This is a genomic window from Reichenbachiella ulvae, from assembly GCF_025833875.1.
Taxonomy (GTDB): Bacteria; Bacteroidota; Bacteroidia; order Cytophagales; family Cyclobacteriaceae; genus Reichenbachiella; species Reichenbachiella ulvae.
The window spans coordinates 1,845,489-1,960,831 of the sequence record NZ_JAOYOD010000001.1 but is presented as its reverse complement, the minus strand read 5'-3'; the positions used below and the strand labels follow the sequence as shown (position 1 = coordinate 1,960,831).

75 protein-coding genes, 1 tRNA gene and 1 pseudogene (2 of these 77 cut by a window edge) are annotated in these 115,343 nt (G+C 41.7%); 44 read left to right on the top strand and 33 right to left on the bottom strand.

Annotated features, from left to right (window positions below; genetic code table 11):
• On the bottom strand, positions 1-141 hold the start of the coding sequence (locus N7U62_RS07855; RefSeq protein ID WP_264137380.1) for a hypothetical protein. Its footprint begins 573 nt before the window's first position; 141 of the gene's 714 nt are visible here — the first part of the coding sequence; it begins with the start codon at positions 139-141; its stop codon lies off the left edge, out of view.
• A gap of 99 nt (positions 142-240) precedes the next feature.
• Here N7U62_RS07855 and N7U62_RS07850 point away from each other — a divergent pair, with 99 nt between their 5' ends.
• The 7 genes from N7U62_RS07850 to N7U62_RS07820 all read left to right on the top strand — a co-directional run bounded on the left by N7U62_RS07850 (position 241) and on the right by N7U62_RS07820 (position 5,834).
• Positions 241-885 (top strand): NUDIX hydrolase, encoded by a 645-nt coding sequence (locus tag N7U62_RS07850; protein ID WP_264137379.1) that lies wholly within the window; start codon positions 241-243, stop codon positions 883-885.
• Positions 878-2,122 (top strand): DUF819 family protein, encoded by a 1,245-nt coding sequence (locus N7U62_RS07845; protein ID WP_264137378.1) that lies wholly within the window; start codon positions 878-880, stop codon positions 2,120-2,122. The genes N7U62_RS07850 and N7U62_RS07845 overlap by 8 nt, the downstream gene beginning before the upstream one ends.
• A 61-nt stretch (positions 2,123-2,183) precedes the next feature.
• Positions 2,184-2,972, top strand: a complete 789-nt coding sequence (locus N7U62_RS07840) for a c-type cytochrome (RefSeq protein ID WP_264137377.1) — start codon at positions 2,184-2,186, stop codon at positions 2,970-2,972.
• A gap of 7 nt (positions 2,973-2,979) precedes the next feature.
• Complete coding sequence (locus tag N7U62_RS07835) at positions 2,980-3,369, top strand: hypothetical protein (RefSeq protein ID WP_264137376.1); 390 nt, start codon at positions 2,980-2,982, stop codon at positions 3,367-3,369.
• A gap of 1 nt (position 3,370) precedes the next feature.
• A complete protein-coding gene (locus N7U62_RS07830) occupies positions 3,371-3,898 on the top strand; it encodes a YceI family protein (RefSeq protein WP_264137375.1) in 528 nt (175 codons plus the stop codon).
• Positions 3,885-4,766: a DUF5777 family beta-barrel protein gene (locus N7U62_RS07825; protein ID WP_264137374.1), complete on the top strand. Its 882-nt coding sequence runs from the start codon at positions 3,885-3,887 to the stop codon at positions 4,764-4,766. Before N7U62_RS07830 ends, N7U62_RS07825 begins: the two co-directional genes overlap by 14 nt.
• A gap of 48 nt (positions 4,767-4,814) precedes the next feature.
• On the top strand, positions 4,815-5,834 hold the full coding sequence (locus tag N7U62_RS07820; RefSeq protein ID WP_264137373.1) for an alcohol dehydrogenase catalytic domain-containing protein: 1,020 nt from the start codon (positions 4,815-4,817) through the stop codon (positions 5,832-5,834).
• Here the strand turns inward: N7U62_RS07820 and N7U62_RS07815 are convergent.
• Complete coding sequence (locus N7U62_RS07815) at positions 5,824-6,876, bottom strand: AMP-binding protein (RefSeq protein WP_264137372.1); 1,053 nt, start codon at positions 6,874-6,876, stop codon at positions 5,824-5,826. The two genes, N7U62_RS07820 and N7U62_RS07815, sit on opposite strands and share 11 nt — an antisense overlap.
• Before the next feature lie 142 nt (positions 6,877-7,018).
• Here N7U62_RS07815 and N7U62_RS07810 point away from each other — a divergent pair, with 142 nt between their 5' ends.
• The 4 genes from N7U62_RS07810 (at position 7,019) to N7U62_RS07795 (ending at position 11,527) form a co-directional block, all read left to right on the top strand.
• The gene (locus N7U62_RS07810) at positions 7,019-7,558 is read left to right on the top strand and encodes an RNA polymerase sigma-70 factor (protein ID WP_264137371.1); all 540 of its coding nucleotides are present in this window, start codon (positions 7,019-7,021) and stop codon (positions 7,556-7,558) included.
• On the top strand, positions 7,558-8,970 hold the full coding sequence (locus tag N7U62_RS07805; RefSeq protein WP_264137370.1) for a carboxypeptidase-like regulatory domain-containing protein: 1,413 nt from the start codon (positions 7,558-7,560) through the stop codon (positions 8,968-8,970). Before N7U62_RS07810 ends, N7U62_RS07805 begins: the two co-directional genes overlap by 1 nt.
• Positions 8,971-9,047: 77 nt before the next feature.
• Positions 9,048-10,025 (top strand): FecR family protein, encoded by a 978-nt coding sequence (locus N7U62_RS07800; protein ID WP_264137369.1) that lies wholly within the window; start codon positions 9,048-9,050, stop codon positions 10,023-10,025.
• Positions 10,026-10,069: 44 nt separating this feature from the next.
• Positions 10,070-11,527: a NupC/NupG family nucleoside CNT transporter gene (locus N7U62_RS07795; RefSeq protein ID WP_318840652.1), complete on the top strand. Its 1,458-nt coding sequence runs from the start codon at positions 10,070-10,072 to the stop codon at positions 11,525-11,527.
• A 36-nt stretch (positions 11,528-11,563) separates the two neighbouring features.
• Here the strand turns inward: N7U62_RS07795 and pckA are convergent, their stop codons facing one another.
• Positions 11,564-13,189: a phosphoenolpyruvate carboxykinase (ATP) gene (gene pckA / locus N7U62_RS07790; RefSeq protein ID WP_264137368.1), complete on the bottom strand. Its 1,626-nt coding sequence runs from the start codon at positions 13,187-13,189 to the stop codon at positions 11,564-11,566.
• Positions 13,190-13,660: 471 nt separating this feature from the next.
• Between pckA and N7U62_RS07785 the strand changes: the two genes are divergently transcribed.
• Genes N7U62_RS07785 through N7U62_RS07760 form a run of 6 tightly spaced genes read left to right on the top strand, consistent with a single transcriptional unit; the run spans position 13,661 to position 40,309 of the window.
• On the top strand, positions 13,661-16,879 hold the full coding sequence (locus N7U62_RS07785; RefSeq protein WP_264137367.1) for a HEAT repeat domain-containing protein: 3,219 nt from the start codon (positions 13,661-13,663) through the stop codon (positions 16,877-16,879).
• 26 nt (positions 16,880-16,905) lie between these two features.
• Complete coding sequence (locus tag N7U62_RS07780; RefSeq protein WP_264137366.1) at positions 16,906-18,405, top strand: hypothetical protein; 1,500 nt, start codon at positions 16,906-16,908, stop codon at positions 18,403-18,405.
• 1 nt (position 18,406) lies between these two features.
• Positions 18,407-21,580 (top strand): nSTAND1 domain-containing NTPase, encoded by a 3,174-nt coding sequence (locus N7U62_RS07775; protein ID WP_264137364.1) that lies wholly within the window; start codon positions 18,407-18,409, stop codon positions 21,578-21,580.
• Between the two features lie 19 nt (positions 21,581-21,599).
• A complete protein-coding gene (locus N7U62_RS07770) occupies positions 21,600-22,754 on the top strand; it encodes a porin family protein (protein WP_264137363.1) in 1,155 nt (384 codons plus the stop codon).
• Positions 22,747-24,093 (top strand): hypothetical protein, encoded by a 1,347-nt coding sequence (locus N7U62_RS07765; RefSeq protein WP_264137362.1) that lies wholly within the window; start codon positions 22,747-22,749, stop codon positions 24,091-24,093. The genes N7U62_RS07770 and N7U62_RS07765 overlap by 8 nt, the downstream gene beginning before the upstream one ends.
• Before the next feature lie 25 nt (positions 24,094-24,118).
• Positions 24,119-40,309, top strand: coding sequence for a T9SS type A sorting domain-containing protein (locus N7U62_RS07760; RefSeq protein ID WP_264137361.1), 16,191 nt, complete (start codon positions 24,119-24,121; stop codon positions 40,307-40,309).
• Between the two features lie 80 nt (positions 40,310-40,389).
• On the opposite strand, the gene N7U62_RS07755 is transcribed toward N7U62_RS07760, so the two are convergent.
• A complete protein-coding gene (locus N7U62_RS07755; RefSeq protein WP_264137359.1) occupies positions 40,390-41,091 on the bottom strand; it encodes a LytR/AlgR family response regulator transcription factor in 702 nt (233 codons plus the stop codon).
• 35 nt (positions 41,092-41,126) lie between these two features.
• Positions 41,127-41,714, bottom strand: coding sequence for a riboflavin synthase (locus N7U62_RS07750; RefSeq protein WP_264140421.1), 588 nt, complete (start codon positions 41,712-41,714; stop codon positions 41,127-41,129).
• Between the two features lie 98 nt (positions 41,715-41,812).
• Between N7U62_RS07750 and N7U62_RS07745 the strand changes: the two genes are divergently transcribed.
• The 9 genes from N7U62_RS07745 to N7U62_RS07705 all read left to right on the top strand — a co-directional run bounded on the left by N7U62_RS07745 (position 41,813) and on the right by N7U62_RS07705 (position 48,364).
• On the top strand, positions 41,813-42,475 hold the full coding sequence (locus N7U62_RS07745; RefSeq protein WP_264137358.1) for a protein-L-isoaspartate(D-aspartate) O-methyltransferase: 663 nt from the start codon (positions 41,813-41,815) through the stop codon (positions 42,473-42,475).
• A 4-nt stretch (positions 42,476-42,479) separates the two neighbouring features.
• A complete protein-coding gene (locus N7U62_RS07740; protein ID WP_264137357.1) occupies positions 42,480-43,001 on the top strand; it encodes an acyl-CoA thioesterase in 522 nt (173 codons plus the stop codon).
• Positions 42,994-43,512 (top strand): hypothetical protein, encoded by a 519-nt coding sequence (locus N7U62_RS07735; protein WP_264137356.1) that lies wholly within the window; start codon positions 42,994-42,996, stop codon positions 43,510-43,512. The genes N7U62_RS07740 and N7U62_RS07735 overlap by 8 nt, the downstream gene beginning before the upstream one ends.
• A gap of 303 nt (positions 43,513-43,815) precedes the next feature.
• Positions 43,816-44,745, top strand: coding sequence for a PLP-dependent cysteine synthase family protein (locus N7U62_RS07730; protein WP_264137354.1), 930 nt, complete (start codon positions 43,816-43,818; stop codon positions 44,743-44,745).
• Positions 44,745-45,170, top strand: coding sequence for a M67 family metallopeptidase (locus N7U62_RS07725; protein ID WP_264137353.1), 426 nt, complete (start codon positions 44,745-44,747; stop codon positions 45,168-45,170). Before N7U62_RS07730 ends, N7U62_RS07725 begins: the two co-directional genes overlap by 1 nt.
• A gap of 5 nt (positions 45,171-45,175) precedes the next feature.
• Positions 45,176-45,454 (top strand): MoaD/ThiS family protein, encoded by a 279-nt coding sequence (locus N7U62_RS07720; RefSeq protein WP_264137352.1) that lies wholly within the window; start codon positions 45,176-45,178, stop codon positions 45,452-45,454.
• 4 nt (positions 45,455-45,458) lie between these two features.
• Positions 45,459-46,589: a molybdopterin-synthase adenylyltransferase MoeB gene (moeB, locus tag N7U62_RS07715; RefSeq protein WP_264137351.1), complete on the top strand. Its 1,131-nt coding sequence runs from the start codon at positions 45,459-45,461 to the stop codon at positions 46,587-46,589.
• A gap of 180 nt (positions 46,590-46,769) precedes the next feature.
• Entirely contained in the window at positions 46,770-47,525 is a 756-nt protein-coding gene (locus N7U62_RS07710; protein WP_264137350.1) for a GIN domain-containing protein, read from the top strand.
• 227 nt (positions 47,526-47,752) lie between these two features.
• Positions 47,753-48,364, top strand: a complete 612-nt coding sequence (locus N7U62_RS07705) for a hypothetical protein (protein ID WP_264137349.1) — start codon at positions 47,753-47,755, stop codon at positions 48,362-48,364.
• Between the two features lie 60 nt (positions 48,365-48,424).
• Here N7U62_RS07705 and N7U62_RS07700 read toward each other — a convergent pair whose 3' ends face one another.
• The 7 genes from N7U62_RS07700 to N7U62_RS07670 form a co-directional block, all read right to left on the bottom strand.
• Positions 48,425-49,717 carry a hypothetical protein gene (locus N7U62_RS07700; RefSeq protein ID WP_264137347.1) on the bottom strand — a complete coding sequence of 431 codons (1,293 nt, stop codon included), beginning with the start codon at positions 49,715-49,717 and terminating at the stop codon, positions 48,425-48,427.
• Positions 49,718-49,739: 22 nt separating this feature from the next.
• Positions 49,740-50,273, bottom strand: coding sequence for a YceI family protein (locus N7U62_RS07695; protein WP_264137346.1), 534 nt, complete (start codon positions 50,271-50,273; stop codon positions 49,740-49,742).
• 119 nt (positions 50,274-50,392) lie between these two features.
• Positions 50,393-50,770, bottom strand: a complete 378-nt coding sequence (locus N7U62_RS07690; protein ID WP_264137345.1) for a hypothetical protein — start codon at positions 50,768-50,770, stop codon at positions 50,393-50,395.
• Between the two features lie 100 nt (positions 50,771-50,870).
• Positions 50,871-52,208, bottom strand: coding sequence for an MFS transporter (locus N7U62_RS07685; protein ID WP_264137344.1), 1,338 nt, complete (start codon positions 52,206-52,208; stop codon positions 50,871-50,873).
• A gap of 7 nt (positions 52,209-52,215) precedes the next feature.
• Complete coding sequence (locus N7U62_RS07680; protein WP_264137343.1) at positions 52,216-53,574, bottom strand: alpha-amylase family glycosyl hydrolase; 1,359 nt, start codon at positions 53,572-53,574, stop codon at positions 52,216-52,218.
• Positions 53,575-53,582: 8 nt separating this feature from the next.
• Positions 53,583-55,580, bottom strand: coding sequence for a glycoside hydrolase family 97 protein (locus N7U62_RS07675; RefSeq protein ID WP_264137342.1), 1,998 nt, complete (start codon positions 55,578-55,580; stop codon positions 53,583-53,585).
• 53 nt (positions 55,581-55,633) lie between these two features.
• Entirely contained in the window at positions 55,634-58,045 is a 2,412-nt protein-coding gene (locus tag N7U62_RS07670) for a glycoside hydrolase family 31 protein (RefSeq protein WP_264137340.1), read from the bottom strand.
• Positions 58,046-58,358: 313 nt separating this feature from the next.
• Between N7U62_RS07670 and N7U62_RS07665 the strand changes: the two genes are divergently transcribed.
• On the top strand, positions 58,359-59,483 hold the full coding sequence (locus N7U62_RS07665; RefSeq protein WP_264137339.1) for an SGNH/GDSL hydrolase family protein: 1,125 nt from the start codon (positions 58,359-58,361) through the stop codon (positions 59,481-59,483).
• Positions 59,484-59,489: 6 nt separating this feature from the next.
• On the opposite strand, the gene N7U62_RS07660 is transcribed toward N7U62_RS07665, so the two are convergent.
• The gene (locus N7U62_RS07660; protein ID WP_264140420.1) at positions 59,490-60,539 is read right to left on the bottom strand and encodes a LacI family DNA-binding transcriptional regulator; all 1,050 of its coding nucleotides are present in this window, start codon (positions 60,537-60,539) and stop codon (positions 59,490-59,492) included.
• Between the two features lie 496 nt (positions 60,540-61,035).
• Between N7U62_RS07660 and N7U62_RS07655 the strand changes: the two genes are divergently transcribed.
• The 7 genes from N7U62_RS07655 to N7U62_RS07625 all read left to right on the top strand — a co-directional run bounded on the left by N7U62_RS07655 (position 61,036) and on the right by N7U62_RS07625 (position 75,330).
• Positions 61,036-62,553 (top strand): SusF/SusE family carbohydrate-binding protein, encoded by a 1,518-nt coding sequence (locus tag N7U62_RS07655; protein ID WP_264137337.1) that lies wholly within the window; start codon positions 61,036-61,038, stop codon positions 62,551-62,553.
• Between the two features lie 72 nt (positions 62,554-62,625).
• A complete protein-coding gene (locus N7U62_RS07650; protein ID WP_264137336.1) occupies positions 62,626-65,391 on the top strand; it encodes an alpha-amylase family glycosyl hydrolase in 2,766 nt (921 codons plus the stop codon).
• 16 nt (positions 65,392-65,407) lie between these two features.
• Positions 65,408-68,452, top strand: a complete 3,045-nt coding sequence (locus N7U62_RS07645) for a SusC/RagA family TonB-linked outer membrane protein (protein ID WP_264137335.1) — start codon at positions 65,408-65,410, stop codon at positions 68,450-68,452.
• Between the two features lie 11 nt (positions 68,453-68,463).
• Positions 68,464-70,032, top strand: a complete 1,569-nt coding sequence (locus N7U62_RS07640) for a RagB/SusD family nutrient uptake outer membrane protein (RefSeq protein WP_264137334.1) — start codon at positions 68,464-68,466, stop codon at positions 70,030-70,032.
• Positions 70,033-70,138: 106 nt separating this feature from the next.
• Complete coding sequence (locus N7U62_RS07635; RefSeq protein WP_264137333.1) at positions 70,139-71,665, top strand: alpha-amylase family glycosyl hydrolase; 1,527 nt, start codon at positions 70,139-70,141, stop codon at positions 71,663-71,665.
• Between the two features lie 370 nt (positions 71,666-72,035).
• Positions 72,036-74,450, top strand: a complete 2,415-nt coding sequence (locus N7U62_RS07630) for a TonB-dependent receptor (protein WP_264137331.1) — start codon at positions 72,036-72,038, stop codon at positions 74,448-74,450.
• A 172-nt stretch (positions 74,451-74,622) separates the two neighbouring features.
• On the top strand, positions 74,623-75,330 hold the full coding sequence (locus tag N7U62_RS07625; RefSeq protein WP_264137330.1) for a hypothetical protein: 708 nt from the start codon (positions 74,623-74,625) through the stop codon (positions 75,328-75,330).
• A 193-nt stretch (positions 75,331-75,523) separates the two neighbouring features.
• On the opposite strand, the gene N7U62_RS07620 is transcribed toward N7U62_RS07625, so the two are convergent.
• The 3 genes from N7U62_RS07620 to N7U62_RS07610 all read right to left on the bottom strand — a co-directional run bounded on the left by N7U62_RS07620 (position 75,524) and on the right by N7U62_RS07610 (position 79,565).
• Entirely contained in the window at positions 75,524-76,213 is a 690-nt protein-coding gene (locus tag N7U62_RS07620; RefSeq protein ID WP_264137328.1) for an energy transducer TonB, read from the bottom strand.
• A gap of 761 nt (positions 76,214-76,974) precedes the next feature.
• Positions 76,975-79,068 (bottom strand): YHYH protein, encoded by a 2,094-nt coding sequence (locus tag N7U62_RS07615; RefSeq protein WP_264137327.1) that lies wholly within the window; start codon positions 79,066-79,068, stop codon positions 76,975-76,977.
• An 11-nt stretch (positions 79,069-79,079) separates the two neighbouring features.
• On the bottom strand, positions 79,080-79,565 hold the full coding sequence (locus N7U62_RS07610) for a DUF6702 family protein (RefSeq protein ID WP_264137325.1): 486 nt from the start codon (positions 79,563-79,565) through the stop codon (positions 79,080-79,082).
• A 172-nt stretch (positions 79,566-79,737) separates the two neighbouring features.
• On the opposite strand from N7U62_RS07610, the gene N7U62_RS07605 reads away from it, so the two are divergent.
• The 3 genes from N7U62_RS07605 to N7U62_RS07595 all read left to right on the top strand — a co-directional run bounded on the left by N7U62_RS07605 (position 79,738) and on the right by N7U62_RS07595 (position 83,062).
• Complete coding sequence (locus N7U62_RS07605; protein ID WP_264137324.1) at positions 79,738-80,949, top strand: oxygenase MpaB family protein; 1,212 nt, start codon at positions 79,738-79,740, stop codon at positions 80,947-80,949.
• Positions 80,950-80,951: 2 nt separating this feature from the next.
• On the top strand, positions 80,952-81,629 hold the full coding sequence (locus N7U62_RS07600) for a DUF6989 domain-containing protein (protein WP_264137323.1): 678 nt from the start codon (positions 80,952-80,954) through the stop codon (positions 81,627-81,629).
• Between the two features lie 98 nt (positions 81,630-81,727).
• On the top strand, positions 81,728-83,062 hold the full coding sequence (locus N7U62_RS07595; protein ID WP_264137322.1) for a sensor histidine kinase: 1,335 nt from the start codon (positions 81,728-81,730) through the stop codon (positions 83,060-83,062).
• On the opposite strand, the gene N7U62_RS07590 is transcribed toward N7U62_RS07595, so the two are convergent.
• The 5 genes from N7U62_RS07590 to N7U62_RS07570 form a co-directional block, all read right to left on the bottom strand.
• Positions 83,059-86,463, bottom strand: a complete 3,405-nt coding sequence (locus N7U62_RS07590) for a ligand-binding sensor domain-containing protein (RefSeq protein WP_264137321.1) — start codon at positions 86,461-86,463, stop codon at positions 83,059-83,061. The genes N7U62_RS07595 and N7U62_RS07590 overlap by 4 nt on opposite strands.
• 37 nt (positions 86,464-86,500) lie before the next feature.
• On the bottom strand, positions 86,501-87,649 hold the full coding sequence (locus tag N7U62_RS07585; protein ID WP_264137319.1) for a sensor histidine kinase: 1,149 nt from the start codon (positions 87,647-87,649) through the stop codon (positions 86,501-86,503).
• Positions 87,650-88,244: 595 nt separating this feature from the next.
• Positions 88,245-89,039 (bottom strand): redoxin domain-containing protein, encoded by a 795-nt coding sequence (locus tag N7U62_RS07580; RefSeq protein WP_264137318.1) that lies wholly within the window; start codon positions 89,037-89,039, stop codon positions 88,245-88,247.
• Positions 89,040-89,050: 11 nt separating this feature from the next.
• A complete protein-coding gene (locus N7U62_RS07575) occupies positions 89,051-90,562 on the bottom strand; it encodes a DUF6029 family protein (RefSeq protein ID WP_264137317.1) in 1,512 nt (503 codons plus the stop codon).
• Positions 90,555-91,061, bottom strand: a complete 507-nt coding sequence (locus N7U62_RS07570; protein WP_264137316.1) for a TlpA family protein disulfide reductase — start codon at positions 91,059-91,061, stop codon at positions 90,555-90,557. The genes N7U62_RS07575 and N7U62_RS07570 overlap by 8 nt, the downstream gene beginning before the upstream one ends.
• A 174-nt stretch (positions 91,062-91,235) precedes the next feature.
• Between N7U62_RS07570 and N7U62_RS07565 the strand changes: the two genes are divergently transcribed.
• A complete protein-coding gene (locus tag N7U62_RS07565) occupies positions 91,236-94,439 on the top strand; it encodes a two-component regulator propeller domain-containing protein (RefSeq protein ID WP_264137314.1) in 3,204 nt (1,067 codons plus the stop codon).
• Between the two features lie 284 nt (positions 94,440-94,723).
• Here N7U62_RS07565 and N7U62_RS07560 read toward each other — a convergent pair whose 3' ends face one another.
• The 8 genes from N7U62_RS07560 to nirB all read right to left on the bottom strand — a co-directional run bounded on the left by N7U62_RS07560 (position 94,724) and on the right by nirB (position 106,369).
• Entirely contained in the window at positions 94,724-95,365 is a 642-nt protein-coding gene (locus tag N7U62_RS07560; protein ID WP_264137313.1) for a 2OG-Fe(II) oxygenase, read from the bottom strand.
• A gap of 100 nt (positions 95,366-95,465) precedes the next feature.
• On the bottom strand, positions 95,466-95,897 hold the full coding sequence (locus N7U62_RS07555; RefSeq protein WP_264137312.1) for a BLUF domain-containing protein: 432 nt from the start codon (positions 95,895-95,897) through the stop codon (positions 95,466-95,468).
• Positions 95,898-95,971: 74 nt separating this feature from the next.
• Entirely contained in the window at positions 95,972-97,384 is a 1,413-nt protein-coding gene (locus N7U62_RS07550) for a rubredoxin (protein ID WP_264137311.1), read from the bottom strand.
• Between the two features lie 129 nt (positions 97,385-97,513).
• Positions 97,514-101,056 (bottom strand): nitrate reductase, encoded by a 3,543-nt coding sequence (locus N7U62_RS07545; protein ID WP_264137310.1) that lies wholly within the window; start codon positions 101,054-101,056, stop codon positions 97,514-97,516.
• 299 nt (positions 101,057-101,355) lie between these two features.
• Positions 101,356-102,030, bottom strand: coding sequence for a response regulator transcription factor (locus N7U62_RS07540; RefSeq protein ID WP_264137309.1), 675 nt, complete (start codon positions 102,028-102,030; stop codon positions 101,356-101,358).
• A gap of 7 nt (positions 102,031-102,037) precedes the next feature.
• On the bottom strand, positions 102,038-103,417 hold the full coding sequence (locus N7U62_RS07535; RefSeq protein WP_264137308.1) for a PAS domain-containing sensor histidine kinase: 1,380 nt from the start codon (positions 103,415-103,417) through the stop codon (positions 102,038-102,040).
• A 44-nt stretch (positions 103,418-103,461) separates the two neighbouring features.
• Positions 103,462-103,839: a nitrite reductase small subunit NirD gene (gene nirD, locus N7U62_RS07530; RefSeq protein ID WP_264137307.1), complete on the bottom strand. Its 378-nt coding sequence runs from the start codon at positions 103,837-103,839 to the stop codon at positions 103,462-103,464.
• Positions 103,840-103,876: 37 nt separating this feature from the next.
• Positions 103,877-106,369, bottom strand: coding sequence for a nitrite reductase large subunit NirB (nirB, locus tag N7U62_RS07525; RefSeq protein ID WP_264137306.1), 2,493 nt, complete (start codon positions 106,367-106,369; stop codon positions 103,877-103,879).
• A 164-nt stretch (positions 106,370-106,533) separates the two neighbouring features.
• Between nirB and N7U62_RS07520 the strand changes: the two genes are divergently transcribed.
• A complete protein-coding gene (locus tag N7U62_RS07520; protein WP_264137304.1) occupies positions 106,534-107,115 on the top strand; it encodes a DUF4202 domain-containing protein in 582 nt (193 codons plus the stop codon).
• 7 nt (positions 107,116-107,122) lie between these two features.
• Here N7U62_RS07520 and N7U62_RS07515 read toward each other — a convergent pair whose 3' ends face one another.
• Positions 107,123-107,554: a hypothetical protein gene (locus N7U62_RS07515; RefSeq protein WP_264137303.1), complete on the bottom strand. Its 432-nt coding sequence runs from the start codon at positions 107,552-107,554 to the stop codon at positions 107,123-107,125.
• A 309-nt stretch (positions 107,555-107,863) separates the two neighbouring features.
• Here N7U62_RS07515 and N7U62_RS07510 point away from each other — a divergent pair, with 309 nt between their 5' ends.
• From N7U62_RS07510 to bshB1, 4 genes are all read left to right on the top strand, one after another.
• The gene (locus N7U62_RS07510) at positions 107,864-108,727 is read left to right on the top strand and encodes a sigma-70 family RNA polymerase sigma factor (protein WP_264137301.1); all 864 of its coding nucleotides are present in this window, start codon (positions 107,864-107,866) and stop codon (positions 108,725-108,727) included.
• 186 nt (positions 108,728-108,913) lie between these two features.
• Positions 108,914-109,861 carry a thioredoxin-disulfide reductase gene (gene trxB / locus N7U62_RS07505; RefSeq protein ID WP_264137299.1) on the top strand — a complete coding sequence of 316 codons (948 nt, stop codon included), beginning with the start codon at positions 108,914-108,916 and terminating at the stop codon, positions 109,859-109,861.
• A gap of 21 nt (positions 109,862-109,882) precedes the next feature.
• The gene (locus tag N7U62_RS23115; RefSeq protein ID WP_318840651.1) at positions 109,883-110,911 is read left to right on the top strand and encodes a peptidoglycan DD-metalloendopeptidase family protein; all 1,029 of its coding nucleotides are present in this window, start codon (positions 109,883-109,885) and stop codon (positions 110,909-110,911) included.
• 18 nt (positions 110,912-110,929) lie between these two features.
• Entirely contained in the window at positions 110,930-111,646 is a 717-nt protein-coding gene (gene bshB1, locus N7U62_RS07490; protein WP_264137298.1) for a bacillithiol biosynthesis deacetylase BshB1, read from the top strand.
• 410 nt (positions 111,647-112,056) lie between these two features.
• On the opposite strand, the pseudogene N7U62_RS23110 reads toward bshB1, so the two are convergent.
• Together N7U62_RS23110 and N7U62_RS07480 are read right to left on the bottom strand one after the other, a co-directional pair.
• Positions 112,057-112,782: pseudogene (locus N7U62_RS23110) on the bottom strand (site-2 protease family protein); the annotation flags it as partial.
• A complete protein-coding gene (locus N7U62_RS07480) occupies positions 112,775-113,392 on the bottom strand; it encodes an HAD family hydrolase (RefSeq protein ID WP_264137296.1) in 618 nt (205 codons plus the stop codon). The pseudogene N7U62_RS23110 and the gene N7U62_RS07480, both read right to left, overlap by 8 nt.
• A gap of 180 nt (positions 113,393-113,572) precedes the next feature.
• On the opposite strand from N7U62_RS07480, the gene N7U62_RS07475 reads away from it, so the two are divergent.
• Positions 113,573-113,646, top strand: a tRNA-Ile gene (locus tag N7U62_RS07475).
• Between the two features lie 724 nt (positions 113,647-114,370).
• On the opposite strand, the gene N7U62_RS07470 is transcribed toward N7U62_RS07475, so the two are convergent.
• Positions 114,371-115,343: the 3' portion of a hypothetical protein gene (locus N7U62_RS07470; protein WP_264137295.1), read on the bottom strand. 134 nt of this gene lie beyond the right edge of the window; the window shows 973 of its 1,107 coding nt (coding positions 135-1,107); its start codon lies beyond the right edge, outside the window — the gene reads right to left on this strand; it ends in the stop codon at positions 114,371-114,373.

The window sequence follows — 115,343 nt, the reverse complement described above, 5'->3', positions numbered from 1 at the left end:
GATTAAGAAGGTGGAGATGAATAGCGCAGTGTTGCTTTTGTCCGCTTCTGCTCTTTTGAATCCGTAAAATAAAAAGCCAAATGTGGCGAGAGTTGTCAGTATAAAAACGACATAAACATAATAGGGAATCTCGTCTGTCATGTTTTTGGTGCTTGTCCGATCTAATTTACTAATTATCTTAATATGTTTGTTGAAGCCTGAGCGAAAAAGCATTTTGGATCCAGAAAATCTTGAAGCCCATTGATAGAGGAATTTGTAGGTCAGTTGAGAAAAGAGCTAGCAAGTGGTTTGCCCGGTTTGGAGGCGCAAATGCAGATGGCTCCTGCCAGACTTTCTGATATTAAAAGAGATTTTAAGCACAAAGAGCCTCCCAGAGAGAGTGCAGTGCTGATTCTATTTTATGAAGCTCAGGGTAAAATTCATTTCCCGCTAATGGTCAGGCCTATCTATCCAGGAGTACATAGTGGACAGATTTCATTCCCAGGAGGGAAGTTTGAGTTGACGGATTACAATCTGGAGGAGACAGCCCTGAGAGAAACTGAAGAGGAGATAGGAATACCTCGTGAACAGGTTAAGGTAGTAGGTCAGTTGAGTGCACATTATATCCCACCTAGCAATTTCAATATCGAACCCTATATTGGGTATTTGAAAGAAAAGCCTGTTTTTGTCAAAGATGAAAAGGAGGTAGATGAGGTGCTGGAAGTAAGGTTAGACGATCTACTGGATGAGAATCTGAGGAAAAGCAAATTGATACGGCCTTACCAGGGAGTAGAAATCAAAGCGCCTTATTTTGATATTCAGGACAAAGTAGTCTGGGGTGCGACCGCCATGATCCTAAGCGAACTAATAGAAGTAATTAAACAAACACCATATATCCATGAATGAACCTATGATCACCAACGATGCAGTAGTCTTTGGACTATTGATGATCCTGCTTGGGATTGTTTTCAAAACGAGCGCTTCAGCTCATCCTTTTTGGAAGAAGTTCTATACTTATGTGCCATCAGTACTCTTGTGCTATTTTTTGCCATCCATTTTCAATTCTTTAGGTGTGATTTCTGGAGAGGAATCCAAACTTTACTTTGTGGCTTCTAGATACATGCTGCCGGCCAGTTTGGTTCTGTTGACGATCAGTACAGATTTTAAAGAAATATACAAATTGGGCAAAAAGGCGGTCATCATGTTTTTGACCGGCACAGTGGGTATAGTGATAGGTGGCCCTATTTCGATTTTGTTTTTTGCCTGGGTGGCACCAGACATTGTAGGTGGGGATATTCATGATGTCTGGAGAGGTATGACAACCGTAGCTGGTAGCTGGATAGGAGGCAGTGCGAATCAGGCTGCCATGAAAGAAGTTTTTGAAGTCAATGATGAACTGTTTTCCAAAATGGTGACAGTGGATGTATTGGTAGCCAATGCATGGATGGCTGTGCTCCTGATCGGTGCAGGTAAGTCCAACCAAGTCGATAAAATCTTTGGAGCAGACTCTTCTGCCATTGAAAAAGTGAAGAAGAAAATTGAAGACTATCAGCTCAGTATTGCAAAAATCCCTTCAATGGCTGATTTGATGATGCTGTTGGCTGTTGGCTGTGGAGTGACGGCAACTGCTCATTTTGCATCAGACTTCATCGCTCCAGCTATTGAAGCAAATTATCCGGGATTGGCTCAGTATAGTCTGACTAGTGGGTTCTTTTGGTTGGTGGTGATCTCGACTACCATCGGATTGGGACTTTCTTTTACCAAACTGAGAGAGCTGGAAGGAGTCGGCGCTTCCAAAATTGGTAGTGTGTTTATGTACGTATTGATCGCTACTATCGGGATGAAAATGAACGTAGTAGCCATTGTAGAATCTCCTGGTTTATTTCTTGTAGGCATTGTTTGGATGCTGGTACATGTGGGTTTACTTCTTGGAGTAGCCAAGTTGATCAAGGCCCCATTCTTCTTTGTGGCTGTAGGCAGTCAAGCTAATGTAGGTGGGGCAGCTAGTGCTCCGATCGTGGCATCTGCCTTTCATCCTTCTCTTGCCCCAGTAGGAGTGTTGTTGGCTGTGTTGGGCTATGCATTGGGGACTTACGGGGCATATTTATGCGGAGTATTGATGCAGTTAGTATCTGGAGCCTAAGTTTGGCTAAAACCAAATGAACTTGTTTTGTCGTATTTATGTTTATACATTTATTATGAAGATGTTGAAATTAAAATTACTATTGTCCGCTTTTGCTTTTCTATTCCTTATCTCCTCGTGTGACGAAGGCTCAGATGAAATTGATTGTACACTATCCGATCTCAAAGCTTCTATCGTTTCACAGGGAATTGAAACTTGTGAAGAGGGGGCTACAGTTGAATTTGCTGCAGAAGGTGGAGTAGCGCCTTATGAATATAGTATTAGTGCAGTATCGTTCAAAACATCACCTATTTTTCAAAATTTGACTTCTGGTAATTATACCCTTACCGTTCGTGATGAAAATCAATGCATGATCACCATGCCTTTCAGTGTTGATTCTGATATACCTAATATCAATGTCACAGCCAATGTCACTCAGGACGCAGGTTGTGGAGGTGCAGCAGGTATGGTAGATGTAGCCAGTTCGGGAGGAACCGGAGAGTACGTTTATCAGATAGATGGAAATGATTTTGGTTCCGGGCCTACATTGAGTAATGTACCGAATGGTAATCACACTGTGACAGCCATTGATGAATTAGGCTGTAGTGGAGAGACTCAGATTTATGTTTCTTCAGGCATCAGTTATTCTGAATCTGTAGCCAGCATTATTGATACAAATTGCGCGACTACTGGTTGTCATGTAGCGGGCAATGGAATCCCTAGCTTAACCTCTTTCAGTAGCGTTCAGAGCAACGCAGATAAGATCAAGGAATTAACGCAAAATAAGTCCATGCCAAGAAATGGCAGTTTGACCGATGCTCAGATTGAGGCGATTGCTTGTTGGGTAGATGACGGAGCGTTGGATAATTAAAAATGATATGAAAAGACTATTGATAATAATCGGAATATGTGGTCTGCTGAGTTCCTGTGCCAATGACAGTGAAGAAGAGTTGGCAGAAATGCAACAAGCAGTGGATGAAGAGAATAATGGAGGAAACGGCAGTGATGGCGGAGGCCAAAACCCTACAACTGAAGTGAGTTTGTCAACTGATGTGGTTCCAATCCTAGATGGCAACTGCGCCGTATCAGGCTGTCATGTGACTGGGAGAACTTCGCCAGATTTGAGCGTCAAATCCAATATCATTTCTAATGCCTCAAGTATCAAATCTGAGGTGGTTAGTGGAAGAATGCCACGAGGTGGGTCGCTTTCAAATACAGAGATTGGTTTAATCTCTGACTGGGTAGATCAAGGAGCTAAAGACAATTGATATGATTCGGATATCTATATTTTCAATCTTGCTATTGGTTGGGCTCAGTGCTGAGGCCCAGAAGTATATTGCGGATTCTAGCTACGTTCGTTTTTATTCTAGCGCACCAGTGGAGGATATTGCCGCTGACAATGTGGAGGGGCAGTCTGCTATGAATTGGGAAACGGGAGAAATGGTTTTTGTCATGCCGATACGCGGCTTCCAGTTTGAAGAAGAATTGATGCAAGAGCATTTCAATGAAAACTACATGGAAACTGAAAAGTATCCTAAGGCGACTTTGACTGGTAAAATATTGAATTGGGACCAGAGCTATGGAGCGAAAAAGTTCAAGGGGGAGTTTTCCATTCATGGAGTCCAACAAAAGGTGGAAATAGATGGCACTTTGACCCAGTCTAAAAAAGGATTCAATCTGGACTCCAAATTTTTCATCACTCTTGAGGATTATAAAATCAAAATTCCATCCGCACTGTTTTACAATATTGCGGAAAAAGTGGAAGTAACCGTACATTTCGAATATGCAGCCAAATAGACTTGTTTACACTCTTATTTTCTTATTGTTTCTTTCCTTTTCAGTCTCCGCACAAGAAGATTTGCTGGCTGAGTTGGATACCGAAGAAAAAGCCTACCCAGTCACCAGTACATTTAAGGGAACTCGACTGATCAGCGGCCATACGGTGAAAATGCTTGATCAGGGCGTTTTGGACTTTGTGATCTCCCACCGATTTGGTCGGGTCAATGAGGGAGCAGAAGAGTTTTTTGGACTGGACAATGCTCAGATTCGTCTGGGGTTGGAGTACGGAATCACGGATTTTTTTACCATTGGTATTGGCCGTTCGTCCTTTCAGAAAGTACTGGATGGCTATGCAAAAGCCAGGATACTCGAGCAGAAGTCCAGCGGAATGCCAATTTCGCTAGTGGCTTTTGGAAGTATTGCTTCTAAAACAGGAGATGGCGCTTTCTATGATGTGACAGTCGACCATGAAACCAAACATCGTCTCTACTATACAGCTCAGTTACTGGCCGCACGAAAGTTCAGTAGTAAATTTTCTGCTCAATTGGCTCCAATCTGGGTGCATCGCAACTTGGTACAGTTTGCAGATGATCCCAATGATGTGTTTGCTCTGGGAGTAGGCGCCCGATACAAAGTGACCAATAGAATTGCCATCAATGCTGAGTGGTATCCCCAATTGGTCGATCGCGTAGATGGATATTATGATGCTTTGTCGGTGGGCGTGGATATCGAAACCGGCGGCCATGTCTTTCAGATTCACCTGACCAACTCTCGTAGTATGATCGAGGAGGGGTTCGTTTCCGAGACCACAGGTACCTGGTCCAAAGGAGATATTCACATTGGATTCAATATTTCCAGAGTTTTCGACTTGAGTCCTAAAAAGTAGAGGGATTTAGGCATCTTTGCCTCGAAATATTTTCAATCCCAAATACCCATGCAAAGACAAGCTTATCGAATGGAAAAGGCTGGATCCACAGCCAATCTCAAACTCGTAACAGAAGAAATCGCTGAACCAAAGTCCAATGAAGTACAGGTAGAGGTGAAGGCTGTAGGGTTGAACTTTGCAGATGTTTTTGCTATTCACGGTCTGTATAGTGCCACCCCTAAAGGCAGTTTTGTGCCAGGTTTGGAGTTTTGCGGAGTTGTGGATCAAGTAGGGGCTGAGATTGCCGATTTCAAAAAAGGAGATAAGGTAATGGGAGTGACACGCTTCGGAGGATATGCCTCTCGAATCAATATTGACGACAAGCATATCGTCGCACTTCCGGAGGATTGGACTTTTGAGGAAGGAGCCGCTTACATGGTACAGGGGTTGACTGCCTACTATGCTTTGGTTTATTTGGGCGGACTCAAAAAAGGGCAGAACGTTTTGATTCACAGTGGAGCCGGTGGTGTAGGTATTCTGGCCAACAGGATTGCCAAATGCTTTGATGCTTTCACGGTAGGAACGATCGGTAGTGATAAGAAAATGGAGGTGCTGGAGCGCGAAGGTTTCGATGGCAAAATAGTTCGATCCAAAACTTTTGCGGAGGATTTAGATAAGGTGTTAGGCGATAGGGATTTGAATCTCATAGTGGAGACGATTGGTGGCGAAATCCTAAAGGCCGGATATGAAAGAATGGCTCCTCAAGGTCGTATGGTGGTGGTAGGCTCTTCTCAATTTGCTTCGCCGGGTTCTAAGCCCAATTATTTGAAATTGTTTTGGAAGTTCCTCAAGCGTCCCAAGTTTGATCCTCAGGAAATGGTGCAGTCCAACAAATCTGTGATGGCTTTTAATTTGATCTGGCTCTACGAGAAAGTCGAAATCATGGAAGAACTGTTGTCCGAGATGTCAAAACTGGATCTTGGTAAGCCTTTCGTGGGTAGTACTTTCGCTTTTGATAAATTGCACGATGCGATCAAACTGTTTCAGAGTGGTAAATCAACTGGAAAGGTTGTCGTGACTATCGACTGAACAGCTCGAGTGTTTTCTTTCGATTGAGTTTTCCGCTTTCTGTTTTGATGAACTCCGCGACTTGGATTGCCTGTCTGGGTATATGGTGCTTCGAAAATTGGTTTTCAATCATGGATTGAATTTCCCTGAGTTTTTGTTCTGAAATCGATCCAGTATGAATCAGTGTGCATGACTGACCGAGTTGATCATCGGGCAAGCCAGTGATAAAATAGTCTTGATTGGTTAGCAGTGTAGCAATCGATTTTTCCAGCTGCTCGGGATGGATTTTGACCCCACCAGAGTTAATCACATGATCCGCTCTTCCCAGCCATTTGAATTCAGTCTCGGATTTCATCTCCACGACATCCGTTGTATAGAGCCATTGCTGCATGGTCACCTCGCCTTTTATCTTTAGACAATCATTATCATGTAGGCCTATTTCGATACCTGGGAGACATTGATAAGTTTCAGAAACTTGGCTGCCAGAAATTTTCATCAGTGCAATGTGACTAACTGTTTCGGTCATTCCATAGGTCAGGTAAATGTTGTTGGGTAGCTTGGCAAGCGCATTTTGGGCCTCCTGATTCAGCGGCGCTCCACCGATCAGTACATTGCGAATTTGGGCGAGTCGATCCAGTTGTTTGTTGTGGATCATCTCATAGATCTGGAAGGGGACGAAGGAGGCAAAGTCTACTGAGCCCTTGAGTTGATTGAGAGGGGTAGAGCTCGCAGGGATGATATGTAAATCCAGATCAAGAATCAAGGCCCTGGCTGCCATCATGATCGATGCGATATAGTTAGGGTTTAAGCACAATAATACCTGATCACCTTCTCTTAGGTCCAAGGCCTTTTGCGTTCCTTTTACACTCGCGGTGATTTGATCCCGATGGATTTCTATGGTTTTGGGATTGCCGGTAGATCCTGAGCTTTGAAAGCTAAATAGTTCCTGTCTTTCAGTCCAATTCTTGATGAAATTTGTAAGAAAGTCATAGTTGGGTGCAACTAGTAATAAGTTCGAAACATCATTGATACTATATGTTTGACCCTGAAAGAATACCTTCATCGATTGTTTGCAAATGCTGTTTTAAACCATTCAAATATTAGGATGGTAAAATTCTGCATATCTATGACAAGAATTTAACAAAAGCATGATTATTTTGTCCGGTCGATCATCCTTCCTTGAGGGTTGAAAGATTGAAACACCTATGACACAAACCCAAACCCATCTACTCGTAAAAAGACTCATTGAAAAGGATCAATCAGCTTTCGAGTTGGTTTTCAAGGAGTACTATTCGGTCCTATGTCAATATGCTGCAGGGTATCTCAATGATATGGAGGCTTCTCAAGGTATTGTACAAGAGGTCTTTGTGCGGTTTTGGGAAAAATGTGAGGATCTATCACCAGATTCGTCTATCAAGTCTTATTTGTATCGAGCGGTCCACAATGCATGTCTTAATCACTTGAAGCATTTGAAGGTACGAGACAATTATCGTCAATATGTAATTGATCGTATGGAGGAGGCTGAAGAGCCCATCGAGGAATCTGTGGAGAATATTGAAAATAGAATCCATGAAGCCATAGACAAACTCCCGCCACAATGCGCCAGGATATTTAGATTGAGTCGATTGGAAGGCTTGAAATACAGAGAGATAGCAGAGCATTTGGGGCTTTCGATCAAAACTGTAGAAGTGCAAATGGGGAAAGCGCTTAAATTGTTGCGAGAAGAGTTAAAAGAGTTTAGGTAATGGATAAAGGACTGATTCATTTCTGGTTTTTCGTCATTCAGTTGCTGTTGCTTTTTGTCTCTAGTACAGACCTATATGCTCAACGGAGGATTCTCAATAGAGAGATTAGTCTTCAGGTTCAGGAAGTGCCATTTGATAGCGTTTTGCAGTCTATTAGTTATCAATCCGATGTGTTGTTTTCTTATGATGCCTCTCTGATTCCATCCAACCAAAGGTTTACACTTCATTATCCCAAAGCGACAGTGGAGCAAGCCATTATCCAGTTATTGAAAGGGACAGGTATAGATTATCGTTTAGTGAAGGATCAGGTCGTATTCTTCAAGGTGGCAGAGGAGAGCGAAGAAAAGAAGGAATTTGAAAAGGTCAAGCTGATAGGTACAATTTTAGATACCAATGGTGAACCAGTAATAGGAGCCAATGTTTTTATCGCTAATACGGTCAAAGGAGGTGCGACAGATGCATTGGGCAATTTTGAAATTAAAAATCTGGAGGTAGGTGTATATGAGTTGGTTATTTCTCATCTTCAATATGTCAATGCTTATTATAAAATCACGATCGATGGAAAACGTGAATTTATTCATTTACCCATCCGTATGGAGCCTTCATTTACCGAATTGGGTGATGTTCAGGTACTTTCTGACAACAAACTTTATAGGCAAAACAAGAGGTATATAGACATGTTCACCTCCCGATTTTTGGGATCAAGTTCTAATTCAGATAAATGCAGCATATTGAACCCAGAAGTCCTGGATGTGACTTATGATCGAAGCGAAAATATGTTGAGTGCTACGGCGGTAGCTCCAATCGAAATAGTCAACGAGGCTTTGGGTTATAAAATTAATTTCGTTTTAGACTATATGGAGGATAATGGTAAAACGAATCATACGGTAGGTTTTGCCAATTTTGAAGAACTGGAGCCTGAAGATAAACGACAAAGAAAGAGGTGGAACAAAAATCGAAAGAGGAGTTATCAGGGCTCATTGATCCATTTTTTACAAGCCTTGTCAAAAGATCGGTTAAGAAGGGAAGGCTTCCACATTAGATATGTTAAGAATTTGCCGGATCGGGTTACTTCCGATTTATATGATGTATCCATGAGTGAATCATTGAGAAGAGATGACATCATGGTTGGTAATAAATTGAAGTGCGAGTATTATCTCGAGATAGTTTATACCCGTGAGAAAGAGGGGGCAGATTACCTGCTAATGAATCGCGACTCCAATGACAGAACAATACATAGCTCTGGGATGGTCAATCAAAATTTTGGTCAGATATCTTATATCAAACTGAACTTGCCTAGTGTAACTGTTAGTCCGAAGGGTTACTTTGTAGAACCCTTGGCCATAACGACTTATGGCTATTGGGCATGGGAACGAGTTTCAGAGTTTATGCCATTTGATTATGAACCATAGAGCAATTAATTTTATGAAAACCAATAAGGGGCTGACTGTTTGTAGTTGTTTTATAAGTGTAGAAAAATAAAGAAGGAATGGAAGAGGTATTGGCGAAGTATTTTTCGAATGAATTGACTCCCAAAGAACGGCAGGAAGTAGAGGAGTGGAGAAATGAGAGTGAAAGCAATGCAGAGGAGTTTTTAGCCTATTCGAAAATCTGGCATAGTGAGACAACGGTGGATACCGATGCAGCTCTTAGTTCTATTCTAGATGAAATAAACGGTTTGGAAACAATGGCAGAGGAAGTGCCAAATGTTAAAGAGCCAAAGGCAGGTCAGGTTTTTCTACATTTTTTCAAAATTGCTGCAGCAGTACTCATAGGAGTAGGAATTGGTTATTTTGCCCTGTCCCAGTTTGATTTGCTCCAGTCTCCACAACAGTATAGTTCTAATGCCGAATTGATGGAGGTTCAATTGGCTGATGGTACGATTGTTACTTTGTCTCGCCATTCAACTTTGAGTTTTCTAGAAACAGAAAATGAAAGATTAGTAGAGATGGATGGAAAGGCATTTTTTGATGTAAAAAGAGATGAAAGTAAACCTTTCATCATCAGGACAGCTTATAGCGAAGTGGAGGTGCTCGGAACTTCATTTTTGGTGGATGCGAGTGGTAGTGTCGAATCTTCTGTTGTGGTGGTTGAATCAGGTTTGGTAGCCGTGACTTCTAAAAGCGATAACACAGAGCAAGTTGAGTTAAAAGCTGGCGAAAGGGCATTTTTTGAAGAGTCGGGACACTTAGCTAAAACCACTAATACGAACATCAATTACCTCTCATGGAAGACGCATCTGATCAGTTTTCAATCTGAGCCGTTAGAAGAGGTGGTTCAATTATTAAATGAAAATTTTGGCGTAGAGATTCAGTTGTCAAATGATATGCTCAAAAACTGCGTTTTGACAGCAGATTTCAAAGATCAGGAGGTAAATGATATTTTGGAGATTATTTCTCTCACATTTTCCCTAGAATTAAAAAAGTTATCAGACAATCGTTTTGTACTGAGCGGGGAGGGCTGTTAATTTAAGTTTTGAAATAAACTTTAACAGCAGTTATTTACCCAATAATGTTCAAAAACCTTGCTCTCCTGGCAGTCCTGATACTTGCAGGTATTGGATCTCCACTTCTTGCTCAGAATTTTAGTTCCACCACCGACCTATTGGTTCATACCAGCCATTCCCTATCCGATGTTCATCAAAATTCAATTCTAGTCACAGAGTCTCAGGATGACAGCAATCCATTTGTGACAGTATTTAGAGGATTGTTAGGAATGGGGGCTTTGATCTTAATCGCCTGGTTGTTTAGCAGTAATCGAAAAGCCATCAATTGGAAAGTTGTCGGTATTGGCTTGGCGATTCAGGTTTTACTGGCCTTAGGCGTCTTGCACTTGTCATTTGTACGTGTGATTTTTGAAGTGGTAGGCAGGATGTTTACTCAGGTACTAGACTTTACCAAAATCGGAAGTGAGTTTCTCTTTGGAAAATTGATGGATATTGGTTCTACAGGTTATGTTTTTGCCCTTCAAATTCTACCCACTATTATTTTCTTCTCTGCGATTACCAGCGTGCTCTTTTATTTAGGTATTATTCAGAAAGTGGTTTATGCCTTGGCGTGGTTGCTCAGCAAAGCGCTGAAACTCAGCGGAGCAGAAAGTCTAAGTGTAGCAGGGAATATTTTTCTGGGTCAGACAGAAGCCCCGCTCTTGATCAAGGGCTATCTGGATAATATGAATCGATCGGAGATTCTGCTGGTAATGACTGGAGGCATGGCGACCGTAGCAGGTGGGGTGTTAGCTGCATACATCGGATTTTTGGGAGGTGATGATCCTGTCCAACGATTAGAGTTTGCCAAACATCTTTTGGCTGCATCCATCATGGCAGCCCCTGGAGCTGTGATCATTTCCAAGATCATTTTTCCTCAAACAGACAATATTGATTCTCAGGTTAAAATCAGTAATATGAACGTGGGGTCTAATTTCCTAGATGCCTTGTCTAATGGAACCACAGAAGGATTGAAGTTGGCGCTGAATGTAGGTGCGATGTTGTTGGTGTTTTTTGCTTTTCTTGCGATGATCAACTTTGTACTTTTCAAAGTAGGGGATTTTACAGACCTGAATCAAAGCATCGCCTCTTTTTCTAATGGGAACTATGATGCCTTGTCACTCGAGTTTATATTAGGCTATCTTTTTGCACCTTTGATGTGGTTGATAGGAGTGGCTACTGAAGATATCACTTTGGTAGGACGATTACTAGGAGAAAAGATCATCGCTAGCGAATTTGTTGGATATGAAAGTCTGGCAAACCTCAAGGGTGTTGGGGCCTTTGCACAGAAAAAATCCATCATCATGTCTACCTACATGCTTTGTGGTTTTGCCAATTTTGCTTCGATTGGAATTCAAATTGGAGGGATTGGAGGATTGGCGCCTGGTCAAAAAGTAGTACTTTCGGAATTAGGATTCAAAGCCCTGGTTGCTGGTACTTTGGCCTCACTGATGTCAGCCACGATCGTAGGGATGATCATGTAAAGAGAAAGGCGGTCCGAAGACCGCCTTCATTGATATTTATCTGTCCTTGTAATTCAAATTTGGGACTGGTTGACCTGACATGATCTCTTCGTTAGCAAACTCCTCAAACTTCTTGAAGTTTTCTCTGAATCGATTGGCCAGATCATTGGCCTTGGCATAGTAGCCATCATCATTTTTCCAGGTCTCACGAGGGCTCAATACGCTCGAAGGAACATCCGGACAAGTCATAGGTATCTGGACACCATAGATGGAGTGTGTTCTGTAGCCCACATTCTCCAATGTGCCATTGAGCGCTGCAGAGATCATGGCTCTTGTGTATTTCAGTTTGATTCTAGATCCTATACCGTAGGGTCCTCCGGTCCATCCCGTGTTAATCAACCAAACATTGACCTCATTTTCTTCCATCTTCTTGCCGAGCATTTCGGCGTATTGGGTTGGATGTAAGGGTAAAAAAGGTGCTCCAAAACACGCACTAAAGGCGGTTTGCGGTTCAGTAACTCCTGCTTCTGTTCCTGCTACCTTGGCAGTATATCCGGAAATAAAATGGTACATGGCCTGTCCCTTGCTCATTTTTGAAATAGGAGGGATCACACCAAAAGCATCACAAGTCAGAAAGAAAATATTGCGTGGTATCCCACCAATAGATGGGTTGGCAGCATTATTAATGTGATGAATCGGATAAGCGGTTCTTGTGTTTTCTGTAACACTTACATTTTCATAATCGACCTGTCTGGTGTTTTCAAAGTAGCGGGTGTTTTCTACGATAGCACCAAATTTTATAGCCCTGAAAATATCTGGCTCATTCTTTTCTGTCAAATCAATCACTTTGGCATAGCATCCGCCTTCAAAATTGAAAACATTGTTTTCCGTCCATCCGTGCTCGTCATCTCCTATTAAGTCTCTATTAGGGTCAGCAGACAAGGTGGTTTTTCCCGTACCAGATAGACCGAAAAAGATAGCCGTATCTTTCTTTTCAAGACCCATATTGGCAGAACAGTGCATGGAGAGCACCTTCTCCTTGACAGGAAGTAGATAGTTTAAGACGGAGAAGATCCCTTTTTTCATTTCTCCAGCATAGGCCGTGCCCCCAATCAATATCATCCTCTTTTTCATGTTGATGATGGCGAAATTGGCACTTCTGGTTCCATCTGTTTCTGGATCAGCCTCAAATTCAGGTACACAGATGATCGTGAAATTCGGTTTGAAATCCTTCAGCTTATAAGCCTCTGGCCTCAAGAACATGTTGAAGCAGAAAAGGTTGTGCCAGGCCTGGGTATTGATGACCCTAAGGTTTAATCTATAAGTCTTGTCAGCTCCTGCATAAGCATCTCTGGCATATATGGTTTTATCCTGCAGGAAATTGAGCATCTTTTTGTGAAGCTTATCAAAGTTCTCTTCCGAAAAAGGGATGTTGATGTCGTTCCACCAGATATTTTCACTCGTCTCTTCATCTTTTACAATGAATCGATCCTTTGGAGATCGGCCAGTGAATTTTCCGGTATCGCACATCAGTGCACCCGTGCTAGTTAAACTTCCCTCTTTGTTGATGATGGCTTTTTCGATGAGTTCAGCAGGCGATAGGTTCCAATGCACCTCCGCTGCTTTTAGGATTCCGGAATGGGCCAAGCCGTAGCTTTCCGGATGGATTCCAAATTGTAGCATTTAGTCTTAATTTTGGGTTTAATGTTAAGACAAAGGTAAAGGCTTTGGATGAATCTCTGATAGCCTATTTTTTACATTTTTTGAATCTTATAATAATGCAATATTGGTACTATACTAGGTATGATTTGTATCATTCTTAGATGTCTCGATAAATATGAAATGAAAGATTATTTCATGAAAGGTTCTGCAGCAGACCATTGCAAGTATCCTATTTTTTTTCTTTATGTTTGATAATTGGATAACTGGCTATTGGCTTGAATCCAAGTGTTCATCATTCCACCTGTGCGTTTTTCTGGATGATGTTTGAGGTTGAAGGGTGGTTATGAGTTCTTGGAAAAGTCTAATTTGTTTTTAGAAAAAGCTTGGTCTGTGTTCTAGATTTTATTTAGAAGAATATTTAAATTTTTATTCTAAACTGTGCTTCAATCATTCTTAGCCTTTCTTGGAGGTAAACCCGGAGAAGAAAAAACAATGCTTTTACTATTAGGTAAAGGCTTCTTTATGGGTGTCTTTTTGGCAACCTATCAGGTAGGGGCGGAGACCCTATTTATCGCGACTTTAGGAGAAGCTCATCTGGATGTAGCGTTTTTCGTAGCGGGTGCTTTGGGTATATTTACTACCGCTTTATACGTATATATTCAGAAGAGGGCCAATTTTTCTACTTTGGTGGTTTCGAACGCCTTTCTGATTTTCTTATTTATTGCTCTGCTCAGAGTAGCTTTCTGGTATTTCGAGTATAATCAGCTCGATGAAGGATTCCAAATTTTACCCTTTATCCTGTTTGTCATGATTGGGCCTGTTTCTGCTATTACTTTATTGGGGTTCTGGGGGATTTTTGGTAGGATCTTCGATTTGAAGCAAGCCAAGAGGACCATTGGGGGTATTGATACTGGTCAATTGACTGCTACCATGATAGCCTTCTTTTCTATCCCAGTTTTGACAAATCTTAATTTGATTGATGAAACGTATGATTTATTGTTCATTTCATCTTTCTCCTCTTTTGGCGTATTGATATTGACCATAGTGATCGTTAAAAATTACAATCTTGATTCTACTACGAAAGTAAGGGTTGACGAGAACATACAGGTCAGGAAGATTACTTATCGAGACTTGATTGAGGATAAGTATATGAGGATGCTTTGCTTGTTTATGATTTTCTCAATGGGCTCAGCTGTATTTGCCAATTACGTTTATATCTCTGCAACCGAAATATTCTATCCAGTAGACAAAACGACGGGTGACGACTCAGAATTAAGAGATTTTTTGTCATTTGCCAATGGTGCTGTCATGGTATTGAGTTTCATCATTCAAAGTTTTATCAATGATATTATCATTGGCCGGTTCGGTTTAAGGGTATCATTGATGGTAATGCCTTTGGTACTGGCGCTATTTACGATCGGAGCGATTTTTTCTGGTCATATGTTTGGTTATGAGGAGAAAACGGAGGAATTCCTTTTCTTCTTTATTTTCCTGGTGGTGGGTAAGGTATTCACTTCATCCTTGAAGGATGCCCTTGAAAATCCTGCCTTTAAGCTATTCTTCCTGCCATTTGATGTAAAGATTCGATTTGATATTCAATCTAGAATTGAAGGGGTAGTAAATCAAATTGCGATTTTGGTTGCAGGTGGATTGCAGATCGCAATGGGACTTTTGGCCTTCTTTGAGTTGATCCATTATGCATACTTTATTTTGGTACTAGCTGTTTGTATTATTTATTACGCAGGTAGATTGTATTCCGAATACAAGGCTCAGCTTCAATTGACTTTGGAAGATCAAAAGCTGAAGTTGAAAGGTGCAGGCACTAAGAATGAAAGAAGCACCATCAACATTATCAAAAAAGAACTTCTACGTAGGAATCCAGATAGGGCATTGAATGCCCTTAAATTAATGGAGAAAATGGAACCAATCATTTTGGACTATGCTCTATTGGATTTCATTAGATCTGAACATAAAGAATTGAGACTATACGCTTATGGTAGACTTGGATACTTAAAGAGTTTTGATACTTTAGATATTCTCGAAAGAGAAATTAAGAAAGAAGAAGATCCTGAGGTAAGAGTTGTTGCAGCTGATACAATAGAAGTACTCCATGAGTTAGAGGATTTTGAATTGACTGAATTGGGGATCAAAAAACTTGTGAGGTCTACCGATATAGAGGATCGTATCTATGCGGCGCGTGCTTTGGCTAAGCTGGAAGACGATAAATTCATTCCTTTTTTGACTGAATTGCTACGTGATATCAACCCTGCGGTTAGACGTGCAGCTATCACTACAGCAGGTAAACTCAAAAGACCTGAATTTTGGAATGTGCTGATAGAAAATCTACATATTCCTGCCTATAGTAACTATGCAGATTCAGCACTTATTGCTTCTGGTGAGACTGTTTTTTACGCCATAGATTCGGCTTTTTACAAAACCGGTCAGCATATCGACTCGATGGTGCGAATCATTCAGATCATGGGGAAAATTGGTGGACGTACAGCCATAGAAATGCTTTGGAAGAAGATTGAATTTCCTGATAAAAATATTATTTCTGAGCTGTTACTTTCATTGAGTTACATTGGTTTTGAAGCGAAGGACTTTCAAGCAGCGAGAATCAGATTGGCTATTGAAAGCAGCATCAGTGACTTGGCCTGGAACATTAAGGCAGTAGAAGAGATCCCAAGAGACGATTATTTCGACCGTATGATTCATCAGGCATTTGATGAAGAAAATAAGAAGAATTATGATCACATCTTTATGTTGTTATCGATGATCTATGATGCTCAGAGTATCAAACTCGTTCGTGACAACATAGACCTGGGAACCACGGATAGTGTGTCTTTTGGAATTGAGATGCTTGACATTTTCGTGGATGAAAACCTTCGTCCGAAATTAGCGGCAGTGTTGGACGACATCCCAGTAGATGAGAAGCTGAAGAAGTTAAATAACTATTTCCCACCTGAAAGTTTTGAGGACTATGGTGACTTGCTATTGCAGGTAGTGAATAGAGATTATAATAATATCAACAAGTATACTAAGTGTCTCGCTTTGTATAAGTATGCCCAACTGAGAGGTAGAATAGTGACGAATGATTTGATTGCCAATTTGTTCAATCCTGATTATATCATGGTGCAGACCGCTGCAGCGACCATGTACAAGTTGGATCAGGACGCTTATCAGTATCACACCAAAAGACTAAGACCTTCGTTGAAGAAGCGATTGGATAAAGATATCGTTCCTCCGGTTTTCAAGAATGAAGATGAAGATTTTCATCAGAAATTGTTGATTGTTGAAAGGGCTATTCTATTGAAGCAGATAACTGTTTTTGAAAGAATACCCGGAGTGATATTGTTGGACTTGTGTAAGAGATTTGAGGAGATTAAAGTAGGTGCACAGACGACAATTGCAGAGATTGGAGATTCGGGTGGTTCACCTGTATACATTGTTTTGAAAGGACAATTGAGGGTAGATTATGAGGATGGAACCAGTCGAATTGTAGAGGAAAAAGGAATAGTAGGTCATAAGATGATTTTGACGTCAGATTTATATAGTTATAATCTTACCACAGAGACAGAGTGTTTACTACTGACGATTGGTAAGGATGAATTGTATGATGCGGTTTCTAGAAATGTGGAAATGGTAGATGGAATCTTGACGATTGTAAACGAAAGTGAAATAGAAGAAGAAGTCGAATCGATTTTCAATTGATATTACACCTGTAAAGGATTTTTTGAATGAATTTTGAACATGAAATATTGCTAGCTTATCACACCCGGGATGATGATCCGATCGGAGGGGATGGTAAAGGATGGGTAACCAATTTTTACCGGTTCTTGAGTACTCTGGTAGAACAGGTTTCAGGAAAGCCGGTAGTTATTAAGCTAGTGAATGAGGGAGATAGTCATATTGATCTCTATAATAACAGCTCTGTTCTGGTCCCGATATTATCAAAGAATTTCTTGAGCAATCCTACGCTTATCAATGGTGTCAATCTATTCGCTAGTTCTGCCAGAGAGAACAATACCTTGCAGATGGACGGGCTGTCTCGTCTGTTTAAAGTGATCAAATTCCCGATCGATGTGGATGAATACCTTCCAGATTATTCGGATATTTTATCCTACGACTTCTACCAAATTGATTCGTTAACTGGGGAGCCGCAGGAATTCCGCAGGTTCTTTGGTAACGAGGCGGAAAGAAGTTATTGGATGAAAATGGTCGATATGGCCTATGATATTCATCAAATTCAGAAAAAGCTAAAAGAATTCACAACTTCAAACCCTGCTCCGGCGGCTGAATTTCCCAGAGATAAAACCATCTACTTGGCTAATTCTGGGGTTGATATGATCATCCAAAGGGATATAGTCAAAAGAGAATTAATTAGACACGGATATAAGGTATTGCCTGATCAGTCGTTACCCAAGGAGATACATGCCTTGGAGTCTGTCGTGAAAAAAGATTTAGAATCGTGCTGCATTTCCATCCACTTGATTGGTGAGGACTATGGTTACTCACCGAGGGGCTCAGAATTGTCTGTCGTAGATATTCAAAACAAAATTGCTTCTGACTATACCATGCTCATGCATGAAAAGAACAAAAGTGGAGAGACATCAGATAAATTCAGTCGTTTGATATGGCTTTCGCCTGATTTGAAAAATGTAAGTGAAAGACAAAAGATTTTTATTGAGGATCTAAAAACTGATGCCGCTACCCTAGATGAGGCAGAAGTACTCCAGATTCCACTTCAGGAATTGAAATCAATTATCAGAGAGGAGCTAGTAACGGGAGGCCGGTTCAAAGCCAAAGAAGTTCAGCAGGATAATCAATTACCTGATGAAGGTAATATCATCTACTTGATCTGCGATCAGTTGGATTTGAAGGCTTCAGAACCTATGGCTGATTTTCTGAAAAGAAAAGGCTATAATGTAGTGACCAGCATGTTCAGCGGAGAATTAATGGATCTAAGGTATTTGCATCAGGAGAATTTGCGAAGATGTGATGCTTCTTTGATCTACTTTGGAAAGTCCTCAGAAGACTGGATTAGAACGAAATTACAAGATTTATTAAAGGCACCTGGCTTTGGTAGAACCAAACCTATGCGTGCTACTGCGATTTTTGCTGAGGATAAATCCAAATTGCAAAATCAAAATATTCAACTGACCAGAACGATGGTGCTCGGAGGAGAGAGTTTTGCTCCAGAGCATTTAGAACCATTCTTGACCAAACTGAAAAATTAAGATGAGCGAGAAAGAATTGATATCGAATGACCAAAGACAGGCGGATATAACGGATTTCGTTGATCCATTCCCAGGTCTACGTCCATTTGGGATAGAGGAGAGTCATCTGTTCTTTGGAAGAGAAGGACAAAGTGATGAAGTCCTGATGAAGTTGTCCGAAAACAAGTTCGTCGGTATTCTGGGAGCGTCTGGTAGTGGTAAATCCTCTCTTATGTATTGTGGCCTGATCCCAACTCTCTATGGTGGGTTCATGACCCAGGCGGGATCCAACTGGAGAATAGTCGTAACAAGACCGGGTGGAGGCCCTATTGATAATCTGGCTGAGTCACTTTTGCTCAAGGATGAGCAGTATAACAGTATTGATGATGAAGAAAAGCTGATTCGAAAAACCATTACTTCTACTGTACTTCGTAGTAGTTCTCTTGGCTTGATTGAAGCTGTTAAACAACTAAAATCTTCTGAAAATGAAAATGTTCTAATCCTGGTTGACCAGTTTGAAGAGCTTTTCAGATATAAAAAATTAGAAACCTTATCCTCTGATCTGGATGAGTCTTCGGCCTTTGTGAACTTATTGCTCGAGGCGGTTCATCAGTACGATGCGCCGATTTATGTGGCATTGACTATGCGTTCTGACTTTATTGGGGATTGTGCACAATTCCCAGAGCTGACTCAGATGATCAACGATAGTCACTATTTGATTCCTCAAATGACGAGAGATCAGAAGCGACTGGCAATAGAAGGTCCTGTGGCAGTAGGTGGAGGTAAAATTGCACCTCGGTTGACACAGCAGTTGCTCAATGATGTAGGAGATAACCCTGACCAACTGCCTATTCTTCAACATGCGTTGATGAGAACCTGGCAGTTCTGGAAAGAACACAAAAGGGAAGGTGAGCCTATGGACCTCAAGCATTACAATGCCATAGGTACCCTTCGTGAGGCTCTTTCTCAGCACGCGAATGAAGCTTTTGATTCTCTATCCAAACGCGAACAGCAGATTTGTGAATCCATGTTTAAGGCTTTGACTGAGCGTGGCACAGAATCCTCTGGTATCAGACGCCCAACCAAGGTAGGGACAATTGCCTCGATAGCAGGTGTAAATGAAGAGGAAGTAGGTAGAGTTGTAGATAAGTTCCGTGAACCGGGAAGAAACCTACTGATGCCTCCCCACGGTGTAAGGTTAGAAACGGATACGGTAATTGATATTTCTCACGAATCCTTGATGAGGATTTGGACTAGATTGAAATCATGGTTGGATGAAGAATCTCGTTCGGCCGAAATGTATTTGAAATTGGCGGAATCTGCCGAGAGGTTTCAATTAGGACGAGCTGGGCTTTGGAAAATGCCTGATTTGCAGTTGGCTTTAAACTGGGAGGAAGAAAATAAACCCACCTTGGTCTGGGGACAGAGATATGACCCAGCCTTCGAGAGAACCATGGTTTTTCTCGAAACCAGTAAGAAAGCATACGAGACAGAGCAAAGAAACAAAGAGCTTCTACAAAAAAGGGCCCTTCAGAGATCGCGATTGGTGGCAGTCGTTTTAGGTGTGGCCATGTTGGTCTGTATCTTTTTCGTGGTAATGGCGCAAATTCAGGCTGCAGAAGCAGATAAGCAGAGTGCTAGGGCACTTGCGAACTTGAAACTGGCAGAAGAAAACCAGAAAAAGGCGGAGGAGCAGGAATTAAAGGCAACTCAAAAAGCTGCAGAAGCGAGAATTGAAGCCAGAAGGGCGGAGGAGGCTGCTCAGAAAGCTTTAGATGAACAAAGGAAAGCGGAAGAACAGAGATCTATTGCTGAAACCCAAAGACAAAAAGCGGTTGAGGCACAAAATGAGGCTAATAGAAGTGCTGCTGAGGCAAGAAGAAGTGCAGAGGAGGCTAGGTTAGCTAAAATTGATGCAGATAGGAATGCAGAAATTGCCAATCAGCAGAAACAAGCTGCTCTGGAGCTGCGTTATCAGGCGATTGCCAACTCTATGGCCATCAAGTCTCAGAATATTGACGATGATGTGGAGCAGCAAGCCTTGATCGCCAGGCAGGCCTGGAAGTTTGATGAGAAGTATTCTAAGAAGGATTATAATCCTGATGTATATGCCGGGGTCTATTATGCAACTAAGGCCTTGACAGGTGGCGATTCATCGAAATTCAATCACTATGAAGGTCATACAGAAGCCGTAAGATCGATCAGATATGCTAAGGATGGAAAGAAAATGTTTACCGCTGGTAGTGATGGCAGAATATTGTCGTGGGATTTGGCTACAAGAAGTAGTACAGAGCTCCTAAATGACAATCAGGTGAATCGTGTAGTTGATATCAGTTCTGATGAAAAATGGTTGGCAGTGGGTACAGACATCGATCAAATTCTTTTATACAATTTGAAGGATAAGAATGGATTACCAAAGGAGATTTCGGATCACAATGGAGTCGTCTTCGATTTAATTTTCTTAAAGGATAATAGTGGTTTTATCTATACCTCGAGTGATAAAGTGGTCAGGTTATATGATTTCAATAAGAGTGCTGATATTGCCAGAGTGACTTCTAGAGTTAAATCTCTTGCCATAAGCCCTGACGGTAGATATCTAGCTGGCGGTAGCGAATCGGGAAGCGTTTTCATTTGGGACATTCAAAATAATTATGAGGAATCATCCTTGTATGTTCAGCAAGGTGAATCGGTAAGTGCAGTGACTTTCAGCGAGGATGGAAGTGAACTGGCTTTTGGAGATGAAGGAGGAGATATAGTCTTATGGGATTTGATTGAAAGCAAAACGATCAAAAAATTGACTGGACACAATGCCACGATTACTGAATTAGACTTTAATAAGGATAACTCATTGTTGGCCTCATCGTCGCTAGATGGGACTGCCAAGTTGTGGGTTATGGAGTATCCTAATGATTTACCAATCAGCCTTGATGATCACGAAAGTCTGGACAACATTGGTAGCAAAGGCTGGGTTTGGTCTGTAAAATTTGCTCCCGATGGGGAGCACCTAATGACCGGAGCTGGTAATGGCATTATTCGTCTTTGGCCTACACAACCGGATGAAATGGCAGAGAAAATCTGTGAATTCAAGGAGGTTGACGAAAACTTGAGTAATACAACCTGGAATGCCTATGTAGGGGAAGATATAGAATACGAATACACTTGCGAAGGCTTGCCGAAACGAGAAGAAATCGAATAATACTTAAACTAAACTCAGCTTGAAAAGAAATTTACTCTTACTTATATGTTTGGTGGGACTGGCTCAGGTCTCTTTTGCTCAGAGTAACTGTACGCAGAAAATCAGTGAAGCAGAAGATCTGTATGAAGCAGGAAGACTCTATGAGGTGACCAAAAAACTAAATGAAGGAACCTGTCTGACTTCTAAAGAGGGTTTTTCCAAAGAGGAAAAGATCAGAGCCTATCGTCTTTTGGCCTTGGTATATTTATTTATGGATAATGAGCCTGATGCCGAAGATGCAGTGGTTCATTTGCTGCAAGTAGATCCTGAGCACCCAGACAATGACCCGAATGATCCTGCAGAATTAAGAATATTGTTTTCTAAATATAGGTCCAAACCTATTTTTCGTTTGGGGGGATTTCTTGGGATGAATATGAGTTCAGTGAGCTCTCTTCAGTCCTATGGAGGTTTCAATCAAGCCAATAATGGTTTTGATTTCGATCCTACCGGAAGTCAGGTTTCCAAAGAGTTCGGTACCGCCTTTGGTACTCAATTTGGACTTACATTGGAATATATGATAATCAAAAACCTCGAGATCATTTTGAGAGGACAGTTTGTGACTAATAATTATGAATTGGAATATCAGCTAATTAGTAATGGTCTGGATAATGATCCTGAAATTGAGTACAACACAGGTTCATTTGAAGTCTCCTTGTCTGAAAGCCAGAGCTGGATAAAAGTACCTCTATTGCTTCGATATAATATTCCATTAGGTAATTATGTTCCATATGTCACAGCTGGCGGTTCTTATGATTTTTTAGTGGCTTCAAGTATGACTGGAAGTAGGTCTGGTTTGGGTACCAAGTTTGTGACTGGTTTGGATTTAACTCAATACGATATGCGAAATACTACCAATTGGTCATTGTATGGGGGAATTGGATTGAAATATACTGTTAAGAGAACCAATAGTCTGTTCATTGAGGCTGGGTACTATATGGGAGGAGCTAATTTCGTAGATGGGGAAAATCGATATGCTTCAGATGATTTCAATTGGAGTATTGGGCATGTTGATGATGATAAGGTATTAAATAGTATTGCAGTATCTGTTGGATTCATTCATTCCTTCTATAACCCCAAGAAGTATTCTGATTCGAAGTTGGAAAAGTTGAAAAGAAAAAAGCAAAGAAATGATTAAGCAAATGTGGAAATATACCCTTTTGGTAGTTTTTTGTGCCTTGTTTTTTTCTTGTGCACAAGAGGATCCTAGTAGTTTAGATCCTAGTGAAGTATTCATTAAATATTTTGGGAGTACGGGTAATGAACATTTGATAGATATGGTTCAAACCTCATCTTCAGAGTTCATCATTTTAGGACAAACCAACAATACGGAATCAGGAGATGTTGATTTTTATATTGTAAAAACGGATTCGGCCGGTAATGGTATTTGGCAACAGAAGTATGGTTACGATCATGGTAATGCTAATAGGGCATTTAGTGAGGATATACCCAGTTCGATTCGTTTGATTAATAATGACCAGAGTTTTTTGGCCATTGGTACAAGCAATATTTCAGACACACTTAGCATTTTTATGCTCAATATCGATGTAGCATCTGGGGCTGTCAATGAGCAATTGATTTATCAATATGAAGACAATAGACCAGCTACTAGTTTGGAAGATAGAGGATTTGTTTCCACCTCTGGGGCTGATGTGTTATGGAATGAGATGGACGATGAATTCATCATCCTTGGAAGTACTGAAACATGGAGTGACGCCACTTACCTTAATGATCCTAGTAGTATCTTTTTGATGAGTATTCCTAATACTGGGGATATGCAAACGGCCTCCGAAAACCCAAGCTGGATTGATATTTCAGGATTACGATTGGAAGATAGGGGGGTGAAATTGTTAGAAGATGAGGGACGATATTTCAGTCTGTCAACTAGTACAATCCCATTAGGAAGCCCGCTAGGTTACGGACTGCGTGATGTTTTTATTCAAGAATTCAATTCACAAAGTGGGGTAGTTCTAAACAGTGAGTTTTATGGAACTACGGATCAAGATGAAGCTACCAATTTTGTAGCGGCCAATGGGACACTTTTATTAACAGGAGCTTCAGGAACAGAGCAAGCCAAACAGACCTTTTTCGCGAGAATCAATCAAACTCTACCAAAAAGACCAACTGATGAATTGAAGATAGATGTGGTTTCTGAAATGGGTATAGATGCGAATGGAAGCAGGGGTATGGATTTGGTTAGACTGCCTAGTGGAGCTATTTATGTCGCTGGGCAACTGGATAGTTATACTACAAGCAGTGGTGAATTTAAGGAGAATGAGATAGTAGTGTTTAGAATGGATGCATTTGGAACTTTAGATACTGAGAATTTCAGGATCATGGGAAGTGAAGATAATGATCAAGCCAATGCTATACTATTGAGACCTGATGGTGCGTTAGTAATTGGTGCCACTGTGGATTTTGGTTCGACTACTATGATGTCGCTATTTAAAACCAATTTCCGTGGGGAGTTTAAGTAATACTACGAGGTGTTACAATTTTAGAATGGAAGGAATTAATCATATATCTGCCAGCAAGGATATTGAAATGATAAGAAAGAAGATGGGAGAAACTGACAAATCTAGACTGAGTGACAATTCACCTTTTGATTTAATGGATAAAGACGAAATGACAATGAGTAAGTCTAATGATCGCATCTTCGGAAAAAATAGCTATGGTTTTATGAAACAGTTTTTGCTTGTTGTTTTTTTATGTTCGGTTGGATTTATTGGTTTTGCTCAAGACTCTGATATAGTAGTAGCCAGTTTTTTAAAGGAATCAGATTTTGATCCAACTTCTTTTGTTGCGACAGATATAGATTTGTCAAGTACTGGTGATGAATTGGAAATCGCTCGATTTACTATAAGAGATGGCGGTTCTACAGCTCCAGATGCAGATGGATTGGGGACAATCATTACAGATTTTGATATCTCGATATCTAATCCAGACAACATCAATAAGGTAGCGCTATATTCAGCCGGGAGTGAATTGGCAGAAGGGACTTTATCCAGTGGAATTATTTCATTTAATACTTTAACACTGACTGCTCCTGACGATGGGAGTGTGGATTTTAGTATTTATGTTACCTTGATTACTGATGGTACAGTTGTGGATAATCAGTCTTTAGAAGTTACTGTAGATGTCAGTACTGTAACAGCATCTGGTACTGGTACAAACTTAAGTGCAGCATTCTTGGGAGGAGCTGATTTAGTAGATTCGAATTCCAGTACAGAAAATCAAATTGAAGTAGTGGCTTCAGCTTTGAGTTTTAGTCAAGATGTATCGAATGCCCCTCCGAATGTTTCTATGTCACCCAGCGTAGCGGTATCTATAGTAGATGCAAATGGGAACGTAGATACGGATAATACTGCAGTATCAGGAGATTTGAGTATCACATCCACAGGCACACTGAATTCCACACCACAGACAGTCACTCCAATTTCAGGAGTATCGACCTTTGACATTATACACACAGCTACAGGAAGTACCCTACAGTTGACCGCAGCAGCAGCAACCAATATAGTAGGTGGTCCATATACGAGTAGCACTTTTGATATTACCGCCCCAGATAGTGAGTCAGACATCGTAGTGGCAAGCTTAACAAAGCAATCGGATTTTGATCCGACGACCTATGATGCGACAGATATAGATTTGTCAAGTACAGGTGATGAATTGGAAATCGCTCGATTTACCTTACGCGATGGTGGAGCAGATAACACAGATTCTGATGGAATAGGGACAATTATTACAGATTTTGATATCTCGATATCTAATCCAGACAACATCAATAAGGTAGCGCTATATTCAGCCGGGAGTGAATTGGCAGAAGGGACTTTGACAGCAGGAAGTATTTCATTTAGTTCTCTGACCTTGACTGCCACTGATGAAGGTACGGTAGATTTTAGTATCTATGTGACTTTGGTTACAGACGGGACAGTAGTAGACAATCAGTCCTTAGAAGTAACTCTAGATGTAAGTACGATAGTTGTATCAGGATCTGGATCAGGAATGGATGCCACTTTTGTTGGGGGATCAGATTTGGTTGATACAAACACAAGTACTGAGAACCAGATTGAAGTGACAGCAACAGCTCTTGAATTTAGTCAGGACGCAAGCAGTGCTACCCAATATGCAAGCATGAGTCCCAGCGTAGCGGTATCTATAGTAGATGCAAATGGGAACGTAGATACGGATAATACTGCAGTATCAGGAGATTTGAGTATCACATCCACAGGCACACTGAATTCCACACCACAGACAGTCACTCCAATTTCAGGAGTAGCGACCTTTGACATTATACACACAGCTACAGGAAGTACCCTACAGTTGACCGCAGCAGCAGCAACCAATATAGTAGGTGGTCCATATACGAGTAGCACTTTTGATATTACCGCCCCAGATAGTGAGTCAGACATCGTAGTGGCAAGCTTAACAAAGCAATCGGATTTTGATCCGACGACCTATGATGCGACAGATATAGATTTGTCAAGTACGGGTGATGAATTGGAAATCGCTCGATTTACCTTACGCGATGGTGGAGCAGATAACACAGATTCTGATGGAATAGGGACAATTATTACAGATTTTGATATCTCGATATCTAATCCAGACAACATCAATAAGGTAGCGCTATATTCAGCCGGGAGTGAATTGGCAGAAGGGACTTTGACAGCAGGAAGTATTTCATTTAGTTCTCTGACCTTGACTGCCACTGATGAAGGTACGGTAGATTTTAGTATCTATGTGACTTTGGTTACAGACGGGACAGTAGTAGACAATCAGTCCTTAGAAGTAACTCTAGATGTAAGTACGATAGTTGTATCAGGATCTGGATCAGGAATGGATGCCACTTTTGTTGGGGGATCAGATTTGGTTGATACAAACACAAGTACTGAGAACCAGATTGAAGTGACAGCAACAGCTCTTGAATTTAGTCAGGACGCAAGCAGTGCTACCCAATATGCAAGCATGAGTCCCAGCGTAGCGGTATCTATAGTAGATGCAAATGGGAACGTAGATACGGATAATACTGCAGTATCAGGAGATTTGAGTATCACATCCACAGGCACACTGAATTCCACACCACAGACAGTCACTCCAATTTCAGGAGTAGCGACCTTTGACATTATACACACAGCTACAGGAAGTACCCTACAGTTGACCGCAGCAGCAGCAACCAATATAGTAGGTGGTCCATATACGAGTAGCACTTTTGATATTACCGCCCCAGATAGTGAGTCAGACATCGTAGTGGCAAGCTTAACAAAGCAATCGGATTTTGATCCGACGACCTATGATGCGACAGATATAGATTTGTCAAGTACAGGTGATGAATTGGAAATCGCTCGATTTACCTTACGCGATGGTGGAGCAGATAACACAGATTCTGATGGAATAGGGACAATTATTACAGATTTTGATATCTCGATATCTAATCCAGACAACATCAATAAGGTAGCGCTATATTCAGCCGGGAGTGAATTGGCAGAAGGGACTTTGACAGCAGGAAGTATTTCATTTAGTTCTCTGACCTTGACTGCCACTGATGAAGGTACGGTAGATTTTAGTATCTATGTGACTTTGGTTACAGACGGGACAGTAGTAGACAATCAGTCCTTAGAAGTAACCCTAGATGTAAGTACGATAGTTGTATCAGGATCTGGATCAGGAATGGATGCTACTTTTGTTGGGGGATCAGATTTGGTTGATACAAACACAAGTACTGAGAACCAGATTGAAGTGACAGCTTCTGATATTGTCTTCACCGACATAAACGGTGGTGATCCACAAGATGCAGCTACCTTTTCGGTTTTTACCGCTACAGATTTTTCTTTAGAGTTGCAGGCTCAAGACGCCTTGGGTAATGTAGATGTTGATTTTGCGGAGACAGTTGATTTGATCGCTAGTACCAAACCTGGTGGGTCAAGTTTAAGCACCACCGATGGTATAGGCTTGACTACAGTAGCCTTTACCGATGGAGTAATCAATTGGACAGCATTAGAAGCGAGCAAAGGAGGTAATTGGAGGCTTCAGGCCACTAGTAGTATCAGTGGATATTCTGATCAGACGATTCAATTCAGTGCATTAGACGCTAGTTCGGATGTCGTTGAAGATGCGGATTTTCCTTATCCAGAAAAAATAGATTATACACAATACACTGAAACTGACATTAATGGTGATGGTACAGGAGATATCGTGTTGGCTCGATTCACTGTCAGAGATGGTGGGCAATATGATAATGTGGCCATGGAAAGTGATAGTGATACGGATCCAACAACAATCACTTCATTTGAAATTACGGTTACCAATCATGAGAATATAGATCAAATCGCTCTTTATACTTTTGATGCTAGTTTGAATTTTGCTGCAGGTGTGGAGTTGGGAGAATTTGATGTGGCTACCGAGGGTAGCAATGTATTCAATTTCGATTTGTCTAAAAGTGTATTGAATGGGTTGTTAGGAATTAACAAGGATTTTGATATTGCAGATAATGATTCAGTTAGATTTGAGGTTCGTGCATCTTTTAACAGTGTGGTGACCGATAATGATATTATTTCAATTGCTGTTACTGGAGTTACCAATGGTGGCGGTTCTAATTTCACTCCTGGAGGAGTGCCAAGCTCAGGAGACTATGCCGGTATATCCCCTGCAACTAATGGGTTGTCGGGTGAGGATAACTTGATAGAAGTATTAGGAGACAGGTTAATTTTTTCTTCTGGAAATCCTGAAGCAGCTGGACCTTTCGAAAGAGAAACTGAAGATATTGTTTTCACGATTCAAGCGCAAGACGCCAATGGTAGTGTAGATCTGGATGAAACATCTTCTTTATCGTTATCAGGCCCCAGCGGTTTAAGCTTAACTTCTGCTACATTGACTGCAGGCGAGGTAGAGGTTACCTTGAATATCAATGATGAAAATGAAAATGCTGTACTAACCGTTGCTGATGCAGATGGAACGACAGGTAGTGAATCTGGAAGCAACTCATTGGGTACTTCAGCTGTTGCCAATGATATTGATGTTTATGATACCACAGCACCTTATGTTCTTTCAGGAGCTACAGATGTAGTCCCAACGATAGGGTCTACTATGGATCCTTTGACAGATGTGATTCAAATACAATTTAGTGAAGAAGTTTCTGGTGTAGCTGGTAAACAAATAGGAGTATATAGTACTTCACCTTTTCAGTATATCACTGTTGATGCTGATGATATCAGTAGAGTGAGCTGTGATGCAAATGGCTTGGTTTCAATCACATTGCCCACGGTCCCTACTGGAGGAAGATCTTATACGGTCAATGTGGATGATGGTGCATTTTCTGATTTGCCTAATAATACCAGTGCTGTTAGTGCTGGAGAATTGAGTTATGTTTCTGATTTTACAGGAACAGCTTGGACTTTTAATACTGTAGATGCCTTAGTACTTATCAGCGTGGACGTAGTTAGCTCTACAGAGTTTACCTTGAACTTTAATAAGGCAGTTGATTTAGTGGCTGCTGATGCTACTGAATTTACCATTACCGATGCTGAGGGAACTGATTTTAGTCCTGCTGCTGCGAATGACCTGACTGACAATGTTACTGGTGATGTGGAATTGGAATTAACGGGATTCGATCTTTCATCAGCTGTAGGTGATTTAGTTTTTGATTTTACACCTAGTACTACAGCTATCGAAGATGATGCTACCAATACACTCAGTGTTGCCTCATTTAGTGGAGTTAAAATAAATTATGATCAGTCTGCTCCTCAAATTACTTCTGCCGCATTGGGAGGTAGCCCTACAACTGAGATAATAGTGACGTTTGATGATGTAGTTCAAAGCAATGAAACCAACCCAACAGATTTTACTATTGTGGATGGAGAGGGAACTGGTTTTACGGTGGTGTCACAGGTGGATGATACTGGTTTCGATACGGACATTTTGATTACCACCAGTGGTGATTTGTCCACAGCAGTTGGTGATTTAACTGTGACTTATACCAATAGCAATAATGAAATAGCAGATTATGGTGGGAACAGCGCACCTACGGGTAGTGTAGTAATAGATAACGATAGCTCGAATCCAACTGTGACCTTAACAAGGAATGCTCCAAGTGCTGCTGAAGGTACCGTCAGTCAGACAACTGCATCGAGTGTTAGTTTTGATGTGTTATTCAATGAAAAAATAAATAATGCGGAGTTTTCTTTGGCTGATATTTCAATACAACTATCGGGAGCAACGATAAATGGGATTGGCTCTAATAATTTAACTGCAGATAATGCTGTCTTTAGTGGTAGTATAATATTGACTCCTGATGTTTCAGGTACGGAATATACGGTTACAGTCAATAATGTGGCAGGAGATGGTACTTTGGGTATTACCTTAATAGGTTCTGGAATCCCTGATTTTGGAGGGAATTTCCTAAATGGAGGTACAAATGAAGTTTCAGCTACCTTCGGGATTGATAATTCTTCACCTATAGTATCTTCCATTATTCGAACTGGAGCTGCTGCCGAAAGAACCAACGCAACTAGTGTCAATTTTACAGTTACTTTCAATAAGGATGTAACCAATGTAAGTGCTGATGGATCAGATTTCGAAATTGCTGGCAGTGCTACCACAGGAGCCATAAGTGTAACCCCGAATTCTGCTCAAGAGTACATCGTGAATATTACTGGTGTAGGTGGTGATGGTTTGCTAGATCTTAATTTTGCTGCAGGTCAAGACATAGATGACCTAGGAGGTAATGATTTTGATGGTACCTCTATTTCTTCAGAGGAGACCTATACTATAGACAATACGGCTCCTTCTTTCGATACGGAAACAGGTGTTGCCGAGGATGCCAATATTGAATTGACATTTAATTCTGATGAGACAGGGACGCTCTATTATGTAGCGATTTTGGATGGTGCTGCAGCACCAAATGCAACACAATTAAAAGCAGGGACTGACGGAGCGGATGCTCCTGCAGCTGCCAACGGATCTATCAATGTGGATAACATTGGTAATGATTTTGTTGTTGATCTTACCTTGAGTGCAAAATCTACTTATGATATATATTATCTAATTGAAGATGAAACTTTGCTGAACCAATCTTCAATTTTTAGTTTTTTGAATGTACAAACCGGAGGAGTCTCTATAACTAGTCCTGTTTGGACTAACCTTTGTTTGGATGGAATAGCTGAGGTGGGTAATACAGGAACCGTAGATTTAGTAATAACAGAGCGAATTGCGAATGATATTAAGGCAGGATCGGCAGTTAATTATTTGATCAAGTTACCAGCTAATTTTGAGTTTAACACATCTGTTGGTTCTCTTACATCAAGCGGTACTCAAATTACAGGAACGAGTGTAAGTTATCCTGCTAATGATATTTTACAGTTAGAGTTTACAGCTTCAAGTGCCTCTTTGAGTGAGTTGAATACCTTAACAGTTTCTGGGCTGGAGGTTAAGGCTAAGACTTCTGGGACAAGTACGACAACTTTTACCAGATTTGGGGGAACTGCCAATATCTATGGAGCGAACATTGGTGATCCCGCCTTTGTTTTGGGATCAGTGGCGAGTAAGGCAAGGCCTTCTGCCCCTTCAATTTCTTTGGCAGGAACAGGGGATGTAACGAATGGCCAATTTAGAATTGATTTGTCGGGCACCTTTGACCTGACTGCTTCAGGAGCAGGAGGTACCTTCGATTGGACTTATTTGGATGGCTCTGCTGCACAAAGTAATACTGCTACAGTAGATGAAACAGGTTGGAATACAACTGGAAGTTTTCCTAATACCTTCAGTAATAGCAATAGTGCCCTATATACAGTTCAAGTTCAGGAAACCGATGGTGATGGCTGTATAAGTGACGTTTCCGATGTAGATATAGCTGTATTTGGCATCACGCTCAACCCAAATACTACGGCCTTTACTGATGATGATGACACGGGAACTTTAATTTCTGCAGATTTTCCTTCAGGGGCACACTCTGGTAACTATGATGGTCCAGGATTAGTAAATGAAGATATTGGGGTTGCAGATGCTTCTTTGGCGACCGTACGATTTAGACCTAGCGCGGCAGGTATCAGTAATAACCATGTGGTATCTTATACTTTAACAAGAAATTCTGATGGAGAAGAGTTTGAGGTATCACGAACTTTTAGTGTGTCAGATGCTGATGAAACATTGTTTGCCAATGTTTTTTCTCAGTATTTCTGTGAGTCTTCTGCATATATCAATAACACTATGAATGTGGATCCCAATCCATCTACTGAGCCGACTGGTGTATATTTTTATGAATTGGAGGCCTTTAATTCTGGGGCTACAGAAATAATTATTAATGATCCTCTAACTCCACCTGCTTCATGGGCAGGTTCGGCTACTAATCCTGCTTCTGCAGATTGGTCGGTTGCCAATTGGTCATTTGATCCTACTGTCAGCGGCCCTGGGACTTTTAGAATCGTTAGGTATTTCGTGAAAGATGGTGCTACCCTGCCGGAGTCTGAGAAAAACCCTCTGGGTAATACGGAATTCATCGTTTACGATCTGCCTACAATTGATTTGGAAAATAATTTGGCGGATGATTTTTGTGTAGATGCGGCTGATGAGACTTTAGATGCAGTTATCACACATGGTGGTAATTCCGCGAATATTGGATTTACTCAATACAGAATTGTAAAAGAAACTACACCGGGAAGTGGTACTTTTAATGAGGCCAACTATGTTACCGTTTCCAATACGAGTTTGGATTTTTCAGCCATTGCGGACGGATCAATTAGTGCTTCTTTGGCCATGTCAGGAACTAGTTCAAGTTATCAAATTCAGGTTAGTTCATCTGCTGCACAAGATCCAGGTGATAATTCCGTGAATTTGGGATGTACTAACACTGCCACTGCAGTTATTTCCATATATGCAGTACCAGCAAAGCCTGATTTGGATATAGCAACAATGGGTGTGGGGTATGAGCCAACAACAAATGACTATGTTCTCGAATATTGTGACCCAGATGATTTAGAAGTATTTTCGGTTTCAGGTCAAAATGCTACTACAAAAGTCAGATGGTATGAGGATGATGGATTTGGTGGGTTAGGAAATCTCGTGCATGAAGAAGCAGGAACAGCTTCAGGATTATCGACAAGCGTCTTTGACCTTTTCGGTACAATTAACCCAGCAGTGGGTACACATGTTTTCCACTTCACACAAACTCACTATACGGACGTGACCGGATTTGATGGTTGTGAAAGTGATTTTTCTACAGTGACTGTAGAGGTCTATAGTACGCCTGCCAATCCTGTATTGGATGTGAGTGCAACAGGAGCTGAGGTGGTTTCAGGAGTATATACTTTTGAATATTGTCAGGGAGCAATAAGTGATATTGTTATTTCATCTCCAAGCGTTACCGCCGGATCTGACTTTTATGATTGGTATGATTCAGATGGAGTCAATGTAATTGACGGTCTGGGAATTGATGTAGGAGGTGATGGTGCAAGTGATGGTGCTTCCGAGGGTATTTTTGCTGCGGCAGGAAATACAACTATCACAGGGACTGAATTTTTCAGTTACTTCGGTGAATCTCCAACCAGCCCAACAGCAGGTACATACACTTTGTATTTTGCAAAAAGAGAGAATAAAAACACAAATGGAACCTTTGATGGCTGTTCTAGTAGTTTGCAGCAAATAGATGTAGTGATTTATGATTATCCTGTAGCACCTGTATTATCAACAGCCCTTTCTGATCTGAATGCATGCTCAGGTGAGGTAGATTTAAATTCGAGAATTGCATCGACCGATGAGATTTCAACCCCACAAACTAATAATGTAAGATACAGTTGGTATGATGCAAGTACTGGAGGAGCATCAATTGCTAATGCAGATGGTTCGGATGTTACTTATGGGGACGTAGTACCTAGCTTGACGGCTGATCAGGGGACAGCCCCAACAGATGGTGCCAGTGGGTTTTATGAATTGACAGCAACTTATTCTGCCACTGCATACTTATCTCAAACTACGAATTTGCTGGGATCATCCCGATTGACTACTGATTTTGGTGGATGTGAAAGTAGTGTGAGGACTGCGGTTGATATTACCATTTACCCATTAGAAAGTGCGCCTGTTGTGTTAGGACCATCCGATGTGGGGACTTACACTGGTGGTACCAACGAAGTATTGAACTATGAAGCCGGGGTACTTTCAGCCTCTAACACATTCGACGCATCAACCAGCTTTACTGTAGATGCTACCTATGAGCAAAATTTCAATTGGTTCATTTCTAATAGTTCTGGAGATAAGTTCAGCCAAATTTCGGTTGTGGCTACTAGAGACGCCTCAGCAGCTGCCAATGAGCTTGGATTGACAGGTATTCCAAGTGACGTTCAAAGCTATTTCTTAGTCAATCAGACCACCTCTATTGAAATAAGTGGGGATTTTGATGGTTGTCAAAGTGATTTTACCACCTTGCAGATTAATACCTGGGATAAGCCTTCAGAACCAACTGAAATAAATGGTGATACGGAATTGTATTATTGTTATGGTGATGCTGTTCAGCCTATTCAGGTAGTTAACAATTCAAGTGATAACAGTGAGCCAAATTTGAAATATGTTTGGTATAGATCTGAAACCGATGCTTTAAACCGAACCAATGCTCTGACTAGTACCAATTTGACTGGAGCAGAGGGAGAGTATATCAACCCTATAGATTTGTTGACGGATGAAACTCGTTCGGATGGAGGTACCAATATGTCGGGAACTCCAGAGGTTGGTAGTTATACCTTCTATGTGACAGTAAATAAGGATTCTGGAGTCACTGGTTCTGATGAAAATTTCCCAGGAGGCGAAAGTGATCCTCTTGAACTAACTATATTGATCAGATCGATTCCTGAGACACCTACATTGGTTAATGGAACTCCAACCATCTGTGATGGGGCTACAATACCAACTTTCCAGGTTCTTAATTCTGCAGGGGAGCGTTTTACATGGGTTTTTGATGCGAATAGCAATAACACAAATGATGATACTCCTTTAGTGGATGAGCTTTTTCAATCGAACTTCACCCCATCTAATACTGGAGCGGGTGTTTATACCTATTTCGTAACTCAGGTGACTGATAAAGGAGTGTCAGGTTCAAGTTTTGCGGGTTGTGAGAGTACAGCACTGAGCTTTGATTATACAATCAACGATATTCCTGCACCTCCAACCATAGATGGAAATAATGGAAACAATGTTTATGAGTACTGTGCAGATGCTACCATATCATCGTTGACTATTGCGAATGAAACGGATTATAATGGTACTGCCACTTTCAATTGGTATTCTAGTAGCTCTTCAACAGGTCTAATTAGTACTTCTCAAAGTACAGATGGTTCTGAAATTTTGGCAACAGATCATCCTTTATTCCCAACGGTAGATAGAAATACAGATCAGACGATAAATTATTACGTGACTGTCGAAGAAGATGGTTGTGAGAGTAGTGAGTTTGCCGCTAATAATAATACCAACGTTACTGTTACAATTTTCCCTATTCCTGATTTAACCATAGAATATGCAACGGCAGCAGGGGGGAATTCGATAGGTGCTAATGCTGACGGTACGGAGATTTGTTATGATGAGGCTTCCTTTTCGCTTCAGGCGAAAGTTGATGGAGTCAATTCTACAGGTGGTTCATTTGCTATGTATGCAAGCAATGCTGATGCATTAAGTGCAACATCGGCTGTAACTGGTGGATTCACAGATAATGGAAATGGTACTGCAAGTTTTGATCCTGCGGCAGTTGCTGTTGCTGTAGGAGAAACAAGAGAAGGGAGTGCGACAACCGTATATGTAAGATATAACTATACCGATGGAACTACGAGTTGTGGAGATTATATCATTTATGATATAACCATAAATCCTCAACCTTCTTTGGATATTTCTTATGATGGGACTTTTTATGATGATGATGCCGCTAGTGCTGAGGCAAATTCTTTTGCAGTATGTTATGAGGAAGGTTCTATTACCCTGCAGGGAGTTCAGGAGGGAGCTTTTGCTTTTGCTGGTTCGTGGAGCGTAAGTACAGGGAATAGTGCCTTGTCAACAACATCTGGAGGAAGTGTGAGTTTCGATTTGCAGGTGGCGGCAGCCAATGCTGGTACTACCGAAGAGGGAGTATCTACCGACCATGTGGTGACATACACCTTTAACGATGCGAATAGTTGTCAGAATAGCGTTTCGATAACAATCACTGTTAATCCAAGACCAACTTTGGATATAGTATATGATACAGACGCTTCTATTGATGGAACAGCATTATGCTATGATAATGGGCTGGAAACTTTAACTGGAATACAAGAAGGCATTGATGCAATATCAACAGATGGTACTATTACCTGGTCAGTTAATACGGGTGGATTTACCAATGTGGGTTCTACAGTAGACTTTACACCATCGACTGCTGCCATTAGTGCAGGAGAATCGGAAGAAGGCTTGCCTAGTACTCATAACATCACTTTCGGTTTTACAGAGTCCGGAACTGGTTGTTCAAACACTATTACCAGTACGGTAACGGTTAATCCATTGCCTACAGTTGATGTGGTTTTCAATGGTGATTATGCCAATTATTCTAATGGGGCTAATCTTGCGGATGCAGAACTTTGTTATGAGGATGCAAGCTTTAGCGTTAGAGGTAAGGAAACTTCCGGATCAGCTACGTCTTCTGTAGATGCCAGTATTGACAATGGAAGTATTTACTGGTTTATAAAGTCAGGAACGGTTGAAACTAATTTGGGTACAGCAAATACAGCAACAATTAATTTAAAAGAATCAATTAACAACGCTGGGACAGATTCACTTGGAATACCAACTGATCATATAGTAACTTTCTTATATACTGATGATGGAGATGGGAGAACTGGTTGCTCAAATTCAATTACCAAAACCATAACTATTAATCCATTGCCAAAACTAGATATTGTTTCTGGTGGAGCTGAACTAGAAGGACAGGAGTTCTGTTTTGATGATCAAACGGCAGTGGTACAGGGAACTCAGGAAACAGGAGCAGCTTCTGAAAGTAATGCTACCTCAGGTTCATGGATACTAAATACGGGTAACAATGCTTTGACCGATAATTTGAATGGGTCTGCAGTTATCAATTTGCAGACTGCAATGACAAATTCAGGGTCTTCCAGAACAGATAATATTACCAATCATCAGTTAACTTTTAGTTATACCGATGTGAATGGCTGTGACAATCAGGTAACTCGAAATTTTGTGGTTAATCCACAGCCAGTGTTGAGCATAGTTTACGATCATGATTTGGATGGAGGTACTTCAGAAATCGATTTAGATGGATCAGCAGTTTGTTATGAAGATGTTGTTTACACATTTCAAGGGACTCATGCCACTGGTAACGCAACTTCAGCATCATTCGCGACTTCAAATAGTACTTGGTCTGCAAATACTTTAGTTAATGGTTCAAGTAATGGGACGGCAACATTTTCAGCCTCACAAGCTGCTGCTGTGGCAGGACAGAGTGTGGCGACAGGTGAAGATACAGATCATGCTATCACATTTAATTATACTGATGTTTTGGGATGTTCTAACTCTGTTACACAGACCATAACCGTTACGCAGTTGCCTACACTGGATGTTGTATTTCCCAATATTGAATCAGGGTCTCAAAGTGTCAGTGGAGAGTATTGTGCAACAACAACTGATGTAGAGATATCTGGAGTAGTGGAAGGTGTTTCCGCAGCTAGTGGTATCTATGATCTGGAATCAGGCAGCTCCGGAATAACGAGCAATGGTGATGGTACGGCTATTTTTCATCCTGATATTGCACATTCTTTGGTTGGTGGAGTTTTAGAAGGAAACGCAAGTGATGCGACCAGTCATATTGTGTCTTTTACACATACAAGTTCCAATACTGGTTGTACCAATACTATTAAGAAGACTGTTGTCGTCAACCCTCTTTCAACCTTGGAATTTAGCAGTATAGAAGAGCCTACATTTGAAAATGTTACTGAATTTGTGATATGTGAATCGAATGAGGATTTTGTGGTTTCAGTGACGGCCCCAATTTCAGGAGATAATGGTAGATTCTTTGTCAATGGAAATTCTATCAATTTAACCGCGGGTAATATTACCAGAGCGACATTTGAACCATCCAGATGGGGTAGTGAAGAGCCAGGAAGCGAAATTGAGACTTTGACTACAGATGGGATAAGTGCTGACTATACTTTGAGATATGAATATGATGATCAAAATGGCTGTACGAATTCGATAGAAAAGACAATTGTGCTTTATGATCAACCGAAAGTTTCTTTTGAAATTGATGGTGGCTGTGTGACCCCATCCGTCAAGTTTTCTGCCAATACTTTGCCTGAATCTAATTACTTAGAGTCAGACTTGACTTATGAATGGGCATGGTATACAGAAAGTGATGCGCCAGTTCCATTATTCACCACCAATGGGGTTCAGGAAACCAATGAGGGTAGAGTAGTAAGGAAGAAACTGCAATTGACCCAAGATGATATTCTGGAGGAAATATTTGAGGCTCAATTAATAGCTACTTATACTATGCCCAATGCCTCAAATACAAATACGGGTTGTGCATCTATATTGGAGAATGGAATTACCATTCAAGATGTACCGGTTACAATCAGTCCTACTATTTCTTTTGTTTGGGATTCAGTGACGGTCAATAGACCTACTTCATTCTTTGTAGATGAATTGAAACTGGAAAGTTTCAGAATTGATAGTATTGGTATCGTTTATTCATTAGGTGCAGATACGGTATGGACTGATATTTCTAATGCTGGTTTGGCAGCATCAGAGGATTTTAGTCCAATTGAGTATGTCTACAATCAGCCTGGCGTTTATGATGTGACAATGACTCTGACTACAAGGAATACTTGTAGGTCAAGTCTACAAAGGAAGGTTCAAATTGTTCCTAGTATTTCGGTAACTCCTGACAATCCATATGTTCAAACATTTGAATCAGGATCTTTTGACCCTGAAACGGATGGATGGTATGCTGAGACATTAAAGGATAATGCGATAGCCATTAATGATACCACAGGACTATTAGCATTGAGAGATAAAAGTTGGGTATGGAAATCTGTTGATTTTGATGGTGAAGGAATATTGACAACTGATCCAGACAAACCAATTACCTCTGGACCGTTTGTTTGGTCAACCTTAAATGACAATGGTAGCAACAAGTATTTGGGTTCCGAAGATTCATGGTTGTATAGCCCGGAATTTGATCTATCTGCGATGACCAAACCCATGGTTTCATTTAATACCATTTATCAATTTGAAGACTCAAAAGACGGAGTTGTCTTTCAGTACTCAATTGATAATGGTCAAACATGGGTTACTCTAGGGAGCAATGAAGGAGGTCCGAGTGGAAGTAAGTCAGGTTTAGAATGGTTTAATTGGAATAACATAGGTGCTGATCCTGGACAGCAGCAAGATAAGTTTGGTGCGCTTACGGCATCTGGTTGGTCTGGGATTCAAGATCAGTTGACATGGGTGTCTGCAAGGCACAGTCTCGATGTGGTACAAGAAGGACGCGATCATGTGAGATTTAGATTTGCTATTGCATCAACTCCAGAGTCTGGATCGGATAAGCCATTTGGATTTGCCTTTGATGATTTTGTGATTCAGGAAAGATCGAAGAGTGTGCTGGTTGAGCAATTCTACAGTGTGTCTGATGATGAAGGTGCGGATTTGTACAATACGGCTACTGCTGAACTCGGGGCAGGTATTGATGCATTATTGGAAAGTGCTGGATTATCTTCTGATCAATTGTCAATTGCCTATCATGTAACATTTGACAATGATATTCAAGACCCCTTCAACACACTTAATTCGGTAGACCCTTCTGCGAGAAGAAGTTGGTACCAGGTGGATCAAGTTACATCACTTCTGGATGGTGATTATGGTTCCAATGCTGGTGACGGTACTCTTACCTGGACGCAAAATGATTTGGTTTTGAGTTCGTTGGCTGATCCTGGATTTACGATTGATATTTTTCCAGATGCTACAGCCACTGAAGGAGAAATTAAGGGTAGTGTTAGCTTTACCGTTAATACGCCTGAAGGTTTTGAGGCAGGAGAGGAATTGATCGCTTTTGTAGCTATTATTGAACGGACTGTTATAGAAACCATTGGAGGAATAGATGAACACAAGAATGTGTTGAGAAAATTATTGCCAAATGCTTCTGGACAATATATCAAGTTGACAGAAAATATGGTCAATGGGGACGTCTTGCCAATTGGTTCTGCCAATGATGCAGATGGAGATCCAACTACTCTTGATGTCCAGTGGGACTTAGCTAATATTTCTGATGATGCAGAATTAGCTGCAGTGGTCTTCATTCAAAATAGAAATACAAAAGAAGTGTATCAAGCCAAAATGGTAACGGCTGATGGAACTACAGCAGAATCTAATTTGATTACCAGTAAGGCGACAGTAGCAAATAATATCTTAGCTTCAGGTGATCAGAATGCTATTAAGGACTACATGCTGTATCCAAACCCTTCAGATCAAGAAGTGAGTATTTCATTTGGTACTAATCTGGATGAGTCATTGGATTGGGTAATGTATGATCAGACTGGAAGAGTATTCGAACAAGGTGTAGTTCCGACAGGATTAGATGCTTTCAAGCTTTCTACAAGTGATTACCCATCTGGAGTTTACTTTATCTCTGTGCAGGGTAAGAATTATAAATTCGATATTAAGAAGCTGTTGATCCATCACTAAAAATAAATTGTGATCACAGAAACAAAAAGCCCCGATAGAATTCCTATCGGGGCTTTTTGTATTAAATTGGATCAAATCTCTTATAGCATATTTAATCGATCAAATACCTTTTCACGATAAGATACGCCTACGGGAATGTACTTGTCATTGATCACCACGTTCATGTCTTCAAAATAGTTGACTTTATCGAAATTGATAATATAAGAACGGTGTACCCTGGCAAACAAACTTCCAGGTAATTTCTTTTCAATTCCCTTCATCGTGTGATGTACGATGTGCTTTCCTTTGATGGTGTTGAAAATCACATAATCAGCCATGGCCTCTATGAATAGGATGTCGTCCAGTACTATTTTGTAAATCCTCGAATCTGATTTGACATATAACTCGTGAAAGGTCTCTGCCTTTTTTCTGAGGCTCTCAAGTGTCTCATTGGCTTTAACAGCTGCTTTGAGGAAGCGGCCATAGCTAAATGGTTTGACCAAATAGTCTGTGGCGTTCTTTTCGAACGCTCGAACGGCATACTTCTCAGCAGAAGTAATCATGATTACTTGATAATCAGAGGTGAGCGACTCCATCAGTTCCATTCCGGACATTTCTGGCATTTCTACATCCAGAAAAATAATATCCACGTCTGGGTTGTCTTTTTGCAACAAAATATTGGAGGCTTCTATTCCGCTCGATAGTTCGTGGGTCAGCTCTAAAAAATCGGTCTTCTCTACGTATTTGCGGATCATTAATCTCGCTAATTCGTCATCATCGACCACCATGCACTTCAATGCCATCTTCGAAAAGTAGTTAGGATTTCAAAAACCTTAATTTAGTTTTTATTTAAAAGTTTAGAAACATATTTTCCAATTATATCGAACTCCAGGTTTACTTCATCGCCGGATTCGAGGTGTTGAAAGCCAGTGTGCTCATAAGTGTAGGGAATAATGGTGACAGAAAAATTGTTTTTTCCTGACTTGAAACAGGTGAGACTCACCCCATCTATGCATATCGAACCTTTCTCCACAGTTATGTTTCCGATGGCATCATCATACTCAAAATCAAATAGCCAACTGCCATCTAAAGTTTCCTTATTTACGCATTTGGCTGTTTGATCTACATGTCCCTGTACGATATGTCCATCAAATCGGCCATTAGCAGGCATGCATCTTTCAAGATTGACTACAGAACCCTCAGTTAGTTGCCCGAGTGTTGTCTTCTTTAGGGTTTCCTCTACAGCCGTTACCGTATGACAATTGTCCCCTAAAGCTACTACTGTAAGACATACGCCATTATGGGCTACACTTTGATCAATTTTTAGTTCAGTGCTGATTTGGCTTGAAATTGTAAAATGAAGGTTGGTTCCTTCTTTTTCAATTTTCAGTACTTTTCCTGTTGTTTCTATTATCCCGGTGAACATGATGAAATTGTCCTTGATTTGTGGGTGTAATGTTAGTGAAAATATGTTTTCGTCAAGGGGATTGATTGTCAAATATTGCTCTATTTTTGGAATTCGATATGGGAGTAAAGGACAGCTACAAACATAAAGGAATGCGGCGTTCGCTCGTACGCAAATTGAGAGAGAAAGGGATCGCCAATGAGCGTGTCCTGGAGGCTATTGGTACGGTGCCTCGACATGTGTTTTTTGATGAGATTTTTGAATCACATGCCTATCAGGATAAAGCCTTTCCTATTGCAGAGGGGCAGACCATTTCCCAGCCTTATACAGTGGCTTTTCAAAGTGATATTCTTGAAGTAAAACCAGGGGATAAGATTTTGGAGGTGGGGACAGGTTCTGGGTATCAGTGCTGTGTCTTGCTGGAGTTGGGTGCTGAAGTGGTAACCATTGAGTATAAAGAAAAACTGTCACTGCTTGCCCAAAAAATGCTAGGCCAAATGGGGTACCAGGCGTCCAGGTATTTGGTAGGAGATGGGTCATTAGGCTGTCAAGAATATGCTCCTTATGATGGGATCATAGTTACAGCTGGCGCACCGATTCAGGCAGTGGAGGTGCTGACAGCACAGTTGAAACCTGGAGGACGTTTGATTATACCCGTGGGTGATTTGACTACTCAAAGAATGGTGAAAATCACTAAGGTTTCTGAGAGCCAGATTGTAAAGGAAGAATTCAATAACTTCGCCTTTGTTCCCTTATTAGGAGACAAGGGATGGAAAAAATAATAGAATGACATTAAGCAAAAAGACACCCAAAGAATCCCAGGTAATCAAAACGGAACTCGTACTGCCTAATGATACCAATACTTTCAATAATCTGATGGGGGGGAGGCTTCTGCACCTGATGGATATCTGTTCTGCCATTTGTGCCCAAAGGCATTCGGGAAGTGTGGTGGTGACTGCCTCTGTGGATAATGTGTCTTTTTCACAGCCCATCGCTTTGGGCGAGGTGGTGAATATGAAAGCGACAGTGACGAGAGCTTTTAAGTCCTCCATGGAGGTATTTATTGAAGTCACTGCTGAGGATGCTCCCGGTGGTGTGTTAAAGCCGAGTAATTCAGCTTATTTTACTTTTGTGGCAGTAGGAGATGATAATAAGCCCAGGCCTGTACCTGAAGTAGAACCGGAAACGGAAGAAGAAAAAGCACAGCATGCGGGAGCATTGCGAAGGCGCCAGCTAAGATTGGTGTTGGCCGGAAGAATGAAACCTGATGAAGCTAAAGAATTAAAATCCATATTTTTTGATGAGTGATTATCCAAGCTTTCTGAAATACTTGATTGACGAGCAACTCTATATGATCGATGATCAGCAAGAAGTCGCCACTTTAGAAAAACAAGTTGTGGTCGAACATGACCCTGAGCCAGTTAGGGATGAACCACAAGCTGAAGCTCAAATTCAAGAACCTGCTACCGAGTATAAAACGTCAATCATTGACAGCACTTTGGTACTATTTGAGAATTCACAATCTGCAGATATGGTAGCCGGAGAAAAGGCTTATTTAGAAAAGATATTGGGTGCGGTAAAATTGAAATGGGAGGATGTAGTCAAACAGAATGTGTTGGTCAACCCTATTGATGATAAACCCAACCATGCCAGAGTCATTGCCTTTACTGCCAATCATGGTTTTGGAGTACTGCCTCCCTATCAAGTGAGCGAGCAATCTGGACAGCAAGTACTCATGGCTCACGATCTGGCAACCATATCTGGTTCGGTTGAGTATAGAAAGCAGCTCTGGGCAGCTTTGCAGAAGATGTTCTTGTAAAGAATAAGATTTGTTAAAGAATCGATAAATCTTCTGCCTCCTGTTGAAAAATATCTGTTAATTTCTGGCAATTCTTCAACGAAAAGTGGAACATTGCGTAAGAAAATTTAATCTAAAGAAAATTGAAGACGATTAGTACCATAGACACATTAATAGGAATGACAATGGCAGGATGCTGTTGTTGTGAATTATAATGACGTTTGTGGGAAAGCCCCTTTATTAAATAGCTCCTGTAGGAGTACAAAAATATTTAAAGCCTTTCCCCTTCCAGGAAGGGCTTTTTTATTGAAACAAAACGAAGAAATGGAGATCAGTCAAGATTCACAAGTATTGAAGAGCCTGGAATCGCTCGGTCAGTTCGTAGGTGCTACACCTTTGTTTGAGGTGCAGCATTTATCTCCTAAACCATCGGTTAAAATCTTTGCTAAGATGGAGTGGATGCAGTTTGGAGGTAGTGTAAAAACACGCCCAGCCTACAACATCATCAAAGGAGCACTGAAAAGCGGTGAATTAGGTAATGGTAAAACGCTTTTGGACGCGTCTAGTGGTAATACGGCATTGGCCTACGCTACTATAGGGGCCAGATTAGGGATTCCAGTGACTATTTGTTTGCCAGAAAATGCTTCATGGGAGAGAAAGAAATTATTGAAAGGATTGGGAGTAAACATTGTTTACACTTCCAAATTCGGATCTTCGGATGAGTCTGAGGCGAAAGCCGAAGAAATGTACAGAAATGATCCAGATAAGTATTTTTTAGCCAATCAGTATGGTAATGAAAACAACTGGATGTCTCACTACCAAGGGACAGGTCCAGAAATATATGGTGCGCTAGGTGATCAGATCACGCATTTTGTGACAGGGCTGGGAACTACAGGTTCCTTCACTGGGATTACAAAATATCTGAAAGAACAGAAACCAGACATCAAAGCGATAGGACTTCAGCCTGATGGTGCATTGCATGGTTTGGAAGGATGGAAAGACATGGAGACGGCCAAAGTGCCAGGTATCTATGACAAGGCAGTAGTGGACGAGATCAAGCATGTGGATACCTACGATGCATATGATTTGATCAAGGAAACGGCTAGAAGAGAAGGGTTGTTGTTAAGTCCCTCTTCTGCTGCCAATCTGAAGGGAGCCATCGATGTGGCCAATGAGATAGATAGCGGCGTAGTAGTTACCCTGTTTCCGGATAATGCCGAGAAGTACAGCGAGATCATTAAATCATTGTTCTAATGAAGAAGCAAGTCATAGTTGATCAAGAAACACTGGCCTCTATGCATCGGCACGCATTGTCCGATTTTCCTAACGAATGCGTTGGGTTTTTCTTTGGTGAAGCTAACGGTGAATCCAAGAGAATAAAGGAATATACCCCATTGGAAAACTCCAAAGAGGGGGATCAAAGAAGACGATTTGAGGTACATCCAAAGGATTACATGGCTGCAGAAAAATATGCAGTAGAGAGTGATCAAAAGTTTTTGGGTGTGTATCATTCGCATCCAGAACATCCTGCAGAGCCATCCGTTCATGATTTGGCGCAGGCGGTTCCATTTTTTTCATATATCATAGCCTCTGTGTCGGAGACGAAAGTGCAAAATACACGGTCCTGGCAGCTCAATGATCAGAATGAGTTTGAAGAAGAGGATATAATCAACGAATAAGCAACATGGCAGAAATAATCATACCGACACCCCTTAGAAAATTTGCTCAGGATCAAGCCAGTATCAAGGTTGAGGGGAGTGACGTTCAATCGGCTATAGAAGATTTGGTGAAGCAATTTCCAGATTTGGAAAAACAAATCTTTGATGCGGATGGTAAAATCAAACGTTTCATCCGAATCTATAAAGGGGAGGAGGATATTGAATCACTTGATAACGAAAAAACTGCAGTAGAGGCAGAAACAATAATCAGTATCATTCCGGCGATCGCAGGAGGAAGAGGATAGAAGCATGGATTTTAGCAAGGCAGAATTAGAACGCTACAGCCGTCATTTAATTATCCCTGAATTCAATATTGAGGGCCAGCGCAAGCTCAAAGAGGCCAAGGTGTTGGTAATAGGCTCTGGTGGATTAGGTAGCCCTGTGTTGCTTTATTTGGCAGCTGCTGGAGTTGGCCATTTGGGAATTGTCGATTTTGACGTGGTGGATGATTCTAATCTGCAAAGGCAGGTTTTGTTTACGGTCGATGATGTGGGCAAGCCAAAAGCAGAAGTAGCGAAAGAAAGATTGCTGAAGCTCAATCCTCATATCCAATTTACAGTTCACAATACAGCACTGACATCTGATAATGCCCTTGATATTCTTAAGGATTATGATGTCATAGCCGATGGTACGGACAATTTTGCCACGCGTTATTTGGTCAACGATGCATGCGTGATTTTGGATAAGGTCAATGTATATGCATCCATCTTTCGGTTCGAGGGACAGCTTTCAGTCTTTAATTATATCAACAAAGAGGGAGAAAGAGGACCGCACTATAGAGACCTATTTCCGTCACCACCACCTCCTGGATTGGTTCCTAGTTGTGCCGAAGGAGGGGTCATGGGTGTACTGCCAGGGATGATTGGCACCATGCAAGCCAATGAGGTGATTAAAGTGATTACAGGTATAGGAGATCCGTTGAGTGGACGATTGTTTTTGTTTGATACTTTGTCTTTTGAAACCAGAACGATGAAGATTCGAAAGAATCCTAATACGGAACCGGTGACCGAACTCATCGATTACGAATATTTCTGTGGAGCTGGTCATGAGGAGCAAGAAGAGGAGGTTCCGGAGATGACTGTTCGTGAGCTCAAAACATGGATGGATGAGTCAAAGGATTTTCAGCTGGTTGATGTCAGAGAGCCATACGAATATGATATCGCCAATATCGGTGGAGAATTGATCCCACAAAACAAAATAAATGAGGAGGTGAACCGGGTTTTGAAAGATAAACCGGTGGTGCTTTATTGTCGGAGTGGCAATCGTAGCGCAGAGGTTTTGCGCAAATTGAAGGCAATGGGGTATGATAATCTAGTCAATCTAAAAGGAGGTATATTGTCTTGGGCCAAAGAGATAGACCCTGAAATGGCAAAGTATTAAGCTTGCTGACCCTTCATAACCTCTTGAATGAGCATAATAAGTGCCTCAAATGGGTTCAGTTATATTCGGACATGTGACCGATTGTGCTTTGGTGGACGTGACGACCGATAAAGGAATTATTCAATATCTTGCATAGATCGACGTTACTTATCCGAAGTATTTAATTCAACCAGTATTATTATGAAAAACATTAACGCATTATTAGCCACTATCTTCTTATTCATAACTAGTAGCACAACACTCTTTGCTCAGGAGGAGGTAGAGAGATCATTAGGGGATTTTAAAGCTGTGTCTATTGACTTTGGTATCCAGGCAGAATTGCTTAAAGGCAGCTCGAATAAAGTAGAGTTAGTTATTAACGGTATCAAGGAAAATAAAGTCACCTCTGAGATTGTAGATGGTCAGCTGCTTCTGTCATTTAAGGGTACAAATAGGCTGGATGGAGTATCCGTCAGCGCAAAAATTTACACTAAGAACGCTATAGAAAGTATTCTTGTCAATAATGAATCCACTCTTAGTGTGAAGGATGCGCCAGTGGCCAGTACTTTGAAAATAGTCGTGACCACTGATAGCAAGCTAGATATGACTGCTAAAACTCAATCTGCAGTCGTGTCCGTGGGGAGATCGGCAAAGGTTCAGTTGGCCATTGAAGCCAATGAATTGGACGTAAATATATCTGGAAAAGCGAGATTAGATATTACCGGAAAGGTGGAGACGCTTAAGGTAAATGCCAAAAATTCCGGTACATACAAGGGCTATGGCCTGCAGTGCAAATCCTTGGAAGCACAGGCAAGTGGCTATGGTCGTATGGAAGTTTCGGTATCTGAGTCGCTCATTGCCAATGTGGTAAGTGGTGGAAAAGTGTATTACAAAGGAGATCCGACACTAGAAGCGAATGGTACGAGCTCCGGCACCATCGAAAAAGCTGTAGACTGACAAAAACGTACCCCTAATGGATCGCAACGGCGATTGCGATCTCTCTTCTTGGGCATTTGTAATGCCCGAATGGTTTCTAGTTGCAGTAGTAAATGTGATCGAGCAGGCGACCTTCTGTTTTTTGTCTTAGTGGACATGACAACTAGGAGTGATTGATCCTGAAATGGCGAAGTATTGATTCTGATCTCAATAGAATTAATATCTTAGCTGAACATTAAACTCAAGCTTTGATACGATATAAATTTTTCTTACTTACTTTTTATTTCATTTTACCCATTTTCCATGGGTATGCTCAGGGTAAGCAACATACTGTGCAAGTGCTGTCCAGCGAAATCAGTATCCTGGGTACAACTAATGTCAATCAATTTTCTTGTACACTCAATGAGAGTGGGGATAATGAAGCCCTTAGGGTTTCTAGCAATTGGGATCAAAAGAGACTCACATTCAATGGGTTGATATTGAGTTATGATTTAAAGGGCTTTGATTGTGGGCTGAAAGTAATGAATACCGATTTTCAGGAGATTTTGCATGCCGATGAGTATCCTGAAATGAAACTGGAAATACGCATCATTCATATACCTGCGTCTAATAATCAAATTGCCATATTAGAAGTCAATTCTGACGTTTCGGTTCAGATTGCAGGTGTGAGTAGACGTTTTTTAGTCAATGAAGGCAGGGTGATTAATATTGCTGAGGATGAACTCATATTCGAGGGTCAGCAGCAAATGAAAATAACTGATTTTGGGATTACCCCTCCAGAAAAATATTTTGGTATGGTGAAGGTTAATGACGAACTCACGGTGAGTTTTTCTGTGAGGATGAAAGTGGAGACCTTATAATAAGAAAAGACAGCTCCATGATGAAGCTGTCTTTAGTAAAACCAACCTAACAAATCTTTTTTAGAATGCGATGGTAGCCTCCAGTACTATGCCGTCAAACTCCGCATCTTGAAAAATTGAGCCATTGAAAGCATCACCTTCATAAGTTTGCTTGACGTATTCCAGTTTGGTCATTACATTTTTAGTTAAGAACCATCCTGCCCCAATATTGAATCTTTTTACATCTTCATCTGCAGCAACGTCAGTTTTATTGCCAGTTACGCTGTTGAATCTGCCACCTGCATAGAATTTTTCGTCTTTGCCAAATCTGTATAGTGCTTCTGCACCTAATTGAGTATAACTACCTCCGATATCACTATTACCATTACTAGATAGTTCATATACTCCAAAGAATTCTAAGCCTTTGAATTTAACAAATGGAGCGATTTGGAAAGCTGTGTGGTAGGCAAAACCTGGGTTGACACGTCCTCCAAAATCATTTTTTTTGACGGTTGGATTTCCATTTGCATCCAAAGTATTATAACTCATTACAGAAAAGTAGTTAGCACCTGCACGGTCTGCAAGGTATAAATAGTCTCTTGTTCCTTTATCAGAGCTATTGTATACTGAACCTGTAAGTCTAATTCTAAGATCGTCGTTGATTTGATTGTCATACCCTAATTTGGCATAGAATACGAAACCATCATCACCTGGGGTTGGACTTTGATTCAATCTACCATTGGTGAAACCAATTACTCCAATAAAGTCAGCTGGTTGAACAGTCACTTCCAAATAAGGTTCGGTAGTGAATGCGTCCATCAGGTAGTTACCAACAAATGGGTTGAAGATAGTGTTTGCATTGTCAGATCTGCGGAAATGTGTATCCCCATAGTTGATGTCATCCATACCTACTTTGATTGTAGTGAAATCCATTAGCCCACTCAAGAAGCCAGGTTGAATGAATTCTAATTTGTCAATTTGGAGATAACCGCCTTTTACATATGCTTCTGTGTGGTGACGAGAAGATAAATATGTTCTCATGTGTAATCTTAAACCATCATAAAGCTGAACGTCGAGGTTTAAGTTGGCACTTGGTAAGTTGAAATTGTTAGAAAGTTCTATTAATGATCCAGTCGCCGGTGCATCAATGTAATTTGATTGGCTTATGCCTTGAAACTGAAGGTTGAAGTCGCCACCTACTCTAACTTTGATTCCATCGAAGGCTACATCATTGTCTTTACTGGTTTCGAAAACATTGATACCTCTCTGGTCATTATATCTGTAGTATTGTATCTCAGAACGTTGCGCAAAGCCTAAGCTTGCTACTAGCATGATTGCCAGTGTGAAAATGAATTTTAGATTGTGAGTTTTCATGATGTTGATATTTAAATAATGTCTAATAGTTCAATTTGATGTTGTACTTAACAGTTACCTCTTCGCCTGTTTCGATAGATCCGAACATGGCGGTAGGAGGTTTTATTCCGTAATCTTTCATGTTGATTTTGTTGCTTCCCTCTACCTTTAGGATACCATTGGCGTCTGATATGATCTTACCATTTAGTGCAACGGTTTTGGTTTTTCCGGCCATGGTCAATTGACCGCTTCCGCTTACTTTATTACCGGTGATAGAGAGTTGCTGAGCTTCGAAAACAATGTTTGGATATTTGTCTTCTTTTAATGCTTCGTAGGTTTTGTCATCCATCAGCGACTTTCCACTATTGATGGATTTGACTTGTATTGAAACCTTCAGTCCCGTTATATTATTGTCGGACTTAGTGCCTTCAATATTGAATATGCTAACTTCTGATTCCCAATCGTGTACTGTAGAAGTACCCGCAATGGTGATAGTGCTGTTAGCCTTGTCTAATTTGATTGTAGATTGTACAGCGAGAAGGCTCGCTAATGCGAATATTATGCTTGCTATTTTCATGATGGTGTTCGTTGAGTTAAGTGCTTCTCTTTTTTCTTATGTGACAAAAGTAGAAGTACCACCATCATGAAAATATGATGAGAATTGTGTACTTACATGATTTGTATCTGTCTCTTAAATCATTGATCTAGCCATTTTTTAGCTTCCTCATGAGAACTAAATACTTGCTTGGTCATCCCAGAGTTTTCTGAATATCGATTGACAGCCAGACGTGTCAAGGCACTATCGTTGTGTACCTCAGCAGTCTGCGCAAGACCATATTTCATAAGCATTTTTTGAGCTTCCTCATGTACCACGCCTACTTTGGCTGGAGGAGCAGTCATGGTGGTGAGATCTACATGTATTTTGAACTTTGGTTTCATGAGCTTGCAGGCTTCCTCAAGGTCTTCGAGGTAATTGTCCTTGATTCTCCAGTATCCTTTAATGGTGATATACATCCTGTTAATGGATTCATCCACCTTTAACTCGTATCGGTCGTTATTTGCTACAGTCTTCATTTAGATTAGTTTAGGCATTAAAAATAAGGGGATCATAAAAAAAGACCACAAATAATTTGTGGTCTTTTTGCTATCAATACTTAAAAACTAACTAAGATGATTACTTGTCTTGAACTTTGAGACATAGAATGGCGGCTATCATGAAGGAGATTCCAGAAGCAACCAGTGCAAATACCGGGTTTCCTCCATAAAGGTACTTGACCATAGGTCCTCCAATCAGCGCATTCAATATTTGGGGTAGAACTATAAAGAAATTGAAAATCCCAATGTAGACACCCATCTTTTTTGCTGGGATTGACCCAATTAGGATAGCGTAAGGCATGGCTAGTATACTTGCCCAGGCAATCCCAATCCCAATCATTGATAAGATCAACCAATTCTCATTAGGAGCAAAGAAAATTGATAGGAAGCCAATAGCTCCTATTACCAGTGATATGGAATGTGTTCTTACTCTGCCAAGCTTATTGGCTACTGCAGGTAAGAAAAATGCGTATATAGCTGAGATACCGTTGTATACTCCAAATAGTACACCTACCCAGTCACCTGCGTTTTGATACATGACAGATTCCGTATCCGTTATTGGTAGTCCATAGATATGGTGGGCTATAGCTGGTGTAGCAAAAACCCATAATCCAAATAGTCCAAACCAGGAGAAAAACTGTACAGAACTCAATTGGCGCATGGCCAAAGGCATATTTTTAAAATCTGTGAATATGTTCAGAAGGCTTTCGTTTTCTGGTTCTGATATAGTTTCAGAGGAGAACTGAGCCAATTCTTCTGGCGAATATTCTTTGGTAGTGAAGATGGTAACCAAAATACTTCCTACTAAAACGATCGCTCCAACAAAAAAGGAGATCAATAGATTCAGAGGCACTTCACCTGGTTCAGCCTGGTTGCTAACCCCAATCCAATTGGTCATGACATAGGGTAGCCAGGAGCCTACTACAGCTCCTATGCCGATCAGAACAGTCTGAATACTGAATCCTAATGTTCTCTGATCTGAGGGCATCATATCAGCCACAAGCGCTCGGAATGGCTCCATGGCTATATTGAATGAAGCGTCCATGATCATCAACATCCCAGCCCCGACCCATAAGGCAGGTAGGAGTGATGTCAGTAGACCTGCATTAGGTAAGAAAATGAGACCAAAAGCAGCTAATAATGCACCCGTCAGGAAGAAAGGTTTTCTTCGCCCTAACCTTGTCCAGGTTCGGTCACTGTAGTGTCCAACGATAGGTTGGACAATCAATCCAGTGACAGGGGCAACGATCCAGAACCAGGATAATTCATGGATGTCAGCACCAAAAATCTGAAGAATTCGACTTGCATTGGCATTTTGCAATGCAAAACCCATTTGTATTCCAAGAAAGCCGAAACTTAGGTTCCAGGCATCCCAAAAGGACAGCCGGGGTTTGGACATTATTTGCTCTTTTGACATTCTAAAGTTAGTTGGTGAATATCAGGTATTGCCAGGGAGTTAATTCCAAAGGCTCACCTGATAGTTCAAAAGTCTCTCCTGTAAAATAATCAGAATATTGACCATATATAGAGGAGTCAGTCAGATTCAGCTGAGCTTTTTGATCGCTCATGTTGATGATGCCAATGACCTGGTTGCCCTCTTTTTTTCTTACAAAAGCGTATATGTCTTCGTCCTTATTTATTCTTTTGGGACTTCCTCCAAAATCTCCATTCCAAAGCGCCTTGTTCTCTTTTTTTAGTGAGAGGAGTTGCTTATAAAATGGACTCAGATTTAAAGGATCACTCCAGTCTATGCTGTCTTTCTCGAAAAATTCCAGCCTCTTGTTCAGCCCAACTTCCTGACCGTTGTAAATCATCGGAAAGCCATAGGCTGTAAAGATAAAGGTCGCAAAGGCTTGATGTCCCTCCCCATAGCGTTCGAAAACAGTTCCAGCCCAGGAGTTTTCGTCATGATTCGTGGTGATAGTCATACGAAATGGTCGACGACCATATAGTGCCTGATCCTTTTGGATGAAAGTAGCGATATCATTCGCGTTTTTATGTCCTTTGGCTACATCTTCGGTAAGGTGCAGCAGCTCCCAGGAGTAGGAGGCATGAAAGGTAGTGTGTAGTCTTGGTTCGTCCCACTCTGCTAGCCAAAACAGGTCTTTCATAGGATTCAATGCGTCAGTGGCTTCTTCCCAAAAATATAACGGGATTTCATGAGCAGCGTGATCACACCTGAAGCCATCGATATCACATTCCTTAATCCAGAATGCCATCTCCTCTATCATAGCGGACCGAGTGCCGTCTTGCGTATGGTCTAATAGCGCAATGTCACTCCAGTCTGCCTCATACGTGATGTTTCCTAAGCTGTCTTTGGCGTAATATTCAGGGTGATCGGTGATCCAGGGGTGATCCCAGCCTGTATGGTTGGGTACCCAGTCCAGAAGGACCACCATACCAAATTGGTGAGCTTCTTCTACAAGCTTTTTGAAATCTAGTAAAGAACCAAACTCGGGGTTAACCGCTGTATAATCAGCAATTGAATAGTAGCTACCGAGCGTTCCTTTACGGTTGACCTTGCTTATCGGCTGAACAGGCATGATCCATAGCATCTCTATACCTAGCTTCTGCAAACGGGGTAGATGCTGAATGAATGCCTGAATGGTTCCTTCTGGCGTAGCTTGTCTAATATTGACTTCATAGACAGCCATGTGTGCTGCACGCTCAGGGAATGTGATTGCGCTGGTTGTTGTTGGGGATTCAATAGTAGAATCATGCTTTTGCTGACAGGCAGCCAGCGAAAGCATGATTACTATTACTAAGTATGAAATTTTTTTCACTTCAATGTTTAGTTATTTGGGAAGATACTAATGGCTACTCCACCACCTGGAGCCAATTGCAGCGTCAATTCTGACTCAGCAGTAAGTTCCATTTCTTTGATTTGGTAGGCAGTAGGGTTCGTCTCAAAGTGCGTTTCCTCATTGTCTCGGTAAAGGGTAGCCGTATAAGTCTTACCAGCATCTAAAAAGTCAAATTTAACTTTCAATTCTCTTCCTTCTTCATTGGTCACACTACCCATGAACCATCTGTCGCCTTCTCTTTCTTTTCTTGCGATGGTTACATATTTACCAATTTCACCATTCAGGACTTTTGTCGTTTCCCAATCCGTCACCATGTCTTTGATGTACTGGAGGGCTGGATGTCCTTCATAGTTCTTTGGTAGGTCGTTTGCCATTTGCATTGGAGCGTAGATAGTAGTGTATAGTGCCAGCTCTTTACCTATGGTACTTTTAACCTGATCAGTAGTGGTCGCTACTTCCAGATCGAAAACCCCAGGCGTATAATCCATAGGTCCGGCAAGCAGACGTGTAAATGGAAGGACAGTCACGTGGCTAGTAGGGTTGCCGCCCATGGCGTTGTACTCCTGACCTTTGGCTCCTTCTCTTGATACCATATTCGGGTAGGTTCTACGTTTACCAGTTGCCTTGATAGGCTCATGAGCTACGATCATGGTTTTGTATTTCGCTCCCATTTCAATTACTCTTTGGAAGTGATTTACGAAATACTGGCCGTGATGGTAAAGCCCATTAGGCAGTGTGTCGCCGTTTTCTACATAACCAGTTTTCACTGTCTTCATTCCGTATTTGTTTAGAAATGCATAAGCATCTTCCAATTGCTCGTCGTAGTTTTCTGTATCTGCGCCAGTTTCGTGGTGACCGATGATGTAAACACCTTTGTCTGCTGCGTATCTGCTTAGTTCCTCTATGTCATAGTCAGGATAGGGCTTAGTGAAGTCGAATTTGGTACCGCCACCCATCCAGTTGCCGTCCCAGCCATAGTTCCAGCCTTCTACCAGTATGCCTCTGAATCCGTTTTCTGATGCGAAATCAATGTATTTCTTTACGTTTTCCGTATTGGCAGCATGTTTGGGTCCCTGGTGCCATGTCCCGATGTTAACGAACATTTCCCACCATACACCTATATATTTTCCAGGCTCTACCCAGGATACATCACCTAATTTGTTTGGTTCGTTCAAGTTCAGGATCATATAGTTAGTGATCAAGTCACCTGCTTGTTCTCCGATCTGAATTGTTCTCCATGGAGTAGAAAATGGCGCTTTCAAATAGGCTTTTACTGGATTGGTTTTGCTGTAAGGAACTAGGTCACACTTAAGGTTTGTTCCTTCCCCTTTGATCACCATACTAGGGTAGTCATAAAGAGCCGCTTCGTGTAGGTGAAAGAAAAGACCATTAGTCGCTTCGATCGTAAATGGCGTATGTACTCGGTCAATATCACTCAAAGGTGTGTTTTCATAAATATACTCGTATCTGTTGCCGGCATATGCAGGAATCCACCAGGCACTATGGTCGTCTGACATATTGAATGTAGTCAACTCATCCAATACCTGAAATTCGGAAAGTCCATCTTGTTGAGGGAATTCGTATCTAAGTGCAACTCCATCGTCAAAAGCACGGAAGATCACATTGAGTTTTAATCCCTCAGGGTTCTCGAGGTTGATAGTTAATTCATTGTAGTTGTTGCGAATTTCTCTTTGCTCACCCCAAGGTTGCTCCCAGGTCTCATCAAAACTGCTCAGATTAGTTGAAACCACTTTTAACCCTTTGTCAAAAGCTTTTTCCTGATCCAGAATAAATCCCAGGTCGGAGCTGTCCACGACTGATTTGTTTTTGTAGCTGGCATAATAAGCTGGGCTACCATCTTCGTTTTGGAAAAATGTAATTGTGGTCAATTGGTTGGGAGAGGCTACCTGTATCAGTTGCTCTCCTTTTTCCATTTCACAGGCGAATAGACCTGCTATTAGTGCTATGAGTAGTAAATGTTTCATTCCTTTCTTCTAATTAATAATTTATTGGGCTGTTGTACCGTCTATTTCTTCTGTTACCATTTAATTTCAAAAGCATCAGTGCATAGGTCTTTGACTATGCAGGATACTTCAATACTATAGTCGCCATGTGCTTCATCTCCTAAAGGGTCGAAGTTGGAGAGCTGCTCTATAAATCTATATTCTTCCTTTTGAGGCATTAATGAAGTAATCTCACCTGCTTCAAAACCATGGAAGTATATTTTTGCTTTGTTGAATACGGAAGTGAATTGTCCCTCAGCTTTCGACCATTTCAATTTTCTTTCTTTTGGGTTGTAGCTAATGCTTCGTTTATGGTATTCACCATTTTCATAGCCATAGGTAGATCCGTCATCTTCGTAATAGCAGAAGCTGTTGGACTCTTTACCTTTATATAGGTGTATCTCCAGTGTGCTATCAGGACGTTCTTTAGTCGATTTTACTTTGGATTGAATAGGGATGATTGCAGATGCTTTCGCAAATACAGGAAGCTTTTCAATTGGGCATTCTAGCAATGTTTCTTTGCCTCCATCATAGCACTGATCTGTAAATAGATCATACCATTGTCCTTCAGGGAAGTATACTTTTTCAATCAGTTTTTGACTGGAAACAGGAGCAACTAATATCGAATCACCGAATAGGTATTCGTTCTCATAGGCACTTTGATAGACCTTCTCGTCTTGGGTATAGTCTATGGCTAGTGATCTATTGACAGGCAATCCTGTTTCTGCTGCGGTTTGAAAGGCTGAGTATATATATGGCATCAACTTATATCTCAAATTGATGTAATTCCTCGAAATTTCTTCTGTATGCTCTCCGTAAGCCCATGGCTCACTGTCTCTGGTGTTGACATTGGAATGGCCTCTAAAGAAGGGGGTAAATGCCGCCATAGAAATCCATCTGGCAAACAAATCCTCGGAAGCATTGCCTACAAAGCCTCCAGCATCGAACCCTGCAAAGGGAATTCCTGAAACTCCCATGCCTGATAGCATGCGCATTCCGAGGAGCATGTGCTCATCGCTGGCTACATTGTCACCTGTCCATACTGCTGCATATCGCTGTATTCCTGCAAATCCTGCTCTCGTTAGGTTGAAAGGTCTTTTACCTTTTAAGTGTTCTTTGGCTCCTTCGAAGGTGCTTTTGGCCATCAACATGCCATAGATATTTCTGGCATTTCGCGTAGACCCTTCCTCACCATCCATGTCAAATTCGATCAACTCAGGTAAAGTTTGTCCCCAGGTTGCGATTTCGTTCATGTCATTCCAGTAGCCTTCTATTCCCAGATTTGTGTAGGCCTTGAGTTGGTTTTGCCACCAGTCTCTTGCTTTCTGACTTGTGAAATCAGGGAAGTGGCACCAACCCGGCCAAACCTGACCTTCATAGCCTGTGCCATCTGGGTATTTGATAAATATGTCTTTTTCCTTACCGTCTTCAAATGCTTCATATCCTTCTTCGCTTTTGATGCCTGGATCACACATCACCACGACTTCAAAACCGAGGCTTTTGAGCTTCAGGATCATGCTTTCCGGGTCCGGAAATTTTTCATTGTCCCATGTGAATATCTTGTATTGATCCATGTAGTGGATGTCCAAAACGATCACATCGGCAGGAATGTCCTTGTCTCTGAAGTTCTGAGCGGTACTCAATACTTTTTTGTCCGGGTAGTAGCTATATCTGCATTGCTGATATCCCAATGACCACTTGGGAGGGAGCTCGATCTTCCCGGTTAGGTCGCTGTAGGCAGATATGATGTTGGCTACTTTGTCATCATGCATGAAAAAATAGTCCATGTCACCTGCATCGGCCGAATAGCTGGAGAACCTATTGTTGGATGCTCCAAAATTAAAATGAGTTTTGTGTGAGTTGTTGAGGAAGATGCCATAGCTGCCCGCATCATGTACACCTATATAAAAGGGTATCGAGCAATAAATAGGGTCATCTTCGGGTCCGTATCCGAAATGGTCTGTATTCCAATTTTCGAATCCATGTCCTCTTTTGTTGAGTGGTCCGGTTTTTTCACCTAGACCAATAAATTTTTCGTTGGGTTGTAAAGTTTTGTAAGTCGTCACTTGTTCCCCCTGCCATGAGGTCCCAAATCCAGCATCATCTTCATTAATTAATTGGCCCTCTGTGTTGTAAAAACTGAAACGAAGAGGAGACTTGGAGATCTTCAATAAGATATCCTCTGTTTTAACGGTAAGAGATTCTGCTGTGTCTGTGATCTGATGTAATCCTGCTTTAGGAATAGAAATGACACTGTACTGCAAGGGCTGGAAAGCCTCCTCGCGGGTCATACGTATTCTTATTGAATTGGAGGAATATATAGATACTTCGATCAACTCCTGATCGGTTCTTCCCACTAGACCGGTGTCGGTCAACTCGTACTCTTCTAATCTACCCAGCGCAGTGCTCCGCGACCGGGATCTCCTCTGGCTTTTGTTAATTATCATGAGTTGATGAATCTATGAAAAGCAGATGAGTGTCGATCCTAAATAAGGGTCAGTAATTCTTTAAAAGCAAAGTAAAGATAGATGAAGCCTCGATTGATTACAATGAAGAGGGACGGGGTGAGCTGCGATATGAGGGGTTTTGGCCTGCTGTAGCCTTGTTTTTGCTTCAAATTGAAGCTTGCAACCGTTTGCAGAGATTTTGCGATTTTTTTGGTGAAATTGATGTAACTCTTGATCTATTCTTATAATTAGCCAGAATTTGGATCAAAAATCTAGCCTTAATTGGTCAGGGCTTTCTAGCAAATAGATGGTAATGTTTTCTATTTTCGTGTCTCAATTATTTAACACGATCATGAAATTGACTCAGGCATTTTTGGTAGTAATTATGGGGTTTGTTGCTGTAGGGTGCAGCGAACCACAACCGCTCATAATTAATTATACTGATACAGATATTGAATATTCAGGAAGACTAGACAGTACCGCAGGGAAAGTAGATATGTTTTGGTCTGGCAGTACTGTCAAACTCAATTTTAAGGGTAGAACCGTATCCGCTCTGCTACAAGATGAGCGAGGAGATAATTATTACAATGTGATCATAGATCAGGATAGTATGTACGTTTTGCGGCCTGATACTGCCAAACACTACTACGTTTTAGCTTCAGGGCTGTCAAATGGGAATCATTGTGTTGAATTGTTTAAAAGGACAGAGTGGGATAGAGGTAAGACTTCATTTTATGGTTTCAAGCTGGAAGGGGAACCCAGAATTTTGGCAAAGGATGAAGAGAAAAAGAGGAAAATCGAATTTTATGGAAACTCTATCACGGCTGGATATGCAGTGGAGGATACCACTGGAAAAGACAGGCCTGATAGTACGTTTACCAATCACTACTTGAGCTATGCAGCCATCACAGCGGGTCACTTTGATGCTCAGCGTCATACCATTTGCAAAAGCGGTATAGGAATTACCATTAGCTGGTTTCCGATGATTATGCCCGAAATCTATGATCGAGTAGATCCAGAAGACCCAGAGAGTCAATGGGATTTTTCCTTGTTTAGCCCTGATCTGGTAGTTATCAACTTGTTTCAAAATGATTCCTGGCTGGTTAATATGCCAGAAAGGGAAGAATTCAAAACAAATTTTGGGGACTCAGCTCCTAGTGATGAAGAGTTAGTAGCGGCTTATAGGGATTTTGTTTCTGAGATCAGAGCTCATTACCCAGAGAATGACATCATATGTATGTTAGGTAATATGGATGCTACCCGAGAGGGGTCTAAGTGGCCAGGACTCGTTCAAAGTGCGGTTGATAGTCTTCAGGATGATAAAATCTACACTTATTTTCAGCCATTCAAAGAAACGGGAGGTCACCCTTCTGTCGAGGAACAACAAATCATGGCTGATGGCCTGATTCAGTTTATCGAGAATAATATCGAATGGTAGATAGGCTTATTTGGCGACAGATCGAGTAGAGTCTCTGACAATGATGTCCGTTTTAAGGACTTCATCTACCGGAGGGATGTCCTCATTGCCAGCTTCCAATTCCATGATTAGGCGTCGGGCAGCTGCTTTTCCCATTTCGATGCCTGGTTGCGCGATGGAGGTCAATTGAGGTTCTGTCAAGGAGGCAAATTGCCAATTGCTAAAGCCCATGATAGCAACATCGTCGGGTATTTTTAGTCCGGCCTCTTTGATAGCTTTCATAGATCCATATGCCGCGACATCATTGTTGGCGAATATGGCATCAGGACGGTTTTTTAGTTTGAGCAACTCTTTGGTGCAGCGCTGCCCTTCTTCGAAATCTCCTTTTCCGCAGTACTGCACATAGGCTTCTTCGAAATAAAGATTGTGTTTTCGAATACCGTTTTTGTATCCTTCTAGCCTTTGTTTACTGATCTCCAGATTTTGTGGTCCCGCCAGGTGAGCAATTCTTTTGTAGTTTTCAGCAGCTAAATGATCCACAGCTCTTTCCGCACTCTCAAAATCATTGATGGTAATGGTGCTGCATTCTAAATCTTCGTTTGGGACTCTGTCAAAGAAAACCAACGGAATCTCTTTCTTCTTGATCTCTCTGAAATGGTCGAAGTTGGTGGTTTCTTTTGAATAAGAGATCAAAAAGCCGTCCACACGATGAGCCAATAGTGCCTTGGTATCAATCACTTCCTTTTCGTAGGTTTCATTCGACTGGCAGAACATAACTGTATAACCCTTTTTATAGGCGACCTCTTCAATTCCGGAAATCACAGTTGAGAAAAAGAAATGTACGATCTCAGGAATGATGACACCTATAGTATGGGTCTTTTTGCTCCTGAGGCTCATGGCTATGGTATTGGGCTCATAATTGAGCTGGGCAGCCAGATCATTCACAAGCTTTTTGGTCTCTGGACTAATGTCAGGATGATCTTTTAATGCTCTGGAAACCGTAGATGGGGAAATTCCCAGTTCTCGGGCAATATCTTTAATAGTGACGGGTGCTTGCTTCATAATTCTAATGAGAATACAATATTGGATGAGAAAGGCGAAAATGCAATTATGCGGCGATTTTGTTTTTGGATTTATATCACTTCTAAAGAATGTATGTTTCGCTTCAAAGATAAAAAAAGTACAATATACGTTTAATGTGGATTGTGTTCGATTCTGAAAAGTGGTGAAAATGCAGTTTTTATCAAATTTTCAATTTGTAGGAAAAATTATTTTTCTCCGCAAACGTTTGCGGTTCCGTTTTCGTGAAAAAAATGCGTCTGAGAGATATTTAAAATCCTTGTTTATTTAAAATATATGCCTATAATTGAATGTTGACTAAATGAAGAAAGCGTGATGAAAGACTAACACCCGCCCTTCTAATTAGCCACAAAAGGTAATCCACAGTTAAGAAATTTTTAATAACAGGAGAAGTAAGATAAGTGTACGACTCTGAGTAAGGAACAGTGTTCTTTAAAAGCGAGCTTAGTATAGTACAATTATTGAAAAACTTAATTATTAAAAATTCAAGATTATGAAAAACGCAAATAGAATATTTTCTTTCATGCTTTCGCTAGCAGTGATCGCTATGATGGCGTCATGTAGTCAGGATGACGGAGGAATTGACATTGGAGGCGGAGATGGCCTTTTGGTCGCGGATGGTTTTTACGTAGCTGCCGAAGGTGAAGATCCAGTCTCTACTTCAGAATTGAAGTCTGCTACTGTTGATGCCCCTGATTTTGGTGCAATGGATAGAGTGGGCTTTATGCAAGGGTACATGTATCTGACTACAGGTAAGTATAACCTTGTAGAGGTGGTTGAAAAAGAGGTAGTTGCAACTATCGGTGGTACACAAAGTGCAGTGGCTGAGGTGAACAATGCAGAGTGTGATGCTTCTGGTTATCAATTTGTGGCTGCAGAAGAGGGTGGAACTGCTTTCGAAATTACAACTGATGGACTTTATGTAGTTGCCTATGATACGGATATGGATGAGATCGTGTTTGATCAATTAGAATCTGTTGGAATCATTGGTGGTGCTACTCCAGGTGGATGGAGTGATGATACTTCACTTTCTGGAACCGTAACTGCTGATGGTGGTGCATGGTCTATTGAAGGAGTTGCTCTTGAGGAAAATGAAATGAAATTCAGATTCAACTGTAGATGGGCCATCGATAGAAGGTTGGACGTGACTTCTGATTTTGCCAACGATAACGGGTATTCATTTTTCACCAACTTCGGTGGATCATTGTCTAATTTATTGCCAGGTAATGAAGGTGCTAACATCGCTATTACCGAAAGAGGGGAGTATACTGTGACTTTCACTTGGGATCCTAGAGACGGGGTATTAGCAACCGCTACTAAAACTGGTGACCTGGAGCCATTACCTGATTACCCAGAGGCACTATATTTAATAGGTAATGGGTTAAATATGGCTGATTCTGATTCAGATGGAACTGCTGATGGATGGCAGTGGGAATTGACTGATTACCCAATGATCCCAGTGCACTCTAATCCGCACTTATTCTGGAAGATCGTATGGTTGGAAGAAAATGGTGCAATCAAGGTGTCTCCTGCTAAAGATTGGAATAATGCTTTTGGTAAAACTGGTGATGCGACTGAAGGAGTGTTTGCACAAGGTGGTGACGATGTACCAGTTCCTGCTGCAGGATACTATATGGTAGTTGCTAATATGGAAGATGAGACGATTGAAATCAATGTTCCAAATGTTTACGGTATCGGTGATGCATTCGGTAGCGATGATACACAATGGACTGCTGCTAATGAAAATCAGAAATTTACAGTAGATAATGACAATGGTGTGATTTCTTACACTGGAATCATCGGAGCTAAAGATGTGAGAATACACGTAGCAGCTTCTACTTTGACAGTAAAAGATGGTAGCGGACCAGTAGACTGGTGGCAAGCTGAGTTCATCGTGTTGGATGGTAAAATCGAATATCGAGGAACTGGTGATGACCAGGCCAGAGCCCAAGGTTCTGATGGAGGAAGCGTGACGCTTAACTTCAAAGATGGTACAGGTACTATCAACTAAAATCTAATCTATGATAGGCATTGAGAGCCTTTCTCAATGCCTATCTCTTAATTCCAAACAATTTTAAAAAGCATGAGAAAACTCATCCTCATATGTGTTTCGCTGTTGGCCTATGTTCAGTTGAATGCGCAGAAAGTTGATATTGCGCCTACGATTACACCAGAATTTTTTCAGGCCGATGAAGAAATAACCATAAGTTATGATGCTACAGGCAATAGCCTAAGCAATCTGGATGAGGCATGGATATGGCTTTGGCTACCAGATAATGAAAATACCAATGTAGTTTCTAATGTCAATCCAGCCAGTAGCAATACTTCAGCCACAGATAAAGCAAAATTTACAAAAGAAACCAATGGTGGCAAGGTGACTTTTACTATCACTTTGACACTGACAGATTTTACAGGATTGTCCAAGGATGCCATCAATGAGGTGGGGATGCTTCTTAAAGGGGATGATTGGGCAGATGGTCAGACCGAGGATTACATTACGCAGGTGACCAATCAATTTACGGTTCAAATGAACAGCCCTGAGGGAGATTATGGTTTTTACCAAATAGGAGATGTAATTAATTTGGACATCAAAACCTCAGAAGGCTCAACCATCGAAATTTATGTAGATGATAATCTCATAGCTTCAGCGACAGATGCTCTTTCGCTACAACATAACCATACAGTGATAGATGATGGAGAGGTACATGTTCTAAAGGCTATGGCTGCAACAGCTACAGAAACAGATGAAACTACTTATACCTATAGTTTGACTCCAAATACTCCTACAGTGGCCTTACCTAATGGTATGCTCAATGGGGTTAATTACAATGATGCCAATGCTACTGAAGCTACCTTGGTGCTACTTGCACCTGGCAAGAATAGTGTTTTTGTATTGGGAGACTTTAATGACTGGCAACTGGACAAAGAGTACTTGATGAACAAGGATGGTGATCAGTTCTGGGTGACTATTTCGAATCTTGCTCCTGGTACATCCTATGTCTTTCAGTATTTGATTGATGGAGAATTGATAGTGGCTGATCCATATACTGAACAGGTGAGTGATCCCTGGGATGATAGTTTTATTGATGCCAGCACTTTTCCAAATTTGGTAGAATACCCAAGTAATAAAACTTCATATCGTGCCTCAGTTTTAGAAACAGGTCAAACAGCGTACAGCTGGGTCAACGAAACCTTCGATGCACCAGATCAGGATGACTTGATGATTTACGAGTTGTTGGTGAGGGATTTTCATGAAAGCCATACTTATCAGGCCGTCATTGATAAATTAGACTATCTCGAGGGTCTTGGTATCAATGCTATAGAACTGATGCCAGTGAACGAATTCGAAGGGAATGAGAGCTGGGGTTATAATCCAAATTTTTATTTCGCCCCAGACAAATACTACGGCACCAAAAATGACTTGAAAAAGCTCATCGATGAGTGCCATGGCAGAGGGATAGCAGTGATATTGGATTTGGTGCTCAACCATACTTTTAATAGTTCTCCTTTTGCAAGAATGTACTGGAATGATGTATCTAATAGGCCAGCCGCAGATAATCCATGGTACAACGAGCAACACAACTTTGCTAATACGGCAGCTCATTGGGGTTCGGATTTGAACCATGAGAGCGTCTACACCCAGGCACTGGTAGATAGTGTCAATAGCTATTGGATGCAGGAATATAAGGTAGACGGTTTTCGATTTGATTTTACCAAGGGGTTTGGGAATAACTTCAAGAGTTCGTCAGACGAATGGGCGAGCAATTACGACGCAGATCGAATAGCCCTGCTTAAGCGCATGGCGGATAAGATTTGGGAACAGGACGCTGAGGCTTATGTCATTTTTGAGCACTTAGCGGAAAATAGTGAAGAAAAAGAGTTAGCTGATTATGGTATTATGTTGTGGGGTAATATGAACCATGATTATCGATCTCTGGCCAAAAGGTTTATCAAGGATATTAGCGGTTCCTATCACGGAACCAGAGGATGGAGTCGTCCAAATTTAGTATCTTATATGGAGAGTCATGACGAGGAACGTGTCATGTGGGACATTCAGAAGAGTACCAATATGGGACTGCCAGAAGCCATAAGAAGATTGCAGCTCAATGCGGTGTTTTTCTTCACTATCCCTGGACCTAAAATGGTATGGCAGTTTGGAGAAATGGCTTATGACGAAGAGTTGAACAATGACCGATTAGGTGTCAAGCCAACACATTGGGAATATCTGGAGGATAATAACAGAAGGAAACTGTATTTGCTTTACCAGTCGCTGATAAATTTACGATCTAATACCCAATATGTAGATGCGGATTATTTTGAATGGGAATCAGCCGGGAAGCAAAAATGGATCAGTATCAGTCACCCGGATGTGAATATTGTAGTGGTGGGTAATTTCGGATTGGAATCTACAGAGATTAATCCTCATTTCACCAAGGATGGTACTTGGTATGATTACTTGACAGGTCAGGAAATCGAAGTAAAGGATTTTGAAAATTTTGAACTGACTGTGCCTGCCGAGGATTTTAGAATTTTTACTTCTTCAGTGATAGAAAACTATATCGAAGAAAGTGCATTGGTATTGGGTGTCAATGAGGGGATAATTGAGGGAAATAGCAACTGGGTACTTTACCCAAACCCTGTTAAGGAATGGTTGACCATAGAAACAGAAATTTTGATGAGTGGCATTAGTGTATTCAATATGATGGGAAAGGTGGTTATGGAACAAGAATTATTTGAAAAAACAAGAAAGACCAGTATGGAGGTGTCATCTCTGGAGGCTGGTATATATCTGATCAGATTGAGCGATGCTCAGGGAGAGGTTAGGGTGATGAGGTTTATAAAGAATTAAATTAAAACAATTTGAAATGAATGACTTTTACGAAAATGTGATAGTGAATTGGGAAAAAAGGGGGTTTTCTCTTTTGGCTTCAGTGCTGATGATACTTTCAGTATTCATCACATCTGGGGCATATGCACAGTCTCGTTCGGTGACGGGTGTAGTGACAGATTCTGACTTAGGTGGAGGACTACCAGGGGTAAATGTTCTTGTCAAAGGAACTTCTTCTGGTGTGGTGACTGATTTTGACGGGAATTTTACTGTGGAGGTTAACGACGGAGCAGTTTTGATATTTTCCTTCGTGGGATACAAAACTGAGGAAGTGACTGTTGGAAATATGAGTCACATTGTTGTGGAGTTACAATTGGATGCAGAAGAACTATCTGAAGTAGTCGTGATTGGCTATGGCAGTGTAGAGAAGAAGGACGTGACTGGTGTGGTAGCCAGTGTTGATTCTAAACAATTCAACAAGGGTGTTATAGGTTCTCCTGATAAACTTCTAACTGGTAAAGTAGCGGGTCTTCAAATCAATTCATCTGGTGATCCTGGATCATCAACTGATATCAGATTGCGAGGTGTATCCATTAATGGTGAGCAACCACTATTTGTAGTGGATGGGGTGCCATTAGATAAAAATTCAGGAACAGTAGGTGGAAGAAATCCACTCAACTTTATGAACCCCAATGATGTAGAGAATATTACAGTATTAAAGGATGCATCAGCTGCTGCCATTTATGGAGCCAGAGGGGCTAACGGTGTGATCATCATCACAACCAAGAGCGGTGAAAAAGGAAAGATGAGAGTAAGCTATGATGGTTTTTACTCCATTTCGAGATTTTCAGATAATAAGGTACCGATTTTCGATGCAGATACTTACAGACAAGTGATTATCGACAAGGCACCACAAGAATACGAATTCTTAGGAGATGCCAATACCGATTGGGTCAACGAAGTATTGCAGGTGGCTCAAGGGATGCAACATAACCTATCGGTATCTGGAGGAGCAAAAGATACAAAGTACTATGCCTCAGTCAACTATTTGGATAACCAGGGGGTAATGAGAAAGACCAGAAACCAAACGACAAGTATTGGGTTAAAATTGAACCAATCTTTGTTCAATGATAACTTGAAATTGACCCTGAATTCAAAGACAGGTTTTGTTAAGGATCAATTTTCTCCTAATGTCATTGGTTCTGCTCTGAGAATGGACCCAACTCGTCCGGTTTATGAGGAGAACAGTCCTTTTGACGGATATTTTCAGTGGGGGTCGCCCAATGAGGCTTTAGCAACTGCTAACCCAGTTTCTGAACAGGACTTGAATGATCAGAAAGGGAAAACTTTCAGATCTCTAAATAGCATTAATATTGACTATAGACTGCCATTTGTACAAGGTTTGAGTGTCGAGGCAGTTGGTTCTTATAATTATTCCAAGGGTGAATATGATGCTGTGGCAAGTGAGTTTCTCAAATCAAGATATATCAACGAAAGAGGGGTAGGAATCAACGATGAAGAAGCCACTAAGAAAACGAAATTACTAGAAACCCTGTTGAAGTATCATACCGAACTGAAGGCCATCGATACTCGAGTAGACCTGACTGGAGGATATTCATGGCAGAATTTCCGACAGGATCAGACAAAATTTGCAGGTGATAGTGCAACCCAGGTAAATGGCAAATATGTATCTACAGATACTACTTTCTTTGATTTGGCACCATTGGAAAACCGTTTGATATCCTTCTATGGTAGAGCTAACATTGATATCAAACACAAATATCTATTGACATTTTCTTTGAGAAGAGATGGGTCTACCAAATTTGGTGAAGCCAATAAATGGGGAATGTTCCCTGCAGGGGCTATCGCCTGGAGAATCATCGAGGAGCCATGGATGAACTGGTCTTCTGATCTATTCAGCGATCTGAAGTTGAGAGCGGGATATGGTGTAACAGGTAATCAGGATATTGCCGATTACAAGTACAATACTTTCTATGAATTAGGGGATCAGTTTGCTACCTATCAGTTCGGCAATGAGTATGTTAGAACTTTGAGACCGATAGGAGTAGATCCTGAGCTGAAATGGGAAGAAACCGTGTCTACGAACGTGGGTATTGATGTCGGGTTTTTGGATGGTCGACTCAATGTGTCCGCAGAATATTATATCAAAGAAGTGAATGACTTGTTGTTCAATGTAGCAGTGCCTGCCGGAAGCAACCTATCAGATTTGGTTTTGACTAATATCGGTAAAGTTAGAAATCAAGGTTTTGAATTTGTGATGGACGCCGTGGCTGTCGATTCTGAGAACTTTAGCTGGGACTTGAATTTTAACATGTCTACTAATAAAAATGAGGTAATCAGGTTGGATAATTCTGCTTTTGATCCATTGTTTGGTGGATACGATGATCGAAACAATATTATTAATGGTGATGTAGGTCAAACCATAAGAGTACTGAAAGAAGGAGAATCCATTTATGCCTTCAAGGTATATGAGCAGATCTATGACAACACTGGCAAACCCGTAAGTAGTTCTAACCCTTTGGATATGTACGTGGATCAGCCTACAGTCGATACTGACAATGATGGTATTTTGGATTCGGGTGATGGTGTGATCAATGATAATGATAAAGTGGTTACAGACAGTCCATTTCCTTTTCTCATGATGGGATTGACATCTAATATGAGATACAAAAACTTTGATCTGAGTTTTACATTCAGATCAAACCTTGGTGGTCATGTCTATAATAATAATGCCTCAAGCATGGGGTACTTTGATCTATTGACCGAAACCAATGTGACCAATAATATTCATGAGTCTTCTTATGAAACTGGATTCAAGACAAGACAATTACACTCCTCTCATTATATTGAAGATGCGTCATTCTTGAAACTGGATAACATCACTTTGGGTTATACTTTCAGTCAATTAAAGTTTGCAAGAATTAAGGCATACGTGACGGCCCAAAACCTGATGACCGTAACCAACTATTCAGGTATAGACCCGGAGACTTTCACAGGTATTGATAACAATCCTTACCCAAGATCAACCACCTTCATTGGAGGTGTAAACATTAACTTTTAATTGAAAGCGTCATGAAGAAATTAGCATATATATTTTTAGCAATATTCGTAGTGGCCTGTACGGATTTGGATTTGAAACCTGAAGAGGCGGATGTAGACGCAGTGGTTTTTCAAGATCCAGCATCATATAGGTCCTATCTAGCCAAAATCTACGCAGCCTATACTTTGACTGGACAACAAGGACCTGCAGGTCGCCCTGATATTACTATTGTCAATGATGAGGGATTTACTTCTTACATTAGGGCCTATTGGAAAGCTCAAGAATTGACTACTGATGAGGCAGTAATTGCTTGGTCGGATGCGGGTATTAGAGATTTACATTACCAGACTTGGAGTTCTAATAATCAATTCATGCAGGTTCTGTATTACCGAGTGTATTATATCATCGCCTATGCGAATGATTTTTTGACTCAGTCTACACCTTCAAAATTGAGTGAGTATGGGATCAGCGCTGCTGACCAGGCAGTCATCGAAGAGTACAGAGCGGAGGCAAGATACTTGAGAGCTTTGGCGTACTGGCATGCATTGGATATGTTCAGAAATATTCCTTTGATCACTTCAATCAGTACTGATTTGCCTTCACAGGCTACTCCTTTAGAAGTGTTTGAGTTCATCGAAACAGAATTGAATGAAGTTGAACCTCAACTACCAGACCCTATGTCTAATGAATATGGCAGAGTAGATAAGGGAGCTGTTTGGATGCTTCAAGCAAAGCTGTATTTGAATGCTGAAGTGTACATCAATGAATCAAGGTATGATGAAGTTATTACTGCTTGTAATAAGGTTTTCGGTGGGGGGTACTCTCTACATAATACCTATGCAGAGCTTTGGATGACTGATAATGATGAATTGGCTAATTCAGAAATCATCTTTGCTTTGGCACATGATGGTGACAAAATCCAAACCTGGGGTGGAACTACCTTTTTGGTTCATGCTGCTATAGGAGGATCGATGGATCCTGCACTATATGGTGTAGGTGGTGGATGGGCTGGAACCAGAACTACCTATGGTATGGTAGAGAAATTCGGTGATACACTAGATATCGCCAATATGGACCCAAGAAATTTCTTCTACACGGCTGGTCAGACTGCTGGTATCAATGATGTAGCCACTTTTGAAGATGGCTATGCTGTCGCGAAGTGGGTAAACATTTCATCTACTGGTGAAGCAGGTGTAGATCCTGATTTTGTGGATACAGATTACCCTGTGTTTCGACTAGCTGATGCCTATCTGATGTATGCAGAGGCTACATTGAGAGGGGGAGCCAACGGAGATATGAATACTGCTTTAGGGTATATCAATATGATCAGAGAAAGAGCCTATGGAGACACGTCGGGCAACATTACTATAGGTGAAATGGATTTGGATTTTATTTTGGATGAAAGAGTAAGAGAATTGCACTGGGAAGGAACTCGTCGTGTTGATTTAATCAGATACGGTCAGTTTTCAGATCAGGGAGTTTGGCCTTGGAAAGGTGGGGTTAAAGAGGGTGTTGTTACTTCCTCTCACTTGGATGTTTTCCCTATTCCAGCTTCAGATCTAAATGTAAACCCGAATTTGAAACAAAATGAAGGATATTAGATTTTCGCTAACAATAATCAAAAAACAGTCAAACTTAGTTTGGCTGTTTTTTTTACTTCTAGTATTTTCTTGTTCTCAAAAACAGGAAGAAACAACTGAAACGCCTATGACCGAAGCGGTTACTTACGAAAAAGCTGTCTTTTACGAAATATTCGTGCAGTCTTTTGCCGATTCGAATGGCGATGGGATTGGTGATATCCCGGGCATGACCAGCAAATTGGATTACCTGGCTGATCTCGGTATTGATGCCATCTGGTTGATGCCTATGAATCCATCTCCAAGCTATCACAAGTATGATGTGACGGATTACATGGGGATTCATCCTGACTATGGAACGATGGATGATTTCAAGACTTTCATTAACGAGGCGCACGCCAGAGATATCAAAGTGATCATAGACTTTGTGATCAATCACAGTTCATCTGAGCACTCCTGGTTTTTAGATTCTAAGAGTGGTCCTGACGCGGAATATAGAGATTACTATGTTTGGGCTGATAAGGATTCTATCGCTGCTGAAATCGCTAAAAAGGAAACTTCATTTGATTCGGACAACATTCGCCAATGGCACCCAGTGACCGAGGAGGATACCGTTTCGGAGCACTATTATGGCTTTTTCTATGGGGGTATGCCAGACTTCAACTATGACAATCCAAAGGTGCGTCAGGAGTTTTATGAGGCGGGTCGTTTCTGGTTGTCTGAGGTAAAAGTGGATGGTTTCAGATTGGATGCTGCCAAGCACATTTATCCAGACGACAGAGCAGAGGACAGTCATGCCTTTTGGAAGGAGTTCAAAGCAGAGATGCAGAAGGCCAATCCGGATGTTTACCTGATAGGAGAGGTGTGGTCTGATGCTAAAAATGCTTCGCCATATGCTGCAGGGTTTACTTCTCTGTTCAACTTTGATCGTGCCTTCAGTATTTTAGAGTCTATCAATAAAGGCGATCAAAAAGCGGCTCAAATCGCAGGACATGGCTATGAAATGAACGATGGAGTACACATGGCAGATGTAATTAACGAATCTCTACCCTGGTTCAAAAATTACAATCCTGATTTTTTGGAGGCCAGTTTCTTGAGCAATCATGATCAGAATCGTGTAGGATCTGTATTGGGAGGAGCAGAAGATAAGATCAAGCTGTCAGCAGCGATATTGATGACATTGCCTGGAACTCCTTACATCTACTATGGCGAGGAAATAGGAATGCTGGGGATGAAACCAGACGAGAACATCAGAGAGCCTATGCTTTGGGATAAGAAGGCCAAGGACAGCATGCGTACTACCTGGATGGAGTCTGATTATTCGACAGATTCCACGGTGACATCAGTTGCCGAGCAGTTGAAAGATCCTAGCTCTATTTTGAGTCTTTATAAAGAGTTGATCAGTATCAAGCATGAAGACCTTTTTTCACTTGGAGACATCAACAAAATAGAAACAGGGGCGAAAGGAGTATTGGCATTCTCGCGCAGCTATGGCGACCAAACGGCATACGTCTACCACAACTTATCAACCAAGGAGGTAGACTTAGGAGATATTGGAGAAGGGCTACAAAAGAGATTTGAAAATGGAGCTGTCGTCATGGATGGTTCGAAAGTAACACTTGGCTCAAGAGCCAGTCTAATTCTTATCCGCAATTAGCATTAGCCATAGCGGAGAGTAATTGTTAATCGTGAATAGAAAAATGGCCGACTTTGATATGAGAAACTACTATATCTCAATTAGGTTGGATGGCCAGCTTTATTGGGTTCGTCGGATGTTTTTCCTAATCACGGGATTACAATTAACCATTAATGCCTGAATTTCTAATTCAGGTAAAATCAAGTAATAGGTTTTATTTAGTAAATAGGAGAGGGGTGACTTTCTCCTTTTTTTGTGTTCAAGAATTGATTGTTTCCTATTGATTCCTAGATAGAACTGTAGTTGATCAGCGGTATTTTTTACATGTACTAACTTATTTATCTGTATTTTTGTAGAGCTACCAGCCTTTTTGTACCTAACCTCTACTCAAATGAAATTAGCCGCACTGCACCTACTGGGATTACTGGCTGTTAGCACTTCCTCACTTGCTCAGTTTTCCATCAAAGGAAGAATCATCGATCAGGAAAATTCCGGAGTTACTTTTGCCAATGTTTTATTGCTGAGTCCTGCAGACTCTTCTCTAGTCAAGGGAGCTGTCACTGATGATAAAGGCTACTATACGCTGGCCAATGTGAAGCAGGGACAGTACATGATTCAGTCCTACCTGATCGGCTATGCCAAATCTTACTCAGATGTGTTTTCTCTTCGTGACAATAAGCAGCTTGCCATGCGAGACATTGTATTGTCTGAAGATTCAGAGCAGCTAGAAGAAGTCGTGGTGAAAGCTCAAAAGCCACTCTATGAAGTAGAGCTGGGCAAAATGGTGATCAATGTGAGTAGCTCAATCACGTCCTCAGGCCAGTCGGCGATCGATGTGTTGGAAAAGTCCCCTGGTGTCACTGTCAACCGTCAGGACAACACTTTTGCGCTGGGAGGTAAAAACGGGGTGATTGTACTGATGAATGGCAAAAGGAGCCGTATGCCTTTGGAGGCGGTCTATCAGTTGCTGTCTAGTCTCAATGCCGGAGATATCGAAAAAATAGAGATCATGACCGTGCCGCCTGCCAAATATGATGCTGATGGTGATGCCGGTTTTATCAACATCGTGATGAAATCTGGTGGCAATACAGGGACCAATGGTACGGTGATGCTGAATGCCGGATACGCTACAGGCCCACGCCTGGGTAGCAGTATCAACCTGAGTCATCAAAGAGAGAAGATAGGGGTCTATGGAAGCTATTCTTTTGGCTATCGCGGACGACAGGTGCTATGGGACAACTATCGCGAAAACGAAACCGATCTAGAGTCTACCAAGGCTTCTACCGAGGCTGTCAGAGATGGGAAGCGCCCTTCACATAATTACACAGCGGGAATGGATTACAGCATCGGAACTAATACCATTTTGGGCTTATTGGTCAGTGGCTATGACAACCGACTCGATCGTCAGGCCAACACGGATTCTGAGTTTAACTACTCCGTATCTGAGGATACCCTGATCAATCTGGATGTGGGCGAAAAAGACAATTGGTCTCACATCATGGGCAATGTCAACCTCCAGCACACCTTCAATAAGGGTCAGGTCTTGACCGCCAATCTCGATTATCTGGTATATGACAACTATAATCGTCAGGAGTATGCCAATCAATATTATGAAGGAGATGGAACTCCTTTGAATCTGGAAGAAAACCGATTGACCAAGGAAACCCCCATAAATCTATGGGTGGGCAAGCTGGATTATTCAATGGATATCAATAAAAAGATCAAGGCTGAATTAGGAGTGAAAGGTACCTTTTCTGCGTTGGTCAACGATGTGGTGTTTGAGGAGAAGGTCAATGGCGACTGGCAGATTGGAAGTGCATTTACCAGCTATGCGGACCTGACGGAAGATGTCTATGCTGCCTATGGTTCTCTCAATGTTGAGCTGAGTAGCAAGACCAATATGTCTGCGGGCCTTCGGTACGAGCATACCATGACCTATCTCAGCACAGTAGATGAATCAGGCCTGGTGGATAGAAACTATGGCAACTATTTCCCTTCTTTCTTTTTGTCTCACAAGCTCAATGAGCATAATACCCTTCAGTTTTCTTACGGTAGACGGATCACCAGACCCTCTTTTAATCAGATGGCACCATGGGTGATCTTTCATGATCCCTACACTTATTTTTCAGGCAATGCCAGCATCTATCCGACTATGACCAATAGCGTCAAAGCAGAATATTCGAGAAAAAGTGTGCTTTTTTCTGTTCAGTACAGTCATGATGACAATGTGATCATGAGGTTTCAGCCGACACTGGATCCTGCGACCAATGTCATGGTGCTGACATCAGATAACATCGATACGCGTAAGACGGTGGCTTCCAATTTGTCCTTTCCGATAGCGCTGAGTATGTGGTGGGAGATGCAAAACAACATCTCCGCCAACTGGCAGATGATAGAGACACAGCTGTCTGATCAAAAAATGAAAAGGAGCCAGTTTGGCTTCCAGGCGAATACCACGCAGATATTTATGTTACCGGCAGATTTTACGGTGGAGTTGTCAGGCTTTTATGTTTCGCCTATCATCAATGGATACTTCAACTGGCTGTCTCGTGGATTTGTTAATCTGGGTGTGCAAAAGGATTTTGGCAGTGCCGGCACCTTACGTTTCTCTTGCAATGACATATTCGAAACTGGCCAGTACCGTTGGAGAACGACCGAAGATGCAACTTTCAATTTTACTGGCAGATACAAATACGAGAAACGTATCTTTTTGGCCTCTTATACTTACCAGTTTGGCAACAATAAGGTGCAGAAGAGGAAGCGATCAGTAGGGTCTTCTGAGGAGATGAGACGCGTCGATAATTAATGGCTTAGATAATAGTTAAAAGGAATTAGTTAATAGGTATTCCTGCTGCATCGATTTGCGCCCGTTGAGTTTAGGTTATTAAACAACAGTTTTTTGTGTGGGTGAAAATTTGTTGGCCAATTACTCAATCTCACAATAATTATTAACTCCCGATAAATCCTGTTAAATTCAATTGTTAACAAATACCAACGCCATCAAACGACTCTTCCTAATTATTGCTTTCTGCTACGCATTACCTGTTTTGGGACAGGAAAAGGAAAGCAACCATGGTTTTTTTGATCCCAACCTCTACTATGACACCAGGGGTCATAGCGAACTGACCATCAATGCCCTGGTCAATTTTACCGGGCCTTTTCAATATTTTGGTTTTGTGAATTATACGGGTACTGAACAGGATGCTGATGTGGGGACTTTCTTTTCGGAGCAGACGCTTCGATGGCGCTTTCACAAAAACTTGCCTTTTGACCTGGCTTTTCAGGCAGCGCTGCGCAATGGCCCGGCCAACGACTCTTATCGATTGGGCCTGCGGTGGAGTGCCAATGATACCCGGGGAGTAGGGGAGTTTCTTAAAAATTTGCATTTCAACTATGCCGTGACAGTCTATGCACTGCAAGCCGGCTATGGCGATCAGGAAGTCTGGATGGCACAGATCGAGCATGCCTATCGCTTCAGTTTTTGGCAAAACCGAGTTTACCTGTCAGGCTTTGCCGATCAAAATCTGAATCATGATCCAGATGATCCTTTTCTCTGGGTGACCGAGCATCAGCTTGGAGTGGCGATGTTGAAAAACTTCTATGCAGTCGCCGAGTTCCGCATCAACGAATACCTGCCAGAAACGACCGGAGTAGGACTAGGACTGGAATATGTGGTGAGGTTTTAAACGTGGGGATCAAGGTATCCCCTTCAATTGGATGAAAATCGGAAAAAACAAACTATTGTGCGACAGGCCTCCCATTACCAAACAGTCGATGAAAAATGGTTAAGCATTTGTCAATGAGACATAAAATAGCCCCAAATACATCTATTTGGGGCTATTCTTATAAATATTCAGATTTATAAGTCTTGTTATTCAATTAGTAAATGGGTTGGAAATATGGGCTTTTTAACTTGAACTGCACGGGCACTACGACCCATGAGGCCACTGACAATCCACCTACTGTAGCTGGTTTCCAGTCTCCAGAAGTCGACAAGATGGCGTCTTTCGCTTCTTTACTTAAGGCATTGATGACATATTCATCTGCATCCTCGATATCTTCGGCCACTATGGCGTTAGATATTTCTCCATCACTATCTACGACAAACTTTACGAAAATAGTACCTTCTACACCGCGATCTTTGGCTTTCTCTGGGTAGCCAAGTTCGCTGTATAGCTGAGAATAGAAGTCTTTGTATCCCATCTCTGGTTTGGGATCGGTTTCTGATACATAATATACTCCTGTTCTGTTACTTAGATTGAGGATGTCGCTTTTTAAGGTTTCTAGATTAAGGAGGTAAGTCTTCAATTGCTTCTTATCTGTCATGTCTGTCACCCCATATATTTGAACCTTATTGGGATAGTCAAGGTTAAAAGTTGCCTCAGGATACTCATCCATGATTCTGTAGATGTTCACATATATGGACTCAATCTCGTCTTGCGTTTTCTCTATATCATCATACGAGGCGTCCTGTGCATGGACCCACAAGGGTGCGACCAGGCATAAACATGTGATGAACAGTTTATCTACTAATGATTTAGGTTTAGTTATATTTTTTATAAAATGCATACTATCAAATTTTAGTTTAACATAAATTGTTTCTGGTAGATAGAAGGCAAAAGGTCATGCCAAAGTTCTGGTAATCACGTCTTTATTTGGGACTCATATCGCCCTCAATGAGGTTAAAAATGGTTTTTTGGAGAAATCGTGATTTGAATAGGGCAGGTTTTGATGAAAATGTCTTTCACTAAAGAACTGTGCATGTCTTTTCACAAATGTGGAATTTTACACACGGTTTCTTTTGAATGGATAATTGGTTCAGGTGCCTTCCTGTCCATGAAGAGAGCCGAAGAAAAGGAGGGAAAAGCACTTTGATACGACTTGAGTCTTGGGTGGTTGACTTTTCGGGGATGGTGAAAAATGACTCTCCTAATTCAAAAAATGAGTTCTCCTACTCGGAAAATGCCTGTCATCAGCTAAAAAATGACCCTCTTCGAGCGGAAAATGTATATCGTCAGCTGGAAAATGAACATGGTCCGATGGAAAATGCCTATCGTCGGCCAAAAAATGACCGTCTCAGAGTAAAAAATGACCACCATTGGGTGGAAAATGTGTGCTCTCCATCAGAAAATGAGTACCCTTCGACAAAAAATTACCATCGTCAGCTAAAAAATGGGTTCCCTATTCCAAGTCTTCCACAAGACGACTTGAAACCCAATTTAATTGTAGGGTCTCAGACCCCGTTGGTCTTAGCAGTTCTTTGACCGATAAAATAAACCCCATCTACCATTTGATAGATGGGGTTTGGTTATTTATGGCTTTTTAGGTTTTTACTTCCCTATGATCCAATCTGCATCCGGAGTACCCACAAAGCAGTTAGGGGTGACGGGGAAATCTGTAGTGATCACGTAGTAGTAAGTGCCGTTAGGAAACTCTGGTGTCACGCCTGTGCGGCCATTGCACTCGTCCAGATCGCCCAGCCCCTGTACATATTCGAAATCCTGAATGTAGGTACCGTCATAGGAGCCGTCTGGATAGTCAGCACCTGCTGTGCCCGTACCGGTACGCGTCCCTGACTTCAATTGGTAGCTGGAGGTCAGTTCTTTGATGCCGCTACTTGGGTCATCGGCGCTTACATACCCGTATTTGTAGTAGATCGGGAAGCCATCTCCTGCGAAACCGTAGAGCTGAGAGTGCTTGCTGCCGTCTTCGGTGTTTGCCAACCCTACAATATCTCCGTGATAATGGTAGTTGCCCTGAGAGGTCACATGGGCACCATAGGCATCCAAATGAGTCTGTCCTTCTTCCGAGACTTGCGCCTGCCATTCCCAGTTTTCTTCTTGTGTATTAGGGTTGGTCCAGGGTTTTAATCCCATGGGGTGAAACTCTACGCCATTGATGGCCATCCCGAACTGATAGAAGTTCTGATTACTAGGAGTAGGAGGACCCGTCTCGTCATAGACATAGGTCACAGCATTGGCCTGGGCTGGGTTCATGTCAAAACTTCGGGTAACTTCTATGGCCGTAGGGTCCGCATTGGGGAAGTTGCCCACTGCATGACTCGGATATTGGTTAGAGCTGATCGTGCGCACGTCAGGAGTGGAATAATCGAAGCAAACCTCACTGATAGAAGTACTGGTCGTGCCGCAGCTTTCCGTAGTGTTGTTTTGCACGGTATGTGCAGCATCACTCCATACATAGTCTCCGGTATAGGTGTAGACCTGAAAGTAGTAAGTGGTTTGTGCCTGTAAAAGTAGGATTTCGAATTCTGCGGACTGATTGCCAAGATAGACGACTTGTTGTCCGTCTCCCAGATAGGTAATACTCGAGGACGGCTCCTCTCCATCTGTCAAGGCAGTAAAGGACTGTTGATCACTGATGACAATGGCCAGCCCATCTATGTCTTGAGGCACATTCCAATAGGTGATATAAAGGCTGTTGCCAGAGGTGTTGCCAAAATTGAGCGTGATTTCTTCTACTGTATATTGCTGAGTTTCGATGGTAAGGGTGAAGCTGGTGCTCGCCGATTTTTGTTGGTTGTTGTAAGCCACTACCGAGATATCGGTTGTTCCCGTGCCTTGTTCGATGATAAACCAGGCGCCTTCCAGAATGCTAACAGTAGCCACTTGTTCGTCACTGCTGCTGAGCTCGTAGCTAAGCCCTTCACCAGTAGGGTCGCTGAACACATCGGTTAAGTCTACCTGCTGCATCTGGAATCCTTCTGTTAAGCTTAAGTCTTCAGGCGCATTGGCTACCACAGGACTGCTATCAACCAGCGTGAGTACAAAGCTGTCACTAGCCGATTCCCCTTTTGGGTCTTTGGCTATGATCTCTATGGTTGTACTGCCTTCACCTTGTTCGAATAGGTTCAGGTCTGTTCCATCCAGGCTAGCGGTGGCTACTTGTTCATTGCTCGAACTGACAGCTAGAGTCAATTCATCTCCATCGACATCTTCGAATACCTCACTGAGAGAAAGGGTATGGGTCTGGAAGCCAACTTCCAATTCCAGATCTTCCAGTGCAGTTTTGACCATTGGTGCGTTGTTGACCTCTACTTCAGCCACTGTTACCAGAAAGCTATCGGAAGCCAATCCCTGATTGCCATCATCAGCGGTGAGAGTAATGGTACTTTGGCCAGTAGCGACCTCCGAGATCACCAGGCGATCGCTCCCGACCTGAGCTACGACGACTTCTGGATTACTGCTGCTGACAGTATAGCTTAGTTCATCTCCATCTTCATCAGTAAAAACACTACCGATGGTGATTTCCTTTTCTCCAAATCCTGCCTGTAAGTTCAGGTCTATGATGGCATTGGCTACCGTTGGAGGGTTGTTCGGTATTTCTGGTTCCTCTTCTTCGCAGGCCATGGTAAGGCTGAGCATGAGCCCTAAGAATAGGCCTTTGAGATGTGTTGTCTTTCTCATAGTTCGTGATTTCAGTAATTAAATTCTGTTTGTATGTGCTGTTTGTTGAGCCGAAAAGATCTTTTTTTATTGTTGAGATCGAATTGGACGATGTTTTCCTGTCCATCTACTTCTTCGATCAGGCATGTATTGGTGATGGCTATGTTTTTGATGGATTGATTGGGATCGAAACCTTTGATATGTCCCCTGAGGTGAATGTGGTCCTCATCATATTCGATCAGAAAGAATTGAATCTGACTGGATTGATCGTTGAATGAAAGAGCCAAACGGTTTTTGACATAATCGAAAATGGCCATTTTGAAATCTTCTTTTCCACTGGTAGTAGTAGTGCCGTTTTTCATGACTGCCTCCAGTATTTCCTCTCTGTCCAGTTTGACCTGTAGATACAGATTGTCATTGATTTGATAGCATTGAAAGAAGCCCAACTTTAGATCATGACTATATCCTTTTGAAAAGCAAAGAGTTATCGATAAGAGTAAGAAGAAATACTTTTTCATTTAATGGCTATTTGAGGGTAAAACGGCTGCTTTGAGGGAAACCCTACCTTTCGGATGAGCAGAGCTGTGATTTTTTAAATCACGAGGTGAGTCAGCCATCTTTTTCGATTCAAGCTTGCGATCTATAGAACCTTGCTGTTATATTCACCCTTTGAATCCAAACCAAATGTGAATGAAAGCCTTCGATATTGCTCTTATCGATGAGAAACTACTAGACGAATTTAGACTGATGACGGACACTCTGGCCGATGATACAGTTGCCGAGATCATCAGCTCAGGATATGAAGCCCAGATCAATCAAATCTTCGCCTTGTTGGTGCAAAATGATAGTGTTGATCCATCGGTGTTCAGCGAATTAGAACCTGACCTTGCTAAAACCCTAATCGGATATTTTGAGAAGACGGCTCATCTCCCTGAGTGGGCGGATGCCGACCAACTGAAAATCGGGGAGGAGGTCTTTGCGAAGTTCGGGCCTGAGATATTCATGCTGCTCAATGTAGCTTCTCTTCCGATGTGTTATACCTGTGCTCATGGTGCAGAGGTGTTGTATGCCACAGGGCGACTGCTCTCTCACAACAAAGATGTGGACCCACTTGCCCGGAGACTCATGGAGACCGCCCAGATGGTCGTGAATGTGATGTCTCCCGGAGGTCTGGATCCTGAAGGCAAAGGCCTGGTTACGATACAGAAGGTAAGGCTGATTCATGCTTCGATTCGTTATTTTCTTCATCATCCTAAAAACAATAGACAGTGGGAGGTCGATCGACTGGGACAACCCATCAATCAGGAAGACCTGGCGGGTACCTTGATGTCTTTCGCTCCGGTGATTCTATCAGGCTTGAAGCACCTGAATGTGGAACTCAGTGTAGAGGAACAAACTGCTTATATGCATTGCTGGAAGGTAGTGGGCTACCTGATGGGAATAGATGAGAGGCTACTGCCGGATAGTTATGAGCAAGGACATGAGTTGGCGGTAAAGATATTGGCTCATCAGGCGGCCCCTTCCGAGGCTGGCCGGGCTTTGACCGCTTCGTGCATCCAGTTCATCAACAGCATGATGCCAATCGCTACATTCGATGATGTGCCGGCCTACATGATGGATTACTTTTTGACTGAATATGCCGCCGCTTCGGGTAAGCCGCTGAGTGAATGCATCGGCATACAGAATCAAGGCAATATGAAGGATAGACTGGTGCTAAAGCTAACGCAATACCTGGTAGGACATATTGGTGAGATCGCCCATTGGGAGATGGTACGGAAAATATCTACACCCTTCAATAGACTGCTGCTTGAAGGCATCATTCGTTATTATAACGGAGGTAAGAAAGTCCACTTTTTTATTCCTCCATCCTTGAAGAAAAATTGGAAACTGGAAGAATCATAAACATGGAAGGAGCGAATATTTACAATCCAGCTAAAAAGAGTGTTGTTTTTGTACTAGCCAGTTCAGGCATATTGGTAGGATGGTCCTGGTTGAGCTCGATTTTGGTATGGGGACCTGTTTCAGCAAGTATCATTACCTATTTGTTGTATGCCTCCTACTGGCTTTATGTTTTGATTCAAAAAGATGCCCTGATCCTACGCCTGCTTTTGATTGGTACTGTGGCAGGGATATTGGAGCTGGCTACAGATGATTATCTGGTGCATGGAATCGACAGTCTTGTGTATCCGAGCAAGGAATTGATGATATGGAGCTCACCAGCCTACATGCCACTGGCCTGGTCCAATGTGATTTTGCAGTTGGGGTTCATAGGTGTATTGTTGACTCGTAAACTTCATTTGATCCTGGCATCCATCGTTTTGGGTATTGCCGGAGGGATGTATATTCCCCTCTATGAGCACCTCGCCAAAGACGCAGGATGGTGGTGGTATCATGCCAATACACGCATGGTATTTAACGCCCCATTGTATGTGATCATCTGTGAAGCTTTGATCTCATTGGCACTGCCTGCTGCTGTCTATTATGCCAGCCGTCTGACAGCCAATCGCTCCTTGATTATTGGGTTCTTATTAGGAATTTGGATCTATGTTAGCGCATTAATTGCATTTAATTTGGTACATTAGCCTCAGCCTATTTAGCCTGTATAGTTCAACAAAGCCTGTTTTGATACAGCTAATTGTTGAATTCATGAATATATTTGAGGCGAGAAAAGATTAAGATAATGAAGTTAGCAAGTGCAATTGATTACTTCATCCACCCCGTACATTTCGAAAACTCCAGTAAGTTAAGACGAGCGCGTCTATTGATCAGGGCGTGTTGGCTTACTAGTTTGTTTTCTACCAGCTACATATGGATGAGCATCATATTCGAATACCCTCTTGGGATCTATCTGATGATGTTCAATGTAGTAGGATTCCTTCTTTTACCGCTTTTGGTTAAAACACGGCTACCTCTGCCATTTACCGGTAATATATATGTTGCAGTCGGCGCTGTTGCCGTTTATTTGCTTACCTATTATTCTGGAGGCGTATGGTCTGCTATCTATGCCTGGATTATATCCGTGCCAATCTTGGCCCTTTTGGTTGTCAATAAAGTCTCGGGTGCGTTTTGGGGATTTATTTCGTTGGGAGTGATGGTATGGATGGGGATGCTGGCTATTCAGGGAGTCGAATTACCTATACAGTACAATATCGCGATGCGCACGGAGTGGTATGTGTCAATTTTTCCTGGATTGCTTTTGATGATTCTGTTCATTGCCTTTGTATTTGAGGATATTCAGGCTCAGGCACTAAGAGTCCTTCAAAAGAAAAACGAAGTGCTGGAAACACAGAAAAAGACCATCTCAGAGCAATCTACCAAGCTTCAAAAGCTAATAGACGAGAAGGAAAATATCATCCGAATCCTAGCTCACGATCTGAAGAACCCCTTGTCGAATATTTCGAGTTTGACCACTTTTCTAAATGATGAGGAAGGCAGTGAACAGCAAAAGATGTTTGTGAAAATGATACAGCAATCGACCAATAATGCTGAGAATTTGGTCCATCGCGTATTAGAGATGGATGCTGCGGGTCAAGAAGATCTTCAGATCCAACTGCAGTCCATTGATACGGTTGGCATGCTTTCCAATCTTGTGGAATTGATGCAGCAGCGAGCCAATAAGAAGAATATAGAAATTCGTTTTTCTAATCTCGCCCAGAAAGCCGTAATTGACGCGGATGAGATTTATGTTTCTTTGATATTTGAAAACCTGATCTCTAATGCAATCAAATTTTCTGAGGAGGGTAAAAGTGTAGAGGCTACCCTGTCCAATGATCAAAACAACCTCGTCATTACGATCAAGGACGAAGGTCCTGGGGTGAAGAAGGAGGAGGAAGATCAGTTGTTTAAAAAATTCAGTAAGCTTAGTGCGCGACCCACCGGTGGTGAAAGTTCGGCGGGTATCGGGTTATCTCTAGTGAAAAGATATGTAGAGATGATGAAAGGTAAAGTTTGGTATCAGCCATCAGACCAAACCGGAGCGATATTTAAAGTGGCTTTTCCTTTGAGCCAATCTTAGAGCGTAATAGTAAATTTAGTTCCTTCGTCAGGGGTACTTTTGATGGTGATATTTCCACCCAGGGATTGGACCTGAGTCTTAACCATAAAGAGTCCCATGCCTTTCCCTTCCACATGGCTGTGAAATCTTTTGTATAGACCGAATATTTTATTTTTGTTGAGTTTTAGGTCGATTCCGATTCCATTGTCTTCGAAGGTAAACGTGGTTAGACCATTGGTTTTAAAGCTGCTGATTTTGATGTGGCAGGGGCGATCTTTTGATCGATACTTAATCGCATTGGATAGCAGGTTCGTGAAAATACTGTACCACAGGGAACTGACAGATTTGATGCTATCCACTTGCAAATCCAATTCGATGGTTACTTCAGCCTTTTTGATCTCCTTTTTTAGAGAGCTTTTGATTTTTTCTATCAATTCAGTGATTAGAATGATTTCTTTCCTCTGATCTAGATCCTTTTTGACTTCCAGAATTTTTGTCAGGTCTTTCAGTACTTCATCCAGATCTCCGCATGATTTTTCCAGTTGATCCAATGCGGTTTTGTTAAAGGGGTCGTTTGGATCCTTGTGATTATATAAGCCCAGGAGCCCCTTTAGGTTGGAGACGGGCGCACGCATGTTGTGCGAGATGATGTAATTGAACTGCTCCAGATTGATGTTTCTTTCTTGAAGGTCCGAGACCACTTTTTGCAGCTCCTCCGTTCTTTGGTTTACCCTTTCCTCCAGTGTAGCATTCAGCTCACGCAACTTGTTATTGCTGTGATTGATCTCTTCATGAGCAGCGTGTAACTCCAGATTTCTTTCTTCTACCAGTTCTTTTTGTTTGCTCAGTTCATTGGTTCGTTTCTTAACCAGTCTTTCCAGCTCTTCTTCTTGCTGCTTATATTTCAAGATTCTGAAAGTATAAATTCCAGGCCCTAATGCGATGAAAAGTAGGGCATACAGAACATAAGCTGCAGTGGATTGCCACCAGGGAGGGGAGATGCTTACTCTTATACTAGCTCCCGCTTTGTTCCATAGGCCATCATCATTAGAGGCAGTGACCTTAAATGTGTAATCACCAGGCGGTACATTGGAATAATTGGCCTGTCTATAGCTTTGCTCAGTTCTAATCCATGTTTTGTCATAGCCATCTAGCTGATAGGCGTACTGGTTTTTTTCAGAATTTCGATAATTCAGTCCAACGAAACGAAACGATAGAATATTTTGATCATAATCGAGATGGATATGATCAGTGGTCAATATATTTTGTTCCAGAACTCCATTGGGTCGGATATCTACCGGTTCATTGAAGAGAAAAAAATCAGTGATATAAACTTCTGGAACATTCTGGTTGGTTTCGAGTTCGCTAGGATTGAAATAATTAAGACCTCTGTGACCACCAAAATAAATGACTCCCTCTTCGGTTTGGAAAGTGGAATTCATATTGAATTCATTGCCCTGTAACCCATTGCTTATTTCAAATTTCAGAATCAGGTTTTGGATAGGGTCGTATTTGATGATGCCATTGCTTGTCCCTAACCATAGATGGTTCTCTTTGTCTTTTTGAATAGAATAAATGGTGAGGTTTTTCAGGGCCTCCAGTGAATAATGAACAAATTCTTCTGTTTCAGGGTTGAATTTGTTTAACCCACCTCCATTGGTTCCAATCCAAATCTGGTTGCCGTCTATTAGCATACTCGTAGGGTGAGGGCTGCTTAGACTGTTTGGGTTGTCGGGTTTGTGATGATAGTTTTTAAATGTCTTGCTTTCCTCTAGGTAGAGGTTTAATCCTCGAGCAGTCAAGACCCATATTCTTCCTTTTTTATCTTGAAGTATATTACTGATAATTCCACTTTTCAATCCTGAGTCTACTTTGTGATTGCTACCTCTATGTATTTGATTGCTGTCTTTTGTGAGTATGGTCAGGCCCATTCCCCATGTACCAATCCAAATTCTTTTTTTGTTGTCTTCTAATATGGAGCGAATGGAAGCTCTGTTAAGTTCTGGATTGTTGATAGGTTGTTTAAACCCAATGACTTCTTGATTCGAATTCATGATTGCCAGATTGAGACCATGGTCGGTACCAATCCAAACTTGCCCCGATGAATCTCTGTAGATTTCTTTGATCACCTCATTTTTCAAGTTGTTGGGGTCTGAATCCCCCTGGGTATAGTAAAACACCTTTTGATCAGAGTTGCGAATGAGATAGAGTCCATGATCAGTGCCTATCCAGAGATAGTGATCGTCCTGCAGTACATCGAATACGTTGTTTCCTATTTGATTGATTCCACAGGAGTTAGGGATTTCAAGGAGTTGAAATTGCTCCTTTTTAGAGTCATATACACTGATACCTTCATCTGTACCGATCCAGAGTCTTTCTTCCTTGTCTTTGAATATGACCTTGACATAATCATCAACTAATGAGTTCTCATCATTTAGTTGCATCGAATGATTTTGAATTTCAAAAGTTTTAGTGTCAATGATGCTGATACCATGATCAGTACCTATCCAAAGATTGTTTCGATCACAAAGGGCAAGGGTTTTGCAGTAATTGTTGGCTATGTGGTTTTTAGGATCAGCTCCTTCAGCTTGAAAATGCTTAAATCGATTTTTGGATTGATCAAAAAGGCTGACGCCATCGTCTGTTGCTATCCAATACAAACTTTCCGATTGCTGTATGATTTGTTTGGCATATGAGGAGGGAAGACCCAAAGAAGGGTTTTTCGGATTAGATTTAAACTCATTGAGGATTTGAAATTCTCCATCATAGGCAAACTGTGTTATTCCATTGTCATGCACTAGCCACAATTGTCCCTGACGATCTTGATAGACTTGTTTGATGTAGTTGTTGCGGATACCTGTTGAGTCCTCTGTAGATCGATCCCATCTGTCTATTAGCCCCTTAGTGGGGTGCCAAAGGGCTAGACCATAGCCGTCTGTTCCTATCCAGTAACGTCCCTGGCTATCTTGAAAAAGAGTGGAAATGGCATTGGCTCGTATCTCATCCTGATCGGTAGGGTCTAGTAAGTATTGTGTGAAAGCATCTGTGCTCTCATCGTATCTGTTGAAGCCGCCTGCTGCCGTCCCAATCCATAAGCTGCCCTGGTTGTCCATCATCAGGCATGAGATGGAATTGTCTGAAAGGCTAGTAGAATCGGATTCTATGTGGTGATAGATTTGGAAATCGTCCCCATTGTATTTGTTGAGGCCATTGTGCGTGCCAATCCATATAAAACCTTTGGAGTCCTGGATGATGTCGGTGATGGAGCCTTGCGAAAGGCCTTTTTCATTGTTGATGTTCTGAAAATTGACCTGAATGTTAGGTGTCTGTGACCAACAAGGATAAAAAAAGAGTAGTATAGTTCCTGTTATAAAGAACTGAAGATAAGCACCTTTAAGTTGGAGAGTAGATCGGTCACACATCGATTAAATCTACAATGAATGTGATTCAATCACAAGGTTATTCCTTTTCTGATTCTTTGAATCGTTCGTTTATGATGTAGTCAATGTCCTTTCGGGTCAAATTGCTGCCATCTTCTAGTGTGCTACTGATTTTTCTGACGATTTCGTCCAGGTTGTTGGTAGACTGGAAGAGGGCTTCTAACAATTCTTGCTCCTCCATGTTGTCTGATTTCATCTGTAGTATGTTGGACAGTCCTAAAATGCTTGACAAGGGGGCACGCAGCATGTGCGAATTAACGAAGGCGTATTCCTTCAGTTGGTTGTTTTGAGTGATCAATTCTTTCGTTCTTTTCCTGACAGTATCTTCTAGTGTGCTGTTATTTTCGATCAGTTTTTGATTCAAGCCATGAAGCTCCTGATTCATGCTGGCGATCTCATTGCTCTTGAGTGAAAGCTCCTTATTTTGTTCTGTGAGTTGAGTCATCAGAGTTTTGATCTTTTGGTTTTTAAAATGCATGGCAATGAAATCCGCCAGGGATTGAATTATCAATGCATCTTCTGCCACCCAATTTCGGACAAATTTCTTTTGTTCGCAGCAGATCACGCCTATCACACCTTTGTCTTGAACGATCGGGCAATCCAACATGGATTTGATGTTGAGCGGCTCCAGATAGTTAGAGGTAAATTCCGCAGTGTCTGGGTGGCTGCTTGCCAAAGGAGCCATGATGACTGGCTGATTTTCAACTGCCTCGAAATACCTGGGAAAATCACCTCTATGAAGTTCGATAGGGGTAGGATCAGCCTTTCCATTTTCAATCAAAAGTTTTTTGATCAGTCTTTGCTTGTCATCGCTAAAAAACCAAATACTCACTCTGGGGAGAGAGAGTATGTCGCGAGCCACATCTGCTACTTTTTCAAGCGTAACATCCAAATTACCTTCCAGAATTGGAGTTCTGGTCAACTCCAGCATGGCACTGTTATATTGTTTTAGAATACTGTTTTTTGCTTCGATACTGTTTTTGAGACTTGTTAGCTCTTCATTTTTTATTACGGATCTCTTGTATGCGCTACTCAGTAGGTTGTACAGTAAAAAGACAGTAGCTAAAATGGAAATCAGAAAGATTACACTTGCCACAAAAGTAGCTTGGGTGTCAATGGTTACGCTATAGTTGGATCCAATTGTATGGTTAGTATAAACGTAATTCAAGATTTGAAGAATAATGATAACAGCAAACCAGATCCTGGATGCTTTTAGACCCTGGCATATAAGTGATAGAATTGGGATAAAGGGGAACCAAAAAATAATGGTTTTAAAAGATTCTGGTTGACTGATGAAATGTCCTTCAAGAAGTAAGGCTACAAGTAAGGGGACCGAGAAGCGAGCAATCTTTGATTCTGATTTGTAAAAACCTATCAGAGTAATGAACAAACTCAGTACAAAACTGATGATGAATATCGGTTTTCCACCGGATTTTAAATCAATCAAAAGTTCAGCTAATAGCAAGGCGGATATTGCCGCAAGCTGAGTCAGCAGAACTGCACGGAATACATTTTTTGACTGAATTTTAAAATTCACCATTAGAATCAAACCAATTGTATCTTAGCTAGATACATAAAGTTAAAGATAATGTTTCGGTCAAATAAGGTGGGATGGGTTATTAGGTTCTCGACCAAGGCACAAATCTAGAAATTAATGGGAAGATAGAAGTAAGTAAATCAACAAAATACTGTGTAGGAGTATTAGAAGTTTAGATTGTTGACTATTTGAGGTCAAATTTGACCTTTGTCGCTCGAAAGTTGAGCTATTGAGTGATGAAAATACGTTGATTGAAATGCTGATCTCCGATGGTTAGGCTCGCAATATACGGACCTTTTAAACTTGCCTCCAAATTGATTTGTTGGATACCTGTTGGATCACTAGAAAGCGGTGTGCTGTATTGTAGTTTTCCGGCGAGATCATACAGCAAGAACTCCCCTTCGTTTTCTATTAATTCAGTGCTTGAAACATTGATTTGAGATTGATTAGTTGGGTTTGGGTAAAGATTGAAGGATAGTTTTTGATTTGTGCTCAACACCATGTCCATTCCCATGCCGTCATCGCTAATGTCAGCTAGATAGTAGGCGATGACTTCACTTGCACTACTTACCACTGCACTGGTGGCTTGCGCGTTATCTTTGAATCGGATGATACCATCCTTGTCAATCACAATCATTCGGTCGTAGGTCGTGTTGTACAGGTCTTCGATAGCAGAGCCATTGAGGCATAGTGGATAGGTGATCCCCGTTCTGTCTTGAAAATCGGCAACCAGGCTTGCATTGCCATCCCAGACGTCTATTCCTACCGCCACAAAGTTGGGGTTGCTTTTGTAGACTTCATAGATGCCACTTTCGGTATTGGGGCCATTCGATCTACAGTGCGGGCATTGATTGCCAAAGATGAAGAGGAAAACCACTTTTCCTTTGTGATCGGACAGATGAAAGGTGCCGCCAGAAAGGTAGGATAGCGAAAAGTCTGGAGCTGCAGAGCCTACACTTTGAGCAAAGGAAGTCAGACTAATTAGGATGGATGATAGGATTAGGAAAAGGGCTTTTTTCATGGCTTTGAGATTTAAAATCTAGTGGTGATTCTTAGTTCAACTCCCTGGAAACTCAATACATCGTAGCATACGCCAGAATTGCAAGCTGGCCCACCTCTTCTTTTACCAGCGAATAACGTTAAAGTGTTTTTGTTATTGGGTTTATATGTGGTCACCAAAGCAGGATAGAAGTTGAATTCATCATCTGCTTGTACTAACACAAAAGGATCTGCACTTAGTTCCATTACGGCCGAAATACTGAAAAGAGAAGGTCGTGCTAGCGTATAAGAAAAGTAATAATTGGCGAAAGCATCATTGTCACCTCTCTGGATATTTTGATATTCTACTTCCAGACTTGAGCTCATTTTTTCATGAGGAAAAGTCCAATAGCTACCGACGGCATACCTGTGGTTTTCATTGTCGAATGGCGCCTGGGAGTAATCGACAAAAAGTCTTGAATCAATGCTTTCATTGATCTGGAACTGGTATTCAAGAAAGTATTCATAAAAGATTGGGATGTCAGTCTCTGATATTTCGTTTTTGGCTCTTGCCGTATTGAAAGTCAGCATATTCCCGTTTTCAAAACTGTAGTAGAGCTCCAGTTGATAGCCACTCTCATCGGTCAATGTTGGCACATGGGTGCTTCGGTTGAGTAGACGATAGGAGTGTTCTTTCACCAGAGTAGGAGGGTCATTGATCCCATTACCCAGGGCAAAGTTCTGGTAGTTTTTGTACTCGACGCTACCACCCAGATTTCCAAAATAAAAATTGAGACCGAGATAGGCGCCAAAAGCAGCAGCCTCTCCAAAATCCGATATATCAACTTCGCCAGTGACTCTTTTGGAAACTTCTCCATAGATGGAATAGTTGTCAAGCACATTGCCGTCATAGTATATCGAAAGGTAGCCATCTGGATCAGCATCTAGGCTGGAAGGATCGGTTCTGTGATGACGCATATAGATAGCACCCATTTTCTGTCTACCGAATCGTTGGCTCAACTCCATACCTTCGATTAGGTCAGGTCTACGGTCTATCTCCCCCTCAATGGTGGGAGGGAGTGTTACGTCTAGGATTTCTCCACGCAGGAGTTTGAGTTCTGTGTTTTTAAATTTTAATTGGACGGCAGCTCCCAGGAGATCTTTGTAAAAACCGTAGCGAACGCGGTACCCTCGTGTTTCCCAGATGGAGGAAGGGATTTCATAAGTTCGTAGCAAGAGTCCTTTCCCAAAAGATTCGTAGAGATGGCCGATTGATATATCAATAAAGTCTGATTTGTATTGAAATTTGAACTGGCTGATCCGTATATAATCCAAATCCTCACCAAATGAAGGGTAGTATTGCTCGACTCGGGTGTTTAAACCAAAAGACTTAAATCTGTAGGATAGATTCAATTGATCGTAGAGCGAACTCTGGTATCTAGGGTCCAGTTCAGGAATGTTACCTAATTGATACTCCATGAGATTGGAGCCTCTGAGACTTCCTTGTCCCTGGATTTGGGTGAACCAAGCAACCAATAATAAGCTTATTAGAATGCTCTTAATCATTATTCAATAAGCTTGTGAGCTGCTCTTCAATTTTCTTTTCATCCCCGGGGACATAACCCTCGTGCGTGTAGAGCACTTTTCCGTCAGAATCTAAAATAAATAAGGTCGGAAGTACATTGACGAGCAATTCTCCATACAGTTCTTGATCTGGGTCTAACAGGACAGGGTATGGAATCCCAAGTGATTTAGAGAAGGGTCTGACTTTGGCACTGTTTCGAGGGCTGTCCACATTGATCCCCACAAATTTCACTTTGTCGCTTTCGAAGTTCTCAGACAATTCAATGAGCTTTGGTATGGACTTGACACAGGGTTTGCACCAGGTAGCCCAAAAATCCACAACAGTCAATTCACTCCCTTGCAAGTCTCGCAAACTAAAAACCCGACCATTGATTTCTTTGAGCTCAATGGAAAGAGTTACCTGACCTTGAACCTGAAAATGAGATAATAAAACAAATAGAAGGACTGATAATAGTCGAACGGCGAGATTTGATACTTGCATAGATTCTGATTAGTTATTGGATAGATGTTTAGTGAAACAAGCCTTTTGTGAGAATGGTTCAGCCGGATTGGAAATTAGTATCGAATATTTTCTATATATTTAATAAAGGCTGCATTCAGCGGATTCATGATCCAACCAGTATCATCGTTTGGTCAAATTTTAAGACAAGGTTTCATGAAGGGGAAGAAGCATGTGATTTCGAGAAAGACAGCCAGCTATAGATTTCTATTACATTTGGTTTTTTGCTTTGCTTCCTTCAGTGTTGGAGGTCAAAACATAGATTATCAAAACCTGAGTATCCGAGAAGGATTGAGTCATAATTCAGTTTTTTCGGTGTTGCAAGACAATTATGGTTACATCTGGTTGGGCACTAGCAACAGTCTTCATCGCTTTGATGGATATGAATTCAGGACCTATCAAAATGAAAGAGAAAGAAAAGATGGCATCAGCCAGGGTGCTGTCAGAACATTGTTTCAGGACAGTGAAGAGCGTATATGGATCGGTACCGAATCTGGACTTTCTTATTTCTACAGAGGAGAAATAGTTCCTTTCAATGAATTAAATAATCAAATGGCAGTCCAGCCCTATGCTATTGAGGAAATGCTGGAAACCCCCAGTGGAGAGCTTTGGATTGCTACCTGGGGAGGAGGGATTTTTGTCTGGGATGAAAAGGAATTAAAAGCAATCAACAAAAGCACAGCGCCCACACTTGAAACCGATATCATCGTGGATTTTTTATGGGATGAAAGTAGAAGGTGTATCTGGATTGGTACCTGGGATGGAGGTTTGTACCGATACATGGTTGAAAGCCAATCTATGGAAAAGGTTACTGCCTTTCCGGGGATTAACGCCCGAGCCCTTGCGTTGCGTGAGGCAAGTGAGCTATGGGTGGGCACATGGGGCGATGGTCTCTATGTATATCGAGACGATGTTTTTGAGCAGCATTTGGTGGAGGCAAAAGGGGCTATTGCCATTTTTAGCAACAAGATTTTGGATCTGGCTGTTGATCATAAAGATCAACTTTGGGTTGGAACATTTGGTGGTGGAGTGCATCTCTACGATGGTGAAAATTTTCTTTCTTATGCTAATGATCCACAGGATAATAATTCTCTATGTGGCAACTATGTAGAGACCATCACGATTGATGATGAAGGTGCTCTTTGGGTGGGGACTAAAGGTGCCGGAGTGTCTCGAATGAAACCAACTCCTTTTCATGCCTATCCCTATTTAAAAAAGAAAAGCTATGATCCTTTCGATCCTACTATCCCGGGAGTCGTCAAAGACGAAAGAGGAAACAAATGGGTCTTAGGGCCAGAAAGAAAATTGGTTCAATTGACGGGAAAAGAATATAAGATGCTTGCTCAATTGTATGAACAGGAATATCGTGAGTCATACATGTTCATAGTGTTGAGAGACCTTGATGGAAAAATATGGTGCGGAGGTGAAACGGGCTCAGGCCTATTTGTGATTGATAATGAGCAGTTTATTGATTTTAATCAAAAGGGGAGAGATTTTAGAAGAAACAATATCAATGATATTTACCAGGATTCTCAAGGCAGGGTTTGGCTCTCGATGACGTACGATGGTGGGCTTTATTGTTTTGATGGAGATGAGGAGATCTATTATAGAAATGATCCCAGGGATTCTAGTAGTATCAGTAGTACTGAGATTTTATATGTAACGGAGGATCACGAAGGAGTCATCTGGGTTGCTACCTGGAGAGGCGGATTGATACGCTATGATTTTCAGGAGTTCAAGACTTTTCGGGAGTCTGAAGGTGATTCGGGCATCAATTCAAATCTTACGCTATCCACATTCGAATCCCGAAGTAATCAATTGTATGTCGTAACAGAAACCGGATTGAACCTTTTGGATCGGGAGACTATGACGTTCGAGCATTTTGGCAAAGAGGAAGGACTCCAGACCAATTTGGCTTTGGGTGTAGTTGAGGATGAAAAGGGAAAGCTGTGGCTTTCTACTTTGACAGGTGTGACTGTTTTTGATCCTGAAGCAAGGACTTTTACAAATTATAAAATCAGAAGTGGTTTGTCGGATGATATCCATAATCGCATTGGTCATTCGAATGAGGATTATTATTTAGTAGGTACACAAGGTTTTGTTCGATTCGATCCTGTCGAGGTTCAGGAGCAAATTGACAATACCCACCAATTGTACATTACAGGCTTATATCTAGGAGACGAGGTGATTCACCATCTGGACGGAAAGTCAGTAGAATCCTTGGATGAAATTACTATTAGTAGACAAAAGGACCGATCTCTGGGATTTGAGTTTTCTATATTGAATTATGACTTGGATCAAAAAAGGATGTATGCCTATCGAATGGGTAAACGAACCGATGATTGGGTCAATCTAGGGGATAACAACTTTGTTTATTTGTCTAGACTGAGGCCGGGAAAATACCAGTTTCAAGTAAGATCGAGTTTGGATGGTGTACACTGGGACGTTGGTAAAGTATTGAGTATTTGGGTGAAGCCAAAGTGGTATGAGCAGTCCTGGTTTATAGGCTTAGTCATGATTGCCCTGGTGATTTTGATAATGCTTCTGATCAGAAGTCGCAATGTTTATTTGGAGCGACAAAAGGACAAACTAGAGAAGCTGGTAGATAAGAAGACAAGGCAGCTGAAAAAGAAAAACAAGCTTTTGAAATCAAAAACGCAGATGCTTGAGCTGAGGAACAATGAAGTAGAGAAATTCGCTTATGTAGCCAGCCATGATTTGAAGTCTCCACTTCACACCATCGAAGGCATGATGGATATCCTACGTGACAATCTAAATGGTCACATCGATCCTGAGTCTGAAAGGTTTATGGGATATGTCAAAGAGACCACTCAGCGGATGGTGCAGTTGATCAATGGGCTGTTAGAACATGCCAGGATTGGGACTGACCATAAGTTCGAAACTGTTGATTTGAATCAGGTACTGAAACACCTTCGAAATGATCTGGGTAGGAATATTGAGGAAAGTTGTACTGAACTGAAAATTGGAGAAATGCCAGTTTTGAATGGTCAGGAATTAGGCTTACGACTGCTGTTTCAAAATTTGATTTCCAACGCCATAAAGTTCCGCCCTGCACATCGATCTCCGGTAATAGAGATTAGTTGTTTGTCATCGCCTGCCAGCAAGGAGAAGTATTACAAATTTATGGTTCGGGACAATGGTATTGGCATACCTGAGCGGTATCAAAAGCAAATTTTTGGGATATTCAAAAGACTACATAATACCAATGACTATGAGGGGACAGGGATAGGTCTTGCCCATTGCAAAAAGGTGGTGGATATACATCGGGGTGAATTGTGGGTCGAATCTGTTCCTGATGAGGGTAGTACTTTCTATTTTACCATTTCCAGTGGGCTTTAATTTTCTGTAGCCTTTTCCTCATTTATCAAATCCAATTTGACCTCTCTTGTCGTATCTAAATTGAGAGTTGACAAAGCCTGTTTTGGAATCAATTAGGTGTAACTATCAATGAGTTTGTTGAAAGCCTCCATGACAAGATGCAGAATGAGTCGTCTCCAAGGGGATTAGTTTGGAGGAACGCATGGATTAATATAATGGGGGTTATAGAACAGTCTGTTCCTCCTTCTCTCAACTAATAGTTCTTTACGAGGCGACTCGCATTTGTTATTTATAGTTTGATTTTTTCAAGCACCGCCTAGCTCAAGGAAACCGAGTCCGGCTGGCTTGTGCAACATCCAACCTGTAATGCTGAATCGATCTTTATGAGTCATAAGGACTTCATGTTCTAATAGATCGCTTTTGAATAGCACCATCCGGCCGAAAACTGGTTCGATGGTTTCTTCTCCATTAGGAAGATATATTTTGAGTTGGCCACCATGGGAAGGTTCCCAATCCTCATTTAAATATAGTATCATGGAAATCAATCGGTTATTTCTACCTTGAAATTGATCCAGATGTCGTTTGTAAAAAGTGCCTTCCGGGTAATGTGCAAAGTGAACTTCATAGCCTGACAAGCTGAGGAAACAGTATCTGTTGAGCTGACTTTTGAGCAATTCGGCCCATTGAAAGAAAGGTGTCAAACGTGCGTCCATGTCCTGGTTGTCCAGCCACAAAATCTGATCTCCACGAATGCTTTGATCAATCTGCTTTTGATTCAAACTACCAATGGCTGCTTTTTTGAGAACTTCTGCTTCTTTTTTCTCATCAAAACAAGATTTGAACGCACACAAATCCTCTCTTGAAAGTATATGATCCATCACCACATAGTGGTGATCTGAGAGTGTGTCAACCCAGTTGATCCACTGCTCTTCGTCTATCGACTTCAATGAACTAAAAAATTTGGCGAATTTAGTTCAATTGGTGTTGAAGTGACTTAGTTTTTGGCTTGAAATTTATAGGGGTAATACAGGGTGGATTAATGAAGGTTTACATGGAAACGAATGTTTTAAGAACATTCATACCACGATCGTTGTAGGCACTAATATCGCCCTCCATCATAGCTTCATAGCTTTTTTTGTCCTCTTCGCTGATTTTAGATTGGAATTGAATGTCATCTTTGGAAATATCCTTGAATGCCATGTGCCAATTGGGGAATAAACGCTTGTCTACTTTTTGTTCGAATCTAATGTTAACACCTCCATGTCTTGGATCTTTTTTGATTTTTTCGGAAAGTCCTAAAACCTCGTCTTTATCTCCTTCTATTACTTGAAGAAAACGGTTTTCTGTTTGAATCAAAAGACCTGTAATGTTTTTTCCAGGATTGTTCTTTTTACATGAGGCCAAAATGTTTTGGATTTCCTTGTCGTCGCAGTCCTTCCTTCTCGCGCTGGTATATACCAACCTGTATAATGTTTCCATGATTATTGTGTTTAAAAAATTCCCTAATTAATTAAACATAACGTCAGATTAAGACAAAGGTTGGTTTTATGAAATTATATTTTTTTGTAGCTGGCTTTGGGCTCTCCACAGGTCGGACAAACATAGTCGTCAGGGAGATGATCGAAAGTTGTACCAGGTTTAATGTCAAATGCCTCATCTCCATATTTTTCATCATAGATGGTCTGACAGCTCGAGCATTGAAAGCGGTCTACTTTCTTTTCTGGAATAGTTTTCGTTTTGGTAGGGACAGGAGTTTCTTCCAGCTGTTCGTAGTACATGTGGCTGAGTTCTATCAGCAGCGCAGGCAGTATTTCTCTTCTGACACCTTCTACATAACTGTGGTATTCTCCAGAATTAGGGTTAAAATCCGTGGAATACAGAATATTATAACTTCTTTCACTTTCCTCGCTTTTCTCGTCAAACTCAATTACCACCGAGGTAAATAAGTACATGTCATCGTTAGGCTTAATGGTGAAGGTAAGCCCAGAGGTGCTAATGTCTTGTTGGTCCAAAGCTCTTACGAGGTAATTTTTCAACTCCATGCACTCGTCATGAAGCACGGGCAAATGCCAGTTGAGCTCGAGTGAAGAGTGACGTAGGTTCATACCGGATTTCCCCATCAGTTTGTCCCAACCTATGAGGTGTTCTTCTCTGATTCCTTGAACGATAAAAGACTTCCAGGGAGTAAGACTAACGCGTCCGACGTTGGTATCCAGGCAACGCTGGCAGATGTCTTTCAGAATGTTGATGGCAAATTTATTGCTTCTCCAGTACAGTCCTAGCCAGTAAGTTCCTCCAGGTTCACGGTTTAGACCTTCGTAATACGGGAAATTGGTCTTTGGGTACTGCAGTTCTTCCAGTGGGTTTTGTTTGGTCAGATCTAGTTGATCTATCGCAGCGAAAATTTCCTCCATGGGAATGCCTTCTTCGTCTACATTCATCCCCGAGATCAATTCGACTACCTTATTCAGCTCATAGCCATAGATGATTTTGGAGTAGGCGACTGGTTGGTTGTTGTTGGATTTAAATCTCAAGTAGAGATACCAGTAGTTGTCCTGTTTGGAGGCTATGAAGTTGATGTTGCCAGTGAACAAAGGCACCATGCTCTGTAGTGGATCGACGATGTTTACCCTGTATTTTGGTTTGATCGTAATGCTATCCAGAATGTGGTGAAAGACATGAGGAACTAGCCAAACACGGTGTGGCATAACCTCAAGGGCCACATAAGAACTTACTATGTTTTGATGAGTGAAATGATTGGATTGGAAATCCGTATTGATTTTGGCAAAAGTTTCCTCCAGGCTATCTCTATGTTTCTCCAAAACCGGAAAAAGTATGTCTTGACGCGATCCAAGATGGATGTAATCACTTCCTAATTTTTGTGCGGTATTGATGATTTTCAGAAAGTCCCCTGTTGACAAGATTCCACCCTTGACAAAGACTCTAACCAGATCCTTTTTCTTCATTCCTTTTATTAACTGCTGTGCGTGTTCAAATCTATAAAGTATTTGCTTATGTCATTCTGAACGAAGTGAATTCTTTTGGGGACACAAAATTGACATTAGTAGATTCACTTCGAACAGAAATGACTGTGTTTAAGCTTCAACTGTTTCTTCTATTTCTTTGGGTTGGTGAGATTTCAGCATCTGTTGTATTTCTCCTTTGCAACTACCGCAACCGAGTCCAGCCCCTGTAGCCTGACAAACATCGATGAGGGTAGAGCAGCCTGCATCCATGGCTTTCTCTAGATTTCCTGTCCCAACATTGTTGCACGAGCACACCAGGCTGCCTAACATAGGCTCTCCGGCGTCTCCTGAGCGCAGTAGCTCTTTACGTTTGTCGGATAGCTCTACATTGTTTTCGATCAGCTCTTTGAATTCTGCAAATTCCGATTTGTCACCCATCAAAATGGCACCAATCAACTTGTCCTCATGAATGATGCATTTTTTATAGTACTTCTGAGATTTGTCAATGAAAAGAATTTCCTCACAACCTTTTAAACTTGGTGGAGGATCAGGAAGCCCAATTGAGCATAGATCCAAATCTGGGAACTTGAGGATGTTCATTGGAACCGTGCCTTTGTACATCGCTGTAAGGTCGCCAGCTATGTGTCTTGCAGATATGTCTGCCATATCCTCTGCAGCAGCGGTCGTTCCATTCAGGCCTCTGTTGAACTCTGCTATCTCACCTATGGCATAGATGGCTGGGTCAGAAGTCTGCAGATAATCGTTGACCAAAATCCCTCGTCCACAATCTAATCCGATTTCACGAGCCATTTCGGAGTTTGGTCTTGTGCCAATGGCATAAACTATCGCATTACCCTTGATGGTTTTTCCGCTTTTGAGGTCGGCTTCTATGCGTTTTTCCGCTTCGTATGAGCGTACAGCCTGTACTTCATCATTGGTGTAGACATTGATTCCCATATCTTCCATGAGCGCCCGCAAAAGTGTACTAGCCATAGGGTCTAGTTGTCTTTCCATGAGCCTGGCTGAAAGCTGGATGACGGATACTTCTACATCAATTTCGCGAAGGGCAGAGGCTAGTTCTAAGCCGAGTAAACCACCGCCTACAATCACCACATGACCTTGATTGCCAGTGAATTCCTTGAGCGCATCGGCACTTTGACGATCACGCATGGTGAAGAGGCCGGGTTTATCAATTGGAACATTTGGCGGCACGAAAGCCCTTGATCCGGTCGCCAAAATCAAAACATCATAATCATGTGTTTGACCATGTTGGTCCAACACTGTTTTTTCTTCTCGGTTGATTTTGTCGATGCTGCACGAGGTGTGAAGATGAACATTGAGTTCTTCAAATTCTCCATACTTGAATTTGAGCAGGTCTTCCCACTGCTTGTGCTGATTGACATATTCTGGTAGCAATACCCGATTATAAAAAGGATATTCCTCTTTGGAGAAAACGTGGATTTCGTCTTCTTCATTGAGCGAACGGTAGGTGTTCAAGAAGCGATAAGCCGCTGCTCCAGCACCCACGATCACTATTTTTTGTTTTGGCTTTTTGTATTTTTTGACCTCTACTGCAGAGTATTTAAACCCAGGCTGTTTGGAGATTGGGTCAAAGGCTTTGTTGGTGAGGTTGTTGGCTCTTCCGAACTCGCTACCCATCAACTTTCCCCAATGCATAGGGAGGAAAACAACTCCCTTTTTTATGTTTTCGGTAACTGTAGCATTTACTCTCACCTCTCCTCTGGCACCAGATATCAATACCGAATCGCCATTTTTAATTCCGCGTTCTGCTGCATCTGACGGATGAATCTCCAAATAAGGTTTGGAGATATGCTTGTTTAGCTTGCTGACTTTGCCAGAGCGCGTCATGGTATGCCATTGATCTCTGATTCTACCAGTGGTCAAAACCAGTGGAAAATCCTGAGAAAGCATATCTGCTTCATTGGAAACGCCCGTTGTTAGGATTTGAGCTTTTTGGTTGGGTGTATAAAATTTCTTGTCGGTAAATAGGCGAGGGGTTCCAGGGTGTGTCTCACTAGGTACAGGCCATTGTACACTCCCTTCATTTTTCAGTCGGTCATAGTTCAGCCCCGAAATGTCAATATTGGTACCTTTCGTGAGTTGACAGTGTTCCTTATATACTTCTTCCTCGTTTTTGAATTCAAATCCCGGATAGCCCATTTTTTTGGCAAAACGAATCAGGATTTCTGAATCTGCCAATGCTTCTCCTGGAGCGTCAACCATTTTGGGCAAATAAGAAATGCGACGTTCAGAATTCGTCATCGTACCTTCCTTTTCCAGCCATCCTGCTGCAGGTAAAATCAGATCAGCATATTTGACAGTATCCGATCGACTAGAAATGTCCTGAACCACTACAAATTTGGCTTTCTTCATGGCTCGATCTACCAAATTGGCATCAGGCATACTTACCGATGGGTTGGTGCATATGATCCAAATGGCTTTGAGCTCACCTGAGTCCAATGCGTCGAACATTTGCGTGGCAGTCAGGCCTGGCTTGTCAGGGACTGAATCCACTCCCCAAAAGTTGGCTACTTCTTGTCTGTCTTCTGGACTTGCTTGCTTTCTGTGCGCAGCGAGTAAGGATGCCATACCACCCACCTCACGTCCTCCCATGGCATTGGGCTGTCCCGTAAGAGAGAATGGTCCTGCGCCTGGTTTGCCAATTTGACCGGTGATCAAATTAAGGTTGATCAGGGCCAGGTTGTTGTTGACTCCTTGCGTACTTTGGTTGAGCCCCATAGTCCACATGGACAAGTATGCCTTTGCATTGCCGATGTAGCTGGCAGCTAGTTTGATGTCGTCGATGCTAACATCACATATTTTAGAAGCATCCTCTAGTGAGGTGCTCATTACTTCTTCTTTGTAACTGTCAAAACCATCTGCATGATTTTGAATAAAGTCTAAATCGATATTGCCCTCTTCAATCAATACTCGTCCAATGGCCTGTAGCAGAGTAATGTCTGTACCTGGTCTCAATTGCAGATGTAGATCTGCCAATGAACAACTGTCTGTAACCCGAGGATCAATGACGATGATTTTTGTGTCAGGATTTTTCTCTTTGTGCGCCTCTATTCTTCTAAAAAGGATAGGGTGACACCATGCAGGGTTGGCTCCAGCGATTAGAAAAGTGTCCGCTAATTCTATGTCTTCATATGAAATCGGGACTGAATCTTCTCCCAGTGTTTTGACATAGCCCATCACCGCCGAACTCATACATAGTCGGCTGTTGGTGTCCACATTGTTAGTACCTATATAGCCTTTGGTCAGCTTGTTGACTAGATAATATTCCTCTGTCAAACATTGCCCCGAAACATAGAAGCCTACTGAATCCGGCCCATGCTTTTCGATGAAGGTTTTGAATACAGCTGCAGCACGGTCTATTGCCGTATCCCAGTCTACTCTTTCAAGTGGGTGGTATTTGGACCATCTCATCTGTGGATACATCAGTCTGTCGGTCTGATCTTGAACTACGTAGTTCAGGTTTCTGCCCTTCGAACATAGCATACCTCTACTGACGGGATGGTCCTCTATACCTTCGAGTTCTATTTTGCCTTTCTTATCAACTGAAACCTCTATACCACAGCCGACCCCACAATATGAACAAGTAGTTTTCGCCTTAGTGCTATTTCGGTATTTGAAAGTAGAACTCATATTGAATTTGAATAAGTAGTTGCTTCGTTATTCAACAGACAATTTGCTGTCTGTTTCTATGATTACAAATATACAGTAAGTCAATTATAAAATAAGTATTGATACGTAAAAAATATGTTTGCAACTACGTAATAAATATGCGAAAAGTCATAAAAACGGTCTTGTTCTACGTAATTATCGATTGGCAGCCCAAATTTTAAGTAGTAGGGCTCTAACCAGGAATTAGGAGGTAGTAAAAGAAAAAAGGCATTGATCTAATATGTACCAATGCCTTTAAATAATTAATTAAGACGGTTTCTTTATCCAGCTGTGATATAGGGTTCAGCGTCTATCTTTCTGATCAATTCGGTGATGTTAGAAACACCCAATTTCTTCATGATGTTGAAGCGATGCGTTTCGATGGTTCTTACGCTTTTACCCAGCTGCTCTGCTATGTCTTTGTTGCTATTGCCCTCATACACCAATTGTAAGATTTGCTTTTCTCTTTTGGTGATGTGGTAGTCATTTTCAGGCTGATTGTTTCTATTGCTTACTGGCTTTCCATCCTTGATGTTCAGGTAGGAATTGACCAGGATGTTGGAGATGTCCCCGCTGAAATACTTTTGTCCGTCCAAAACAGCATGCAGTGCTTTGGAGAATTCCTCTTTTGTAGTGTCTTTGAGTAGATAACCTGCAGCTCCGCTTTCGATAGATTTGATAATATATTCCTCATCATCATGCATGGATAGTATCAAAGCCTTGGTCTCAGGAGCATATTCCTTTAGTTTGGCTGTTGCTTCTATGCCATTCATGATTGGCATTTTTATGTCTGATATTAATATATCTGGTTTGAGCAATCGGGCTTTTTCCAGGGCCTCTTCTCCATTAGAAGCCTCAGCGATCACGTCTACGTCTCCATTACTTTCCAGTAATATTTTAATTCCATTTCTCACAATGACGTGATCATCAGCTAATATGACTCTTATTTTACTCATAGGTGGCTTATGTTAACGGTAGTTTAATAATCACGGTAGTTCCTTTTCCTATTTCCGTTTCTATATCAAAGGTGGCATTGACATAGGCAGCTCTTTCTTTCATGTTATATATACCATGACCAGAGGCTCCAAAATGCCCCACGTTTTCCAATTTTTTTATATCAAATCCTTTGCCATTATCCTGAACTCTGATTTCTAATTGTGAAACAGTATGATTCAGTATAATGTTGATCTCGTCTGCTTTGGCATATTTAATACCATTGTTTACAGCTTCTTGAACGATTCTGTAGAGATTGGTTTCAACATTCCCATCCAATCTATTAATGAAACCTGTTTTGTTCGTGAAGGTTACTTTGGTGGTAGTCAATGCGGTGGTTTCCTGACTTATCTTTTTCAAAGCAGGCACAATGCCAAAATCAACGAGACTACTAGGAGCGAGGTTAAATGAGACTCTTCGAACCTCTTTAATGATGCTTTTCATCAAATGCTTGGCATCACTCATTCTTTGTCTCATGTGCGGAGAACTAGAAGTCACGATTCCTTCCAGATTCAGTTTGAGTCCAGTCAGCATTTGGCCAATGCCATCGTGGATTTCCTGAGCTATTCTCTTTCTTTCTTCTTCCTGGCCTTCCAGGATCAAAACGGATCGATATTGCTGTTCTTTTACGCGTTTGTCAACCAACTCCAAGTTGATCTCTCTTGACATTTGCTTCGCCTCTATGATGTCGGTAGCATCTCTTCCGATCACGAGGAGGGCATATTCGTTTTTGCGGGTATTGGTAGGGACAGGCTGTATGACCAAATCCATCCAAACAAAATCTCCGTCTTCATTACATACTTTTATCTCTCCGTTCCATGACTCTTTTTGTTGAGTCAAATCCTTGACCTGAGAGGTAAAATCTTCTCTATAGGACTGGCTATGAAGCCATTCGTAAAAGTTTTCAACATGATCGCTAGATTCCAGCGCCATCACTTCCCTAAACTTCTCCGAAAGATGCTCTATCTCACCATCCATATTCATCTTCATAAATATGGATAGTTCTTCGGGATGGTGCTTGGTAGATTCTAAATCCTGGTAGGAACGGCCCAGTTCATCGTATAATTTCGAAACCTGAGAAGCCATGGTTTTAGCATCACCTTCAGAGGCGATCAGTTGCTTATATGATCCATAAATTTGTCGATATTTAGGATATAATAAGCCAAAAAACACCAATGCGATCAACCCGGAGATTAAAATGATAAAGATGATTTCCTGATCAATCAGACCACTCTTCTCCTGACTATAGGTAAGTATGTAATATTGCCCAATGAGAATAGCAGCAACCACTCCTATAAAGGAGGCCAGGCCTGTGTAACCGAGTTGTTTTAATGTTTTTGTAGTTCTCAATTATAATCTAGTCTAGACTGCAATATTAGGTGAAATTACGCAGCTTAGTGTGAAAATCCTACGTAAACATACCCGTCTTCAATTTTAACGGGGTAAGTGGCTAAGTCACACTCATCTCCATTCAGATTTTTGCCGGATTGGAGGCTAAAAGTCTTTTTATGGAAAGGGCATGCCACTTTTGGTTCTTCTCCTTCGGTGCCTAACATGCCTCGCGACAAAATCATTTGCTTCTTGTGAGGGCAAAGATTCTGACTGGCAAACCACTCGCTTCGTCTGGTGAAATTGTAAACAGCTATCTGCAGTCCTTTGTATTCTATAGCTGCTCCAGCATTTTCAGGAAAGGCATCTACTTCAGCGGCCTTGTACCATTCTTTTACCTCTTCAGGTTTTACACTTTTATATTCCAAAACTGTATCTGTCATCTTGAATTTTTTATCTAATTTCTCTTGTAGAAAGGGGTTATGCACCCCATTCTACTGGTTTTTTCTGTCCACGCATTTCTTCGAACTTCATAGTTGGATCTGGAATGCTCGTATTGACGAAGTGTGTGAATCGTTTTCTTAATTCTGGATTGTTCACCACTTCTTTCCATTCACATTTGTAGGTGTTGATCATGAAGTCCATTTCTCTTTCTAGTTCTTCACCAATGCCCAAACTGTCTTCAACAATTACTTCCTTCAAGTAATCTATTCCGCCTTCGAGTTTGTTCAGCCAGGTAGAAGTTCTGTTGAGTGGTTCGGCTGTTCGGATATAAAACATCAAGAAACGATCGATGTATTTCAAACAGGTTTCTGAGTCGATGTCTCCGGCCAAAAGAAGGGCGTGTTGTGGATTGGATCCGCCGTTTCCACATACGTAGAGGTTCCAGCCTTCCTCAGTAGCTATGATGCCAAAATCTTTACTCTGCGCTTCTGCACATTCTCTTCTACATCCAGATACCGCACTTTTCAATTTGTGAGGCGAACGAAGGCCTCTGTATCTTTCTTCTACCTCGATGGCGAAGGATACCGAGTCGTGCAGACCGTATCTACACCAGGTCGAACCTACGCAGCTTTTTACTGTTCTCAGTGATTTGCCATAGGCGTGTCCGCTTTCAAAACCAGCATTGATTAGCTCCTCCCAGATATCTGGTAGCTGGTGGACCTGTGCACCAAACAGGTCGATACGTTGACCTCCTGTGATTTTAGTGTAGAGGTCATATTTTTTTGCTACTTCACCGATTACGATCAATTTATCAGGGGTGATTTCTCCTCCAGGGATTCTTGGTACTACAGAGTAGGAGCCACCTTTCTGAATGTTCGCCAGGTATTTGTCGTTGGTGTCTTGTATAGCGTCTTTTCCTTTTTCAAGGATCATTTCGTTCCAGGTACTGGCTAGGATTGAGGCAACTGCTGGACGACAGGTTTCACAGCCGTCTCCTTTGCCATATTCGTCTAACAACTGGTTGTAGTCCTGGATCTTTTTGATTTTTATAATGTCCAAAAGTTCCTGACGGGTGTAGTCAAAGTGCTCGCAAATTACGTTTTTGACGGTTTTACCCATTTTTGCCCATTGATCGTTGAAAATATCTTTCACGATCGGGTTACAAGCGCCACATCCAGTGCCGGCTTTGGTACAAGCTTTTACGTCTGCCAGATCCTCATATTCATTGTCAATGATCGCCTGACTAATGTCTCCTTTGGTTACGTTTTCACAAGAACAAATTTGTGCTGTGTCAGGTAGCTCCATTTTGGCTTCCTCTCCGCCACGGCTACCGAGGATCAGGTCTTCAGGTTGAGGAGGGAGTGCCATGCCATTGAGTGTGACTTGCAAAAGCATATTGTAAGCCTCTGCCTCACCTACTAAAATACCGCCAAGCAGACGCTGGCCATCCTCCGAGATGTTGATTCTCTTATAGATGCCTGCGTGCTTGTCTTCAAAAACAATAGGTTTATGTGCTTCGTTTTCACAAATGGCATTACCAAAGCTGGCAACATCTACACCGATTAGTTTCAGCTTAGTAGACATGTCATAGCTTTCGAATGCCTTGTCATTGTCTCCGATCAATTGATTGACTACTACGTCGGCCATTTCATAGCCAGGCGCCACCAATCCGTAGATCATGTTTTTGTGAAGTGCACATTCACCGATTGCAAAAATGTTCGTGTCGTCTGTTTGCAACAGATCATTTACCACGATACCTCCTCTTGGTCCTACAGCCAGGCCACATGCAGTAGCCAACTCGTCTCTTGGTTTGATACCTGCTGAGATGACGAGCATTTCTACATCAAGTTCGGAATCATCCTGAAACTCCATTCCAGTCATTTTTTCCTCTCCTGAGATATTTTTTGTGTTTTTATTAAGGTGAATAGTCAAGCCCAAATCTTCCATTTTGGTAATGAGGGCATTTGATCCTGCTTCGTCCAACTGTCTCGGCATCAGACGAGGAGCAAATTCGATGACGTGTGTTTCTTGTTTAAGGTCAATCATGGCCTTAGCTGCCTCCAGACCTAGAAGACCTCCTCCTAAAACAGCTGCTTTTTTTGTCTTCTTGCTATAGTCAATGATAGCATCCAGATCTTCGATGGTTCTATATACGAAGACTCCTTCTTTTTCTACTCCATTGATTGGAGGGACAAAAGCACTGGACCCGGTTGCCAAAATTAGCTTGTCATAGGAGAGGGTAGTGCCCTTGTGGGAAGTGACTGTTTTGTTTACTCTGTCGATCTGATTGATCATTTCTCCAGAGATTAATTCAATGTCATTTTCTTCGTACCAGGATCTTGGAGCCATCTCCAGGTTCTCGACTGATGGATTGGTAAAGTATTCGCTAAGGTGAACCCTGTCGTAGGCTGGATGCGGTTCTTCTCCAAAAACTGTGATTTCAAATTTGTTCTTGTCAGCTTTGGCTCTTAGTTTTTCACAAAACTTATAGCCAACCATACCATTACCTATTACAATTATTTTCTCCATGATGAATTTTTTGTTACGTAAAACTACGTATTAAAATCAATTATGGTAACAAAACTACGTAATTAATGTTTAAAAAACCACAATAACTACGTAATTAAATTAGACGAAAACCTGATAAATGGCAGGAACGATAAATAAAAGTGCTACATAATTAAGACTGAGATATGAACAATAAAGTGGATGCTGTTTTTGAAAAAATAGACAAAATCAACGCTGAGGACCCAAATAAGGAGATAGTTGATGGGAGTGAGGTTCCGAAAGAGTGGATATATGGACGAAGAATGACTGAAATGCTAACTACGTATAAAGAAAATCCGTCAGTTGAACTTCAAATTGCTGCTAGAGGCCAACATATTAAACGTTGGCACATTCCCCGATCGGAATATCCCATGGATCGCAAAGGATACCTGAAGTGGAGAACCATGCTGAAGATCTATCATGGTGAGCTTCTAAGTAGTCTGATGGAAGAGGAAGGGTTTGGATCGGATTCGATTGCAAAAGTTGTAGAGCTAGTCAATAAGAAAAAGCTGAAAACCGATCAGGAATCTAAGGAGCTAGAAGATGTAGTTTGTTTGGTCTTCTTGAAGTTTTACTTTCATGATTTTGCCGCACAGCACCCGGATGAAAAGGTGATTGATATAGTGCAAAAGACCTGGGGGAAAATGACTGAGAAAGGACATGATCTGGCGCTTAAATTAAATTATGATGTGGGTGATTTGGCTTTGATCCAAAAAGCATTGAGTTGAGAAGGGGCTAGGCTTCTTCTATGGCTTTTTTGAGTTCCTTCATCGATCGTTCGATCTGCAGGTGTATGGCTTGATTGATTTGGATCAGTCTTAATACCTTTAGTCGAGACCATTGTACTTGAGATAGGTATTCTTTGTTGTCCAGGATGGAGGTGTCCTGGACTGTATCGCTTACAGTTGGTTCTTCTGAGAGACTGAGCTCTTTTTGAATATTTACGATGGCTTGGTTTGAATCATATTCAGTCAGCAGTGGCCACAGTTTGGAGGAGGAAGATTCGTTGATGAGATCGGTGATGATTTCGTGTTCTACCAGAAGGCTTTCTAAGTAACTGAGGTGTCTCAAGATTTCCTTGTTGCGCTGCAATAGGTTCAGTTGGTCCGAAGAAGAAACTCCTTGTATATAGGTAGAAATGTTTTTCAATCTGAATTTTGACGCCATTCTTCAAACAGAAAGGAGATCGTAATGCCAATGAATATCACCATCACTTCAAATAAATACTTTCGAATGATCTCTTTCATGTAGTTGAGGTGGTTATAATGACACAAAAACTAACCTAAACTTCTGATCAATCAAACCAGGTCAGTGCTTTGTTGTTTTACTTCCTGTGTCAATGCATATATTAAGTTGAGCTTTCCACAAATTAACAATCTTTTGTTCCTCAGTATTTTATGACAGCTTTTATTATTTATTATATTACAGTGAGGAATTGTTTGAACCTTAGTTATTAATCATCAAAACCAGCATTAGATGCGTCAACTTAAAATCACAAAACAAATCACCAACCGTGAGAGCCCCTCACTAGAGAAGTATCTCCATGAAATAAGTAAAGTAGAATTGATCACTGCCGAACAAGAGGTCGAACTTGCTCAGCGTATCAAGGAAGGTGATCAGATCGCACTCGAACGATTGATTAAAGCCAATCTTCGCTTTGTGATATCGGTGGCCAAGCAGTATCAAAATCAGGGATTGACCTTGAGTGATTTGATCAACGAGGGAAATCTAGGTTTGATTAAGGCGGCACAGCGTTTCGATGAAACGCGTGGTTTCAAGTTTATCTCCTATGCTGTTTGGTGGATCAGACAATCTATTCTTCAAGCTCTGGCTGAGCAAGCCAGAATCGTTCGTCTGCCACAGAATAGGGTAGGCTCCATTTCTAAAATATCTAAAGCCTTTGCTACACTCGAGCAGCAGTTTGAGAGAGAACCTACACAGGAAGAAATCGCTGAGATGCTGGAGATGTCTCTGGACGAAGTGATCATGGCTACCCGTAATTCCGGACGTCACATCAGTATGGATGCACCTTTTTCTAGTAGTGAAGAGGGGAGTTTGCTGGATGTGATGGTGGATGAAAGTGAAAAAGAGCCTGATGATGCGTTGGAGCACGACTCGCTTCGTAGCGAAGTAAAACGTGTGCTGTCTACCTTGACTCATCGCGAATCTGAAGTGATCAAATATTACTTTGGCCTAGAGGATGGTCATCCATTGACTCTGGATGAAATCGGTTATCGAATCGAGCTGACTCGTGAGCGCGTGAGACAAATCAAGGAAAAGGCGATTCGCAGATTGCGTCACACCACCAAAACGCAGAATTTACGCGTTTTCCTCGGTTGAAATTACCAAGCTGTTTGCTTATTAGGTCGTTCGCTGTAGTTACGAAATCTGGCGTTAGCTATGGAGACACTCTGATAACTATAATTGATCAGTGGTAAACTTTTTTTGATTGAAATTGTTCTGTTATTCGCGAACGCAGACTCTATATTTGCGTTCATCAATTCGGAGAATAATACAATCGGAAAAATGACAGAGGAAAAAGTAAAAGTACTAATCATAGGATCTGGCCCAGCCGGATATACAGCAGCCATTTATGCATCCAGAGCAGGATTGAATCCAGTTCTCTACACAGGAGGAGAGCCAGGTGGACAGCTTACTACTACTAATGACGTTGAAAATTTTCCGGGCTATCCGGATGGAATCAATGGTCCAGCCATGATGCAAGACTTGCAAAAGCAAGCTGAGCGATTTGGTACTGATGTTCGTTTTGGATTGGCTACCTCTGTGGATTTCTCGTCCTACCCTCACAAAGTCATCATTGACGAAAAACATGAAGTAACTGCTGAAGCAGTGATTATCTCAACTGGTGCTAGTGCTCAGTACCTTGGGTTAGAGTCTGAGAAGAGACTGATGAATGTTGGGGTTTCAGCTTGTGCGGTTTGTGATGGTTTCTTCTACAAGGGCAAAGAAGTCGCTGTAGTAGGAGGTGGAGACACTGCTGCTGAAGAAGCAACTTACCTGGCTAATATCTGTCCTAAAGTTTACCTGTTGGTAAGAAGAGATGAAATGAGAGCTTCTCAGATCATGCAGGAGAGAGTGAAAAATGCTAAGAACATCGAAATCCTTTGGAACACCTCTACCGAAGAAGTATTAGGTAAGGATGAAGTAGAAGGTATGCGTGTAGTAAATAATGTGACTGGCGAGAAGAAAGATATTCCTATCAGTGGATTCTTCGTGGCGATTGGTCACAAGCCTAACACGGATATTTTTAAAGATTACCTCGATATGGATGAGGCAGGCTATCTGAAAGTAGTTCCAGGAAGTAGTAAAACGAATGTTGAAGGTGTATTTGTGACCGGTGATGCGGCGGATAAGGTGTATCGTCAGGCGATTACAGCTGCAGGTAGCGGTTGTATGGGGGCTTTGGATGCAGAACGCTTCCTGGCTGCCAAAGAGTTTGAAACAGCACAATAACATTTAGGAGATATTCGCAGCATGAGTAGAAGAATAGTAATAGGCTTCTTACTCTTATTGACGATATGTACAGAATCCTTTGGTCAAGAGAAAAGGCGAAAGGATTTTTTTCGTTTCAGGAATAAGAGCGTAGTAGTGTCACCTGTCATAATACCAGACACCATTCAGGTAGTAGATGAGTCCTGGTTTGAAATAGATGAAAATTATCTTGACAGTCTGGCTTGGCTGGAGCAGAGAGAGTTAGAAGAGCAAATGAGCGTTGAAGTAGACGAGCAGGAGCTAATTCTGGCCTATGACGTACCGGTAGAGGTTTCGGAGCAATTGATGATCGACTCGGTCTGGGTGACTATTAGAGAGTACTATAGTATATGGAGTACCAGTGATGTCAATCCCTATGAAATGGATGGGGAGAAGTTTCAAGACACAGTGCGCTTGCCACTGACGTTTGAAAATCCTGAATTGGATTGGTGCATGCCATTGGAACGGATGACGGTGACGTCTCCTTTTGGTCTGAGAAGATGGAAATGGCACTATGGGGATGATATCCGATTGAATGTAGGCGATTCGGTACATTCGGCCTTCGATGGAATCGTGAGAATGTCTCGCTACGATCGATATGGGTATGGTTATTATGTTTTGGTTCGTCACTACAATGGTCTGGAGACACTGTACGGTCATTTGAGCAAAAGATTGGTCGAGCCTGGAGATGTGGTCAAAGCAGGAGATGTGATAGGACTAGGCGGCAGTACAGGTCGTAGTACGGGACCCCACTTGCATTTTGAAGTGAGGTATCAGGGCAATGCCATTGCTCCGACGGATGTGTTTGACTTTGATGCGCTGACACTGAAAGAGGAAGAACTGGAAATTACAGCTGCTACATTTGAGTATCTGAAGGAAGCACGCAAAGTACGCTACCACCGGGTACGTAGTGGTGATACACTTAGCCATATTGGACGAAGGTATGGCGTGTCTGTGACTAAATTATGCAGGCTAAATGGAATAAGTCGCAATTCTGTGCTACGTATTGGTCAAAGATTGCGTATCACTTAAGGTACTAACGAGAAAATTATGAAATTAGATGTTTTGGTGTTTGCTGCGCACCCCGATGATTCAGAATTGTCATGCGGAGGTACAATCCTTTCTTTGATTGCTCAGGGAAAGAAAGTAGGGGTAGTGGATTTCACTCGAGGAGAGATGGGGACACGTGGCACACCAGAAATCAGAGATGCCGAAGCGGCTGCCGCTGCTGAGATTTTGGGCTTGACTGTACGGGATAATCTCGGTTTTCAGGACGTCTTTTTTTCTCATGATGACGAACATGCGATCGAAGTAGTAAAGAAAATACGCCAATACCAGCCGGACATCATTTTGGCCAATGCCATAGAGGATCGCCACCCAGATCATGGAAAAGCCGCTTCCCTGGTGAAAAGGGCTTTCTTTCTTGCTGGATTGAAAAAGCTGGAAACTGAACTAGATGGAGAACCACAAGAAAATTGGTATCCCAAAAATCTATATCACTATATCCAGACAGAATACATGAAGCCTGACTTTGTGGTGGATGTATCGGAGCACTGGGAGAAACGAATGGAGGCTGTAAAAGCTTTTAAGTCTCAGTTTTTTGATCCCAATGGTGAAGCATCTAATACATTGATCTCTACTCCAGAGTTTATGGAATTGTTAGAGGCCCGAGGAAAAGAAATGGGAATGTCCATTCGAGTGAAATATGGAGAGGGGTTTGTTTGTGATAGGATGTTGGGTGTTTCTGATTTGTCCTCCTTGCTCTGAGTGGTTTCGACAATGTCAAAAGGTCGAGGGCTAAGGCATAGAATAAACACTGCTACAGAAATCCAACCTGTAATCTTTCTTTTGGTATCCAGGGTATGATCGATCAATACTGGAGGGTGATAGATTCCAATCACTCTTCCTAATACGAAAGAAAACACCAACCAGCCCGCATAGCCTTCTGCCTGAGGGTAGATATACACTGTTAGCAGTTGAGCTGAGAATATCCCTAGCGCATACATCAATTTGTCTCTGTTGGATTCTGAAAAGTTGTGAAGACAAACATATAAGAAGCCTACATAAATCATTTCGTCCAACATGAACTGCGAAAACTGAAAGGGATTGAGCATCCCTAACCCTGCATAGTAAAGTAATCCCAGAAAGAATAATTTAGAAAAAATCTTGTGTTTGTCTGGGCCGATCAGTCCGTATAAGATGTGTCCTCCGTCTAGCTGCCCTATGGGTAAAAGATTGAGCGCCGTAAAGAACAATGCTAAATATCCAGCGAAGAGAAAGGGATAGTGGATCATCTCATACTGGTGAGGGATCAGGCTTGGATCTGAAACTACGAAGTTCTCAAAAAAGGAGAACAATAGATTCGGGCCCAGCACTACAACCATTCCTTCTTTGTCATAGGCGTGATCTGCATAGTCTGCCCCCCATTGTTCGTATTCAGGGTGGATTTGGTAGATGTATTCCAGAGAGGGAAGATTGGCAAAGCCATACCATATCACAAAAAATGCCACTATGAACCCAGCCAAAGGTCCAGCCACTCCAATGTCAAAATACTTTTTTCGGCTCTCGACTCGCTCTTTGATTTTAATAAAGGCACCCATAGTACCTATAGAAGGACTACCAATAAAACCTAACCAAAGCGGAATGTAATAGGGGAGAGTAACTTTCACTTTGTGGTACTGAGCTACAAAATAATGTCCGAACTCGTGTACACTCAGAATAAGCAAAAAGGAAAGAGAAAACGCCAATCCATCCACTATCTCGCTCCAGCTGACAGTTTCTTCACCGAATAGCAGAGACTTGCCACTGGTCCATTCTGCACCAGATATCGTAGTGGTGATTAGGGTTAGAACGAAAAGTCCAATTTGGATGTAGAGTTGTTTTCTATCCTTGGGTTCAGACATGCTCAGTTATTTTGAAAATATCATTGGGTGTCGCTACATGGAAGGTGTGCAAACCTACTGATTCTGCCCCGATTAAGTTCTCTTTTTTGTCATCCAGAAAGATACAGTCTTTGGCTTCAAAGCCGGACTGTCGCAGAACTTCCTCATAGATGTCTTTGTTGGGCTTTCTTAGGTTCAGGCGATGAGAAAAATACACCTGATGGGCAAAATCATGAAGGCTGTTTTTGCCGCTGACGTTTCTTAGTGTTTGGTTGAAAGCCTGTTCGTGGATTTCGTTGGTATTGCTGAGTACCATGACCTCATAGTTCTGTTGCAGATCGAGCATCAGTTGAAGTCGTTCTATAGGAATGGCTCCTAGCATCGCATTCCAGGCTTGATCGATGGCTGAATCAGTTGCCTCTGTATTCATCATGGTTCGGATTTCCTGACGAAAGGCCTCACTGGAGATCAATCCCATCTCGTACTGCTTGAAGGCATCAGAAATTTGATAGTGCTGCATCACTTGCTCTACAGAATGATTGGCCAACTCAGCAAAGGCTTTCACTGTAGCAACTTCGTCGAGGTTGATGATCACCCCGCCCAAATCGAAAATAATAGCTTTGATATTCAATAGAAATGTTTGTGTAATATTTGGCAAATATGTAACATTGCACTCCCAAATTCAAGGTGGTCACCAAGACTATTTTGAAGGGCCTATAATCCGCCATGGGTGGACAGGCTCAGATGGCAAGAGGATCTGACCGGCAAACGTTTTGTCAGAATCAGAAAGTCCTTAGGTAAATAAAAAATTGGGCCTATAACTCAGTTGGTTAGAGTATCTGACTCATAATCAGAAAGTCCCTGGTTCGAGCCCAGGTGGGCCCACAAGAGCCTCTCAAGCAAATGTTTGAGAGGCTTTTTTGTGTCCAAAAGAATGATCAGTGAACTACCAGTATCAATTGAAGCAAAGGGAATACTGCTGTTTTTCAGGAGAAATTTTGATGAGTGATAGGGCAGTGATTCACTGAGTACTAGCTCTATGCTTTGTTGAGTTAGTACTCATCACAGTCGTGAGTTACTACTCTATAGTCTGTAGAGTTAGTACTCACTGCATCGTAGAGTTATAACTCAACGAATTGCGAAGTTCATAAGGGATAAGATCCTTAATTGTGAAATTGTTAATGAAAGATGTTCGAGGTGATAATATGGGTATATTTTTATCCTTTATAATGCTCGCCCCGACTTGCCCTAGATTGAAATAGCAAAAGAGAATAGATCACAAGGCGTAGAGTTTTCTACGCCTATGTATTTTGTAGGGAGCAGCAATGTTAGCGTAGGTTAGGTAGAAAAGCTTGAGGAGAATTATTTTTCAATCCACTTTTGCAGATAAAACATGATTGTAACCAAAACATAGAAGTATATCCCCATTAACATTCCACCAATAATTAAATATGATACAGAGGTTATGTGGATGAGCATTGGGTCTAATATTAAAAGGAATAAATTAAATAATATCCATCCCAAAAACCCGGTCAAAAATCGATTCCTTCTTTTTCTATAAAACGCAACTAGTTTCTTCATTACTATTTAAATAGCTTGTACCAATTCCCTAATTCGCCTTTCTCATCATACTATGTATGACTTCTCCCTGGTCATTGCTGACTCTGATTTCGAATGGCTCTCCGGTGGGCATGGCGTGAATCAGCTTGAAATTAGTGTTGCGCTTGGATAGGGGAAGGGGCTTGTCTTTGAAAATCTCCTGTACCAATTCTCCCCTGGTGTCATAGACAGATAGTGTGATTTTAGAGGGCTGACGAACGATGAATTCGAACTGAATCGTCTGTTGTTTGGCTTTCAGTTCTACATATTCCTGATTATTGGCCAGCGTGATTTCTTTCAGCACTTTTCCATCCTCATTGATCAGACGGGCTATGTAGCTGCCCTGGTTTTCTACGATCCTGTTGAGCCCTATGGTATAGATATGAAGTCCTGCAAATAGCTTTTTGTAATCAAAGACTTCCTTGACTTCCTGTCCAGTGGAGTCCAGGATGAATAGCCGGGCTTTCATGTCTTTGGGTGCGTGGTAGGGAAGGTCCGCTCGGGAAGAAAAAATAATCCTGTTCTCGGCTGGTGTCCAGGTTTGGATCTCCTCTAGGGCTGGCGGATTTTCCTTTTTGTAGATGGCGATGATCTTGGCGATATCCCAGGATGCATCCACATGATTGGAATCGAAGGAGTCGAATGTGGCATTGTCGGAGAGGGCCCATATGGCGGCCTGACCCAGTGAGGATTGGAGGTCGTTTTGCGCTACGATCTGGGCTACCTGCACCCATTCTTTCTGTCCTAGCTGTCCAAGTTTATAAAGTTCCTCCTTTTTGGGACTGTGGTTGGATAGTTGGGTGCAGGCTCCAAAGGCATCATAGGTATAGGTCGATCGAGCATTGATGACCAGGATGTCTTCCTGCAAAATGATTAAGTCCTGAACTTGTGGATCGTCTGAGTAGAGCATCAATCCTGCGGGGATGAGAATGTTAAGATCTGAGGAGCTTAAGCTATTGATTTGGAAGTGGGCGGACGAAGGT

Bases quoted from the DNA above. Each gene is read 5' to 3' on its own strand.
- N7U62_RS07640 (WP_264137334.1), top strand. From the start codon at position 68,464: ATGAAGAAATTAGCATATATATTTTTAGCAATATTCGTAGTGGCCTGT.
- N7U62_RS07720 (WP_264137352.1), top strand. From the start codon at position 45,176: ATGGCAGAAATAATCATACCGACACCCCTTAGAAAATTTGCTCAGGAT.
- N7U62_RS07735 (WP_264137356.1), top strand. From the start codon at position 42,994: ATGAGTGATTATCCAAGCTTTCTGAAATACTTGATTGACGAGCAACTC.
- N7U62_RS07685 (WP_264137344.1), bottom strand. From the start codon at position 52,208: ATGTCAAAAGAGCAAATAATGTCCAAACCCCGGCTGTCCTTTTGGGAT.
- N7U62_RS07695 (WP_264137346.1), bottom strand. From the start codon at position 50,273: ATGAAAATAGCAAGCATAATATTCGCATTAGCGAGCCTTCTCGCTGTA.
- N7U62_RS07550 (WP_264137311.1), bottom strand. From the start codon at position 97,384: ATGAAGAAAAAGGATCTGGTTAGAGTCTTTGTCAAGGGTGGAATCTTG.
- N7U62_RS07520 (WP_264137304.1), top strand. From the start codon at position 106,534: ATGAACAATAAAGTGGATGCTGTTTTTGAAAAAATAGACAAAATCAAC.
- N7U62_RS07845 (WP_264137378.1), top strand. From the start codon at position 878: ATGAATGAACCTATGATCACCAACGATGCAGTAGTCTTTGGACTATTG.
- N7U62_RS07545 (WP_264137310.1), bottom strand. From the start codon at position 101,056: ATGAGTTCTACTTTCAAATACCGAAATAGCACTAAGGCGAAAACTACT.
- N7U62_RS07730 (WP_264137354.1), top strand. From the start codon at position 43,816: ATGGAGATCAGTCAAGATTCACAAGTATTGAAGAGCCTGGAATCGCTC.
- N7U62_RS07795 (WP_318840652.1), top strand. From the start codon at position 10,070: ATGTTCAAAAACCTTGCTCTCCTGGCAGTCCTGATACTTGCAGGTATT.
- N7U62_RS07575 (WP_264137317.1), bottom strand. From the start codon at position 90,562: ATGATTAAGAGCATTCTAATAAGCTTATTATTGGTTGCTTGGTTCACC.
- N7U62_RS07610 (WP_264137325.1), bottom strand. From the start codon at position 79,565: ATGAAAAAGTATTTCTTCTTACTCTTATCGATAACTCTTTGCTTTTCA.
- N7U62_RS07700 (WP_264137347.1), bottom strand. From the start codon at position 49,717: ATGAAAACTCACAATCTAAAATTCATTTTCACACTGGCAATCATGCTA.
- N7U62_RS07645 (WP_264137335.1), top strand. From the start codon at position 65,408: ATGAATGACTTTTACGAAAATGTGATAGTGAATTGGGAAAAAAGGGGG.
- N7U62_RS07620 (WP_264137328.1), bottom strand. From the start codon at position 76,213: ATGCATTTTATAAAAAATATAACTAAACCTAAATCATTAGTAGATAAA.
- N7U62_RS07675 (WP_264137342.1), bottom strand. From the start codon at position 55,580: ATGAAACATTTACTACTCATAGCACTAATAGCAGGTCTATTCGCCTGT.
- N7U62_RS07825 (WP_264137374.1), top strand. From the start codon at position 3,885: ATGCAGCCAAATAGACTTGTTTACACTCTTATTTTCTTATTGTTTCTT.
- N7U62_RS07510 (WP_264137301.1), top strand. From the start codon at position 107,864: ATGCGTCAACTTAAAATCACAAAACAAATCACCAACCGTGAGAGCCCC.
- N7U62_RS07540 (WP_264137309.1), bottom strand. From the start codon at position 102,030: ATGAGTAAAATAAGAGTCATATTAGCTGATGATCACGTCATTGTGAGA.
- moeB (WP_264137351.1), top strand. From the start codon at position 45,459: ATGGATTTTAGCAAGGCAGAATTAGAACGCTACAGCCGTCATTTAATT.
- N7U62_RS07740 (WP_264137357.1), top strand. From the start codon at position 42,480: ATGACATTAAGCAAAAAGACACCCAAAGAATCCCAGGTAATCAAAACG.
- N7U62_RS07750 (WP_264140421.1), bottom strand. From the start codon at position 41,714: ATGTTCACCGGGATAATAGAAACAACAGGAAAAGTACTGAAAATTGAA.
- bshB1 (WP_264137298.1), top strand. From the start codon at position 110,930: ATGAAATTAGATGTTTTGGTGTTTGCTGCGCACCCCGATGATTCAGAA.
- N7U62_RS07635 (WP_264137333.1), top strand. From the start codon at position 70,139: ATGACCGAAGCGGTTACTTACGAAAAAGCTGTCTTTTACGAAATATTC.
- N7U62_RS07805 (WP_264137370.1), top strand. From the start codon at position 7,558: ATGGATAAAGGACTGATTCATTTCTGGTTTTTCGTCATTCAGTTGCTG.
- N7U62_RS07580 (WP_264137318.1), bottom strand. From the start codon at position 89,039: ATGAAAAAAGCCCTTTTCCTAATCCTATCATCCATCCTAATTAGTCTG.
- N7U62_RS07665 (WP_264137339.1), top strand. From the start codon at position 58,359: ATGTTTTCTATTTTCGTGTCTCAATTATTTAACACGATCATGAAATTG.
- trxB (WP_264137299.1), top strand. From the start codon at position 108,914: ATGACAGAGGAAAAAGTAAAAGTACTAATCATAGGATCTGGCCCAGCC.
- N7U62_RS07630 (WP_264137331.1), top strand. From the start codon at position 72,036: ATGAAATTAGCCGCACTGCACCTACTGGGATTACTGGCTGTTAGCACT.
- nirD (WP_264137307.1), bottom strand. From the start codon at position 103,839: ATGACAGATACAGTTTTGGAATATAAAAGTGTAAAACCTGAAGAGGTA.
- N7U62_RS07605 (WP_264137324.1), top strand. From the start codon at position 79,738: ATGAAAGCCTTCGATATTGCTCTTATCGATGAGAAACTACTAGACGAA.
- N7U62_RS07755 (WP_264137359.1), bottom strand. From the start codon at position 41,091: ATGGCATTGAAGTGCATGGTGGTCGATGATGACGAATTAGCGAGATTA.
- N7U62_RS07565 (WP_264137314.1), top strand. From the start codon at position 91,236: ATGAAGGGGAAGAAGCATGTGATTTCGAGAAAGACAGCCAGCTATAGA.
- N7U62_RS07710 (WP_264137350.1), top strand. From the start codon at position 46,770: ATGAAAAACATTAACGCATTATTAGCCACTATCTTCTTATTCATAACT.
- N7U62_RS07590 (WP_264137321.1), bottom strand. From the start codon at position 86,463: ATGTGTGACCGATCTACTCTCCAACTTAAAGGTGCTTATCTTCAGTTC.
- N7U62_RS07595 (WP_264137322.1), top strand. From the start codon at position 81,728: ATGAAGTTAGCAAGTGCAATTGATTACTTCATCCACCCCGTACATTTC.
- N7U62_RS07840 (WP_264137377.1), top strand. From the start codon at position 2,184: ATGTTGAAATTAAAATTACTATTGTCCGCTTTTGCTTTTCTATTCCTT.
- N7U62_RS07810 (WP_264137371.1), top strand. From the start codon at position 7,019: ATGACACAAACCCAAACCCATCTACTCGTAAAAAGACTCATTGAAAAG.
- N7U62_RS07785 (WP_264137367.1), top strand. From the start codon at position 13,661: ATGCTTTTACTATTAGGTAAAGGCTTCTTTATGGGTGTCTTTTTGGCA.
- N7U62_RS07835 (WP_264137376.1), top strand. From the start codon at position 2,980: ATGAAAAGACTATTGATAATAATCGGAATATGTGGTCTGCTGAGTTCC.
- N7U62_RS07600 (WP_264137323.1), top strand. From the start codon at position 80,952: ATGGAAGGAGCGAATATTTACAATCCAGCTAAAAAGAGTGTTGTTTTT.
- nirB (WP_264137306.1), bottom strand. From the start codon at position 106,369: ATGGAGAAAATAATTGTAATAGGTAATGGTATGGTTGGCTATAAGTTT.
- N7U62_RS07515 (WP_264137303.1), bottom strand. From the start codon at position 107,554: ATGGCGTCAAAATTCAGATTGAAAAACATTTCTACCTATATACAAGGA.
- N7U62_RS07555 (WP_264137312.1), bottom strand. From the start codon at position 95,897: ATGGAAACATTATACAGGTTGGTATATACCAGCGCGAGAAGGAAGGAC.
- N7U62_RS07800 (WP_264137369.1), top strand. From the start codon at position 9,048: ATGGAAGAGGTATTGGCGAAGTATTTTTCGAATGAATTGACTCCCAAA.
- N7U62_RS07690 (WP_264137345.1), bottom strand. From the start codon at position 50,770: ATGAAGACTGTAGCAAATAACGACCGATACGAGTTAAAGGTGGATGAA.
- N7U62_RS07830 (WP_264137375.1), top strand. From the start codon at position 3,371: ATGATTCGGATATCTATATTTTCAATCTTGCTATTGGTTGGGCTCAGT.
- N7U62_RS07815 (WP_264137372.1), bottom strand. From the start codon at position 6,876: ATGAAGGTATTCTTTCAGGGTCAAACATATAGTATCAATGATGTTTCG.
- N7U62_RS07780 (WP_264137366.1), top strand. From the start codon at position 16,906: ATGAATTTTGAACATGAAATATTGCTAGCTTATCACACCCGGGATGAT.
- N7U62_RS07615 (WP_264137327.1), bottom strand. From the start codon at position 79,068: ATGAGAAAGACAACACATCTCAAAGGCCTATTCTTAGGGCTCATGCTC.
- N7U62_RS07775 (WP_264137364.1), top strand. From the start codon at position 18,407: ATGAGCGAGAAAGAATTGATATCGAATGACCAAAGACAGGCGGATATA.
- N7U62_RS07650 (WP_264137336.1), top strand. From the start codon at position 62,626: ATGAGAAAACTCATCCTCATATGTGTTTCGCTGTTGGCCTATGTTCAG.
- N7U62_RS23115 (WP_318840651.1), top strand. From the start codon at position 109,883: ATGAGTAGAAGAATAGTAATAGGCTTCTTACTCTTATTGACGATATGT.
- N7U62_RS07725 (WP_264137353.1), top strand. From the start codon at position 44,745: ATGAAGAAGCAAGTCATAGTTGATCAAGAAACACTGGCCTCTATGCAT.
- N7U62_RS07655 (WP_264137337.1), top strand. From the start codon at position 61,036: ATGAAAAACGCAAATAGAATATTTTCTTTCATGCTTTCGCTAGCAGTG.
- N7U62_RS07760 (WP_264137361.1), top strand. From the start codon at position 24,119: ATGGAAGGAATTAATCATATATCTGCCAGCAAGGATATTGAAATGATA.
- pckA (WP_264137368.1), bottom strand. From the start codon at position 13,189: ATGCTACAATTTGGAATCCATCCGGAAAGCTACGGCTTGGCCCATTCC.
- N7U62_RS07745 (WP_264137358.1), top strand. From the start codon at position 41,813: ATGGGAGTAAAGGACAGCTACAAACATAAAGGAATGCGGCGTTCGCTC.
- N7U62_RS07820 (WP_264137373.1), top strand. From the start codon at position 4,815: ATGCAAAGACAAGCTTATCGAATGGAAAAGGCTGGATCCACAGCCAAT.
- N7U62_RS07570 (WP_264137316.1), bottom strand. From the start codon at position 91,061: ATGCAAGTATCAAATCTCGCCGTTCGACTATTATCAGTCCTTCTATTT.
- N7U62_RS07670 (WP_264137340.1), bottom strand. From the start codon at position 58,045: ATGATAATTAACAAAAGCCAGAGGAGATCCCGGTCGCGGAGCACTGCG.
- N7U62_RS07765 (WP_264137362.1), top strand. From the start codon at position 22,747: ATGATTAAGCAAATGTGGAAATATACCCTTTTGGTAGTTTTTTGTGCC.